The following is a 115,343-nucleotide window of genomic DNA, read 5'->3' as shown; positions in this document are numbered from 1 at the left end:
TTACCGCTATCAATATTATCAGCCGGGTGACCAGCAGCCACTTTATCAGGCGCTCACTCACTGCCCTCCCCCGGTAACTGAAGCCATGCCTTTGAAAGGAGAGTGTCATGCTTAAAACTATCTCGCCGTTGCTGTCGCCACAATTGCTCAAAACACTGGCAGAAATGGGGCACGGTGATGAAATTATCTTCTCAGATGCCCATTTTCCGGCCCATGCCATCGGTAAAAATGGCGGGCCGCAAGTGATTCATGCCGATGGCTTATCTGTCAGTGCATTACTGGAGGCCACCATTCCACTCTTCGAGCTGGACAGCTACGCGCCACCGCTGGTGATGATGGCAGCCGTTGACGGCGATACACTTGATGCTGCGGTTGAAAAACGTTATTTACGCGCCCTGTTTGGGGCTAAAAAAGCACCGCCGATAGAGCGCATTGACCGTTTTGCGTTTTACCAACGCGCCCAACAAGCATTTGCGATCGTCATCACAGGAGAGACTGCCAAATACGGCAATATTCTGCTAAAGAAGGGGGTGACGCCTGTTTTTTAAAGTGACTATCACGTAACCTCACCCCTTTAGCCATGTATTCAGTACTGATATTAATCGGGCATGAGATACATGGCTTTGCTGACGGAGAGGATCATGAAAGCGTCTCGTCACCAGGAAATCCTGCAACACATTAAGCAGCATGAAACGCTGACGACGGCAGATCTGGCCAGCTTACTGGCGGTCAGTCAGGAAACTATTCGCCGTGATCTCAATGAGCTGCAAGCTCAGGGGCTGATCATCCGCCAGCATGGGCGAGCCAAAAGTATTAAACGCGCCACCAAAGATAGCGGCGACCCTTTTACCAAGCGCCTAAAAAGCCACCTTTCCAGTAAAGCCAGTATTGCCGCTCATGCTTTATCATTGATTGACAGTGGGATGGTGATTGCGCTGGATGCCAGTTCCACTTGTTGGTATTTAGCCAAAAAACTGCCGGATATCGATATTACGGTATTTACCAACAGTGTGCGGATTTGTCAGGAACTGGCGAAACATCAAAATATCGAGTTGATCAGCGCTGGCGGCCTGTTGCAACGCAAATATGCATGCTACGTTAACCCGGCCCTGTTCTCACTACTGAAAACTATCGAAATTGACCTGTTTATCTTCTCATGTGAAGGTATTGATACCGACGGTATTCTGTGGGATTCCAATCCGTTTAATGCCGAATTCAAAACCATGCTGCTGAAACGCGCGACCCAGTCCATTTTGCTAATCGACAAAAGTAAAATGTGCCGAACCGGGGAAGTCAAAATCGGTACGCTGGATGACGTCGAACAAGTTATCTCAAATGTGGATACCGAGTCACCGGCAGATGGCGTAGCAACATAATCTACGCCACCAGCAGCTAGCCATTACTGCCCGTAATAGGCTTTAGTGCGACACTGTTGCAAATAGCCGTCCTTGATCGTGGCGTAATCCGCCTTCATAGATATGAAGCCTAACATCGGCTTGATGGTGGTCCGCTTTAGTCGACCGTGGTTGCATCAATTAAGTTGTTGAGGTATTTAACTTGTCGATATCACTATCTAAAATAGACGTAATAAAAAATCTGGTACTCAATTTCTTACTCAAAAATATGATTCCCGATACAAAAACGGATCAGCTCCTGGCTCGAATCAACATTTAATTTTCTCATTGCCGAATTTTTTTGCAGACTTATCGTTTTTGCGCTGCGATTGAGTTTTTCGGCGATATGCGAAATAGACTCACCTTCAACAAAATAGCGCAGCACTTCAAACTCCCTCGGTGAAAGGCTATTGATTCGCTCACGAAGAAAGATTTCACGTTCATCACGACGGCCTTCGCTTTGAAAAGAGGGTGGGTAATATCTATTATTGGCACGCAATGACCGAAGTGCAGTCGCCATTTCATCTAGAGGATCTTGCTTAAATACCACGCCCGAAACTCCTTGATCATAGAGTGCAGATACAATCATCGGGTTGGAAATCATCGTCAGTACCAATAGTTTGATATCGGGAAACATCCGCAGAAGATAGCCCACGAATTTCAGACCATCTTTATGCACTTCATCTTTAGGCATATTATAATCTGTAATAATCACATCAGGCGGATCGCCAGTGACATGGCGTATCAGATCGGCAGATTTATCAAAAGTGTCAACGACATTAATCCCTGGGATTTGATCCAGAAAATATTTCATCCCGGCGAGAACCACCTTGTGGTCATCAAGAAGAACTACACGCAGCTTTTTCATCATTTTTTCTCATGAAGTTGATTCGATTTGCACAAGTAACTGGTTTATCTCAGCCGCCATCGCGACCACATCAACCAGGCATCCCTCATTCAGACGACTCGCTTGGATCTGTTGCTCTAGTATTTCCATTTCCGCTGCAAGCTCCCGAAATTGAGCCAATACCAGCGCACCGCGCATACGATGCAGCGTCATAATAAGAGAATCTGCATCTTTTTGAGTTATTCCATCCGCCAAATGCTGTAAATCCTCCCTCATGCTCGCTAGGAAAATATTGCGATGTTTTTCCAAGACGTTTGGTTCAGGCAGAATGAAAGCTTTTTCGTCCCCCGTTTCATCAATCCAGCCTGGTTGTACGTTTTTACGTAACAGTTCAGCCAGTTCTTTAAGCTCGATGGGTTTGACAAGCCAGGCATTCATCCCGGCCTCAATACAGCGTCTCTCTTCGTCACGCATCGCATTGGCCGTGACACCGATTATTGGCGAGGTCACTCCTTCACTTCGTAGTTTGCGCGCCAGTTCATAACCGTTCAGATATGGCATATTGACATCGGTCATCACCATGTCATGTGGACTGATATCCCACAAGGCGAGCGCCTCTTCACCATCATCGGCAATGGTGACCTCACAACCCAGCTTTTCCAGTTGGCCTTTAAGGGTAACCTGATTAAGCGGGTTATCTTCAGCGACCAATATACGCAAATTAAAATGTGGCAAAGTCGGCACGCGGGATTTGGTACATTGCACACCATGCTGTAAACGTTCGAGGCCAAATCCTATACTGCTTAAATTGTAGGCATCCACATCTGAACTCGCAACCGCCTCCCCGGACAACGAAAGATCGAGGCGTAGCCACTGCCATTCCTCTGTAATTTCAGTCACTTTCCGCACAATATCCAACAGAATAGTTTGCCCATCGGTCGTGAAGAGTGCATCAGTTTCAGTGGCTAGCTCTGCTCCCCAATGTTTTAACCAGTCGCCGATATTCTCTGTCAGTTCAGGATGTGGCGTGCGAACCAGAATGGACGTCCCTTTCAGTTGCGGGGTCAATGTGTCACCCGCCTCAGTCAACTCGGTATTCAGCTCGACAGAGAATTGGCTCCCCATCTGTGGTTCACTGCGAAGTTGGATTTTAGTATTCATCAGTTCAGCAAGCCGCGCACAGATCGACATCCCCAGCCCTGCTCCGCCTGCCATATGATTTGCAGAATCAATCAAATAGAATGGCGTAAACAGTTTTTCCTGCTCCGCTTTATCTATCCCCACACCACTATCACACACTTCCAGCAGGAATTTGGCATTGAGGGAACAACGTTCCAATAGGCTCAAACGAACAACAACCGTCCCTATCGCTGTGAATTTAATCGCATTACTGATGAGGTTATTCAGGATCTGTCGGATCCGTGCCGGGTCTCCTATCACCCGTTCAGGAATATCCGTTGCAACGATTGAGAACAGCAGAAGCCCCTTTTGGTGCGCCATTCCGGCATAAGCCCCGGTGCATTCCTGGACAAGTTCACGTGGATTGAACTCACTTTTATCCAGCTGCAATTGTCCGGCTTCGATCTTACTGATATCGAGAATGTCGCTGATGATTTGCAACAGCATCTGCGAAGCGCCCTCGATCCGATCAACATACTGCCGTTGCTGGTTGTTTAGTTGGGTTAGCGAGAGAAGTTCCAGTGTACCGAGCGCGCCATACAGTGGAGTGCGGATTTCATGGCTCATGGTCGCCAGGAAGGTAGATTTGGCATCATTTGCTTCGTCGGCAGCCTGTTTTGCCCGCGTTAAATTTTGCTCCATCTCGGCATGGGCGCTGACGTCGGTAAAGGCGCAGAGGATAACCGCCTGTTGTCGATAGCAGGTTGGCGCATAAACGACATACACTATTCTTGCATCAGGAAGAGTCAGCCGTTCTATCGAGCCTCCCTGTTCTACATTTTGCAACTGACTGAAAAGCGTTTTAATAGCCTCGTTTTGGTTAAGTCTTGCTTCCTCGTCCACACCTAGCCAGTCTAGCGCCAATGCGTTGGCAAAAATCAGTGTCGCGTCAGTGCGATCAATAAGGCACAGCGCCACTGGGGCGGTCTCAATCAACGTACGATTAAACGTCTCACTCGCTAGGATTTCACGCTGCGCTTCCTGCGCGGGTGCGACCACCCGACGGTTATACCAGCGCATATAGCTGAAGCAACTCACGACGCTAATCAGCAGCAACACCAGCATGCTGAGCGGAAGCCAGACATTATTTCTGAAGAAACTGCCGTAACTCACCCGGTAAATACCTGTCCAGTCGCCGCTTTGATCAGACAACTTCAGTACTATTCCCGTCAGGGTGTAATGCAGGCCCGTATTTTCAAACTTTGGTATGTTGTCTTCACCTAACAGCACTCCATGCTTTCGGTGAGTCAACCAGCTTTCGTGATTATACTGGAGCCAGAAACTGTGCTCGGGCGCTGGATTTAGCCTTTTTTCCAATGCCCCTATTTTTGAACGGCTCAGCAGTGTAGCGGCATAAATGCAGTCGGTGTGAAGAAAGGAGTTTTTCCATAGGCTCTGAGGCAAACCGGCCGAAATCAGCCCGACAAGCTGGTCAGGTAATGTTTTGGGACGAAACCAGATAACCTCACTGTCACCCTGTTGTTGTTGTTGTTCGGAACCACAGCCATTCCGCAGTTTTTGCCGCACTGCATCAGTGACAGCATGGTAGGTCTCGGTATTAATCGGTTCATAACCGGCATTGACACTGATTGCTGGCACGCTGATGCTCACCTCATCAGCTTCATCAACAAAAAATACGGTCGTAGCGGGAAAATAAGAGGCGGCCCAGAAGGCAGAATAAAAATCGGCTAAATAGCTGCCGAGTGAGAAAAGCGTCTCTTTCAGGACAAGGCAACCCGCCTCATTTTCACAAGCGACAGAAAACGGCATACTCACTCTCGATTCACGTCCTACAAATAGCTGGCCACGGACGCCTGACAGTTTTTTCTCTTCGTCAAAACTCTCAACGCGTGGGACAGGAAGCGAGGAAAGAAACTGATTCTCGATACGTAATTTTCGCAGGAAGACTTCCTGTTCATTCACGTATCCAATCAGCGTTGAGAAATCGAGCGTAAAACGACGCTGTTCTTGGTCAATAATACGCTGTGCCCCCCAATAAAGGCCTACGGCCAGAATCACGGTTATCAGTAACAACGTGAAAAACACCCAGTTTTGCCGGCGTGATGTATACGTAATTCTGCTGAATGGCGTTTGCGGCATGAATGATAATTACCTGTCAACAAGGACTGAAGGTGAATACAATTCGCACTACTCCGTACACAGGAGTATTTCAAAGTTCTCAGCGCTTACCGCTGCGGAAATAAAGAAACCCTGAGCGAAATCACAACCAATTCGGCGCAGAAATTCCAACTCGCGCACGGTTTCAACGCCTTCAGCGGTCACTTTCAGTCCCAATTGTTTACCCAGTTGCACTGAGGAGATAAGTGCTATTTTCCGGGCATCGTTTTGGAGAACACCGCTGACAAAGGATCTGTCAATTTTCAAGTCGGTAAAAGGCGTTGAAGTAAGGTTATACATTGAGTTATACCCACAGCCAAAATCATCCTGAGCTAATCCAAAGCCTTTCTGACGTAATCGCCTGGTCCCTTTATAATAATTCACTGGGTCCGAAACTGCTTCATATTCGATTAACTCGATGCTCACGTTTGCAACATCAATACCGCTTGCATTTACCCGACGATATAATTCATCGGGGAAGTCCATATCGTCAAACAGCGGAACCGGGATATTTATCGACACAGGTAAAATATGTCCAACTCGCTGCCATCGCAGGTGTGCATCCAGTGCATCACTGAGCATTTTAAATACCAACGTCCGCTGGAGGTTGTAGTGGCCGATGGCTTCAAAAAATGACCCCGCCAACATAAAACCATACTCAGGATGATCCCAACGAGCCAATGCCTCAGCCCCCACTATTTTGCCACTGGCTAATGCTATTCTGGGTTGAAACCAGGCTTTGATCGTCCCCTCATCTAAGCCTCGCTCCAGCATATTCCGGTCAATTAAATGCCGAGAATAAGCATTAACCTTTAACTGCGGTTTCAGTTGGTTATATCTTAACTGCATATATATTCAACTCCTTCTTATGCAACAACGTGTAGAGCTGCGCGAGTGACAGAGGCTTACGCAAAAGGCGGTTCATACCGGCCTCTTTTCCCTTGCGTTGTTCCTCAGGATAAGCGCTGCCTGTCAGTCCAATGATCTGGCCATTGTATCCCTGTCTACGCAGGGTCCGAGTGAGTCCATAACCGTCTAGCCCTGGCATATATAAATCGGTCAATACGGCGTCAAAAGTATCTACGTCAGAGACCTTGAGCGCTTCATATCCCTCAGTGGCGGTGATCACTTCGCACCCTAGCAAGTTTAACTGCTCACGCAATACCGTGCGGCTTATCGGACTGTCATCAACCACCAGCACACGCAGACCCAGTTTTTCAGCGACAAACTCCTTATTGATTGCGGATGCGGAAATAGTATTTTGTTGAATTGTCTGCACAGCGTGCCCGATCCTACTCACACTGTATGCCCCGACTATCAAGGCGTCATCTCGCACATGTTTTGGATCCAGAGTTGGCGGCAGAGCGAGAATGCATTTTCCTGCCCACTCTGGTGATTGCAGCGACGGAGGCCAAGCCTGGATCAATATTCCACGATGGTGATTGCGGGTAGTAACATGGCGAAAAGGTAAAGCCTGAGCCCCCCAGTGTCGTAACCATTGACACAGGTTAGAGACCACTTCGGGCACTGCACCATCGACAAATACGGGTTCAGACAACAACCGGGGTTGCATGGCCATACTGCTGCCATACGCAAGAGAGAAAACGGCATTAAAGGTGATACGCGTCCCCAAATTACGCTTACTGATAGCCTGCAGGTCACCTCCCATCAGTTGTGCGAGGCGAGAGCAAATGGATAATCCCAAGCCTGTTCCTGACTGCGGTTCCGCAGAGTTTTGTTCAGAGAGAAAATACGGTTCAAAAAGGTAAGGCAAATGTTCAGAATCAATACCTATCCCGGTATCCACCACCTGAAAAGTAAGATTAACAGTATCCTTGGACTGCTCGGAAGCATACAAACGCAATATAATATGGCCAGAAATGGTGAACTTGATGGCATTGTTGACCAAATTATCCAGCACTTGTCGCACCCGGATGGCATCCCCCATTACCAGAGGCGGAACCTGAGTATCAGACAGAGTATAGATTTGTAGACCTTTGCTTTCCGCTTTAGCGGCGTAGGTTTCCACCACTAACTCGGCCAGTTCCATCGGGGAAAATGGCATGATTTTCAGTGTGAGTTGTTCGGCCTCAATACTCGATAGATCCAGACTGTCATTGACAATGCGCAATAAGCTGGAGGAAGAATGCAGTAATGTTTTCATGTACTCATATTGCTGTCCGTACAGGCCACTTAATGCGAACAGTTCAAGCGTGCCGAGAATGCCATACAGCGGTGTACGAATTTCATGGCTCATGGTGGTGAGAAACAGTGTTTTTGCCTGATTTGCTGATTCGGCCATCCTTCGGGATTCAACCAGTGATCGTTCGATGGCTTTCAATCCCGAAATATCATTGATGACACTCAGGATCACCGCGTCACCGCCGTAAGTGGTAGGGATACATTTCAGTTGGATCGTTCGACCATCTTCCAACGACAGTTCATAGTCGGCAACCTCACCTGCAACCGTAGAGATACGCGTCCGCCAGTCTCGGTCGTTCTCGATCCATACCTTCACCAGATCGTTAGAGAAAAGCAGGACTCCATCGGTGCAACGTACCAAGCCCAGCCCAACAGACGCCGTCGCAACTATCTTGCGGTTCAGCTCTTCACTGTCGACCAATGCGGAAAACTGATTCATGGCAGGCAGCAATACGCGGCGCGACAGATACCACAAACTGACAATGACACCTATCATCAATGTGATAGCCAGTAAGGATGCCACTCTCACCATCGGCAGATTGTCTTTAAAAATCTGTTTGATAGGAACCGTGTAGATCAGGCTCCAGTCTGCATGGCCCACGGATTTTCGCAGCACGAGATACTCCGGAAACCACTTTTTGCCAGTGACCTCAAACGTATCTTTGATAAATTTCCCCTCCCAATTCTGGGATTCAGAGGAGACTTTATTGCTGTGCAACACGGGCAAACCCAGAGGATTAATCAAGTCGTAGCCGACCCCCTGTCGCGAGGGGAGATCGATACCCGCAGCAATCGGGTTAAACGTTAACCCTAACCAGCCAGCATCGAGGTCGTCAACCTCTAGCGGGGTGAAGAGATAAAGCGCACTGTCGTTATCATTTGGTGGGTTGACCCAGACAATAGGCGATGTTCCACCTCCGGCCGATTGCCAGTCATGGTTGGCCAAAAATTCAGCTATCCAGGCCTGACTTTCAGGGGAAATAACCGCCAGCGAACCACCTGGTGCAGGCAGAGCTGTGCTGGTTTTTCCGGATTGCATGGAGGTGTAGATCAGCTGTGTATGGTTACGTTCGAATGTGGCTTTATCACGCTGGGTAACAATGACTCCATGCTGCTTGTCACCACTGTTTTGTAGTGGCAAGACAATGAATTCTGGAAGAGTGGCATATTTTTTTGAGCCCTCTACGGTGATAATTTTGGGTAAATGAATGGTAGACGCAACCATTGACCGCAACAACTCTTCACGCTCGTTGAAGAAATACTGCGCGTTGTAAGCAGCGGCATTCATCTGTCGCCGATAATCCGAAATGGTACAGTTGACCAAAAAATAGACGTAGAAAACCAATGCGACAATAATGCAACACAAAAGCGCCGTAGCGAACAGGTACAGTAATACCCTGGGCAGATGAGGCGCCTGGCGCGTAGAATTTAAAATGTGATTGCTATTCTTAAACATAGCAATAGCGTAAGAAGATTCTGAGGCGAGTGATATAAGGTAAGCCTTATTCTGCTATCTGCTTTTGCGCTTTTCGATTCCTAGCAGATTTGCCTCACCAATACATTATTGCCGTTAAACCGGTATAAAACCGATCTGACGCCCTGCCAAAACTTAATGGTGGCTCGACCACCGTTTGGAAAAAACGGATATACATGCGCGAGAACGGAAAATAACTCACTGGCAACACAACACTTTCGAGCTGTTCATTACGCCAAAACCGGCAACTTCGCCGGTTTTGATGACTCTATCACTGGTAAGAGAAGGTCACGGTAGCTCTGGCCTTTACGCTTCCTGCCACCATGCCCGTCTCTGTCTGTACATATCTGGCCTTCAGTGGGACGGTAAAGAGCTCATTCCCCCCGCTGCTAGCGGTACCGATGTACCACTGATTGGTATTTCCTGACATAGCGGAGTCAGGACCAAAGAAAATGGGCGAGCCATCACGGAGTATCTGGACACCCACACCAGACGCGGTGGTACCCTCGGCAGGTTTGAGTATATTGCTGGTATTGCCGGGATCGGAACCGTCGCTCATCGTGGCATACAGCTTGACGCCACTGCCACAGAGGGTCGTCAGCGAGAAATTAGCTTCGGTACCTGCCGATGTGCCCACGCCGGAGAACTGGTTTTTACTGACCGGCAGCAACCGTACGTTCTGCGTGGTGGCACCGCTCATCTGGCAGGTACTGGCCCTAATGGTCACCGTGCTGGCGTTGAGTACCAACACACTCGCTTTAGTAGTCTCCGAGTTCGGCCCATTGGCATAAACGTTGACCAGTTCCTGCGTGGCAATAGGATAAACACCGCTGGTCAGGCGACCGATCACAATCAGCTTGGCATGCATGGCTATCCCCATGCCTTGTGACGGAATGGGGTTTGGGTAGAAAAAAATATTTGGCAGCGGCCTTACCGGTGTGTAATTTGCCACCGACGTCGCTTTTATCCCCATAATGATACCGATACTCGGTACGCTGGTGGTATATATCGGGTAGGTCTGGCCATCCTCTGTATAGGTAATCCCCGGGACTATTGACCCCTGCAGCGTAGGTAATACAATGCCGGTCGCAATTAGGCAGTCGGCACCGCCGGTCAGGAAATTGGGGCTGGTCATGGTTGCTCCCCAGCCGCTGGTAATAGGTTGGCCAATAGTCGGGCCGTCCGCCCCACCTTCAAAAACCAGCGGCGGGAAGGTGAGAGAAATCGGCGGCGGCGGGTTGCATATAACCACAGCATAGGCCTGGGAACTACCCAGCACTGCCAACGCCACGCCACACAGAGATAGCGCGAACAGTTTGGTGCGCGATGCTTGCTTTGTTTTCATTCTGTTTATCATCTTCTGAAAGTGGGTATTCATAGTACGAACTCGTCTGGTTTAGCGGAGGGTAAAACCCGCTGAAACCGGCTTATTAGGGCGTCAGTGGTGTAGTTTGCTCAACAGCAGCACCGTAGTCGTTGACCCAACTGTACGTCACATTGGCTTGTCCCGCCGGTAGCGTACCCGCACCTTTCAGGGTGATAGCCTCAGTGCTGAACGGAGCCAGCGTTTTCCCCTCGGCCTCCTTAAATATCGCACTACCGTTTTTCAGGGTGATATTGACTAAAGAGACATAGAAGGGGCTGTTATTACGCACCTGTAGCTCGACACCATTCTTACCTGATGCTCCCCGTGACCAGGTTAGGGATTCGGCGGCTTTAACCGGGTTACCCGCTAGCCCGTCAGGGCGATAAAACAGTTTGATCCGCGAACGGTAAGCGACCTGCATCACATTGGCCTCCGCATCTTTGGGCAACGGTGGCACATCGAGCAGGTTGAACCAGAATATCGACTCCCGATCTGTAGGCAAGGTGGCGCCGGTAAAGACGACGCGAAACGCTTGCCCTTTGTTGGGATCAATACGCACCAACGGAGGAGTGATTAGGAAGGGGGCATTGGCATTATCAGCACGACTGTTGGGGTCCCCACGGTCGATCCACACCTGCACCATTGAGGGCTCTTTACCCATATTAGTGGTTTTGACCGTAATTTCCCTATCCTTGGCTGGGTAAATCAGCCGGGTTCCAGAAATGACCACGTTGGCCTGCGCCTGAAATACCCAACCGCAGAGCATAGCAAAAAGAAGGGGGATAACCCGCGATCTGTTCATGATTGATATCGTCCTAAAAAATGAGAGATGCCTGCGTTTTTACATAATCATAGTGACAAAAAAACAACTGTGCAGGCTCTTTGGCTCGTAGCAACGGCCATGTTCGTTGATTATTCAACCGACGTGGTCGGACTGAATGATTTATTGCAGCACGCACTTCGCCGCGATTTTCGGGTAATTCTGCTGTTTGTCCGCGTTGGCCGGTAGGCTGTATGGCAGCGAACAGCGCTGATCAGCCCCTTGCCCCCACTTCACCACCAGTTTCCCTTGGGGAGCCAGACCGCGCACAAAAATCAAATCGCCTTGGCCAACCATCGTCAGATATTGTCCTTTATCATCCAGTACCTCGGCCCCCAGCGGGATCGGTTTGCCATCTGTCCGAGTAGCCTGCAACATCACTGGTGCGCCAGTCTCAGTCTCGTATTTCAGCATCGTAATGGCTCCGGCGCTGGGAGCGACCTGCTGGGAACTCCCCAAGATCTCTACGTTTTGTGATGTTCCTTTCGGATCGAGGGCAATGTCGTTCTGGCGATACGGCATCAGGCCGGAGACAACCCCGTAACCATTACTCTGGATAGCCGCGCCGACATTGCTGCTAATAGTGGCGCCTTCCGCTCCTTTGGCCTGCAGCACCGCCATGGTTTCCCCTTGATATTGCGTCAGGTTGATACCACCTGGGTGGGCGACCACGCTGCCACTCAGGCCCAGATTCAGCTGCCGGTTGCTGCTGCCACTGCTAGCCCCGCCGTTCATCACGGCATAAGGAGAGCTGTACTGCACATTCCCACCCAGCGAGTTGGCACGGTGGCTGTCAGCCTGACTGCTGCTGCCGAACGCGCTATAACTCAGCTGATTATTATCACCCATCGTTCCGCTCAGGGTGGTCTGTGCGGTGGTATTCTTGCTGTCGCTATAGTTCAGCGAGGTGGTCAGCATCGGCGCACGCGCATGGCCGCCAAGTGGGATACTGATGCTGGCAAGATATTGCGTGTCCGACTGGCCCACCGAGCCAATTGTCCGGCTGACACCGACGTTGAGGCTCCCCCAGCGGTAACTGTTACCATAGCCAGCTTGGAACGTGGTACTGGTCCCTCCGCCGTTATGCCAGTAGTTCTGCGCCGCCCCGCTGAGAAACAGATTGCCGTAGCCCTCGGCCAGCGGCTGGTTGATGTTCAGCTGATAGCGGTTGCGCGGCCGGGCGGATTCGGAAATACCGCCAGTCATGCCGGGTAGGCTCCCCACCTCGTTAAATGTCGGTGTCTGGGTACTACGAGCCCGAGCAAAATCACCGAAACTCAGATAGCCATCACTCGAAAAACGGTAGGCGGCTAGAGTAAAGTTGGTGCGTGTCTCTGGCAGCAGCTTGCTATAGGTTGCTCGATAACTCTGCCCTTGCATCTGGTCATCAATCCCGCTGATATTACCCTTCAGACCACTAGCCCGTGATTGGGTGATGTCCACCGCCAGCGCCCCCAGGCCAGTGTTCAGTGCCAGTCCACCCTGCAACGACTGGTACTGCTCAGCAACAATACCGCCCGTATAGGTGGTTATCAGGTTGGAGATCCCCTGCTGCCAAGTGCCCAACAAAAAGCTGGGGGTATTGTTGAGCTCGCTGTCGCGGTATTGCCCCATTGCCAGACTGAAACGTGACGCGCCTGGTCGCAACATTTGCGGAACGGCGGCATAGGCCACAGTAAAGGAGCGAGTCTGTCCGTCGGCTTCAGTCACCGTCACCAGCAGATCACCGGAATAACCGGTACTGTGGAGATCGTCAATGGCAAATGGGCCCGGAGGCACGCTCGTCTCGTGGATCACATTGCTGCCCTGGCGGATGGTAACCTTCGCGTTGGAGTTGGCGATCCCGCGGATCACCGGTGCAAAGCCGTTCTCAGTATCGGGATTCATGCGGGTGTCGCTGGACAACTGCATACCGGTAAATGGCACACTGTCAAACTGATCGCCCGGGGTGAAGTATTGCCCCAGCGTGAGCTGTGACTTGAGCGATGCAACAGCACGCTGAGCGTAGGTGCTAATGGCCTGATAATGGCCAGTACTGCCGTCAGTCTGGGTGTAGCTGCTGTTATGGCGCAGCCGCCAGACCCCGAGATTAACTCCACTGTTAAAACCGCCAAAATACTGGGTGGTATTGCCGGCATCGCGGTTATTGGTATGGAAAGCGTTGAAGTTATAGCCGACAAAACCGGCGGTGACGCCATGATCCCAGAGTTCTGGCGCAACAACTCCACGGCGTGAGCCGATAAATGCCTGTGGCACGGTGATATCCAGCATCAGTTCACCGGTATTGGCACTCAGCTTAAAACCGGGAATGAATTTCGCGGCATCAAAGCATTTATCGTCCTCCAGCGCTTTTTGGGCCAGTACCGCCTCGGGAAGCTTGCTGGCATCCAACCCCCATTGCAGCACCTGTTCAGGGGTAAAACAGTAGGTCACCTCCGTCTCAGGAACGGTATGAGTGACGGCGATCTCCTGACGTCCCACCCACTGTTCGTTGACGTAGACATCAAAGCGATAGTGGCCGGGTGTCAAGGCATTGCCTTTACTGAAACGAGAGAGATCGGCAACCTGAGCACTGAGACCGCGAAAAAAACCGGGATCGAACTCAGCAAGATCCGGAGAATCATGGTCTGCGGCATGGGCAGCCGTACTTACCGCCATCGCCAGCAGGCTAGTCACAAATATCTGACGTGTCTGTCGGGGGGCAAGTACGTTTATGAAGCCAGCAAACATGAATATTTCTCCGGAGGATAGATGGGAACTGTGGGATAACAAAACCTGATGAAACTACTTTTTTAAGGGCACCCTATTGCTGATGCCCTTAAAAAATAAGGGGATACCGATATTGCAGGTATCCCCAGCAGGATTAGTTGTAGTTCATTGAGAATTCAACGTGTGAGACCACCTGACCGGCAGTTGCTGCGCCATTCTTGGAGAAATATTGCGCGTAGAACTGTAGGGTGCCGGCTTCACCGGTGATTGGGGTGGTTACGGTGTCGGTCGCTAGGTTGATCGCATCGCCATCTGCATTCAACAACTGAACTTCCACGTTGGTTGCAGCGTTGGTGTCAGCAAGGTTCTTCATATTGCCGTTAGCGCTGATATTGGTACCGTTCTCAAACGTGGCCGTGGCACCCGTGGTTCCAACGTCACAACCTGACAGCTGAAAGCTAACAGGAACACGACCAGCCCAGGAATTAGCGTTGGTCAGTGAAGACTTGGACAGAGTTGGCAGAGTGACGTTCTTAACGGCTGGGCTGCTGGCACCGTTGATCAGGCAGGTGGATTCAGTCAATTCGCCGGTGATGTTGATCTGGGCATCGTAGGCAAAAGCGTTGCTTGACAGGCCAGCCAGGATGAGGGAAGCCAGAGTCGTTCTGATAGAGATTGTTTTCATGTTAATATTCCTAGGTTTTACTATAGGTAAAAAAAAAACAGCAAACGATATGCTGTTTTTTTGTTCAAACTCAATTGATGGCGGCTATGCTATAGAATCGTCATTTCGAAAAGAATAAGGATTTCCTTATTCCTACATTTCCCCTGTAATAAGCTGAGATTCATATAACGTCCGGTATATGGGCAATTAAAGTTTAAAGAACAAAATCATCGTCCATGATGAGCATTAACTTACTGTTATAAATTGACTTTCCGCTATTATTATCTCCCACAATAATTCTGACTATGTACCTCCCTCGCCCCGCTAAGTTCTTCTTTTAGATCGATGATAGTTTGGCAGCAGTTATTCGCTAAACACGGCCATGCCGTCCCCAACTGGCAGCACATCCTCGTCACTTTGCCCGATAAATTTTGCCCAACCGCAGCGTGATGATTTGTTGTTAAAAGTGCATGACGCCCTTGGTATGGCAATGAGGGGAAAAACGCGGAGGGTTGCAGCAAGCCACATAGGGGAAAATGGTCAAAAAGTCAGATGGTGGCGCTCAAAAATACCCTCAGTGATGAAAGTACGGGCGAAAGCCTGTTGGTGGCATGGATTATCAGCCATCAATATCGAAAGTCAGGGGTAAAAACAGAGGCAAAAGAGCGATCCAGCTTCCTCACCATGAAGCCTTAAGCACGGTAATGTAGCAGTTTAATATGCAGGATTTAGCGGTAAGAAGCCCGCTTACAGCAGAGTTATCTGCTGGCGGTCGGTCAGTGTCCCACCATCATGCTGTCAGAGCCATCGATAAGTGCGGAAAATGAGATCCACCCTTTATAAAGAGGGTGGGGCCGTCGCTTAAGTCAGACAATCTATAGTAAAATCATCGTTAAAAATAGATAGGCTGGATTTGCTATACCCAGAATAATTCGAATTGCAGGAAAGCGGCAAGCGCAGGCCCGAAGGGTGATTGAGTGCAGCCAACGCCTATGCAGTTGGTGTATGAAGGGTAAAATGCTTGTTTCTGTTATCGAACGCTTTCGCTAACTGCTGTTGAATGTGAGAAAAATATGTCAAACAAACCGTTCCACTATCAGGATCCCTTCCCGCTAAAGGAAGACGATACTGAGTATTACCTTGTCAGTAATAATCATGTCTCGGTTGCACAGTTTGAAGGCCACGACATTCTCAAAGTCGAGCCAGAAGCCCTGACTCTCCTTGCCCAACATGCTTTCCACGATGCCTCATTCCTGCTCCGCCCCGCCCATCAAAAGCAAGTCGCCGCTATTTTGGATGACCCAGAAGCGAGCGAAAACGACAAATATGTGGCTCTGCAATTCCTGCGCAATTCCGAAATCTCTGCCAAGGGGATTTTACCGACCTGTCAGGATACCGGCACTGCCATTATTGTAGGCAAAAAAGGTCAGCGCGTTTGGACTGGCGGGAATGATGCTGAGGCACTGTCTCGCGGCGTGTATAACACCTTTATTGAAGATAACCTGCGCTATTCGCAAAATGCCGCGCTGGATATGTATAAAGAGGTGAACACCGGCACCAACCTGCCAGCACAGATTGATTTGTACAGTACCGAAGGTGAGGATTACAAATTCCTGTTCGTCACCAAAGGCGGCGGCTCCGCTAACAAAACCTATCTGTATCAAGAAACCAAGGCGCTGCTGTCACCGGGTAAGTTGAAAGACTATCTGGTTGAGAAAATGCGCACCTTGGGTACCGCGGCCTGCCCGCCATACCATATCGCCTTTGTTATTGGCGGCACCTCCGCTGAAAGCACCCTAAAGACAGTGAAGCTGGCCTCAACCAAGTATTACGATGGTTTGCCAACTGAGGGAAATGAGCACGGGCAAGCTTTCCGTGACATTCAACTGGAGCAAGAATTGTTGGCAGCCGCTCAAGACTTAGGTCTGGGCGCGCAGTTCGGCGGCAAATACTTTGCTCATGATGTCCGAGTGGTGCGGCTACCTCGTCATGGAGCTTCTTGCCCGGTGGGGATGGGGGTTTCCTGCTCAGCCGACCGCAATATCAAAGGCAAAATCAACCGCAAAGGTATCTGGCTGGAAAAACTGGAGCAGAATCCGGGGAAATATATTCCTGAGCATTTGCGCCACAGCACAGAGGGCAAAGTGGTTAAAATCGACCTTAACCGCCCAATGCCAGAGATTTTAAAAGAGCTGTCGCAGTATCCGGTATCTACCCGACTGTCACTGAGCGGTACTATTATTGTTGGCCGTGATATTGCCCATGCCAAATTAAAAGAGCGGCTGGACAACGGCGAAGGTCTGCCGCAGTACATTAAAGACCATCCAATCTACTATGCTGGCCCGGCCAAAACCCCTGAAGGTTATGCTTCTGGTTCGCTCGGGCCAACCACGGCGGGTCGTATGGATTCTTACGTGGACCTGCTGCAATCCCACGGCGGCAGCATGATCATGCTGGCAAAAGGTAACCGTAGCCAACAAGTGACCGATGCCTGTCACAAACACGGCGGCTTCTATCTGGGCAGTATCGGTGGCCCGGCTGCAGTATTGGCGCAGAACAGCATTAAGAGCCTGGAATGTGTGGAATATCCTGAACTGGGGATGGAAGCCATCTGGAAGATTGAAGTAGAAGATTTCCCGGCCTTTATCTTGGTTGATGATAAAGGTAATGATTTCTTCCAACAGATTCAGGCAGCAAAATGTAATCGCTGCGGTTAACTTCGTTTTTCAGCCCCGGTGACATCACCGGGGTCTGTTATCTGCTAAATTCTGTCTCGCTGCGGTGTTTTTCATCCTTTACTGCTGAATGGTTTTTTAAGCACTCTGCTGGTGCAATTTATTAACCTCGCAACAAGATTGTGGTGGGCGTCTTTCCATTATCCTGCTAAAAATCTCCGCTTTATTATTACTCATCAATAGTTAGCCGTTGCGGTCTGGCGTCAGATAAATGGGCCATTTTCGTGCAATGAAAAGCCCCAACTTAGTGCAATGATTTTCAATTTTACTATTTGATTTTTATTGAAAATTCTTCGTTGACAATCAGTCCAAATGCTTTTTATAGTGACCCTGACTTCTCCGCAAGAACGCCAACGTTGTCGGCTTGTGGTTATGGCAATAGAGCCCTCGCAAATGTCATCTGACTTTGCTGGGCTTTTTTTTTGGCTTTTTTTCAGACCCACTTTTTTAACCAATGCCAGGGGTATTCACTTATGTCTAGAATAAAATGGTCCAGAATAAAATGTCATTCCACCGCGCTCTCTATCGCGTTGAGCGCTGCACTTGCCGTGAGCTATTCAGGAATGGCGACAGCGGCAGAAAAACCAGTGAAAATTGGCTTGCTGGAAGATGCATCCGGTAATTTTGCTTTGCCGGTTATCCCCAAGATTCATGCAACAGAGCTGGCTGTAGAAGAAATTAATGCTAAAGGTGGCATACTCGGACGCCCCATCGAGCTGGTCAAATACGATACGCAATCCGATAACACCCGCTTCCAACAAATGGCTCGGCGCTTAATTAAAAATGACAAAGTGGATGTGATATTCGGGGCTTTCTCCAGTGCCTCGCGTGAAGCTATCCGCCCAATTATGGATCGCGAAAAACAGCTCTATTGGTATAACAATCAGTATGAAGGCGGCGTGTGTGACTCTAATGTTTTCGTCACTGGCGCAGTCCCTGAGCAGCAGTTCTCAACCTTGATTCCGTGGATGATGGAGAAGTACGGCAAAAAAGTTTACACCATTGCCGCCGACTATAACTTCGGGCAAATCTCTGCCGAATGGGTACGCAAAATTGTTGAAGAGCATGGTGGCACCATGGTGGGCGAAGAGTTTATCCCACTGAGTGTTTCGCAATTCGGCCAAACCATTCAAAACATCCAGAAAGCCAAACCTGACTTCGTGATGACCTTGCTGGTCGGGGCAAATCAATCCTCCTATTACGAGCAGCAAGCCGCGGCCAAACTGAACTTGCCAATGGGCAGTTCGGTCAATGTCGGCCAAGCTTATGAGCACAAACGCTTCAAAGCACCGGCACTGAAAGATATGTATATCACCGCTAACTACATTGAAGAGGTAGATAGCCCAGCCAGTAATGATTTCAAACAGCGTTTCCACGCTAAATTCCCGAACGAGCCTTACATTAATCAGGAAGCCACCAATGCCTATGATGCCGTCTATCTGTACAAAGCGGCTGTTGAAAAGGCGGGCAGCACTGATATGGATGCTGTACGTAAGTCACTGGAAAGCGGCGATATCTGCACCGATGGCCCCTCTGGCAAAGTCTGTATTGATCCGAAAAGTCACCATTTGAGCCACACCATCTATCTGGCGCATGTGAAGGATGACCACTCAATCGAGATCCCCAAAGTGTGGAGCGATATCAAGCCTTATTGGTTAGGTGAAGCCGGCTGCGATTTACCGGTTAAACCTGATAACAGCCAATACACCCCTTCTTCACCACCGAAAAAAGCCTAAATCGAGCTTCTTGGTAGGGAAGTGACCGTCAGTGGCGGGCTTCCCTGTGTTATCCATTTTCAATGGTGTCCATCAGGACACCGGGGATTGCCAAACGATGTTAACGCTATCCTTTCTCTATTCGGTGATTTATCAGTTTGGCGATAACTTCGCCTATCTGGTGCTGGCAGCACTGGGACTGGCGGTTATCTTTGGCATGATGGGCGTGATAAATCTGGCACATGGCGAGTTCATTATGTGTGGGGCTTACGTCACCATTCTGATGAATAAAGCAGGTTTGCCACTGCCCTTTGCCATGCTAGCCGGTACCTTGGCTGCCGCATTCTTCGGCGGGGTGGTGGAGCGCTTGGTAGTGCGCCATCTATATGGTCGCTTATATGATTCAGTGGTGGCTACTTGGGCTATCAGCCTGATTGTGCAGCAAAGTATGCTGCTGATCGCCGGGCCGTCACTGGAAGGGTTGTCGACGCCTTTCGGCTCTTTCATTCTCGGCGAATACTCGTTTGCCACCTATCGCGCACTGCTGCCTTTCTTCGCGATTGCCATCTTAATGGTGCTCTATTGGCTGTTCTTCCACACCAATTATGGTGTCTGCGCCAGAGCCACGATTCAAAACGCTCGCATGGCATCCTGTTTGGGACTGGAAACGGACCGCATTTACACACTGACATTTGCACTGGGTGCCGGGCTGGCCGGGCTGGCGGGGGCAATTTATGCCCCGACATTGACCGCCGTTCCCACCATGGGCAGCAGTTTTATTGTGCAAGCCTTTGTTTCTGTTGTTGTCGGTGGCGCAAATGTTCTGGTTGGCACCATTCCTGCAGCAATTGCACTCGGTGCCATACAAACCGGGCTGAACTCTTGGTATGGGCAACTGGCCGGGCAAATTGGTTTGCTGGTCACCGCCGTACTGGTTATTCGCTTGCTGCCGAATGGTGTTGGCAGCCTGTTTACCCGTAACCGCTAGGAGCCGCATGTGACAATGACTTCTCTTAATCTATCGACGGCGAGCGCCAAAAAAGGCCCGCCATCCACTACTCGGCGGGTCGCACTGTTGGTGATTGTGGGCGCACTGGCCCTGCCGCTGGTAGTCGATAGCGCCATGATCGGCGACTTTTCTTACTTCTTGTTATGGACATTCTGCGCCGTCGGGTTAGCGGCAATGTGGGGGCATGGCGGCATTTTATCGTTCGGCCAGACCGCGTTCTTTGGCCTTGCCGGCTACACCTACGGCGTGATGACCCTGAATTTTGGTGATGGGGTGCTCTCCACGTGGTCTGGCTTGATAGTGGCGCTGCTGGTGGCCGCCGCCGTAGCTGCCGCACTGGGTTATTTGATGTTTTACGGCGGGGTAACTGGCATTTTTATCGGCATCGTGACCTTGTCTTTCACTCTGGTGCTGGAAACCTTTATGTCACAAACCGCAGGCCCGCACTGGGCTATCGGCAGCGCGCGACTGAATGGTTTTAATGGCATGTCAGGGATGCCGCCCCTGTCTCTCCCTGGGTTTGGTGGCGAACGGCTGACACTGGAGGGCAATGCATTCTATTACCTGATTATCGTGCTGCTGGCCGGGGTTTATTGGGGAGTGCGGCGCTTATTGCGCTCTAATTTTGGTCTGACGCTGGCCTCTATTCGTGAGAACCCACGGCGGGCCGAAATGCTGGGGATTGATATCCGCCGCTACCAATTACTGGTGTTCGTGCTCGGCGGCGTGCTTTCCGGGTTATCCGGCGCACTTTATACCCTATGGGGTTCTTACATCACGCCATCGTCCATGGGGCTGACCGCGGCGGCAATGCCGGTTATCTGGGTGGCAACCGCCGGGCGTAAAAATATTTTTGGCACCGTGGTCATCACGGCGCTGCTGGTGTGGTTATCCCAATGGTTGGCTATTTATGGCAGCGAATACGCCATGATTTTACTCGGTGCCATTCTGCTGTTTGTGGTACTGGCCGCACCTAATGGCTTATTGCCGTGGTTGGCGGAGAAAATCACCCGCTTGGCTGCGGCACGCCAGAAGCGAGGAGAGCCACTATGAATCAGCTATCAGAAGAATTGATCCTCGAAACCCGTGGGTTAAGCAAACGCTTTGGTGGCATTCAGGTTATCAATCAGGTGGATTTGCAAATTCGTCGTGGCGAGGTGCGCTGTGTTATTGGCCCTAACGGGGCCGGTAAAAGTACCTTTTTCAAATTGCTCACCGGTGAACATACTCCCAGCGCTGGAGATATTAGTTTCTTCAATCAGCGGCTGAATACATTAGCTCCTTTCCAGCGTATTCGGATGGGCATGAGCATTAAATTTCAGATTCCCGGCATCTTTCCAGAGCTGACGGTTGAGCAGCATTTGCAACTGTCTCTCAGCCACTTACGCCCGGAGGTTCGTTCACAGGCGGCCAGTGTCGATGAGCTATTAGAGCGCTTTAAGCTCACCACTGAATACCATCAGTTGGCCGGTAACTTGTCTCACGGCAAGAAACAGTGGCTGGAAATTGCTATGGCGGTGTCACTTCGCCCTACCCTGCTGATGCTTGATGAACCAGTGGCCGGTTTATCTATCGACGAAACCTATCTGACGGGTGAGTTAATCAAACAGATGCAAAGCGACGGTTTGACACTGATGGTGGTGGAGCACGACATGACATTTGTGCGCCAGATTGCCTCGCAGGTCACGGTGCTGCATGGCGGGCATGTTTTTGCTGATGGCCATGCCGCCGAAGTGCTGGCGCGCGAGGATGTGGCGGATATCTATTTGGGGAAAGCGGTATGACTAGCGTGGTGTTACAAATAGACGGCCTGACTGGCGGTTACGGCGGCGGGCAAGTGCTCAATGGCGTCACATTGCAGCTGCATGCGGCAGAAGTTTTGGGCTTGATTGGCCGAAATGGCGTGGGCAAAACCACCTTGATGCGCACCTTAATTGGGGCAGTGCCTGCCAAACAAGGCAGCATTTTGTTAGGCGAAATTGACATCACAAATGCATCACCGCAGCGCCGTGCTCGCCTAGGTATTGGCTATGTGCCACAAGGGCGTGAAGTGTTCGCGGGCCTGACTGTGGCCGAGAACCTGCAAGTCGGAATGCAGTTTGTGCGTGAGCACCGCGAGTTCGCCAAAGACTTGCTTGAGCGAGTGCTGGATTACTTCCCGATTTTACGCCAAAGACTCAAACAAAAAGCCGGCACCATGAGTGGTGGCGAGCAGCAACAGCTGGCTATCGCCAGAGCTTTGGTGGGATCGCCCAAAGTATTACTGCTGGATGAGCCCTCTGAAGGTGTTCAGCCCTCAATCGTCAACATCATCGCCGATACCTTGGTACGAATTGCTCGCGAGCTGCATGTGGCGGTGATTCTGGTGGAACAGGATATCGCGATGATCCAGCGAGCCGCGCAACGTTGCAGCGTAATGGATAAGGGTCAGGTGGTCGACACCCTGACACAGCAACAGCTTTCCGATGATCTTTTAATGCGCCGCCATCTGGCACTGTAACCAGATGCCACGACTGCGCAGCTACCCTTACGACATGGAGAATTGCTAATGAAATGGCTGGAAGAATCAATCATGGTCAAACGTGGTGTGGGTGCCGGACGTAAACCGGTGACTCACCATCTGACGGAAGAGATGCAGAAAGAGTTCCATTACACCATCGGCCCTTACTCAACCCCGGTATTGACCATTGAACCCGGAGACCGAGTCATTGTGGACACCCGCGACGCCTTCGAAGGGGCCATCAACTCAGAGCAAGATATTCCAAGCCAACTGTTAAAAATGCCATTTCTCAACCCACAAAATGGCCCCATTATGGTCAATGGTGCCGAAAAAGGGGATGTGATTGCGGTATATATCGAATCCATGCTGCCGCGTGGCGTCAATCCGCACGGCATCTGCGCCATGATCCCGCATTTTGGTGGGCTGACCGGAACAGACCTGACCGCCATGCTGAATGACCCACTGCCAGAAAAAGTACGCATGATTAAGCTCGATAGCGAAAAGGTCTACTGGAGCGAGCGCCATACCCTGCCCTACAAACCCCATATTGGCACGTTGAGTGTCTCGCCAGAGATTGACTCCATCAACTCGCTGACCCCGGATAACCATGGCGGAAATATGGACGTGCCGGATATCGGGCCGGGCAGTATCACTTATCTGCCGGTACGCGCCCCCGGCGGCCGTCTATTTATTGGTGATGCCCATGCTTGCCAAGGGGACGGGGAAATCTGTGGCACCGCGGTAGAGTTCGCCTCCATAACCACCATCAAAGTGGATTTGATTAAGAACTGGCAGCTCTCCTGGCCACGGATGGAAAACGCAGAAACCATCATGAGCATTGGCAGCGCACGCCCATTGGAAGATGCCACCCGCATTGCTTACCGTGACCTGATTTACTGGCTGGTGGCCGATTTTGGCTTTGAGCAATGGGATGCCTACATGCTACTAAGCCAGTGCGGCAAAGTGCGGTTGGGTAATATGGTTGACCCGAAATACACCGTCGGCGCCATGCTAAATAAAGAACTGTTAGCGCAATAATTCTTGCCCCCGGCGCAGGTCGGGGTGTTTTTCGCGTTCGCTCAATCGCCATATTCAAATGGCATAAGCAGGTGCATATGGATTCAGAGACACCCGTCAATATTGGCTTACTGTACTCCTTCAGTGGCGTGACAGCGGCACAAGAACTGTCGCAATGGCGCGGAGCGACACAGGCTATTGCTGAAATTAACCAAAATGGCGGTATCAACGGTAGGTTGCTGAATGCTATCCATTTTGATCCACAATCCGACGATGCCCAGTTCCGTGCACTGGCTGAGCAATTGATTGTTGAACATGAAGTTAATGTGATTTTTGGCGGTTACACTTCCAGTAGCCGCAAAGCTATGTCACCGGTGGTGGAAAAATATCGTCGGCTGCTGTTCTACTCGCAACTGTATGAAGGTTTTGAGTTTTCCGAGAATATTTTCTATGGCGGTGCAGCCCCTAATCAGAACTGCGTGCAGTTGGCTGACTATCTTACTGGTCAGTTTGGTGCGCGGGTTTATCTGATTGGTTCTCGCTACATTTACCCTTACGAATGCAATCGCAATATGCAGGAGTTGATTCTGCAACGCCACGATGGCGCAGTGATTGGCGAGCGCTATCTTGATCTGAATGCGCCTTATGAAGCTTTCCTCCCGATCATTGAGGAGATCGCGAAAAAGCAGCCAGACTTTATTTTCAGTACCGTGGTCGGGCAAACCGTGCCCTTTTTGTATCAAGCTTATCAAGCCGCGGGCTTAGATCCCGCCCGTATGCCGATTGGTAGCCTGAATACCTCAGAAACCGAGGTTGCCATTATGGGGGCGGAAGTGGCACAGGGCCATTTCAGTTCCGCGCCCTATTTCCAAAGCATTGCCAGTAAAGCGAATCAGTCGGCACTCAAGCAATTCCACCAACAATTCGGGCCGGAATTCACCACCGATATGAATTGGGAAGCCACTTACAGCCAGGTGCATCTGTTCGCTAAAGCCATGACAGAATGTGGCAGTGACCACATCTATCCACTGTCAGCCGCCCTGCGCGGCAGCCAGTTTGATGCCCCACAAGGCCGCATTCGTATTGACCCACTGAATCAACATACCGGGCTATATCCACGCATTGGTATGGCGAATGAAAGTGGACAATTTACCATCGTGCAGGAATCTCGCCGTATCGTCGAACCCGACCCTTACATGACTAACCAGATTCAAGGCGATTGGGTCACCAAACTCACGACAGTGGGGTATCCACATGCGACCTAGCGATAGCCGAATCAGTGCGACGGCCCTGTTACTGAGTCGCGGGGTCCGTTGTGTGGTGTTACACCCTGATGATGATGACGGTGAAACCCTGACGAATCATTTACGCCGCATGGGCTTTAAAGTTCAGGCTTTCTGGCCAATCCCTGAACAACTGCCCGCAGATACTGACCTGATTTTCTATGCGTTACAGTCAGATAACCCCGAGCCGGACGTGTCATGGCTCGACCACCATAAGCATGCCCTGATCGCCGTGATTGCTTATGAGAACCCGACATTCATTGATCAGGCTCTTAACATGGGGGCCGGTAGCACCATCACCACCCCCATCCGAGCCTCAGGTTTGCTGTCAGCCATGGTGCTTGCTTTGCATCATGCCCAACAGCAGCGGCAGATGAGCGCCCAAATTGAGCGGCTGGAAAAAAAAGTGCAAGGGATCCGCCAAGTCAGTGAAGCTAAAGCCATTCTGATGCGAATGCACAGCATTGGCGAAGAGCAGGCCTATGAGATTTTGCGCCATCAGGCGATGGATAAACGTATTACCGTCGAAGAGATCTCATGCGCATTGATTCAGGCCAATGACATTTTTTCCTGGACGACACCGACAGCAGCCAATAACCGGAAGAACTGAATTTTAATTGCCGAGGAACCCTTCGAGCATAACAGTCATTATTTGTGAGGATAATCATGCCAATAGCTCCCTTTCTTGCCGCCGCAGTTCAGTTTGAACCCTTGATGTTTGCCAAAGAGGCCAATGTGCGTCAGTTACTGACATTAGTTGAGCAAGCGGCACAAAAAGGGGCGCGCCTGATTACAACACCAGAAATGGCCACCACGGGTTACTGCTGGTTTGACCGGCAGGAAATCGCCCCCATGGTAGAAACCGTCCCCGGTGATAGCACCGCTCGCTTTGCTGAACTGGCGCAACGTTATCAATGTTATATCGTGTTGGGGATGCCAGAAGTGGACCCGCAAACCGCCCTCTATTACAACAGTGCCGTATTAATCGGGCCACAGGGTGTAATTGGCTGCCATCGCAAAAGCCATCCCTATATTTCAGAACCCAAATGGGCTGCCGCCGGTGATGTCGGGCATCAGGTTTTTGATACCCCACTGGGGCGCATTGGCATGCTGGTCTGTATGGATATTCACTTCCCCGAAACCGCCCGTTTACTGGCGCTGGAGGGGGTTGATGTCATTTGTCACATCAGTAACTGGCTGGCCGAGCGCACACCCGCCCCTTACTGGATCAGCCGGGCGATGGAAAATGGCTGCTACCTGCTGGAAAGCAATCGCTGGGGGCTAGAGCGAGGTGTGCAATTTAGTGGCGGCAGTTGCATTATTAAACCTGATGGCAATATTGCTGCCGTCGTCGATGACGGGGATGGCATTGCCTATGCCGAGATTGATATCAGCCGGAGCCGACAACGTCAGGTGCTGGGTGAGCCGGTGTTTGAACAACGCCGACCTGACTATTATCACTCACTCTTGAGTGACAGTTTTTTATGGAATCCACAAGATTTCTTTGGGCTTTACGGGCAACAACCTTTACCACCGGGCAAACAGAGTCGTATCACCGTCGCGCAATTCTCCTCCACTGAGCGGATGGATGACAATTTGGCGACCATAATGGCTATGACCGAAGAAGCCGTGCTTCAGCAAGGCAGTGAATTTATTGTGTTCCCTGAATTAGCGCTAACTGGCTACCTCGCAGGTGCGGCACATGCGCAAACACTGGAAAGCCCCGCAGTACAGGCATTAACTCGTTTATCCATGAAATTGTGCGTGTATCTGGTGGTGGGCATGGCCGAAAAACAGCCGGATAAAAACTATAACACTCAGGTTCTGTTTGGCCCGGAGGGAATCATTGGCAGCTATCGGCAAATACATCTTTCTCAGGCCCAGCAACAGTGGGCCAGTGCTGGGGAGCAGTGGCGGGTATTTGATACAGCACTGGGGCGAGTTGGATTGCTGTCAGGCCATGATGCCTTGCTGCCGGAATCAGCACGGATTCTGGCACTGATGGGATGCGATATTATTGCCTGCTCAGCCGCTGTAGCTGTGGGCTTTACTGGCGCGCATCAGGGCAGCACGGTGTTGCAAAATTACCCCATCCCGACCGGAGCTGATCCGCTTCACTGGCACTTATTCAGAACCCGTGCAGGGGAAAATAACCTGTATCTGGCTTTTGCCAATGCCGTCGATAGCACTCATGAGCAGGGGGGATACAGCGGCATATTCGGGCCTGAAACTTTCGCCTTCCCACGACAAGAACAGTTGCTATGGCAAGAATCCCAAACAGTGACGCAAACCATTGATACCCGTTCTCTGGTGGGCAGTCCTTACCCCACCAATGTCGTGCGCCGTAAAGATCTGGTCAGCATGCGCCAGCCGCATCACTACAAACCACTACTGAATTAATCCCCGCCCCCTGATATAACCCGGTCAAATAGGGCCGGATTATATCTTCCACACCACATTTCTGCACATATGTGCAAAACCCACATTATCACGCAAAATAAAAATGTGATCGAAATCCAAAATTTGTCCTGAATAAAGTGGGTTAACACAAAAACCACTTTTCTATTTATTTAATACAAATCAAACCATTAAAGATATATGCACACTTGTGCGTTATCTACGGTTAATTTCGACGTGGGAATTAGATGATTATGACAGAATGGCGAGCTGATTCATTATTTCGTGCTTTTGACTTAAAAAATGGAAAGTGATTATATCAAGCCATAGATAATTTAATGACATTTGCACAAATGTGCAAGAGGCTGAAATGGAAAAGAACGATGACCTACGCCTGATGGTGAAAATTGCACAAATGTATTACGAGCAAAATTTCACCCAAGCAGAAATAGCGCGGGCACTGGGAATTTACCGAACCAGTATCAGCCGGATGCTAAAAAAAGTGCGCGAACAAGGTATTGTCACTATTTCAATCAACTACAACTATAACGAGAATTTGTTGCTGGAGCAGCAGTTGAAATCGCGCTTTAAATTACGTGAAGCAATTGTGGTTTCTTCAGAACAAGACCAATCGCCAGAACATCAACTGATTTTAATGGCAAAACAGTGTGGCGCACTGCTTAATCGAATTATTGAAAATGGCGATATTCTGGGTTTCTCTTGGGGCAGTGCTATCGCCACGCTGGTTGAGCAAATGGATACATCACCAGTGTCGCGCCAACTGACTTGTATCCCGATGGTTGGCGGCCCGTCAGGGAAATTAGAAAGCCGCTTTCATGTCAATACTCTGGTCTACAGCGCCGCCATGAAATTAAAAGGAGAGTCACTGCTGATCGATTTCCCGGCCATTCTGGAAGAGAGTGCTATCCGTGATGGTATTGTGCAATCTCAGCATTATCAGGCCATTGCAGACTATTGGCAGCGGCTGGATATCGCCATATTCGGCATTGGTTCACCGAATATTTCGGGCAACTCTACCTGGCGAGCTTTCTACGGCAGTGATGTAATTGAGCACTTTAATGACCGACAGGTTGCAGGTGATATTTGCTCACGTTTTTATGATTTACAGGGTAATCCGGTGGAAACCTATATCTCGGATAAAACGATTACCATTCAATTAGACAAAATTAAGCAAGCTCGTTATTCCATTGGAATTGCCCACTCCCACGAAAAAATCAGCGGGATTATTGGCGCCATCAAAGGAAAATATATTAATAGCCTGGTGACCACCAAAGAGACAGCTGAGGAGATACTTAAAATAACGGCATAAACCATAAATGAGTATCAATGACTAGATAAGATGTGGGTAAGATTATTTCAATAAAACACTAATTTTACCCTGATATCAAATAACAGTTTACGAAATCACACGTTGCAGTGTGTGGTTGAGTATTATCCAAATTTAGATAGACAGGGAAATGTAATAACAGGAGGCAAAATGGTTAAGGTTATTTTTTGTGCTCACGGTGATTTAGCCGTTTCAATGCTGAACTCCGTCAATATGGTGTATGGCGAAACACAGAATATTACTCCGCTGCTATTTAATCGTGGTGAAAATGCCGAGAACTTAGTCGAGAAAATGCAAGATGTGATGGCAAAGAGTGACAATAGTTCTTGGTTAATTGCAGTGGATTTACAAGGTGGTAGTCCTTATAACGCTGCGGCTCGCCTGGCATTCGGTAACAACCATATTCAGGTAATCAGTGGGTTATCACTGCCATTGGCGCTAGAAATTGCCGATAACCAACAAACTATGGCGGCGGAAGAACTCACGGATTATTTACTCGACATTGGTACACAGTGCGTGCAGTCATTCCGTCACCAACAATGCAATGAAGAAGAAGAGGCCGACTTTATATGAAAATCAATCTGGCAAGAATTGACGACCGGCTGATTCATGGTCAGGTCACCACGGTATGGGCGAAAGAAGCCAAAGCCGGACGTATTATCATCTGTAGCGATGAAGTTTATAACGATGAAATCCGAAAAACGTTATTAAAACAAGCTGCGCCACCGGGAATTAAAGTGAATGTCGTTAATATAGAAAAAGCTGTGGCGGTTTATCACAACCCGAACTATGCCAATGACACTGTATTTTATTTATTTACTAACCCGACAGACGTTTTACGCTTGGTCGACCAAGGGGTAAAAATTGATGTCATTAATATTGGCGGCATGGCCTTTAAACAAGGGAAAACGCAATTAACCAAAGCAGTTTCGGTTGATCAGGACGATATTAATGCTTTTTATGCATTAGGTGAACGTGGCGTTCATTTAGATTTACGGGTAGTCACTTCTGACCCTCAGGTGGATGTGATTAAAAAATTACGCGAGCTGGAGTCTAAATAACGACACCTAACTTGATAAATAAATAATAACCCAGGCTTTATTAAACATTTAAATCCGATTACTTAACCTGGACAGAAAACCATTCTTATCGCGCACAACGTGAGAGGTTTTATATCGTCCAAAGAGGTCACCATGGAAATAAGTTTAGTACAGATAATCTTAATATTTATTTTCGCCTGTATTGCCGGTATGGGAAGTGTGCTGGATGAGTTTCAAACTCACCGGCCATTAATCGCCTGTACTATCACCGGGTTGATCCTCGGTGATATGACCACTGGCGTTATTCTCGGCGGTACGCTGGAGTTAATCGCCTTGGGCTGGATGAACGTCGGGGCCGCGCAATCCCCAGACTCCGCGCTCGCCAGTATTATTTCCACCATTCTGGTCATTGTCGGCCATCAAAATATTGCCACAGGTATTGCCATTGCCCTACCTGTCGCGGCGGCAGGCCAAGTACTGACCGTCTTTGCCCGTACTATCACCGTCGTTTTCCAACATGCCGCAGATAAGTACGCAGAAAAAGCCAATTTTGCCATGATCGATTTAATGCATGTTTCGGCATTACTGGTTCAGGCATTGCGGGTAGCCATACCGGTACTGATTGTCTCCATCTTTGTCAGCGCCGATACCGTCAGCCATATGCTCAGTGCCATCCCTACCGTCGTCACCCATGGGTTACAAATTGCCGGTGGATTTATCGTGGTCGTAGGTTACGCCATGGTGCTCAACATGATGGGCGTGAAGTACCTGATGCCCTTCTTCTTCCTCGGTTTTATTGTCGGGGGTTACCTCGGTTTCAGCCTGCTCGCCTTCGGTGGCATCGGCCTGATTATTGCCCTGCTGTATATCCAGTTAAACCCGCTTTATCAGAAACCGGCGGCTCCTGTAGTACAGGCCAGCCAAGCCAAACTCGATGAATTAGAAGATTAGGAGACGCCGAAATGACCAAATTAAACAAACAATTAACCCGGTCTGATCTGTTTAAAATGTTTTTACGCAGTAACTTGCAGCAGGCCTCTTTTAACTATGAACGTATCCATGGCCTTGGTTTCTGCTATGACATGGTGCCAGCAATTAAGCGCTTATATCCGCTGAAAGAAGATCAAATTGCCGCCTTAAAACGTCATTTAGTGTTCTTCAACACCACCCCTGCCGTTTGTGGCCCGGTTATCGGTGTGACGGCGGCGATGGAAGAGGCGCGCGCCAATGGCGCTGATATTGATGAAGGGGCGATCAATAGCCTGAAAGTCGGGCTGATGGGGCCACTGGCTGGGGTTGGTGATCCGCTAATTTGGGGAACCTTGCGCCCAATCACCGCCGCCTTGGGCGCGTCGCTGGCACTGAATGGCAATGTGCTGGGGCCGATTCTATTCTTCCTGTCATTTAACTCTGTCCGTCTGGCGCTGAAATGGTTCGGCCTGCAATACGGTTTTGTTAAAGGGATCAATATCGTCAAAGATCTTGGCGGTAACTTACTGCAAAAACTGACCGAAGGCGCTTCGATTCTGGGCTTGTTTATCATGGGGGTTTTGGTCACCAAATGGACCAGCATCAATGTGCCGCTGGTGATATCAAAAACACCGGGCCACGACGGTGCCACCGTGACGATGACGGTACAAAACATTCTTGATCAACTGTGCCCCGGCCTACTGGCACTGGGATTAACCCTGCTAATGATGCGCTTGCTCAAGCGAAAAATTAATCCTATCTGGCTCATTTTCTCCCTGTTTGGCCTCGGAATTGTAGGCTCATGGCTTGGCATTCTGGCTTGATTTAATGCCAGGGAGTTTTTTTATTCGACCGGCTGTTTTTATATTTAAAAAATATTGAGGTGGTTCCGCATGAAAACTAAAGCACTACGTTTATATGGCAAAAATGACCTGCGTCTGGAAAGTTTCACCTTACCGGAAATAGGCGACGATGAAATTCTGGCAACCGTCGTAACTGACAGTATTTGCCTCTCTTCATGGAAAGAAGCCAATCTGGGGGCGGAGCATAAAAAAGTGCCCGATAATGTGGCGGAGAATCCCATTATTATTGGTCATGAATTTTGCGGCGATATCCTGCAAGTGGGTAAGAAATGGCAGCATAAATTTAAACCCGGTAGCCATTATGTGATTCAGGCCAATTTGCAATTACCTGACCGCCCTGACTGCCCCGGATATTCTTTCCCTTATGTCGGGGGAGAAGCCACCCATGTGGTTATTCCTAACGAAGTGATGGAGCAAGACTGTTTGCTGCCATATGAGGGTGAAAGTTATTTCGAAGGATCGCTGGTAGAACCGCTTTCTTGTGTCATCGGCGCATTTAATGCCAACTACCATCTGGTTTCTGGCACTTATCAACACAAAATGGGTATCAAGCCCGGCGGTCATGTATTAATCCTTGGCGGTACCGGCCCGATGGGATTATTAGCAATTGATTATGCTCTGCATGGGCCAGTTAATCCGCAATTATTGGTCATTACCGATCGCCACCAACAGAAACTGGATTATGCCGCACGCCTCTATCCAAGCGAGCCGCAAACCCAGGTACATTATCTTAATACCAAACAAACTGACGATCAGTTTGAACGCTTAATGGCACTGACTGAGGGCAAGGGTTATGACGACATCTTTGTTTTTGTGCCTTCCGCAGAATTAGTGACATTGGCTTCAAGCCTATTAGCACCAGATGGCTGTTTTAACTTCTTTGCTGGCCCGCAGGATAAGAATTTTATGGCGTCGGTTAATTTTTACGATATCCATTATTCGTTCACCCATTATGTCGGCACCTCCGGAGGAAATACTGACGATATGCGTGAAGCAGTGAAGTTAATTGAAGAAAAGAAAGTGAATGCCGGGAAAGTGGTCTCTCATATTTTGGGACTTAATGATGCAGCAGCAACCACATTGAATTTGCCGCAAATTATCGGTGGTAAAAAGTTGGTTTATACCGGTAAAAATATACCGCTGACCTCCTTAAGTGAGTTAATGGAGCAACCACAAGATTTGCCGTTATTGCAGGAACTGCAAACGATCTTGCGTAAAACCGACGGATTGTGGTCAAAAGAAGCTGAAGATTATGTTTTGACCCACGCCGAAGAGATTTAATGATTCACGGCGTCGATAACTTTATGAATCTCACCGGCGAAGATGCCCATCTCGCCGGTGATTTTATTGATCAGATGCGAGCAAGTCATTCATCACTATTGGCAGCGCACAAAAATTCACAACTCTGTGTGAAAGGTTATTTTTACTGACTTTAATTATTTATTTTAAATTTCAATAAATTAAATTCAAATCCTCTTTTTTCCCCGTTATAAAGTTTGTGATATCAGTCATCTCAATGTTAAGCACAAAACCTAACAATAGAGTCAATTAAATACGCTGTTGCAGGAGAGGTTGAGATGTCTATCCAACTTGGCGTGATTGCCGATGACTTTACTGGTGCTACCGACATCGCCAGTTTCATGTCAGATAACGGCTGGAAAGTGGTACAAATTATCGGTGAACCGTCAATTGATGCGGTATGCCCCACTGATGTAGATGCTGTGGTTATCTCATTGAAAAGTCGGTCTATTCCGGCTGAAATCGCCGTAAAACAGTCACTAGCCTGTTTGCGGTGGTTAAAAGAAACGGCGCAAGCACGGCAGATTTATTTTAAATATTGCTCCACTTTTGATTCCACAGCAGCAGGCAATATCGGCCAGGTCAGTGATGCGCTGATGGCGGCATGTGGAGCCCAACAAGTCGTGCATTGCCCGGCACTGCCACAGAATTTTCGCACAGTTATTCATGCTCATCTGTTTGTGAATGGCCGACTATTGAATCAGTCTGGAATGGAAAACCACCCGATTAATCCAATGCGTGATGCTAATTTATGTCAGGTATTGGCACCGCAAGTGAAAGGCCATGTCGGATCACTCAATTTGGCCGTGATCCAGCAAGGTGCCGCGGCAATCACTCAGCGACTCGCTGTGCTGGCTAGGCAGGGGATAAACCATGTTATCGCCGACACACTGACCGTTCACGATCTAGACCATCTGGCGCAAGCATTAGTGCAACGGCCACTGCTTGCAGGTGGTTCCGGTTTAGCGGGTTCGCTGGCGAAATACTTGCCTTCACAAACCACAGCCGCAGCGCACGCCCTCACCTTCCCCACCCAGAAAAAAGCCGTGGTGCTTTCCGGTAGTTGCTCAGTGATGACCAATCGGCAGGTCGCGCATTACCGCCAGTTTGCCGCACATTTTGCTCTGGATGTTGAGCGCTGCATTGCGGCAGACCCGGCTTATATCCGTCAAATTGCCGACTGGGTTGAACAGCACCTTGCCGACAGCTTTGCGCCATTGGTTTCTGCTACCCAACCGCCAGCAGAAATTTCAGTCATCCAGCAACAATATGGCGAACAACGCGCCAGTCTGGCCGTCGAAGAGACCTTTGCCCAGCTCACTCGCCAGTTACTGGAGCGCGGTGTCAATATCTTCATCGTGGCTGGTGGGGAAACCTCCGGCACCGTGGTAAACCAGCTTGGAGTGAATATATTGGAGATCGGCAAATCGATAGCGCCGGGGGTGCCCTGGGTGCGAGATGCACAACTCGGGCTGATGATGGCACTTAAATCTGGCAACTTTGGTAATGAAGACTTTTTCTGTCTGGCGCAGGAGTATTCCGCATGAACACAATGCCACTATCTGAACAACAACTGCGCGACGATTTGGTGAACTATGGCCGCTCGCTGTTTCAGCGCGGATTGAGCAGCGGCGGCTCTGGCAATATCAGTGCGAAGTTGCCCGACGGCGGTTTTTTGGTAACACCAACCAACTCTTGCCTGGGTGAGCTGGATAGCCAGACCTTAAGTAAACTGGATGCCGAAGGCCACTATCTCAGCGGTGATAAACCGTCCAAAGAGGTGCCAATGCACTTGGCGATGTATCAATCGCGGCCACAATGTGGCGCGGTAGTCCATCTTCATTCTCCTTATCTGACGGCGCTCTCATGCCTAACAGATATTGACCAAACGAATTGTTTGCCGTCAATTACACCATACTATGTTATGCGTATCGGCCAGCTTCCTTTATTGCCTTATATGAAGCCGGGCGATCCAGCCATGGCGAGTGCATTGGCGAAGTCGGCGCTGAGCCACAACGCCGCACTGCTCGCCAATCACGGCCCAGTGGTCAGCGGCTCGACCCTGCGCGAAGCTGTATTTAATGCCGAAGAACTTGAAGATACGGCCCGGCTGTATTTTCTGTTGAAACCTTATGCTTACACCCAACTCAGCGCATCAGATATCGATGAGTTACGTCAGGTGTATCGCAATAAAATTGGGTGAACGCCATGCTCCCTGAACAGCGTCGTGATTTTATCTATCGCTATGTGCATGAACAGAATGTCGCGTCGTTTAAAGATCTTGCCGACATCATGAATGTATCGCACATGACTGTGCGCCGAGATATTCAGGTGCTGGAGGCCGAGGGCAAGGTGGTGGCGATTAATGGCGGCGTCAAACTGAATAACATGCTGAAGCTGGAGCTGGCCTACAGCGAAAAAGCCTCGCTGAACCATGGGTTAAAGCAGAATATCGGCGCGTTGGCTGCAATGCTAATCGAACCGGGACAGACGCTGTATTTGGATGCTGGTACCACCCTGTTTGAAGTCGCTAAAGCCATTGCTGCCAGTAACTGCTTTAATCTGACCGTGGTGACCAATGACTTCACCATCAGCAGTTATTTAATGGATATGCCGCATATTGCGCTGTATCACACCGGAGGACTGGTCGATCGCCGCAATCGCTCTTGTCTGGGTAATAGTGCTGCCAATTTCTTTAATGCAATCAACATTGATGTTGCGTTTCTCAGCAGCAGTTCATGGGAGTTGGAGCGCGGAATGTCAACGCCGAGTGAAGGTAAAGCGATGGTCAAAGCGGCGGTCATGCGGGCATCCCGGCGCAACATACTGGTATCGGACAGCAGTAAGTATGGCAAGTACGGCATGTTCCATATCTGCAACTTGCAGCAGTTGAGCGACATTATTTCTGATGTGCATCTGCCGTCTGACGCGCAACAGCAGATTGGCGAGCTCGGGGTAAGGTTGCATCTGGTTAATACAGAAGTGAGGACATCATGCTCAAATTCGCAGCCAACCTAAGCTGGCTATTTAACGAAGTTCCGCTGATTGAGCGCTTCAGTCAGGCCGCCACCGCCGGATTTCAGGCTACAGAGTGTCTGTTTCCCTATCAGGAGCCGATTGATAGTTTAGTCAGCGCTCAGCGCAGCAGCGGCCTGCCGGTGGTATTGATTAATGCGCCGCCGGGAAGGTGGGATCAAGGTGAGCGAGGACTGGCCTCATTGCCCAAACGTGAAGAAGAGTTCAGGCAAAGTCTGCAACAAGCTCGGGAATATGCACTGGCATTAGGATGTAAACAGATACATATAATGGCCGGAAACAGAAATAGCAGCATCACCGAACAACAACAATACGATATTCTAGTAAAAAGACTACGTTATGCAGCAGATTATTTATTAGCGGACAACATCAGGGTTCTCATCGAACCATTAAATACTGAAGATATGCCCGGTTATTTCATTTCAACATTTACGCGAGCAATACAATTAATTAAAGAGTGTAACAAAGAAAATATCTTTCTCCAGTTCGACATTTATCATTGTCAGAAAATTCAAGGGAATATTTCGCGTAGTCTGCAACATTACTGGCCATTAATTTCACATTTACAAATTGCCTCGGTGCCCAATAGAAACGAACCCGATGGCGGAGAAATAAATTACCCATGGCTATTTAATTATCTGGCGTCGCATCATTATTCGGGGTGGATTGGCTGTGAATATCAGCCACAAACTACCACGCGAGAAGGATTAGATTGGTTTACTCATTATAAAACAATTAATTAATAACCTACGCCCAAAATATCTCTGTATGGCGGGTCATATTTAGGAATTCAATTATGTCTAATCACGTTATTATTTCGCTAGCACCAGTAGCCGCAGATTCGACCCGAGTAGAGCCCGCTGAGGTAGCGCAGGATATTTTAGCCTGTGCCAATGCTGGTGCCGCCGTCGTTCATCTTCATGTTCGTGATCGGCACGGCAAGCTCACCCCGGATGTCAGTGATTTTGCTGCCACCATCGCGCCGGTTCTCAGTCAGACCGAGATGATCGTTCAGGCCTCAACTGGGGGCGTCTCCACAATGAACATTGAGCAGCGCTGCGCACCACTGCAATGCAAAGGTGTTGGCATGGCCTCACTTAACGTCGGCTCAGTGAATCTGGGTGACAGTGTTTATCTCAACCCGACGCCAGACGTGGAGTATTGTTCGCGCCTGATTGTAGAGAAAAATATCATTCCTGAATTTGAAGTATTTGAAATCGGGATGATTAATAACATTCTTCTGCTGCAGGAGAAAATAAAATTCAAACAACCGCTGCTGTTTAATATTGTATTGGGTCATCGCGGTTCCACCCCCGCGACCATTGATGCATTAATTGCTATGCGGCAATTTATTCCCCGCGACGCATTATGGGCAATTACGCATTTTGGCCGCCGTGACTTTTCATTGATTGCTGCTGCAGTAGGTATGGGGGCCGCAGAGGTCAGAATTGGTTTTGAAGACAGTCGATATATTAATGCCACTGATACCGTGGAATCTAATCTGCCATTGGTAAAAAAATTGGCCAACATTATTACCAGCATGGATAAACAGGTCGCTACACCTGAGCAGGCGAGAAAAATGCTGAATATCGATATTAACAATCGCTAATTTAATTATCTATTTACCCTACTATACCAAAATAATTCGAGTTTCAGGAAGGTGGCAAGCGAGATAGTCCCGACGAGCTTACTGTAGTAAGTGATTCGGATTATTGAATGTAGCCAACGCACATGCAACTTGAAGTATGACGGGTATATTTAATATGTCGCATTCTGATTATGCGACAAGTGAGGTTTATTATGGCTATCAGCACGTCTGTCTATAAAGCCGGATTACTGATTTCTGCAGTGGGCGTTATTATCTCCCTTGCTGGAATGGTGATGCAATCCACTGGCTTATGGCACCCAGGATTAGTGATATTTATTACTGGTTTTGCCATTGGTGCCGGGTATTGGCCGGGATTACGCAGTTATCAATTCACTCTATGGATTATTGCCGGTTTTGTCGCGGCAATGATCTACTCCAAGGATCTGATTATCTGGGGTGGTTTCAATATCACCCATAAATGGATCGTCTTTTTAGTGATTCAGGCCACCATGTTCAGCATGGGGACCAAACTCACTATCAAAGACTTTGCTGATGTGGCGAAAATGCCGTGGGCGGTGTTTGTCGGTACCTTCTGTCACTTCTTAATCATGCCGCTGCTCGGCTATTCCCTGACACAAATTTTCAGTTTCCCACCTGAAGTCGCGGTTGGCATTATTCTGATCGGCTCATGTTCCAGTGGCCTGTCATCGACGGTGATGGTCTATATCGCCAATGCCAATCTGGCGCTGGCAATCTCCGTGACGGCGGTTTCAACCTTGGTCGCCACGGTAATGACACCATTGTGGGTCAATATTTTGGCCGGTTCGCTGATTGAAGTGAAATTGCTGTCGATGGTGATGGATGTCATCAAAATTGTGATGATCCCGATTGGGGCCGCCATTCTGCACGATTACCTGAAAACCTATGCGGGTCAACAAGGCCGACGCGTGGTCCAAACCATCGCCGCAGGTTGTGCGACATGGCTGCTGTTTATGATCTTTGGTGGCTGGGATCGCTTGTTCGAAACCGCATCAGAAGATGCACAAATGCTGGCAGTCGTCGCTAATTTCTTCGCAGGCGGCATCATCTGGAGCCTGTTCTACAACTGGCTAACCACCAAATCCGACAAAGTTCTGCTGGCGATGCCAAGGATTTCCATGATGGGCATCATCTTCTTCACCACCACTGCCGCCGCTGCTGGGCGCGATAATCTGATGCAAGTCGGTATTTTACTCTGCGTCGCGATGCTGATTCATAACTGCGGCGGGTTCCTGATCGGCTACTGCATGAGTCGCTGGGTATTCCGTCTGGATATCGAATCATCGCGCACTATCGCTTTTGAGGTCGGTTTACAGAATGGCGGCATGGCATCTGGCTTGGCGGCAGCGATGGGCAAACTGGCAACAGTCGGGCTGGCATCGGCGGTAATGACACCGCTGGGAAACGTCACCGGCTCACTGCTGGCCAACTACTGGCGCAGAAAAGATCTGGCGAAGCAGCGCACTCGAACTGGCACCACTAAACCTGACTCATCACTTTCTGAAACTCACTCTGCATAGGAGGCTGTATGCTAACGCAACTTACATTGGATACTGCGCAACAGGCCGTCAGCCATGCGCTGAATCTGGCAAAGAATGACTATGACAACCGGCCGCTGAGTGTTGCCGTTTGCGACCGACAAGGATTTTTGCTGGCGTTTGCCCGGATGGATGCCGCAAAGTTACTGACTATCGAACTGACGCAGCGCAAGGCTTATACCAGCAGCCAACTGGGTGCCACCACCGACGCCTTTTTGCAACGACTGCAAAATGAGCAGTTAGATATCGGTTACTTTGGTGATGCACGGTTTACTGCCCTACCCGGAGGGATTCCGCTGCTGGATACGCATAAACAGTGCGTCGGTGCTGTCGCCGTGGGCGGATTATCCGCCAAAGAAGATCATGAAGCGGCAGCCAAAGTCGCCCAGTTTATGCATGAACTAGCGTAACCTTTTACCCGCAGAACCATCTGTGAAGGATAACAAAATGAAAAAAATTGCCCTATTTCACACCAGTGCTGCCACGCTCGGCATGATGCAAACATTGATTGCCGAGCATATGCCGCAAGCCGAAGTGATGCACATCATTGAAGATTCGATGATTAAACAGGTGATGAAGCATGGCGGTGTCAGCCCTGAAATCAGCGCTCGCATCGCCGGTTATATCAATAATGCCGAGAAAGCGGGCTGTGAGATCTTTATGACCGCGTGTTCATCCATTGGCGGCGCAGTGGAACAGTGCCAGTTTATGACCGCGTTACAGCTGACGCGCATTGATTCTGCCATGGTCGATGAGGCGATTGCTCTTGGCGGGCGGATTTCCGTGCTGGCTACCGTCGCCACTACTTTGGAACCCACGTTGGAATTTGTGCGGCGTAAAGCCGCAGCAGCCGGTAAAAATCTAGACATTGTGCCAATGCTGATGCCGGAGGCATTCATCGCACTGTTAGATGGCGACAACACCACTCATGACCGCATTGTGGCCGAAGGGCTACAAAAGGCACTCGCCAGTAGCGACGTGGTGATGCTGGCGCAGGCGTCAATGGCCAGAGTGCTAACCACCCTGCCGACACCGCCATCCATTCCAGTGCTGACATCGCCAGAACGCGGCATTCTTTGGCTGAAACAGCTCGCCGCAGCGGTATAGGCTGACCTGACATCAATAGCAAACAGCGGAGAATTTCTCTCCGCTATTATGCCGCCTCTTCCGCTGCGCGCATCGAGGCTATGATTCACTCTCCGACAGATGCTTTGCCGTCGACTCATCGGTGGTAGAGTCATTTTCCACCGCATTCAGCAGCACATCCAGCAAGCCGGGAAAACGGGCATCAATATCATCGCGCCGCAGTGATAACAAGCTCTCCCGCCCACAGGGACGTTGCCAGATAACCCCACTTTCACGTAACACACGCCAATGATGGGTCAGAGTCGATTTGGACAACCCGTGCACCAACGTGCCACATGCATGTTCGCCCCCCGCCGCCAGCCTACGCACCACAGCCAGCCGCAGTGGATTACCTAAAGCCGTCAGCACATTTTCCAAACGTATCTGCTCACGCTCAGGGTGATTTGCAATCATAGTGTTCCTATTGATAAACGACAGCCCACGACCAGACTGCCTGATTTGGCCATACATCACCGGCCCTTAGCCGGCGGCAATATAGCCTATACTCCATGTCGGCCCTACTAATAAATCCAGTGTCAGGGCGAATACCCTGCCAACCATTACTGCTAGCTATTATTGCACAGTTTCAGAACAAATAATTAAATTGTACGTGTATATTCGAACAATAGGACTATACTGATCGCGATCACCTGTTGATCAACAGTAATGTACAACTTAAACCAACAACTTCCCGGCAGAGCAGCAAATTGCCCGCCCCGAAATTGCCATCATCTTTTAAGGACTTAATATGGCACGTAAAACTCCTATCGAGCGCTATCGCAACATCGGTATCTCAGCCCACATCGACGCCGGTAAAACAACCACTACCGAGCGTATTCTGTTCTACACCGGCGTCAGTCATAAGCTGGGTGAAGTGCATGATGGCGGCGCGACTACTGATTGGATGGCACAGGAGCAGGAACGTGGCATTACCATTACATCGGCTGCCGTGACCTGCTTCTGGAAAGGTATGGACAGAACCCTACCGGAGCACCGCATTAACATTATCGACACCCCAGGGCATGTGGATTTCACCATTGAGGTGGAACGCTCCATGCGGGTACTCGACGGTGCAGTCATGGTGTATGACGCAGTCGGTGGCGTACAGCCGCAGTCAGAAACTGTCTGGCGTCAGGCCAATAAATACCGTGTACCACGGTTGGCGTTCGTCAATAAAATGGACCGCCCAGGCGCTGATTTCTTCCGCGTACGGCAGATGATGATTGACCGCCTGAAAGCCAATCCGGTGCCGATTGTGATTCCAATCGGCAGTGAAGAGCACTTCACCGGCGTGGTGGATTTGCGGCTGATGCGCGCCATTATCTGGGACGAAGCTTCTCAGGGGATGACATTCAGTTATGAGCCAATCCCAGAAAATTTACTGGCGACGGCTAATGAATGGCGCGAGAAAATGGTCTCCGAGGCAGCAGAAGCCTCTGAGGCACTGATGACAGAATATCTGGAAACCGGCGACCTGACGGTGGATGAAATTACCCAAGGTCTGCGTATCCGCACCATTGCCGGTGAAATTCAGCCGATGATGTGCGGCAGTGCCTTCAAGAACAAAGGCGTGCAACGGATGTTGGATGCGGTGGTTGAACTGATGCCATCGCCGGTGGATATTCCACCGGTCAGTGGTACCGATGAAAACGGTAACGAAGTGAGCCGCAAGGCCGATGATAATGAAAAATTCTCGGCGCTGGCATTCAAATTGATGACCGACCCCTATGTGGGTCAGCTGACTTTCGTGCGGGTTTACTCCGGCGTGCTGAGCAAAGGCGACAGTGTTTATAACCCAATTCGGGGCAAGAAAGAGCGCATTGGCCGTATCGTGCAGATGCACGCCAATAACCGGATTGAAGTGGATGAAATTCGCGCCGGTGATATCGCCGCCTGTGTGGGCTTAAAGGATGTCACCACCGGGGAAACACTGTGTGACCCGGATGCCGTCATTACTCTGGTGCGCATGGAATTCCCTGAGCCGGTGATTTCGCAAGCCATTGAGCCGAAGACCAAGGCCGATCAGGAGAAAATGGGGTTGGCGCTACAGCGGCTGGCATCGGAAGATCCGTCGTTCCGTATCCGTACGGACGAAGAGTCCGGCCAGACCATTATCTCCGGCATGGGTGAATTGCATCTGGAGATCATTGTTGACCGTATGAAGCGCGAATTTGGTGTGGAAGCCAATATCGGTAAACCGCAGGTGACTTACCGCGAAACCGTGCGCAAAACCGTGACAGATGTCGAAGGCAAATTTGTCCGTCAGTCCGGTGGTAAAGGGCAATATGGCCATGTGGTCTTTACTCTGGAGCCGCAGGAGCCGGGCAGTGGCGTGGCCTTTGTTGATGCCACTAAAGGCGGCGTAGTTCCGCGTGAATTTATCGGGGCGGTAGAGAAAGGAGTGATCGAAGCCACTAATACCGGGGTTCTGGCCGGTTATCCGGTGGTGGATGTGAAAGTCACCTTGACGTTCGGTTCCTACCACGAAGTGGATTCATCCGAACTGGCGTTTAAAATGGCGGCCATCTTTGGCTTCAAAGAAGCGGCTAAGCGCGCGTCACCGGTGATTTTGGAACCGGTCATGAGTGTCGAGGTGGAAACTCCGGAAGAGTATGCCGGTAACGTGATGGGCGACCTTTCCTCTCGCCGTGGCCTGGTGCAAGGCATGGAAGAGATGATTGGTGGCGGGAAGATTATTCGGGCAGAAGTGCCGTTATCTGAAATGTTTGGCTACTCGACCGTGTTACGTTCCATGTCACAAGGCCGGGCGACCTACACGATGGAGTTCAAACACTACGCCGAAGCACCACGGAATGTTGCTGACGCGATTATCGCCGCGCGGGGAACCAAAAGCTAACCCGCTGAAATAAAACTATAAAGCCGCCAGTTGATTTTAGCTGGCGGCTTTTTTATTGAGCTTGATGCCAGGAGCCGTTAGATAGCTACCCGCCGACTAATCTCTACCACCTGATCACTGGGCAGATGATAGTAATTGGTGACATGAGTGCAGTTTCTGACCATAAACGCAAAGCTGCTGCGCTGCCATGACGCCAATCCATAACCATCCTCGCGCCCGACAATAGTTTCATGGCCCAAATAGTAGGTTACATCGTCAAGTTGGAATTGGCAGTTCATGCCGACAATACTCTGCAATAACTCGGGGATATGCGGCCGCTCCATAAAGCCGTATTGAGCAACACCGCGCCAATAATCCGCCGCCTGTTCAGTAATCACCAATCGCTCTGCCGGATCCACGCGAGGAACATTTAGAATATTAATGGTGAGAGATAGGACTTTCTGCTGTAAGGCGCGATTACGCGCGACATGCCAGCGCATGACCGGTGGAATATCATTCTGAGTCCGGGTAAGAAATACCGCAGAGCCCGGCACCCGAGGGATATTTTTCTCCCGGATTTTAGTAAAGAACTCATCGATACCCATCACCTTCTCGCTAATAGCTTGCGAGGTTGCTTTCACCCCACGGTGCCACACCAGCATCACCGTACAAACCACCGCCGCCAATAGCAGAGGAATATAACCGCCCTCCAGCACTTTAATCAGATTGGCGATAAGGAAGCTGGCGTCAATAACTAAAAATCCCCCAGCCACTAAAGCACTCGCCAATAAATTCCATCGCCATATTTTGCGCATCGCCACAAATAACAACCCGGAAGTCATTAGCATAGTGAGCGACACCGCAATACCGTAGGCAGCGGCAAGGTTCTCAGAGGATTTAAAGAATACCGCCAGACAGACCGTCACTATCATTAATAGCCAATTGATGGTGCCGATATAAATTTGCCCGTAGCTCTCGGCCGCCGTCTGTTTTATTCGCAAGCGGGGCAGCCATCCCAACTGAATTGCCTGCCGGGTCATAGAAAAAGCACCGGTAATAATCGCCTGACTGGCAATAATCGTGGCTAATGTTGCCAGAATAACCAGCGGGATTTGCATGATCGGTGGGCAGAGGCGGAAGAAAACATTATGTGTAATATCCGCGCCAGCCAAAATCAATGCAGATTGTCCGGCATAATTAAGCAATAAGCTGGGGAAGACTAAACCGAACCACGCCATCCAAATCGGCTTCTTACCAAAATGCCCCATATCAGCATATAAAGCCTCTGCCCCGGTGACGCAAAGGAAAACGCCGCCTAATACCAGAAAACTGGCAAAGCCATTAGAGAACAAAAAGTTGATGCCATAGTATGGGTTAATTGCCAGTAATACTGCTGGGTGCTGAATTACCCCCCAAATACCCAGTGCGGCAATAGCAAAAAACCACAGCGCCATTATTGGGCCAAAAACTTTACCTATTTTAGCGGTACCAAAAGGCTGAATAGCAAATAGTGCCACCAAAATAATGACCGTGGCTGGCAGGATATAAGGGTGTGCGGCAGGAAGAACAATGTTCAAACCTTCAAGGGCGGAAAGCACCGATATCGCCGGTGTAATAGCGCCGTCACCGTAAATTAGCGCGGCACCAAGCAAGGCAGAAAAAATAACCCACTTATTTCCCTTTCCCTTGCGCACCAGCAGTGACATCAGGGCCATAATGCCCCCTTCGCCATTATTATCAATGCGCATGGCAAACACGGCATATTTAACTGAAGTCACCAGAATCAGTGTCCAGATAATGAGCGATAACAGGCCTAAAATAACTGCCGGAGTCGGATTATTTCCTGATAACAATAGGACGGTTTTCAGCGTGTAGAGTGGACTGGTCCCAATATCACCGAACACCACGCCAAGCGCACCACCAGCCAGTATAATTCCCGGCGGCGATTTTTGAGCAGCTACCCCATTGGCAGCCAGTGCCATATTGTTCATGACAATATCCCTTTATCGGTTCACCCCGTTTTTGCACGGTGACTTGTTGACGTTCCTCTAAAACAATATAGACATAAACATATAAAAATGTAGTGCCATGCATGACTGCTAGCAGCATTAATGACGAATAAAATAAAGAGCGACTTAGAATGTTACCGGTGTATTCACCCACAGCACTTTCGCGGCTGACTCGCCAATATTACGGTAACCGTGCGGGACATTACTGGGGAAATAAAACGAATCGCCCACACTGAGGGTGTATGTCTCCTCACCGAGATACAGCGCAATTTCGCCCTCAAGGACATAGCCCATCTCCTCGCCATGATGTTCTATCTGCCCATCGCTGGCGACACCCGGCTCGATAATATGAATATTCCCCTGCAATAACCCTCCCTTATGATGGTGAGTCAGGTTTTCCAGCGCAATGCCCCCTTTTTTATTGCGATGGACAAAGCGCTTACGCACCCGCTGTTCGGGTTTCAGCACCGGTGAATCAGCGACCCAACTCTCAGCCATCAAATCTGAAATATTGGTTTCCAATGCACTGGCTAGCCGGTGCAACATGGCAAGTGAGGGGGACGCCACTTCATTTTCCAACTTGGACAATAAACTCTCTGAGCATCCCACTTTCAGTGCCAGCTGCTTTAGCGTGATGTCCTGCGCCAAACGAGCATGACGTAAACGCATCCCTAAATCAGATAAAACAAAACCGCCGTTATCGCCGTTTTTTTTCATAAATTGATATCTGCTGCTCAAAGAGACTCAAACGCCCGGCGTATCCATGCCGGGCAACATTTTGCTACAGGGCATGACTGGTGCATCATTCACATGGTCACTGCCCATTATTCCGTAACAGTAAAATGCACATCCTGCGGGTTACAACCATTGATTGGGACAATATCTTGCGGACAGGCCGACATCACGACAATAGAATCCAATTCAGCGCGGATCTCGACGTAGTCGCCAGCTTTGCTCACTGTCGGTAACCAGGAAATGGTGTAATCCGGATTTACTGGTGTATTCATCCACAAATTCAATGGTTGTGGCACTTCTTTAGCTCTCAATCCGATAGCATTCAGCGCCAGACGCATATTATCCGCACAGCTATCGTGATATTCAGTGATCCCCATATTGCTATAGCGATAAAGGTCGCAAGCTGCAATCAGGGTATCGTGTACGCCCGGCGAAGTATCGGTCAGTAATGTTCCGATGGCGCGGCGCTGATTAGTCACTAATGCATCACCCGGCTGAGGAATGATTTTATCAATAAATGCGCGAGTATGTTCCATTGATGAAAACTCACTCAGATCGGCACTATTGAATAACCAGGTATCACACACCTGACTACCGTGGGTATTGGTGATACGAATAACCTGCCCTTTGCTCAACCGCACTGCCCGGCCACAACGGGCAGGTACGGTATAGACTTCACCCAGTACCGGAGTGCCATCGGCAGAGATTGGCGAGGATAACGTGGCATTGGTGCCCAACGCGCTACCGTTGTCTTTTTCACAGCAAGCGGGATAAGTGTGGGTGCTCATGGTAACTCCTATGGGTTGATTTGCCAGTTCTGTCAGGCAACAGGCTAATGCCTTGGCGCCAAGGTACAGATACTGAGGGTCTGTATATTCAGCCGGGTTATGGCTGATGCCGTTATGGCTAGGAACAAAAAACATACTGGTAGGACAATGGCTGGCCAGATGCATCGCATCGTGAAATGCACCAGACGTTAGGGTTGCGGTCTCAATCTGTAGCGCCTGAGCGCAAGCATATTGTTGCGCCAGTAGTTCGCGATTAAATGCCACTGGCGCGTGGCTGAACAGGCATTCGACCACCACGTTACGCGCAGAAATTTGCTGCATCCAATCATCAAACTGCGCTAATACCACGGGGTCAGCATGACGGAAATCGAGGGTAAAAGTAGCGCGCCCGGCAATGGTATTAATGGCATTGGGCTCAATCTCCCAGCGGCCAAAAGTTAGGCGCAATTGATCCGCTGGCAGTGTGGCGCTCAGTTGCTCCAACTGATGTGCCGTTTGGCGCGCCAGCGACATCGCATCTTGGCGAGCCGCCATCGGGGTGGTACCGGCATGAGCGGACTGCCCCAAACACGTCACCTGATACCAGCGCACCCCTTGGATACCTTGCACCACAGCCAAAGGTTGGTTAGTTTGTTCCAGCACCGGCCCTTGCTCAATATGCAGTTCAACAAACGCCGCCATTGGCACAGTGGCACGGCGCGGCAACTGCGGAAAACGTTGATGACAGCCCGCCAGTGCCTGTGCCAGCGTCACTCCGTTAGCATCCTGATGATGTAAATAACCGGTCAGGCGCTGTGGCTGGACAAAAACGCTGGAACCCATGGCACCGGGAGAGAAACGGCTCCCCTCTTCGTTCATCCATACCGCCACTTCGATTGGGCGCAATGTACTGATGCCTGCCTGAGCCAATGCACTCAAACACTCCATACCGGCAATCACGCCATAGCAGCCATCAAGATTACCGCCGCACGGCTGAGTATCAATATGGCTGCCGGTAACCACCGGGGGTAAATCCTCACGACCGGCTCGACGGATAAACAGATTTGCACCATCGTCGGTCATCACTTCGCAGCCCAAGGTATAAGCCCAGTCAATTAACCAAGCTCTGGCATCTAATTCCTCACTGGATAGAGCCTGCCGATTAACGCCGCCATGCTCCAATGCCCCAAAACGGGCTAATTGAGCCAATTTATCCATTAATCGCTGTTGGCTGATATAACCGGCTAATTGTACCCCCGCAGAATTAAGCATGTCCGGCCTCCGGCTCATCCAGTTGCAGCGGGCGTTTAAACCACGGGGCCAGAAACGACCGCAAGCGCTCGGTTTGTGGCTGGCGGAATAACGTCGCGGGCGCGCCGGTTTCAATAATTGAACCTTCCGCCATAAACACCACGCGGGAGGATATTTTGGCGGCGAATGACATTTCGTGCGTCACCATCACCATAGTCATCCCGTCATTTGCCAGCACTTTAATCACATCCAACACCTCCTCTACCCGCTCAGGATCAAGGGCCGATGTCGGCTCATCCAGCAGCAGTAATTCCGGTTCCAGAGCCAAAGCTCTGGCAATACCCACCCGCTGCTGTTGACCGCCAGATAGTTTTGCCGGACGAGCGTCTGCTTTGTCTGACATCCCCACCTGCGCCAACGCCACTGCCGCTTTTTTACGTGCCGCATCGCGAGGCAGTTTTTTCCCCAGAATCAACGGCGCGCTGACATTTTCCAGCACCGTCATATGCGGCCACAGATTAAATTGCTGGAAAACCATCGCCAGCGGACGGCGTACTTCGGCAATTAATGCCGCGCTGTCGCGATGCTTCGGCTCTCGCCCGGCACTGCTATAACCCAATAATTGCCCCTTAATCAGCACTTCCCCTTCGTCATAGGCCTCAAGAAAATTCATGCAACGTAATGCCGTAGTTTTCCCTGAACCGGAGGGGCCGATTAAGGTGACAATTTCACCGGCATTCACCGTCAGATTTATCCCGCTAAGTACCCGATTGGCAGCAAAAAATTTGCCCAAGTTGCGTAATTCAATAATGGGTCCGGTACTCATGATGTTATCCCTCTATGGCCTGACGGCTGAGTATGCGCACACCGACACTAACCCCTTGCGCCAGCAGCCAATAACTGAGGATTAACAAGGTATAAGGCACAATGTAGGTATAGGTATTCGCGACTATCTGCCCCGTCGTCATGGTCAGTTCAGGCACCGTGATAATCGATGCCACGGCGCTCTCTTTAATGGTTAAAATAAATTGGTTACCCAGCAGCGGCAGACTAAAGCGCAAAGCTTGCGGGGTTTGGATGTACCAAAAGCTCTTCCAGGCTGAAATATCATGTACTTGAGCCGCTTCCAGTTGCCCAGACCCAATGCTTTTCCATGCCGTACGGAAGATTTCACCGAAATAGGCAGAGCTATAAATCGCCAGTGATAACACCGTGGCTTCGATGGCGCTTAGCGTGATGCCAATAGCCGGCAGGCCGAAATAGAACACCGCCAATTGGGCCAAATAAGGCGTGCCACGAATCAGCCATACATAAGTGCGCCACGGCCAGAACAACCAGCGGCTATTGCGGCATACCGCCTGTAACATGAACCCGGCGAAAGCCCCGATGACCGCTGCACTCATACTGATAGCCAGCGTGACACCCAATGCACGGGCAAAGTCCGGCAGATAAAGCAAAAAATCGTTCATCGGCTCTCCTTATGCCAGCGCCGTTCAACATAACTGCCTAGCAGAGCCAGCAGGCTGGTCAGCACTAAGTAAGACAAAGCAATCGCCACATACACTTCGAGTGGGCGGTAGGTTGCCGATGCCAGTTGCTGCCCTACCCGCATCAAATCGGTAATGGCAATCACCGACACCACCGCCGAGGCTTTAATTACATCAATTAATTCTGAAATTAGTGATGGCATAGTGATGCGCAGCACTTGAGGGATCTGGATATGCCACAGTGCCTGACGCGGGCTGAGCCCACACATGGCAGCGGCCTCCAACTGCCCCGGCGGAATGGCATTAAAGCCACTGCGTAAAATTTGCGATTGATAGGCGGCGGTATTGAGTGTCAGCGCCAACACCGCCGCCAGATAACCGGGCAGTGACAGCCCTAATTCTCCCGGCAGGTAAAAGCACAATAAAACCTGTGCCAGAACTGGGGTACCACGGAACAGACTGATATAGACACGGGCGAATCCTCGGCCCACTCGTGAGCGGCCGCTTTCCATCAGGTAGATAACCACGCCGATAAAAAAACCGGCAACTATGGCCACAATACACAGCGAAGCCGTTGTCAGCGCGCCATCTATCAACATCGGCAGCCAGGCCGTCAACAATTGGAAAAATTCCCCCATAATCAATCCTCTTACAAGCTTGGCGCAGGCATTTGGTCAGCCGGAACATCCATCACGAAACCGAACCATTTCTGCTGCAATGCTTTCATGGTGCCGTCACGGTTGGCTTCACTGATGCCGTCGCTGAACAGTTTTACCAAGCTTGCGCTGTCATCGCCCTTACGCCCGACCCAGCCAAAATAGGTGGTTGGCCCCAACATCGGTTTCAATGTGGTAAAGACTCCCGGACGGGTTTTGATTAATGGGCCCAGATTCGCCAGTGATTGGGCGACACCATCCAATCGTTTGTTCGCTAAATCGGCATAGGCTTCGTCGAAAGAGACATACTGTTTGATCTCTTTGATACCCGGTTTGCCGCTGGCTTTCAGTTTTTCATTGAACTCTTGCAGCACCTGAAGTTGACCAGAACCGGCTTGAGATCCCACCACTTTGCCACTCAAGTCATCTAAGATGCTGATAGAATTGTCGTTATCCCGTTTGAGTAGCGCGACGGTAGATTCAGCAATCGGGACGGTAAATGCAAAATGGTCCATGCGCTGTTTATTCACCGTCACCGCGGTGACGACAAAATCGAATTTCTTGGCATCAAGACCGGGCAATATGCCCTGGAATGGCAAATCAAGCTGCTTGACCTCAACACCCGGTAGGCTTTTCTGCAAAATATGATTCATTAAATCAACGTCATAGCCCACAATCTTGCCATTCTCTACCGACTCAAATGGCGCATAACGCGCTTCTGTGGCGATGGTTATCGCCTTATTGGCTTTAATACTGTCCAGCAAGTCTGCGCTATGCGCGGTCGCAGAAAATACGCTGGCAGCACACAGCATTGCCCAGCACAAAGGTATTGCTTGTTTACGTCGAGTCATGATTGCCGCCCATTTAAAGTAGTGTGAAGTGTATTCAAGTGACTTGAATGTAATGACATAAGCATGAACTATGCCAGTGGGCATAAAGTGAAAAAATAAATGGCGGGAAGTAACGTAACTATATGTAATTAAATTAGTATTTTTCTGTTATTGGTTGATGGCTAAAACTTGCAGGACAGCAAGGGAAGAGGAAAGTTATCGTTCAATACACACCCGGCGCACAGAAAAAGTGCAAATTTGCGTTTTTTCTGTGCATCACATGAGAATCCAAAACATTTCTGCTGCACCTCCTTTCCTGCTGAATATCTGGCGCAATATAAATAGAGATTATCCTTTTAAATTCAATAATCTTATCCAGATCGACATTTTGCGAACACAGTATTGAGTCGCCTCGCTATATAGTGTTTTATATATCGATTGTTATTCAATCACTCATCTGAATCAGGAGCAAACATGCTATTTAACAGGATGCGATTAGCTGTTTTAGCCACTCTTCTTACCGTCGCTGCATCAGCCAGTTATGCCGACCCGCTTCATCTGTATGCCGGAGCGGGCCTGCGTCTTCCGGTGGAAGATATCATTACGCAATTTGAAGCCAATACCGGGCACAAAGTTACCGTGGAGTATGGAGGTTCCGGCCAAATACTCACCCGTTACCAATTAACGAATGAGGGCGATCTTTTCTTGCCCGGCTCGGCTGATTATGTAGAAAAACTGAGTAAAGAGGGCAAAATCACGGCTTCTTACCCCTTGGTCCGGCATACCGCAGTCATGGCTGTTCGTCGCGATAAAGCCGGTGATATTAAGGATCTAGCCGATTTAGCCAACAGCCCGCTACGGTTGGGGATGGGAGATGCCAAAGCCATAGCACTGGGGGCCAGCGGAGAAAAAATGCTGGAAATGTCCGGCCATGGTGAACAGTTGCGTGCAAAAGTCATTGTGCGAGCCGCTACTATCAAACAGCTGCTGATGTACTTACTCAATGGTGATGTTGACGCTGCGGTGATTGGGCGCTCTGACGCGGTAAAAAATGCGCAAACATTAGTCATTTTACCAACTCCAGCGGGAGTACCGGAAGATGAAGTCACTATCGCCGTCCTGAAAACCAGCCATTCACCCGCAGCGGCCCAACAACTGGCTGACTATTTTGCGTCAGAGAAAGGAATTGCGACATTTACTGCTCACGGTTTCCTGCCACTGGTCAAGCAGGATAAAGCACTCTAGTGGTTAAGTTAACGCTGGTACCACTAGGATTATTATTGTCGCTGGTAATCGGTTCTCTTTGTGCACTGATTTTCCAACTTGATTTCCCAGTGTTGCTCTCGGTACTGAAAGATCCAGAGCTTCATTTTGCTCTTTTTCTCTCGCTAGCCACTGCATTTGTTTCATTATTGCTGTCATTAATTATTGGTATTCCAGCGGCATGGGCCATGGCGCGCATTCAATTTTCTGGTAAATATATCGCAAATATATTGCTGGATTTACCACTGGTAACTCCACCGCTGGTGGTGGGTATTGGTTTACTGTTACTACTTGGTCACCAAGGCCCGCTATCAGGTATTTTACCGCAGTTAACTTCAATGCTGTTTTCCCCAATCGGAGTGGTGATTGCGCAAACCTACGTCGCCATTATCTTTCGCACCGCCAATGCCGCATTTTTAGCAATAGATCCAGCGTATATCAGCACAGGACAAAATATGGGGTTAACCCCGCTGCAAACCCTTTGTCTGGTTGAAATTCCGCTCTGCTGGCAAGCATTACTGAGTGGGGCAATTCTGGCATTGGCGCGTGCCTTGGGTGAATTTGGTGCCACGCTGATGTTAGCTGGCGCCGTACGGCTCAAAACAGAAACTCTGCCCATCGCCATTTACTTGAATATTGCCAGTGGCGATTTCTCGTTGGCCATTGGTTGCGCACTGCTACTGATGCTGCTGGCTTGCGGGCTGCTGATAGCACTGCGCCTGTTTACCCGCAGAGATAAGGAAGATGGCTATGCTGCAAATTAATAATTTGAGCGCAGGCATTTTACAGGGGATTAATTTCCATGTTGCCAAAGGCAGTTTGACCGCGATTTGCGGCCCTTCCGGCTGTGGTAAAACGACCTTATTGAATGCTATTGCTGGCAATATTCCGGCCCAGGGTGAGCTTAAGATTGACCAGATATTAATGTCCAGCACACCCCCCTGGCTGCGGCCTTGTCGCTATCTAAACCAGCGCCTATATCTTTTCCCTTATCTCACACTGTCTGGCAATTTGCAGTTAGCCCAGTATGCCGCCGGGTTAAAGCGGGATACAAAACAGCGCATAGCATGGCTGGAGAAAATGGGTATTGCCCATTTAGCCCATCGCTACCCACGGCAAATTTCCGGTGGCGAGCAGCAACGAGCGGCTTTGGCGCGGGCCTTAATTTCACAACCCAAACTGTTGTTACTGGATGAGCCCTTCGCCAACCTTGACTGGCAGACCCGTCGGCATCTTTGGGACGTAATTCGCCAACTCCATACGGATGAGATTACTCTGCTGCTGGTCACCCATGAACCCCGCGAAGCAGAAGCACTGGCCGATCAGCGCTGGGTATTTTCTCAAGGACAATTGGTTTTACTTAAGGAGAATGGAGATGATTTATCTTTCTGATGCTGATTTAGATCGATTGCTATTGGAAGATATCCAATATGGCGACCTCACCACTCGCTCACTACATATTGGGCAGCAAGAGGGGCGCATGACCCTAACTCGCAAGCATGGAGGGACAGTCAGTGGTATTGAGGTTACACGTCGCCTATTACAACGCCTTGAGTTACAAGTAGAAAGTCATGTACAAGATGGTTCGGTGGTAGCGGAAGGAACACTGTTGCTCACCGCTGTGGGTAAAGCATCCCAGCTGCATCAAGGCTGGAAAGTGGCACAAAATATCCTTGAATGGTGCTGCGGTGTCGCCGATTACACCCACCAATTGTTAGTGGCAGGAAGAGCCTTCTCACCCACCTTGCAAGTTGCCTGTACCCGCAAAAGTATCCCTGGCACCAAGATGCTGGCGGTGGCGGCTATTTTGGATGGTGGCGGTTTGATCCATCGAGCCGGTACCGCCGAGACGATATTGCTCTTTGCCAATCATCGGCGCTTTTTGGCCCAACCGGATGACTGGGTCAGCCATGTGGCACTGCTCCGTAACAGTGCCCCAGAAAAAGCCATTGTCGTGGAAGCCGAGACTCCGGAAGAAGCGCTGGCTATCCTGCCGGCCCGGCCCGATATCATCCAATTGGATAAATTCAGCCCTGCGCAAATCAGCGCATTATTGCCACAGGCAAAAGCTTATGCACCTTTTTGCCATTTAGCAGCAACCGGTGGCGTGACAACAGCCAACATAGCGGAGTATGCCGCAACAGGAATTGATTTGGTGATTACATCCGCCCCTTACTACAGCCAACCCGCTGATATTAAAGTCCGGCTTTTCCCCAATAACTGACGGTTACCCGGCATAAAAAAACGGGGCAGAAATTTAGCCCCTCTTTTTATACTGTTATCCAGTTATGGCATTAAATCTTTGCCGTCGCCAGATACTTTTTCATCTCTTCAGCAGGCACCATCCCACCGCCGGTTGCCCACACCAGATGGGTGGCATTTTGCATTCTCTCAGCACTAAAGTGATTGCTCTGCAAATAATCGTGACTACCACTAACTCGCGCCGGGCCGGGCATCCCCGCCAGTGCCGAAGGCTCCAACTGAATACCTTCATGCCGATTAAGCAAGCCCAGCAAATCATACATTTCGGCATCACTTAAGGTATAGAAACCGTCCAGCAAACGCTCCATGGCCCGACCAACAAATCCGGATGCCCGCCCTACCGCCAAGCCATCTGCGGCAGTAATATTATCGATACCAATATCCTGCACAGAAATATCATCATGCAAACCGGTATAGACGCCCAATAACATACAAGGTGAATGCGTCGGCTCGGCAAAAATACAGTGGACATGGTCACCAAATGCCAATTTCAAGCCGAAAGCTACACCACCGGGGCCACCGCCCACGCCACAAGGGAGATAGACAAACAGCGGGTGATTTTCATCAACCAAGATCTGTTGCTCAGCAAACTGCTTTTTCAAGCGGCTGCCTGCCACCGAATAACCGAGGAACAAGGTTGGCGAGTTTTCATCGTCAATAAAGAAGCAATTTGGATCAGATTCTGCCTGCTTGCGCCCCTGCGCAACCGCCACGCCATAGTCCTGCTCATACTCAACCACATTGACACCGTGCTCGCGCAGTTTGCGTTTTTTCCATTCACGGGCATCCGCGGACATATGCACACTGACACTGAATCCTAACTTGGCACTCATAATGCCAATCGACATCCCCAGATTACCGGTGGACCCCACAGCAATGCGGTACTGGCTAAAGAACTGGCGGAAATCATCTGAAAATAGCTGGCTGTAATCATCAGTTTCAGTCAGTAACCCGGCTTGTAGCGCCAGTTTTTCCGCATGAGTCAAAACTTCATAAATGCCACCGCGAGCTTTAATCGAACCGGAAATCGGCAAGTGGCTATCTTTCTTGAGCAGTAAGCGACCCGTGATTTCAACCCCGTAGCGCTGTTGCAGCACTTGCTGCATCGCCGGGATAGCCACAATATCGGACTCAATAATGCCCTGCGTTTTTTGTGTTTCAGGGAATGCCTGACACAAATAAGGGGCAAAGCGCAGCAACCGAGCTTCAGCATCAGCAACATCCTGTTGCGTCAGCCCGACATAAGGCAGCCCTTTTTCAAGGGTGGTCACCTGCGGGTTAAACCACGTGACTTCCTCCAAATTGATAAGCTTTTTGACCAAAGGGTAGTCGGTAATTAATTTATCAATTTCAGTGCTTTTCATAGAATGTCTCTTTTCGATCATATGATGTAAGAAAGTAGGAAAGTGGTGCCTAATGCAATCACCGACGCGATAAAGGTCGCGGTGGTGTAATATTTAAATGTCTCACTCAGCGTCGCGCCGCAATATTGTTTTACCAGCCAGAATAGCGAGTCAGTGACGATGGTGAAACCAATAGCACCGGAGCCAATAGCCAGAGTAATAATTTCCGGGCTGACATTGGGGTACATCGGCAATATAGGTGAAACAATGGCGGTTGCTCCCATCATTGCCACAGTCGCCGAGCCAACCGCAGCATGTAGAATCAGCGCCACCAGCCACGCCAATAGAATGGGGTGCATATCCAGATTGGATAAAATCACCGCCAACGCATCCGCCAACCCACTGGCTTTTAATATTCCGTTAAATGCGCCACCAGCACCGATGATCAACAGAATATTGGCAATAGAAGCAAAACTATCTTCGGTTTTCGCCAGTAGCGTACTCATCCCCATATTTTGCCGGATACCCAGCGTGTAATAGGTAACAAAGGCGGCAATAAACATGGCGGTAATAGGATTACCAATAAACTCTAAGAGTAAATAGAGACTGGTGCCCTTCTCCATATTCAGTTCTGCGGCGGTTTTTGCCAGCATCAGAATAATCGGCAGCAGCACGGTAAATAAGGTGGCCCCCAATGACGGCAGCTCATCTTCATTGCGTACTTTAATTTCAGAGAATGCTTGCGGCACGGTTTTAAATGGCAGGCGTTTGCCCACAATACGCAGGAAGAGTGGCCCGCCAATTAATGATGCCGCCAACCCGACCACCAGCCCGTAAACAATCACTTTGCCAATATCAGCCCCTAATGCATTGGTGACGTACATAGCAGCCGGATGCGGTGGCACCACGCAGTGGACCGCCATCAAAGCAGTACACAGCGGGATAGCTAACTTCAGCAATGAGGTATTGGTCTTTTTGGCGATGGAAAATGCCAATGGAATCAGTAAGACAACCCCCACCTCAACAAACAGAGTGATGCCGCAGATTAACCCGACCAACACCATAGTGACATCCGGTGATAGCCAGCGGCAGCGTTGTAAGGTAATACCGATGCGCTCTGCGGCACCGGATATTTCCATCATTTTACCTAAAATAGTCCCTAGCCCAATCACTGCGGCTAAAAAGCCCAGTGTGCCGCCAATTCCGCCTTCAATGGAATTCACCATTTCCAGCGGATTCATGCCCATTAATAACCCGACATAGAAACTCGCTAATAACAGCGCCAGAAAGGGATGTATTTTTAGTTTTACAATGGTGAAAATAATAATAATGATGCTCGTTAATAACGTCCCCACTACCCATATTTGTGAGTCCATAGCCAACCTCTTCTAATAATAAGTTCTGCCCTCATTGAATAAGAATTGGCCGGTACTGACAAATGATAAAAAATGGCTTTCAGATGAACTAGATTGAACCAAAAGTGCAATATTGGTCAAAGTTTTACTATTAACTCAGATTTGCATCACATTAGATAACCCTAATCACTGCTTTGGTGGGTCATTGCGGTATACTATTTCAACAAAAAAGATTGCCTGAGAAGCCACCATGTACCCAGAAAAAAGCTATATCACCCGCAATAAATTACTGAATGGCTATCAGCTATCGAAACTCTATACCTTCGAAGTTGCTGCGCGACACTGCTCATTTGCACTGGCGGCTGATGAGTTATCTATCAGCCCCAGCGCAGTCAGTCATCGAATTAATAGCCTGGAAGAAGAGTTAGGTTTCAAACTGTTCCAGCGCTTTCACCGCAAAGTGGAACTCACCGCTGAAGGGGAACGGGTATTTTGGGTGCTGAAATCGTCACTGGAATATCTGAATCAGGAAATCCTGGAAATAAAGAATCAGGAACTCTCCGGCACACTGACCCTCTATTCTCGCCCTTCCATTGCCCAGTGCTGGTTAGTCCCGAAACTGGCTGATTTTGCCCATCACTACCCTGCCATCAGCTTGAATATTCTGACTGGCAATGAAAATGTCAATTTCCAAGGTGGCGGTATTGATTTAGCCATTTATTTTGATGATAAAACGCCAGAGAAGCTCTCCTATCAGCACTTAATGGATGAATCTATGGTGCCGGTCTGTAGCCCGGAATATGCCGAAAAACATCAGCTTAATGGCAACCTTATCAATTTACGGCAATGTACCTTGCTGCATGACCGCCAAGCCTGGAGTTATGATTCGGATATCAGCGAGTGGAATACTTGGGGCCAGCAAGTGGGTTTTGATATTGACTCCACACAGCGCAGTATGGGTTTCGACCGCTCAGATTTGGCGATTATCGCCGCCATGAATCATGTCGGTGTCGCCATGGGGCGTAAGAAACTGGTGACCAAACGGCTGGAAAACCAAGAGCTCATCATGCCCTTCCCCAATCTTGAAGTCAGGTGCGAGCAGCGCTATTACATTTCGACCCTGTCAGACCGGCAGTGGCCAAAGATTAATGCCTTTATTCAGTGGTTAAAAAAGATGGCGGATGAGTCTTAAAAAACAGGCGCTTATGCCATATAAGCGCCTGAATAAATCATGACATTGCAGCCGCTTTCTGCGCCAAATCACGGCTGTACTGCCGGCTGGCATCCACCAGCATATGGGTATAGGCGGTTTTTTCGCAGTCGGTGGTTAAATCCTCGGTATTCAGCGTTTCCAGTATGCGGCCATGTTGCATCACCGCCACACGGTGGCACAGATGCGCGATAACCCCTAGATCGTGGGTCACCAGCAGATAAGTGAGCTTCTCGCGCTGTTGTAATTCCGCCAGCAGATTGAGAATTTCGGCTTGTACCGACACATCCAGCGCCGAGGTCGGTTCATCCAGCAGCAAGACGCGCGGCTCAAGAATTAGCGCCCGTGCAATGGCCACCCGCTGGCGCTGGCCGCCCGAGAGCTGGTGCGGATAGCGCTGGCGAAACAGCCTATTCAGACCCACTTTTTCCAAAATGGTATCAATGCGCTGGTCGCGGTCACCCATGCCGTGAATGGCAAGCGGCTCGGAAAGAATGTATTCAATAGTATGACGTGGATGCAGTGATCCATAAGGGTCTTGAAACACCATCTGCACATGGCGGCAGCGATCGCGCTCGATCCGGTGTGCCAGCGGCATTTGGTTCAGTGTGAGCTGCCCTGTCCAGTGATTAAATAACCCCGCCAGACATTTCAGCACCGTGGTTTTGCCCGAGCCGGACTCCCCCACTAAACCAAAAATTTCACCATTGTTAACCGCCAGATTCACATCAAACAGTACCTGATTCTGCTGGCTACCTTCGCCAAAAATAAGGTTAAGGTTATTAATTTCAATCATCGCATTTGCAGACATAACAGGCTCCTTAACCTTTCATCCAGGCTGGATCACGCACCATCACTGGCAAGCGATCACGGCGGTTATTCAGATCAGGCAGTGCATTGAGCAGGCCGCGAGTATAGGGGTGCTGCGCACTATCAAGATCACCAGCAGCAATGGACTCCACCACTCGCCCGGCATACATCACCAACACCCGATCGCAAAAGCTGCGCACCAGATTGATGTCATGGCTGATAAAAATCAGCCCCAAGCCGCGCTCTTGAACTAAATCATCCAGCATTGCCAACACCTGCAACCGCACAGATACATCCAGTGCCGAAGTGGGTTCATCGGCGATCACCATTTCTGGCCCGGTGATCAGCATCATGGCTATCATAATCCGCTGCCCCTGACCGCCAGAAACTTCATGCGGATACAGGCGATACACCCGCTGAGGCTGGCGAATACGCACCACTTCAAACATTGATAGCACCCGCTCCCGCGCCTCCTGACGCGACACTTTATGGTGTGCCAGATAAGCTTCCGCCACCTGATCGCCGACGCACACCACCGGGTTCAGGGAGTATTTTGGGTCTTGCATAATCATCGACATCCGCTTGCCGCGCACTTCACGCATTTTGGCTTCATTGGCGCGCAATAAATCCACTTCAGCAAAGCGCAAGGTGTTGGCATGGATTTGTGCACTGGCGGGATGCAGTTTCAGCAGTGCGCGCCCTACTGTGGATTTGCCTGAGCCGGACTCACCGACAATCGCCAGTTTCTCTTTGCCCAGCGCAAATGAAACACCGCGCACCGCGTCAGTCACCTGTTTGCCATTAACGAAGCTCACCCGCAGGTCATCCACTTCCAGCAAAGGCACTGATTTATTCTGTTCTAGGATCGAGGATGTCACGTAGGCCATCTCCTAAGAAGTTAAACGCCAGACTGTTTAGCAGGATCGCCAACCCAGGGATCGTCACCAGCCACCAGCACTCCATCATGTAACGGCGACCGCTGGAGATCATCGCCCCCCACTCAGGATCCGGTGGCTGAGCCCCCAAACCCAGGAAGCCCAAGCCCGCGGCGGTCAAAATAATACCGGCCATATTCATGGTGATACGGATAATCACCGACGGCAGACACAGCGGCACGATGTGACGCAGCAAAATACGCAGCGGCGATGCGCCCTGCAATTTCACCGCCGAGACAAAATCGGCATTGCGTAGCGAGAGAGTTTCGGCTCGCGCCAGACGGGCAATCGGCGGCCAGGCGGTCAGTGTTATCGCGATAACCACATGCTCCAGACCGGGGCCCAAAGCTGCGACGAATGCCAGTGCCAGCACCAAACTCGGGAACGAGATAAAAATATCGGTAATACGCATTAAGATGCTATCGACCTTGCCACCGAAGTAACCAGCGACCACGCCAAGTAACAGCCCGATAGGCCCGACCGTCACCGACACCAGTGCCACAATGTACAAAGTAGTACGCGCACCATAAATCAGGCGGCTGTATTGATCCCGGCCAAATTCATCAGTACCAAACCAATGCTGGCTACCGGGAGCCTGTAATGCATTACCGAGATCTTGTGCCAGCGGATCATGGGTTGCTAGCCACGGCGCAAAAAAGGCCACCACCAACAACAAGCCAATAATGGAAACACCAATGGCAGTAAGCGGGTTTCTCATTAAAGTGTGGAAGAAGCTAACTACCCGCCGTAGCCCGCGCTTCCAACCCTGATTTTTCATTTCAGGGCGTGCCACGACATTATCGGGTTCAGAGGAAAGCATCATTGATTCGTCCTCGGGTCAAAGATCTGATACAGCATGTCAGACAGTAAATTCAGTGAAACGAAGATCAAGCCAACCAGCAGCACGCAGCCCATCACCGCATTCATGTCGCCGAGCAATAAGCTGCCGGTCAAATACGAACCAAAACCGGGCCAAGAGAAGACGGTCTCAATCAATACCGCCCCTTCCAATAATGAGCCGTAAGCCAGCGCGACAACCGTCAGTAATTGCACCAGAATATTGCGAAAAGCATGGCCCCACAGCACTTGAAACTCAGACAAGCCTTTCACTTTGGCGGTAATGATGTATTCCTGCGATAGCTGCGCCAGCATAAAACTGCGGGTCATACGGCTGATATAAGCCAATGAATGGAAGCCAAGAATGGTGGCCGGCAACAGCAAGTGATTGACCGCACTGCGGAATACTTCCCACTCGCCCGCCAGTGCCGAGTCAATCAGCAGTAAGCCAGTGCGCCGGTCAACTAAACCGTCATAGGCCATATCGACCCGCCCGGCACCGCCCACCCAATTTAACCAAGCATAGAACACTAATAGCCCCATCATCCCGACCCAAAAAATCGGGGTTGAATAGCCCGCCAGGCTGATAAAGCGCACCACATAATCAGCAAATTTGCCATGGCGTGCTGCCGCCATAACCCCCAGAGGAATGCCCAGACCGGCTCCCACCAAAATAGCCATAGTGGCCAGTTCAATGGTTGCGGGGAACACACGAATGATGTCATCAACCACTGGGCGACCCGTGAGCAAAGCATTGCCGAGATCACCGTGGATAAGTGAATTAAAGTAGATAAAGAACTGTGTCCAAAGCGGCTTATCAAGCCCCAGTTGCAGATAAACCTGCTGATAGGTACTTTGATCGGCATCCTGACCGACTATCGCCAAAACCGGGTCAATCGGCATGACCCGGCCGATAATAAACGTCAGGATCAATAAACCGAATAGAGTCACGGCTACCTGAAAAAGGCGCTTTGATAAACGCCGCGCGATGCCATGCGGTGCAAACCAGTCTGAAACCTTCATGCTATCCTCCCGATACGGGCAAAACACACTGGTGCCTTGCCCTAGGTTTAGGTTGCTTGCCGTGAATTATCGCTGCTTATACACCTGTAGCAGGCGGGTTGTGGTGGATGGATGCGGGACGTAATCAACTACGTCTTTGCGCAGCACGACGGAATCAACCATTTGTGAAATCGGTAAGATGGCCGGGAATAGCGCGTCGTAGCGCTCCTGTACTGCCACGTACATTTGCTTTTGCTTGGCCGGATCTTTCTCGATAAGCGCGTTATCAATTAATTCATTCAGCTGTTTATCGTAGAAAGAGGTGCGCCAGCCCTGGAAGTTGGTCAGCTTGGCGGCATCACTGTTATCCGGGTTATAGGCAATTGAGCGCAAGCTAGAATGAGGATGAGGATCAACGCCGCCACCGCCACGGCCCACCAGCATATCGAACTGGCGATCCCGCATGGCACCATAGACCTGATTACCGGTGCCGGTCAGAATTTTGGCTTGGATTCCGGCTTGAGCCAGTGTGGATTGAACCGCAGTGGCGACGTTGATAAATGGCGGATCAGACAGCACCCGCAGGGTGGTGGTGAAACCCTCGGGATAACCCGCTTCCGCTAGCAGCGCCTTGGCTTTCGCCACATCAAGTTTATAGCCGGGATCGGGCAGTGTGACATCCATCCCTTTCTGGATCGGGCGTTGATGGAAGATCCCATAGCCCGGCATGATAGTTTTATTAATCCCATCATAATCAATTAAATACCGCACCGCTTCGCGCACCTTAGGATTGGCGAAATGCGGCTCTTTCAGGCTCATAGCAACATAATAAATGGTGCCGCGCTGAACTTCATCGACTTGAATTTCCGGGTTATTTTTCAGTGCATTAATATCGGGCACCGACATGCCACTGGCAATATCAATATCCCCTTTTTCAATCATTAACCGTAGCGCTTGCGACTCCGTCATATGGCGGAATATCACCCGCTTCATTTTGGCGTCACCTTGCCAGTAATTATCCACCCGGCTGATACGCAACACATCTTTTGCCTGCCAAACATCCAGCTTGAATGGCCCTGAACCCGCTTCATTGGTGGTCAGCCAACCATTGCCCCAATCACCATTTTTCTCATGTTGCATCACCGTGGCGCGATCAAGAATCGAGCCACTGCCCAAGGTTGCCAGCGAATAAATCACCAGCTTCGGGTCGGTCGGCTTAGGTAGCTCAATCTCCACCGTGAGGGGATCTTTAGCGCGGATCAATTGCTCCACGTTATCGGCGGTAAAGCCGTAGGATTTCCAAGTCGTGGCTTGCGCCAGATTCAGATGCATCAGGCGATTCATTGACCAGGCAAAATCGGCAGCCGTCACCGGATTGCCAGAGTGGAATTTCATTCCCTCACGCAAGGTAAAGGTGATTAACTTGCCGTCGTCACTGATTTGCCACTCAGTGGCCGCACCGGGCAGGACTTTGCTCGGCGTGTGTGGGTCCAATTCCACCAAGGAGTCATACAGATTAACAATGATAGAAACGGCATCATTGCCGGTCATGGCGGCCGGATCGAGTGACAGCAGGTTGTTCATATTCATGCCAACAATCAGTTGGTCATTGGGTGTTTTAGCCATACTGACGCCAGCCGACGTCAGGGTAATCAGTAGGGTAAGGAGGAGTGTTCTGACTATTATTATCGCGTTCATGGACCATTCTCCGGTAAGAAAAGGCGAGATCTGAATGCTTGTTTTTATAGGTCGAAATAATTTTTAAGCCGCGAAGAAATTATTCAATGGCTTCAAGAACGCAGGGTATTGGCTGCGATATAGTCGAAGTTAATATCCTCGCCTAATCCTGGGCGCGTCGGTAACGAGACATAACCGTCACTGTCCATCGGGTCGATGATGCTGTTGAGGTAAGCAGCGGGCTCATCGTAATCAAGGAATGGATGCAGTAACCCACGCTCATACCAGCGGCAGTTACGGATGGCACCGACAACCGCCAGATTTGGCGCGCCATTACCGTGAATCTCACAATCCATGCCGAAGGATTCCGCTAAATGGGCCACTTTCAAGCAAGGCGTGATGCCGCCTACGCCCTGAACACCGGCACGTAAAATATCGCAGGCACCGGCTTTCACCCAATCTGCACGGCTGAAGTATTTCCCCGCCAGACTTTCAGGCCCGATGATGTCTATCTGTAGGTTTTCCCGCAGCCAGCAATAAGAAGCCATGCTCTGCTCTTCCATCGGCTCTTCAAACCAGCTGAAATTCAGTTTTTGCAGTTCGCGGCCAATATAGAGGGCATCACTACGGCTGTACCAATGGTAGCCATCCAGCATCAAAGCAATATCTGGCCCGACGGCTTCACGTACCGCAGCACAGGCGCGGACATCCATTTGTGGACTTGGCGCAAAGGAGACCGGCGGCATCCAAGTATGCAACTTAATGCCCTTATAGCCTCTGGCGACCAATTGCTCGGCAAAACACGCATACTCATCCGGGGTGGATAGCCCACCCGCGAGCTCATCACCGCACATGGTGCTGCCGTAGGCCAATACTTTGTCGCGATAACCGCCCAGCAATTTATAGACTGGCTGACCCAATTTGCGCCCCAGCAGATCCCAAATAGCCTGCTCAGCGATAGCCAGTGCCCGGTCGGTTAACTGATTGGCGCTGCCGCGCTGCCAGTGGACTAAGTCATTCCACAGCCGCTCGCGGTCAAACGGGTTCTGCCCGATCAACACTTTCTTAAAGAAGCTGTCGATGATGTGCGGACGAATCACTTCCGGTGGGGCGAATGCATAGCCACAGTCACCTTCGTCAGTGGTCAAGGTCAGCATGGCCATTTTTGCCAGTGATTCCTCACCGGGGTGCGAATGCCCAGCGGTATCAGAAACACGCCGGGTGGGATAAGAAAATACAGTGACGTCTACGGATATTATTTTCACCTGATTACCTGCCTTTAGAGTTCATTTCGTTTTCAGTCGGAACAGTGATTGCCTCGCTGATATCTCCTGACTAAATGGCCGCTATCCCTGTGAGCTCAAATCGTTAATCCCTTATTTTTAATGATGATTTATTCACGCTTAATATTAAAACGACGGATCTTTTAAAATGGAATTACATTTCACTTAACCAGTATTGGAGATAACTGTCGATTAGTCATTAGGAAATTGGCTGCAAAAAAGACAATAAAGGCAGGGTTTTTTGGGCAAATGCATAAATTATTGTGAGCCCCATCACGATGAAATAGGGGAAAAGTGTCCGACATCACAAAATGCGCGGGAGGGGCGTGGGTTATCATCCTTATTCATGCTGCTGCCCAGCGCCAAACTTGCTTTTTTTTCAATCAATAGACAAAGGCTATCTCAACGATAGGCAAAGCTGCCCCACTAGCTTGATAAAGGTCAACCATCACTCAGCACAGCCCAGAGATAATCCCACTCAATAAATAAGGTTATTGACAGGATAAAAACCCTATACCCAACATTATTGGCATTGCAGCTCGGTAGCAGCCAATACGAAGGGGATAAATGTGAAAGTGACTTATCACTTTCCACACAACAAAGGAGTGCTGCTGTGATAAGAAAATGGCTAATTGGCGGAGGTATATTAATAGTTGCAGGTTATCTGGGTGTAGCTGGCTATATCTACATGACGGATAACGCGCGCAGTAAGGCATTAATCAGCGAGGAAAAACTAATAACCAACGATGCAATCCCCTCTGTGAACAACACCACACTAACCAACCAACAAGTCAGTAATTTGTTTTATCAAAAGGGCTGTGATTATTGCCATACAAGCAGTGCATCCCTGCCGTTTTATGCTGTTATTCCTGGCGTGAAGCAATTAATGGATTACGATATTCAACAAGGCAGTCAATATTTTTCATTGGAACCGACCTTATTGGCTATTAAAGAAAATAGAGCCTTACCAGAGGCTGATTTAGCTAAAATCGAATCGGCCATTGCCCGCGAACAAATGCCACCACAACGTTTTGAAGTTTTGCACTGGTCTTCTGGCATCAATGCCGAGGAACGTAATCAAATTCTGGATTGGGTAAAATCACACCGGGCAGAGCATTTCCCTTCAAACAGCAGCAGTGACATGAAGCACCTGACATTGCAGCCTCTGCCGGATGCCCTGCCAGTAGACAGTAAAAAAGTCGCACTAGGTTCGCGTCTCTTCCACGACCCAAGACTCTCCAGTGATAACACCGTCTCCTGCGCTAGTTGTCATTTGCTAACAAAAGGTGGGGTTGATAATCTGGCAACCTCGACTGGGGTTGGCGGTCAGAAAGGCGGAATTAATGCCCCAACAGTCTTCAATGCCGTATTTAATGTTAATCAATTCTGGGATGGCCGCGCCGTTGATTTACAACAGCAGGCTGGCGGGCCACCGCTTAACCCGGTAGAAATGGCCTCAGCGTCATGGGATGAAATCATTAATAAGCTGCAACAAGATACGCAGTTGACTCAAGAATTTGTTCAGGTTTATCCGCAAGGTTATTCCGAACAAACCATTACTGATGCCATCGCTGAATTTGAGAAAACCTTAACCACACCAAATAGTCCTTTTGACCGCTATTTGCAAGGGGATACGAATGCCTTAACTGCCAGTCAGAAAAATGGCTTGGCGTTATTCCAGAAAAATAAATGCGATACCTGCCACGTCGGTAAAAATCTTGGCGGGCAGTCTTATGATCTGATGGGATTAGCGGGTAATTACTTCGCTGATCGACCAAGAGAGCTGACTGCTGATGACCATGGGCGTTTTAATGTCACCAAAGATCCCCGTGATATGCACCGCTTTAAAACACCGGGTCTGCGTAATATTGCACTGACAGCCCCTTATTTCCACGATGCTCAAGCCGAAGATCTAACTCAAGCGGTCGAGATGATGTTGAAATATCAGGTCGGTACTAATCTGCCACCACAGGATGTTCTAGATATCGTCGCGTTCCTCGAAAGTCTGACCGGGGAATATACGCCTTATAAAGAATAAGTATTAATATCAAAAGTATCCGCAGAGTGGTTTATCTGCGGATACTCTTTTATAAAAAGAGATCCCAAACAGCACTTAAACATGATTATGTTGCGTGAAGATGAATCCCATTTATTGATCTTGATCATTATCGGTAGACCCTAGGATTTTTCCTACACAGATGGGTATCTGTTCCCATACATCATGACACATCCCTTTGTTATCATCCTCTCACTGATTTAGAACACAAATATTCATTAAATTGAATTAATAAATAATACACCTTAATTACATTTGTAATTAACTCTATTAATTACATCCAATAAGTATCCCCCTCATTAATAACGTCTCACTGGAGAACATGTAGACACCAATAAATTTATATAAATTAACCGGGAATTTTACCTCAATGAATATTCATATAAAAAGAACCTACCTTAGTATCGCTATTTCTTCCATTATTTATACAGCGACCTCAATGAGTGCTAATGCTGCACCTTGTGTGGGTTATACCGTCTCCGATATTTGTGAACAATCTAAATTTGGTGCGGGTGAATTTCACAGTATCTCACTAGGCGATGGCGTAACGGCAGGTACTGAAGACCATCACTTTGTTTTTAATGGTGATGGATATGAACTCTATCAACCTCATGATTATTTTGGCGCATCAGTTGCCCTCGGCACTATTCGTTATACTGAAGTTAATAATAGCCGCTTTACAATCACTGGCACTCACTATCAGGGTGGAGCAACTTATGAGGGCCGGGCAGAAAATACCACACTAAATAATAGCCTGATGTGGGTGATGACTTCAGCTGATCAGACTATTGCTAAAGGTAATTCCGCGGTAGTTGTTTCGACCCAATTTGCTATGGGTGGGAATGTTTACACTGAAACGGCAGAAGATGGCAGTATTGAATTCAATCCCTATATCACCGATAGCCGCTATCAAGATACTTCCTATGAAATGTTATGGGGTATGAAGAACGAGTCGAAAAACTGGGATACTAAAGCCACATCTTACAACTCGGAATTTGTTGACTCCAGCCGACAGATTGTGGCTGCTAATGGCCATAGTGTTAATGCCACATTCGCTGATACATCTTACCAGCGTATTGATGCTACCGGGCTTTCCAGCAACGCTGTATTCAACGATTCGTCTTACCAAAATATATATACTGGCGGTGAGTCGCAGAATACAACCTTATTTGATCGTGCTTATTCTTGGGTGCGCGCTGGAGGGAAATTAACCGGGCTGACAGAAGTATATAATGCGGCCTCAGTCTATCTTGATACCGATGAAACTAATGGTGCGTATGCTCAGAATATCATTCTTAATGGTGACGATACCCATTTAAGAGTGCGATATAATGCAGCCAATAATGCTTCTGCTACTGTTGATAACTTAACGTTAAATGGTGGCCAAGTTTCGTTTCTGGCGGGCACCGGTAGCAATTATACCTCACTAAATATCGGCACACTTTCTGGTTCAGGTTCTTTCTTATTTAATACCTCGATTGCAGAAGGTAAAGGCAACTTCGTGACCATCGCTAATGGCAGCGGGTCACACAAGGTGATAGTGAATGACTCCGGTGTTGAGATAACCGCTCCCGGTGAAACAACCTTAGACCTTATCCACGATATCAGTGGTAATGCACATTTTACTTTGGCCTCTATCACCGGAGCTAACATCACTGAAATCGATGGCGGCACTTATGTTTATGGCTTAAAAAAGTGGGATAACTCGGCACGAGTCGGAGGCAATCTGTGGTATTTAGGGAGCGCATTGGATGCAGGACCAGAACCAGAAGAACCCATTACCGTTGAACCAGGTCCAGCACCTGTAGAACCTGAAACTGACCTGAAAACCACCCCATCAACTGATGCTGTATTAAGTATGGCCTCTGCCAGCCAGTTTATTTTTGATGGTGAATTGCAGAATCTGCGATTACGAAAAGGCGATTTAAATAACAGTAAAGGCGATAATGCCAGTGTCTGGGGCCGCTATTTAACCAACAATACTCGTGTCAGTGCCGCCCATGATGCCGCTTATCGTTTACAGCAAGATGGTTTTGAAATTGGTGCTGATAAAGTATTTGGCCTCTCTTCCGGACAATTAGTATTAGGGGGTTTTACCTCTTATAGCAATAACCGGTTGAAACATGCCCGTGGTGGTAACAGTACCATTGATAGTTATAGCTTGGGCGCTTACGGCAGTTATTTTGATAACAGTGGCTATTATATTGATACCGTCCTCAAAGCTAACCATTTTAAGAACTCACTAAATGCCAATATGACAAATGGGGGTTCTGTACAAAGCGATTACGACCAAAATGCATTGGGGGGTTCGCTGGAGGCTGGCTACCATTACAAGCTATCCGATAATTGGTTTGTTGAGCCTTATGTTCGTACCAGTTATTTCACGGCACAAGATAAAGATATTGCACTGAACAATGGCATGAAAGCCAAAATTGATAGTAACCGCTCCGCAAAAGGCGAGTTAGGAACCCATCTTGGGACAAAATTAGATCTGAAGAATGGTGCCATTGTTCGCCCTTACGCTAAAGTGGGTATTGAAAGAGAGTTTATTAAGTCAAATACCGTGACCATCAACCAGGTAAATAACTTTAATAATGATTTCTCAGGCAATACAGCAAAATATGGGCTGGGTGTGGATGTTAATCTGACGAAGCAAACCACTCTTTATGCTGAAACGAATTATCGTAAAGGTACACATGTTGAGTCACCCATCATGGCTAACATTGGTTTTCGGATTAACTTCTAAATAACTTTTTATGAATGGCCTCTCGTAGCAATACGGGAGGCCATTCTTGCTTTCACTACTGTCCAACAACATTCCCCAATAAAATCATTGATTAAAAATAAGACATCACGTTATTCTCATTTTGACTTTTATAAAAATAACAGGAATAAAAATGAAGAAATTATCTCTGGGCATCATGATCGTGGCATTACTCAGCAGCCAACAAGTCTTGGCAAAAAGCTGGCAGGAAATAAAACAGAGCGGGGAATTGCGTATTGGTGTTCCCGGTGACTATGCCCCTCTGGCATTTCACGATAAGCAAGGGCAACTCGTTGGTTACGATATTGATATGGCAAACTCTTTGGGTGAGAGTCTAAAACTTAAAGTTAATTTTGTGCCAAGTAGCTGGCCAACACTGTCGGAGGATTTAGCGGCCGACAAATTTGATATTGCCATGGGCGGGGTGACAGAAACACCTGGCCGTGCCGCACAATTTGCATTATCCAGTCCGGTGGTCAAAAACGGAAAAATTGCCTTAGCCAACTGCCAACAAGCTAAAAAATTCCCCACACTCGATGCTATCGATAATGAAGCAGTGAAAGTCATTGTGAATCCCGGTGGCACTAACCAATCTTTTGTCGATGCTAATATCAAGAAAGCACAAATCATCCGCACCAAAGATAACGTCGCCAATTTGCAGGGTGTCCGAGATCAGAGCGCCGATATTATGTTCACTGATTTAATTGAAGGGGATTATTACCAGAGCAAAGAGCCGGGGGTATTTTGTGTCGCCACACCGGAGATATTACCCGGCACCGGCAGCTACAAAGTGTATATGATGGCAAAAGATAATCAGCCACTTCTTAGCGCAGTTAACCAGTGGTTGAGTGGCGAGACAAAATCCACCTTAGCCCACCAGTGGAATATTTCCGAATAGGCGGCCATTAATTACCCGCTATTTTTATCTTAAAATCATTGAAGCTACAGGTAGGCAGTCAGTAAATTCAACCCTGTAGCTTCAAGTAATTTGGGTTTAAGCCGTTAATCCACCATCTAGCACTACTGCCTGCCCAGTCATATAACGACTATCATTGCCTATCATAAAGGCACTGACACGAGCGACTTCTTGTGCGTCACCTAAACGCCGCAATGGGATCTGCTTACGTAATCCCTTTAAGGCATCGGCAGGCATATTGCGCGTCATATCACTGTCGATTATCCCCGGCAGCAAGCAGTTTACCCGAATGCCAAAACGGCCCATCTCAAGTGCCAGTGAACGGCCAAGGCCAATCATTGCCGCTTTACTGGCCCCATAAGCACTCTGTCCGATATTGCCTTTGATGGCGGTGACTGAAGACATCAGCAACACGGCGCCCTCGCCCTGCATCATCATGGGCGGCAAGAGGTGCTTATTCCAGTAGAAAATGGCATTCAAATTGGTATCCATGACATTACGCCAGTTATTACCATTCTGCTGAATATGTAAGCTATCGCCAGTAATGCCCGCATTATGGATAACAGCACCGGGCGGACCATATTTTTCTAACAATTGTGGGGCCAACGCATCAACATCGGCTTCATTGCTGCCGTCACAACGATAGCCAGTCACCCGACCGGGTAATCCTTCACAACTTTCGATGACATCGTGACTCTGTTGTTCACCCTGACGCCAGGTAAAAACAACATCCCACTCTTTGGCTAGCTCTTCAACCAATGCCCGACCAATGCCACGGCTGCCGCCAGTAATTAACACCCATTGCCTGCTCATAATATTACTTCTTCTGCTCAGCCAGCTTCTGACAAAGCTCGCCTAAAGTCATGTCCGGGCTTTCCATAAACATTTCGGCATTCAGCGTGGCACCGAATTCACGTTTTGCCAGCACCATCAATTCAACGTAATCCAGACTGTCGAGTTTTAACTGATGCAGAGGCATTTCAGGTGACAGTGCCGACATTTCCAAGTCTTTGGCGTCACACAACATTTCACATACGGTGTCATAAACGTGTTGATACTTTTCCATGGTCTTATCCTTTTTTAATGCGCGGCTAATGGCCACGTTTTTAATGTTACAGCGGTGGTAATTAATGGCCCGATGTCGGTGCGGGCCTGAATAGCCGAGCGCAATATCCAGCCATCTTCAGTATTGCCGACCACCAGTGTCGGCTCGATGGCATAGTGCAGTGCACTGCGGACAAATAAATTCGGGTGGTTGATGCGCAGTAAATCAGCACTGAAATGCACATCATGATGTGTCTGAATAACTGGCACATGCTTAAAAACATCAATCAAGGTTTCGGCCTGAATTCCAGGTAACACCTGTTTGGCCGTTGCCAGTGTTTGCGGAGCAGCAACCAGCAATTTAAACAGCAGCGCATCGAAAAATGCCCAGCACTCAGCCGGTTGTGAGGTGTCACCGGGGAATTGCTGGCTGAGTTGATGAACCTCATTCGCAGACAAAGAACTCCATTGCTCGCAGTCAGTCTGTACCAACGCGGGTGCACTGCGTAGCTTGCCGTTAAAGCAACTTTCGCCATTATCACTGTCGAACAAATTGCCACTCACCTGCCCCTGCGCCTGACTCAATTGCAACTGATACGGCGTATGGCATAGCACCGGCTGGCGCAAGCGCGCGTTAAAACGCAGAAAATCCGTGTCGGGCAATGCGGTTAATAACGCAGCACTGAGCTGATATTTAATATCCAGCATGGCGCGCATTCCATGCACTGTCAGTTGTTCCTGGCCCAGTTGCTGCGCATGTTGCAGATCAAAGTGGATCGGGTTGTAGTCACCAGAAAACTCGGCCCAACGTTCGGCATCACTGAGGCTGTAGTTGTAATTAAACGACGAGTTAAAAGTCATGGTCATTCCAGCCCAATAACCAAGGCGGCATTCGCTCCGCCAAAACCAAAGCTCAGGTTCAGAGTGTTACGTAATACCGCGGAACGATGCCCTTCGCTGATGTAATCAAGGTCACATTGCGGGTCGGCATTTTTCAGGTTGCAGGTAGCAGGCATCATCTGATGTTGCAAAGCTTGCAAGCAGATAATGGATTCAAAGCTGCCTGCTGCTGCAATCAAATGACCCGAATAGGATTTGGTGCTGGATAACGGCGTGGTATAAGCCGCATCACCAAATGCTTGTTTGATGGCTTGAGTTTCATTCAGATCGTTAAGCTGAGTCGAGGTGCCATGCAGGTTAACGTAATCAATGTCATCGGCGCTCAACCCTGCCTGCTGCAAGGCATGCTGGATAGTTTTGACGCGGGCGACTTTATCTTCTGCCGGTGCGGTGAAATCAAAAGCATCGGAGTAGTTACCGTAACCTTTTATCTCGCCGAGGATATGAGCGCCACGGGCAATAGCCCCTTCCCGCTCTTCCAGACACAGCACCGCCGCCCCTTCAGACAGTACAAAACCATTACGATCTAAACTAAACGGGCAACTGGCTTTGCTGGCATCTTCCTGCTCGCGTGCCAGTGCGCCCAAGATATCGATATTCCAGACGGCGGCATCACTGCGCAGTGATTCCCCCGCCCCGGCTAGCATCATAGAAGCTCGTCCACTGCGGATGATTTCAAAAGCATCACCAATGGCAATAGTGCCGGTGGCGCAAGCGGCGATCGGTGAGTTTTGATAACCACGCAATCCCCAATACAAGCTACAAGCTGCTGTCCCGGCATTCGGCATCGACAGGAAACAGCCGAAAGGTGTGCCCAGCCCGGTTTCTAAATAACCTTCATAGTTATCATGGGTTTCATCCTGACCCGCCCAGCCACTGCCGATGATGGTGCCGCAATCGAGTAAATCGTAATACTCCGCCGGAGATTTCTCGGCAAATGCCATCGCCATGGCTTCTCGTGCAGCAGCCAGCGCTAATCGGGCATAGCGCGGCAGGCGGCGGCGTATCGCGGCAGGTACCGCTTTCAAATTAGGTTCCGCATCAAGCAGGCCAAAAAATCGCGATTTAATGCCCTGCTCGGATTTATCGTAATAACGGTAACCTAATTGGTAATCCATAATGGCCGCCCAACTCTGCTGCGCGGTCATGCCCATTGGGGTCACACTGCCATAACCGGTTACTACAACCCGGCGCTGCTTAACGGTATTTGTCATGATTTAATTCCTTTACTGTCCCTGCTGTTATCCACACCGCCGCCTAAGGCTAGCCATAATTTCATGGTGGCATTCAGGTAGTTATATTGAAATTCGAGCAAACTGGTTTCACTGGTCAGCAGAGCGTCCTGCGCATCCAATAAGGTCTGAAATGAGACGGCACCTGCCTGATATTGGCTGTTAGCCAAGCTCAGCCGACGTTGGCTGAGTTGCAGGTTCTGCCACTGATTCTGTTTTTGTTGCTGATAACTCAGCCGTTGGGTCATTGCGTCATCAACATCTTTCAGTGCGCTGTAGACCTTGCTGCGAAAATCGACTGCCGCCAATTGCACCTCCAGCTTTGACTGGTCAATGGTGAGCTGCACGGTATTCCACTGTAAGAAAGGCAGTGTGCTGTTAACACTCAGTGTCCGGCTTGGGTTGCTGAACCATTGTGAAAATACCGCGCTACCGGCATCCAGCGTGGCGCCCAATGAAAGTGTCGGGTAGAAATTCAGTTTGGCGACATCCGAACCGGCTAATGCCGCACGTAAACGCCACTCGGCCGCCTGTACATCGGGGCGCTGGGCAATCACCTGTAATGGCAGACTTGTGGCGATCGGCACCTGTTGTTGTAAATCCAATGACTGGCGCTCGGTCTGACGATAATCGGGCACGCGGTTAAACAGCAATGCCATGGCATTGCGTGCTGCCTCCCGCTGCTGCTCAAGATTGTGATACTGATTTTGACGATCCAGTAATGTCTGTTGCGCCTGTAATAGCTCGATTTCACCAGCATCACCCGCCGCCATACGCGAGCTCACGATTTTGAGGGTATCTTGCGCAATAGCCACCGCCGCCTGCTGGTAGCCCAACTGTTGATTGAATTTAGCAATCTGCCAGTAGAGATCCGCCGTGGTGCCAATCAATGAAAGTGCCGTTTCCTGCCGATCTTGCTCGGTTGCATTGACCAGCCAAGCCGATTGCTCACGGGCACGGGCTAATTTACCCCACAGATCCAGCTCGTAGCTCAAGCCGAATGAGGTGCTGTAGTTTTCTCGCGGCTGAGTATTTTCATGCAATGACCGAGTATTGCTGCCAGTACCCGTCAATGTGACCTCGGGATGCAAATTAGTATTCGTCAGCCCCGCCGTTAGGCGCGCCTGCTGCAATTTCAGCCCCGCAGTCGCGAGGTCATTATTGCTGATCAACATGCGGCTGATGTTTTCTGACAGTTGCGGGTCATCGAAATTTTCCCACCAGTGCACACTGTGGTGTAGGTAGCCGCCGCCGCTATCTTTGACTCGCCACTCATCAGGCACTGACAACATTGGCCGCTGATAATCACTTTTCAGTAAAGAGCCGCAACCGGTCAGCAGCAGAGTGAGAATCCCGGCATTAATTAATTTCATCATTCTCGTGCCAACGCCTCGGTTGGATGCAAACGAGCAGCATTGCGCGCCGGGAAAAAGCCAAATCCCAACCCGATAAGCGCGGAGAAACTACAGGCCAACACTAACGGCGGCCAAGTGAAAATTAGGGTAAAGGTCTGGGTAACCCAAGAGAAAATCACCCCAGCCAGTGCGGAACCAACAATGCCAATCAAGCCGCCGAGGGTGCAGATGACCACCGCCTCAATCAGGAACTGAAGCATGATGTCGCTCGGACGTGCCCCCACAGAGAGACGAATCCCAATTTCATGGGTGCGCTCAGTCACCGACACCAGCATGATATTCATCACGCCCACCCCGCCCACCAGCAGAGAAATAGCGGCAATAGAGGTGATCAGCAGTGTCATGGAGTCAGATGTTTTCTGAATTGCTTTGCTCATCTGGTCATTACTCAGAATGAAAAAGTCCCGCTGACCATGGGCTTGCTCCAGCAGCTTCTCGACATCTTGTTGCACGTCATTCAGCAAATAGCCTTCACGAACCCGCACCGAGATTGACTCCAGCGGGATATCACCTGAAATCCGCTCGGTCAGCGAGGTATAAGGCATCCAGGCAGCTAATAAGCCACCGAATGATGAACTGCTCCTCTTGGCAACACCTATAACGCGCAGTGGGATGCCATCTAACTGCACAATGGCACCAATCGGATTTTCTCCGGCAGCAAACAGAGTGTCGCTGAGCTCAGGTTGCAGAATGACCACCGGCTCACGGGCATTCACGTGGCTCTGGGTAAAACCCTCCCCGGCCATAAAATTCAGCCCTTTTACCTGAAAGAAGCCGTCACTGACGCCAGAGAGCGCCACCATCACTTGTTTTTCACCCCGTACCGCAGCCACCATTTTGCTCACTACTGGCGACAAGCTATCGACATAGGGTTGATGGCGAAGCAGCTCAACATCGGCTTGTGAAAGTGCGCGTTCAAAATCAGGGCGCGGTTTATCCCAGCCCAACCCTGGGCGAACATCCAGATTACTGGTACCCAGTTGGCTGATTTCATTTAGGATTTCCTGACGAGCGCCTTCTCCCACCGCCATGGAGGACACCACGGAAGAGATGCCGATAATAATGCCGAGCATGGATAAAAAAGCCCGAATGCGGTGCCCAAGCAGGGAGCGCCAGGCCATTTTTATCGCCTCTCTGACACTCAACCACCAGTGGGGGCGGCCGGTGGCAACCGTGGTCGGCAGCGCCGCATTAACTGTCGCAGCACCGGTTGCCTCATTATTGCGATCAGAGATAATTTCACCGTCACTGATCTCGATAATACGCTGCGCCTGATTAGCAATATTGCGGTCATGGGTCACGATGATAATGGTGTGGCCGGACTGATGCAGGCCGTGCAAAATCCCCATCAGCTCCTGCCCACTGGCGCGATCGAGCGCACCGGTCGGTTCATCGGCCAAAATAATACCGGCACCATTCATCAGAGCACGGGCGATACTCACCCGCTGCTGTTGCCCACCGGAGAGTTGCGCCGGTTTGTGCAACAAATGCTGACCCAGACCTAAGCGACGCAGCAAATAAGTGGCGCGTTCCTGACGTTCGGCGGTGCTCATCGCGGTGTAAAGTGCCGGGATAACCACATTCTCGGTCGCCGTTAAGTACGGCATTAAGTGGTAGCGCTGAAAAATAAAACCGATGTACTGGCTGCGTAATTGTGCCAATTGCTCACTGCTGGCCTGCCGCGTCGGGATGTTATGAATCGACATCTCACCCTGCGTCGGTTTATCCAGACAGCCGATAATGTTCATCAGTGTTGATTTACCGGAGCCAGAAGCACCAATAATCGCCACCATTTCGCCGCGATGAATCGACAATGAGATATTCTTGAGTACCGCAACCGACGCGCTACCTGAAGAGAAATGGCGATAGATTCCATCGAGTTGGATCAACGGGGCACGGTTAGCGTCATCACGATGAACAGTATTAATGTCCATTATTCACTCCCGACGGCACACCGATCAGTGCAACCTGCTCACCCTGCTCTAGCCCCTCTTTTACTTCAGCATATTGACCATCACGCAGGCCAATAGCGACCCAGCGCTCGGCAGTCTGTTGGCCTTTGATGACTTGAACTCGATAGCGTTTGTCGGCTTTGGGGTCTAAAGCCGATTGCTGTTCACCTAAAGCAGACAGTGGCACGCGCAGCACATTTTTAGCCTGTGCAGTAATGATGAAGACCTGCGCCGTCATTGAGGTGCGCAATAGCCGCTCATGGTTGGCAATGCTAAAGAGGCCGTTGTAATAAACTGCGGAAGGCTGCTGGTTGTTCCCTTGCCCAGCACTTTCTTCACGCAAGCTGTCTGCAGAAGCTTCCTGAATAGCATCCATCCGGCTCTCGTAGCGGCGCTCAGGGTCGGCGACCACATAGAACCACAGCGGCTGCCCGACACTGACTTTGAGGATGTCGGTTTCTGAAATCCGCGTCTGCACGGTCATGGTATCGACATTCGCCAAAACCATAATGGTTGGCGCAGTCTGTGAGGAAACAATGGTTTGCCCCTCTTTGGTGACAATCCCCAGCACTTCGCCGTCGATAGGCGCCATGATGCGGGTAAAACCGAGATTGGCTTTTGCGGTCTCTAACGCCATTTGGCTCTGTACAATTTGTGCTTCATTAACATGCAATTGCGCTAACTGGCTGTCATATTGCGCCTGTGCTTGCTCCAGCGCACTTTGCACCCCTGAGCCCTCTTTTGCCAACTTCTGCTGGCGGCGGAATTCAAGCAGATATTGACGCAACAAAGCTTGAGTCGCCTGCTTTTGTGCTTGCGCGCTTTGTAATTCAGCTTCTGATTTACGTAATTCGTTTTGCTGCAACGTCGGGTCAATTTCAGCCAATAACTGACCACGAGTGACGCGGTCGCCCTGTTTGACATAAAGTTTGGTTAGCTGCCCGTTGACCTGTGCCCCGACATTGACCTGCAATGAAGGTTTTAAACTGCCGGTGGCCATCACATTGCGTTCAATATCACCGCGATCGACAGTGACAGTTAGCTGTGGCGTATCTTGCTTGCTACCAGATAACAGCAGCGCCGTAGCACCGCCGATCAGCAGTAAAACAATCATCAGCAAGGCCAGTGCTAGTCGCTGTTTTTTGTTCAACCTATTGATACGCATCAGTTAACCGCCGCAGGAGTAAGATGAGCAGATGCCGCTGGTTGAATGCAGCGCACCAGTTGGCCGTCATTTAAGCGGAAAACTTTGTCAAACATCGGCAGCACACTTTCACTGTGAGTCACGGTGATCAGCGTTTTCTGATATTCGCGGCAATGGCTCAGTAAAGTCTGCATCACCTGCTGAGCGGTATCTTCGTCCAGATTGGCCGTTGGTTCGTCCAGCACCAACACCGGGCAATTGCTGTACATTGCACGCGCCAGTAATAGCCGTTGGCGCTGCCCTAAAGAGAGTGCTGCATGACTTTCGCGCACCAGCGCACTGAGGCCTCCGGGCAATTTATCGATAACATGAGTTAATTGCAGACCTTGCAGTGAGCGCTCAATACGCTGGCGTTTTTCGCCATCAAGATGCCCATCAAACAAGGTGATATTTTGTAATACCGAGGCATTAAACAGGATATCTTCCTGACTTTGCAGGAAGAACAGTGCATGGGCCTGTTGAAAATCAACCGGTTCACCATCCACGATAACTTGCCCTTGCTGTGGCGGCATTAACCCGGCCATCACTTTCAGCAAAGTACTTTTTCCGGCCCCGGATTCCCCGACAATCGCCACGCTTTGCCCGCGTGTCAGTGACAGCGATAAGTCACGCAATACCGGCTGGCTGGCATCGTAAGCAAAGCGGATATTCTGATAAACCAACTGATGGTTAAACACCGGCGGAGCTTTTGGCACTGCCGAGCTGTTTTCTGCGGATACCGGCTGCCCAGCCGGGAACAAGTCGCGCGCGCGGATATCAATGACGTGCAATTGGTTTTTCTGCAAAATGGCATAGAAGATTTTGGTGATATAGGAAGTGAAAATTTCGCGCACAAAACTATAGGCGAAAAACTCCCCCAGACTCAGTGTCCCTTGCTTTAACAATGGCAACGCCAGCAGCATAAAGAACACCATTTCCAAGCTACCAATCAGTTGATAAAGGCTATTTTTGACCTGATCGTAGATTTTCTTCTTCTGTAATGCGGTGAACAGTGACAGCACCAGACCGGCAAACACCCCTTGGCGTTGGCTGGATAAACCGGCAGATTTAATGGTAGAAAAGCCCTGAATGCTCTCCAGAATGAAGTCGCTTTGCTCGGCCCCTTTCACCTGTAACTGCTGAGTGTAATAGCGGTCACGATAGATAGCCCAAATGCTGATAAGCCCCATCAGCATCACACCGATAGCCGACACCATTGCCAACAGTGGGCTCATGTAGCACATCACCGCCAACGCAATAGCGCCGATTATCCAGTCGGTGCGCAGGCCATTATCCAGCTCAATTTTTTGCGTGGCTGCCATTTGCCAGTTCGAGAAGCGGCTGAAGATGTCACCCGGCGCTCGCTTATCAAAGAAGTTAAGCGAGTGACTGAGCAAGCGCGAGAAACCGGCCACACTGTTAAGCACCACAAAGTGTTTGATATAGCGCTCAGTGATATATCGCACAGCAAAAGCCAATGACGTCGCAACCACAAAGGCCAATAGAAAATAGAAATAAGGGAAATCTTTATCACCGGCAGAGGAAAATACGTCATTAATGGCGCTGCTGACCATGGTCGGCATAATAAACAGCGTCAGAGAAATCAAGAATGCCAGCGTCATTAGCCAGTAGATGCCACGAATACTCGCCGTCTCTTTTAAACTCATGCAGTCGAGCGCACTGAGTCGTTTGCTGTGTTGAATTTTCTTCACGGCTTCTGGATCAGCCGGGGTTTCAGGATCCAGCACCAGCGCATAACCACTGATTTCTGCTTTTAAGGCATCCATGGGTAGCAACTGCTGCCCAATGGCCGGGTTCATTACGCAGACATAGTTACCTTGACGATAGGCGAGCAGCACATAATGGTTGGCACCATAATGCAGAATGGCCGGCAGAGGTAACGCTGACAGCTCTTGATGCTCAAATACCACCGGATAAGCCGGAATGGCCAGCTCAGACAAAATAGTACAAAGCGTGGCCAGTGATGTGCCATGCCCAGAGGCAGGATAACGCTCACGCAAGCTTTCCAGTGGCGCATCGATGCCTTGCGTCTGTGCCAGCATCGCAATACAGGCCAAACCGCATTCATTGGTTTCGCTTTGAAAAACTAGCGTTGGGATTATCTTTTCCATTTTCTACTATTCTTTGTGGGTAACATTATTCATTAATAAAAAACAACGAATGTGAGTGCCATAACAGCCAATCTTGTGGATGCTGCGTCATTGATGTTTCAATCAATTCAGGTAATTTATTTTTGACTTCCCGTGCATTAAGCGCAGGATAAACATGGATTTTTATGCCTTTGTCGTAATACAGGTAATAAAAAACCACTTGCGCTGACAGTGCTCTGGCAAGGCGGATAATTCCACTGTGCAAATTGGCCGGACGGTCGAACAGTTGGCAGGGAATCTTTGCGGTTTCCGTCGTCTGGTTATTAATGGTGTAATCCGGCGTAATATCCGGAAAAATCATAATATTTCGCTTATGCTCTGCCGCTTCCATAATGGCGTCCATCAGGTTGCCCGCAATGGCACGGCTATCAGCATGGATAGAGCAATAAGAGATATTCACTCCCCCCATTTGCCGGGCCTGCTCTTCATAAGCTTCTGCACTGGCTGACACCACGACCGTCGCCAGTCCTGGATAAGAGCCCGCACCCACCATACCGGCAAGCACATCTGAGACCATATGCAGAGGGGCCAAAATCACCGGAGAACCCGCGTCGTGCAGCGCTTTGACGTGGCTATCCAACTGCTGAGTGCAAGCTGCCAACTGAGCTAAAACCTGCCGATTCTGCCCAAAGGTTGCCGCCAGCTCTAACACCTGACGGCGTTGCGCGGTACGGATAAAATTGCGTGCAGACGGGCTTTTCTGCCCCGTCAACAGACACTGACTGTTAGCGGCTGCCACCCGGGCCAGATTCTTCTGCCGCCGTGACGACAAGCCGAAAGCCCGGTGCAAAGCACCGAGCAGCAGTAACCAGCGATAGTCACCATACCGTAATAACCCGACAGCCAGTTTGGCTTGCAAGTGGGTCAATGTTCGCCCGCTGAAAGCCAGCTTATCCAGCTGGTTTCTCCAGGCGAAATAACCCCATACGGCTAACAGTCTCATTATTTCTCCAGCGCCTTATCGTGCTCGAGTAATGACAACAGATGATCCGAGAACGCTGGGAATTCACGATCCTGTAGCGCTATCCATTTCTTGCCAACAATAAAGGTCGGAGTGGCATCAACTTTGTAATGCGCTGTCACTGCCGTCATATAGGCAACCAGCTCTTTAACTTCAGCGGATTGGCGGACTTGCTGGTATTTAGCGACATCAATGCCATTGGCTTTCAACCAAGCTTCGAGCTTGCTGTTATCACTAAAATCAATATTGTCTTCGAGTACCGCTTTGTAGGCACTCGCTCGATGCTGCGACTCAATACCCATTACGGATAATGTGGCAAACATCGGTGCGAAACGCCCTAACCCAGAGGTTTTATCGCTGCTGATGTGCAGGCGAATAAAACGGGTGCCTTCTGGCATACGACTTTCTAATTGGGCGACATTCTCTTCGTTGATGGCGCAGTAATGGCAGCCATAAGAGAAGATTTCGATAATACTTTTGTCATCTTTAATCGGGCTATTCTCAACATCGCTGCTGCTAACAGAGAACAGCGTTTCCTGCGTATCCTGATTGAGCACGAAATAATGGAAATAGGCGGTTGTTATCAATGAAGAAATAAGGATAACCAACAGTGTATAGCCTATAAAGAATCCCTTACTCCTAAACATATTTTTTTTGGTAGACATGGTCAGTTTTATTCACAATCAGGGTTCAGGTAAGACATAAATGGCGTAAAATGACCTTTATGTCCGCGAAAATAATATTTATAACATTCACTTAATGCGAAAATTCTTGAATTTCAGCATCAGTAGAGTATTAAAAAAATAAATCAGGCAAGCATGGTAATTACCCCATACTTACCTGGGGCATCGTCAAATATTAATAAAAATTAACGAATACTTAATTCACTATCTTAACGGCAATTAGCTACGCTAGTTGGTGCTGAAGAAGAGCTAACAACTTTACCGTGTTTGTCAGTACAAGTAGTAATAGCCATGCAAGTCAAAGTTGTGCTACCGGTCTTCCACTGGTAAGTATCTTTACAAGTAGTACCAGTACCGCCAACGATAGTATTTGCATCAGCCATGTTCATTTTTTTCATGATAAAGTCCTTAAAGAAAAAATAAAAAATTATAGCCTATTATTTAATAGCCCATTGAAGTATGCGTTTTAAATATTAGGTTCACCCCAACACTTAATTAATCCAACGCAGGAGATTTATACTATAACAACAATACCAATTACAACAAAAAATAACATTTATTTAATTTAAATTAATATATAAATAAATGCCGCAAGGGTTCGCTGCCATATTAAAATAACAGTAAACCATCTTGCCTCATGAATATAAAAACAACGAAATTAAAACGCTATTTTATATTCATAATAATAATGCACTCATAGACTGAATGCATATAACTCTTCTATTTAAAGATATGACATAATCACAACTCCACTACCGGAAAAGGTACCTGCATCAGGCAATGCCGTTGCATGAAGTGTCGACTCAATCAGGAAAGAGTTGTTGCCCACTCCGGGGGTTACTGTTACACCAGCAGACAAGTCTTGCCCCGCCACTTTCAATGTCGATGTTAGATTGCCATTCTGCCCAAGGTTGATACTTTTACCACCCACCAAGGTCAACTTCACTGATGTTCTGGCGGTACAGTTGATAATTAGCGGCTCGCTTTTTATTGCTCCATCAACACTTTGCTGATTAAGTGAGCCATAATTGATATACACATCACCGGTGATATCACAGGTTTCCGGGGTCGGAGGAACTGCACCACAATAGGAGCCGGGGATAGACTGACCAGTGAAGTTGATATCATCATCTCCCTGCCAATACATCACCCCAAAGCAAGTACCTGCTGCGCGTAATGGATTTAAGGTTGTTGTTGCCCAGCCACCAGAGACGCCGTTTTGTGCAATAAAGGCAGTGCGCATATCTTGAGCCGTTGCACCACGGGCAACCGTTACGCGAGTTGAAGCATAAGAGGGATTGGCGCACAATTCATCGATATCACTCGAGAAGTGGCATATTGCTACAGAACAATAAGTCTTGGCACAAAGTACGGCACCACTACTTTCCTCGCTCGGCCAAGAAAAAGTACCTTGATATTGAGAACCAACACGAGTTTGTGTCGAAACCCAGGCGCTGGCCTGACTATAAAGTGGCAATAAGAACAGCACGCAAGCTATTAACCAGCAATAACGATTACTTAGCTGTATATCAGGCTGTCTCACTCGTTTAAATTCCATGAATTCCATCCGCATATTAATAATATTGCAGGTTAAAAGTGGCTACTGCACTGAACTCACCGCGCTTAATTGTGCGTTGGGTTATTGCGTCTGGTTCACCGCGGACATAGGCTTTCAACGTAATAATATTATTACCCGTATCAAGCGGGATATCGTCACTGGATTGATTCAGTGGTAATGCTTTCCCTGCCATAGTTTCTAGACCAATAGCAATTCCTACATCATTGCCATCAACCGCTAATAACCCCGGTAAATTAACACTGTCATTACCAGTGAACATAATATTGGCAGTAGTACCTAAGCTGATATCACAATCAACTAGGTGGATTTGAAACTGTTTGCCTAAAGTGCGCTGATTCGAATAAAGATATTTATCGACAACGGTGCCAAAGTTCAAACTAATAGCCTCGTCACCAGGGCGGATAGTGCACGGCTCTGCTACTAATGCGCCATGAAAACGCATATTGTCAGCCGCAGATACCGACATAATGCCAAGAGTATTCAAAACCAGAACACTCAAAATAATTCGCCCGTGGCGCACCAGCAGATTTAAATTAGTCATCATTTGATCCTATTGGTAATCCACTAATAATGTAGCGGTAGCCTCAAAGGCCCCTTCACTTAATATCGCACCGGTTGCTTGAACAGGAACGGCCTGAAGTGTCGGCGGATTATTTTTGTCATAAGCAATACGCGTATTCAGTGTTAAAGGGACGCCATTTCTCAGTATACGAATGCCCAGATCAGGAATATTGGTTTGTATTGCAGAGAGATCAAACGTAGTAACAGACGCGCTTACTATTGTCAGGCCTAATTCCAAGCTGCTACTCACTGTTTCACACGCCACACTGTAAGGCACGGTCTGGATATAATTAATACCATCAATTTTCTTCACCCCCAGGTTTTCCCCAAAAGGCACATCAATGGTATTCCCACCGCTGATGACACAGGGTGCAGGATTAATTAACGAGCCGGTGAACAACATGTCATCCGCATACGTCAATGTGCTACTCAATGCCAAAACGACAGCAACAGAACAGCGTGATATCAGTGAGACTTTTTTCATTACTGATACTCCACAACCATGGTCGCTGTGCCGTAAAAGTACCCGGTGCTCAACGTCGCCCCTGCTTGTTTGACAGGAACTGCCTGTAATACCGGTATCGTCGGGTAGGAGAACGTAAATGTAGAGTTAAGTGTTAATGGCTGACTGTTGCGTACAAGTTTGATCCCCAGACTCGAATTACTCGTTTTCAAGACCGTCGTATCAAAACCCGCGCCATCACCCTTAATCGTCATTTTCAGTGCATTGGATACCGCCCCAGTACAGTTCAATGTATAGGTCACCGGCTTTATATATTGAGCACCATCAACTCGTGAAGTCAGGATGTCATCACCAAAATCGACAGTAATGGTGCCGCTGTTATTAATCACGCAAGGCGGCGGATTAATTAATGTGCCTGAAAACAGCATGTTGTCTGCATACGCTAACGAACTGCTGAGGGCCAAAACCACAGCAACGGAACAATACGATGTGAGTGAATTTATTTTCATTACTGGTACTCCACAACCAAGGTTGCTGTGCCGGAAAAATATCCCGTACTTAACGTCGCATTTGTTTGCTTAACCGGCACTGCCTGTAATACAGGGACCGTCGGATAGGTAAAATTAAATTCGCTATTAAGCGGCAGTACCAACCCACTTCGCATCAATTTGATCCCCAGACTCGTATTACTGGTTTTCAATAGGGTGGTATCAAAATTCGCACCATTACCTTTGATGCTCATTTTCAGCGCATTTTTAGCTGCCGCAGTACAGTTCAGGGTATAGGTCACCGGTTTCATGTAATTAACACCGTCAATATTCGACGTCAGCAGGTCATCACCAAAATTAACGTTGATGGTATTGTTGCTGTTGATCACGCAGGGCGGCGCTGCAAAAATACTGACCGAAACATTCACTGTTGCCGTCTTATTTAGTGCCCAAACAGGGCTGCTAAATAATGTCGTTGTTCCTACGATGGCCGTCATCCCAATCATGGCCTTCATGACCATCGGGGCCAGCCGGGTAACTAATCCCTTACAAACAACAGCCATCCCATATTCCTTATTGCTAAAATTATGGCCCCACGAAAACCACTGTTACTTGATGCTTTCAACCACGGAACAGGTACTGCCCGTACAGCCAAAGATCAGTTTTGGACGACCACCGAAATCATTGACATAGGTCAGCACTGGTTTGCTGCCTAATGCCGCAGCACTAACATCCAACATGCCCTGCGCTTTTGGGGCAATCATCAACGGCTTAAAACCCGCTGCAGTTTTGCCGGTTTTGCTCTCACTGGCATCCACCAGAGTGATGTAATACGGGGTCGGGTTATTAACCTGATAACGATCGCCCTGACGGGTCAGCTGTAACTTTTCCTGCCAAGGTGTCGACATGTCGGCCTTTTGGGGCACGATGCTGGTCGGGCGATAAAAAAGTTTGATGCGCGTTTGCAGAGCAATCTGCAAAGTATTAGGTTTGTCTGAACGCGGCGGAATTTCACGCAGGTTAAAATAGAACAGCGTTTCCCGGTCTTGCGCCAACTGGCTCACCGCCGGCAATGTCTGTACTTTTAACTGGCTGAGAGCACCTGGCTCAACACGCTGAACCGGTGGAACCACCGTCAGTGGGGTATTGATCTTGTTGCCCTGCTCATCTTCAATCCAGCCCTGCGCCAGATAAGGCAATTGCTTATTCTGGTTGCTGATATTCAAGCTGATCGATTTATCGCCGCCATTGATAATCGCCCGAGTTCTGTCCAGTGCGATTGCTGCTGTTGCTTGCTGAGCCATAAGTGCCGTCACCAAAATCGTGGTGATACGCAGTTTATTATTCAATTTCATTACCTTATTTCCTTCAATTATTCATGTCAGAACCTGATGGCGCCGGTCGTCTTCTATTATGTGAACGAGCGGCTATCTGCAGGTTCATTACTCAATCTGTTCTACTGTGCTACCGGGGGCTTATCCCCTGTCGCTATCGGCTGACAAGGCAACAGTAAATTTGCCAGCACTGCCGGAGAAAGCATCTTCGGTAGAGTGACGCTGCATTGCGCCTGCCCATTCCAGTGTACTGACATCGTTTCACCGGCCTTGATCCCACTGAGGTACGTAGAACCGTCGTCATTAACAATGCCGGTTTCTTGCTGATTTTCATTGACTACAGTGGCCCCGAATGGCGGCGATGTACCGTCTGCCAGGCGAATCATGGCCATCGCTTTTTCACCGGAAATCACATTAAAACGACGATAACCGATAGCACCTTCCGTCAAGGTAACCTGCGCGACTGTTCCTCTCGCCTCGACATCATCTGCCAGGTTATCAATGTCAATACTGGCGCGGTTGCGGTAATAACTGTTCACATCACCCACCACCGCTTTACCAAATTGGTTGGTGCGAATGGTTGAGCCATACCCTTGCACCGGCACACCAGAGACACCTTGGGTATCAAGCAGTAATCGGGTACCACCGAGTGTATTAACCCGATGTAGCGCCCCACCTTCAGCAGTGATGGTTGCGCCCCCCTGAATGCCGACGCCAACAGAAGAGTATTGCCCTTCCTGATAACTGGCATTGGCGTTGATATCTGCACTGTTCCCCGTGTGGGTATAGTTACCGCTCACTAACGCGCCACTACGCGCCACACCAGTATTGATTTGGTAGTTGTTGTGAGCATCAATACGGTCGGCATACCCCACCCGCTGGCTGTTTTCACTGCCATTGACTGTCGCGCTGTAACTGATTGTTGCGCTGTTGCCAAATGGCATGGACATCGATAAATACATCCCGTCATCGTTATTTTCGTTATAACGGTTGCGATACGCGGATATTGTGACACTGACGTTCTTAAGCTTGCCCATATCAAAATAGCGCGCTAACGACAGGTTATAGCGGTCATTAGCCGAGCGATCCCAATACGTCTGATGGCTATAGTTCAGATACGCGCTCAACCCCAGATCACGGAACTGCTGGTTGAAACTGATGGTATACATCTCTTTATTGCCACCCACGTTATCGCCACGATAACGTGCATCAAGATATTGGCTCATGCTCATAAAGTTACGTTCAGAGAAGCGATAGCCCGCAAACGTCACCTGACTGCCAGTTTCCTGAAAGTTTTTTGAATAGTTGACTCGGTAAGAGCCACCACTCAAGGTGCCTTGATCCGGTAAGGTCGCCCAAGATTGGGTCATGTCCACCGACACCGCACCAAACTCCATCAAGTCACGACCAATCCCCATGGACGCCGCTTGATATTCGTTTTCACCACTGATCCCACCGCCGAACAGTGACCAGCCGTTATTGATCCCCCAAGAGAATTCCCCGGTACCAAATACCGGCCCTTCAGACCGATGACCAATATCAGAAGGCTTACCAGCAGCGATTCTGTAACGCACCATGCCAGGGCGGGTCAGGTAAGGAATACTTGCGGTATTCACTTGAAATTGTTGAACTTGTCCATCAAGTTCTTCGACCCGAACATCCAATGTCCCGGAGACAAAACTGTTAAGGTTCTGAATACGGAAAGGACCGGCGGCCACCAGTGTTTCACTCAATACACGCCCTTGCTGACTCACAACGACTCGCGCATTGGTCCGAGCCACACCGGTAATTTCCGGTGCATAACCGCGTAAATTCGGCGGCAACATATTGTCATCCGTCACCAAACTGGCACCGCTAAAGCGGAAACTGTCGAAAATAGCCGAGTTTAAAAAGTCCTCGCCTAACGTCAGCTTGGCACCCAAATTGGGTATCGCACGGTAGGCGTAATAACGGCTCCAATCCCATTGACGTTCAGTTGGCGAACCAGAAACCTCATCAATACGGGTCTGCCAATCAGCGCGAAAGCGCCAGGCACCCAAGTTGGCTCCAGCCGTGCCATTACCGCTCAAACTATTGTTGCTGGTATTGTTCGTCTGTTGGCGGTTCAGTTGCCCTAACAAGTTGTAATCGAAAAGCACCCCAGAAATCCCCTCCTCCCAACGTGAAGGTGGATCCCAGTCAGGTTCGCTGTATTCCAGCCAAGCTTGCGGCACACTCAAGTAAAGTGATGAAGTCGCCAAATCACCTTGCACGGTCAGACCGGGCAAGCTGCTGATATCCAAACACTCTCCGTCACGCCACCACGTCAGTTTTTTAAAGCTGTCTTCTTTCAATGCCAGTAATTCAACCAACTTGGGGGATAAACATGCCTCACTTTTTTTAGGATCTTTTTCAGCGGCATAGAATATTATCGGTTGCTCACCAATATCTTGTTTGTTCATATGAACCAACAAGTTATAACTCCCTGGCATGATAAAACCACGTTGGGAGAATTGGCTCAGATCGAAATTGGCCCGATCCTTGGTATCTAACACATCGGTATTAAACTGAATATCATCACTGGCTAACGCGCCATAAGCATTGCCACTTAACGCAACTGCAATCAAAATGCGTAATAAATCACGACGGGCAATACCGGTGGTGATGGAACGAGCGGATAGCATGGGATATGTCACCTTACTCATTGAAATCAGTAATAATCCAATGTGAAACGAACGCTAGAATGATAAGTTCCAGCACGCAGCATCTTGCCATTGCCCACTAAACGCAGGGCATAATTGAGTTTCATATCTGCAGGGATAATATTTATCTCCGGTGACGCTATCCCAGGAATAGAAGCAATGCCTTTATCATCAACGATTTGCATGGCAACCCCCTCGGCTTCACCGTAAACTGCGTAATTACTACCGTCCGCTGTACCGTCAAAAGTCACGGTAAAGTGCTGTTGGTTAGATTTGCTCGAATCAGCATGGGCAATGGTGCAATCATGCAAACGAATCTCGAATGGATGATCATTTCCCACACCGTTTTGAACTAACTGACCTATTGGTAAAATCGCCATATCAATGGTCTGTTCCAAACTTCCTGGATCTATCGCACAAGCAGTATCAGTAATACTTCCTTCCATACTCACGCGACCCCAATCTGTTTTCATGGGGGAGGCCATTACCGCGACACTCAGTAATGACGCCATCAGTAAGGAAGGAGGCACTATCAAAAAAAATGACTTGGACATAAATCACCTAGCTCATCCAACACGTATCTTTCTCAGGGGAAAAAGACATGCGGAAAAATCCGCATGCCGAATTAGAAAAGGGATACTTATTGGTAAGCCAGCGTGAAGTCTGCAACGCTAGAGAAGGTACCTGGTTTGATTGCGTCAGAAGCAGTGCTGCCCTGCAGGTAAGCAGAGAATGCCAGAGTGTTGTTGCCATTAACCAGAGTCTGTTCGCCAGTTGCAGTACCCAGAGTAATAACAGAACCTGAACCATCAACGATTGCGATACCAGCGCCTTCAGCAACACCAGTGATACCCAGCAGGCCAGGTACTGCAGCTGATTCCATACCGCCGAAAGTGGTGGTTACAGTTTTCAGGGTAGTGATGTCGCAGTTTTCCAACTTGATGTTGAAATCATGAGCAGATGATTTGCCGCCGTTCTGCAGAGCAACGTTAGAGATCTGGCCCATTTCAACAGTTTGTGAATCAGAACCCGCAGCGATTGAGCATGGCGCATCAATGATAGAACCATTGAAAGTTACAGTACCCTGACCTTGATCAGCAGCGTTAGCCATAGAAGCAAAACCTAATACCAGACCAGCAGCCAAGATAGTTTTATTCAGTTTCATTACGTGATTCCTTTATACACAATTAAAATTTTGCCCGCCGATTTACCTCAATAAAATCAAGGCAAATACCGCTTCGAAGTAGTTTGAAAATAAGTATTCATATGGTTTCTTATCGTTTAAATACGAGAAGTTTAACCAAGAACTAGATAGAGCCATAAAGTTGACGTGAAAGCATTGATGAATACCCACATCATTCAGAAAAAATTTAAATAACGTTAAAGCTCTTTTTGTTCGCCGCAGATAATACAAATATAGGAGGATAGTTGATAGCTATTTAATTCAAATAACCAAAATTCAGAGTCTTTAACTTAATTAACTAATTTAACACAATAATATCGATAACTTTGATCGATAAACATTGCACCTTCGACACATACCACTGCAAAAAAGAGCAAATCGACACATTAGATCGCTAAAAGTCGTTTTTCCAAAATTAATGATTGCTTATTCCATAAGTCAAATTATAATCGATATTAAATACTTGCGATTGTAACGCCAGAAGCAGAAAAAGCTTAACAATAATACAATTAAACCTTGCTAATTCTTTGATTCCCCATGAGATAAGCAAGGTTTTTTTATATCAAAATAAACGTAAATCACTGAAATTAAACATAAAATAATTTTAATTTTAGCTTATTTTTTAAACTATAAAAAAATATCTTTCATTTACTAATTGAATCAAAAATAGTATTTATTAAGCATAAAACCCATGTCTAATTGTTAAATTTAACAAGCCGATTCTCATGGAGGGAATAAAGATCTAAGAAAACAATAAAAATAAATAAGAAGTCATTTCATTTGTTGTATGAATTATCTTTTTATTTGTAGGAAATATCCTACCACAATGTGTGAAATACAAACCCAGCATTGAGAATATAAGAAATAAAACATTTTCAAAATATACATCGCATGAGGAATTAAATAATGAAACCTAAGGATAAACGGAAAGAAGAAGTTTTAGGTATTTTGGCAGAGCATTGTAATGTCCTAAAGGAGCAGTTTACTGAAACTCTGCCGCCTGTTACCAGTTGGCCAAAAACCAGAGAACTTGCTGATAAAGCACAGTTGGATATTTATACGGCAAGGCTGGTATTAATGAAACTGGTCGATGAGGACCGGGCCAAAATGTCCGAAACTAAAGTTATGAATTCATTGCGTTGGTTTATTGCTCATCCAACGGAAAAATAAACATAGCCACTATTACTAGTGGTTATAAATCAAATGCCAAATAGTTAGTTAACTAGCTAGCGTGCAATGCTTCGTTCGAAGAAATAGTAACCATTTGAAAATTATGAAATTTCCATTTATAAAATACATTTTGCCCGAGCAAAGAATTAACCTTATTACCATGATGGTTATGGCCATAACATTTATCGCCATGATGCATTATGAAATCAATCGAGGTGGTTCAGGGCTTCATCTTCCCACCAATATCGTCATCTGGGCCATGATGGCACTGCTGACGATAGCCCTCTACTTGCCGCACAGTGAACAGAGTTATTCCGTAAATCCTTCGGGTAATCGGTGGTTACTGCTTGGGGCCATATTAGTGACACTTCCGGGGTTGTGGCCTGCCTCATTACAACACGTAGGTGCCTGGCTGCCTCGGATTCTCGGCTTGTGGGGGGGAATCATACTGCTGTTGGGGTTATTTCGCCTGAAGCTTAGTAGTGGTGCGCGGCAGGGCTGGTTGCTGCTGATACTGCTGTCGGCTTGGGGGCAAACAATACTGACCCTGTTGCAATGGTTTGTTGTTACCCCGGATAACTGGATGGAGTTCGATACTGCACAGCGCCCTTATGGGATCTTCCAGCAAACCAACGTGCTGGCCAGCTATCTGGCGACCGGCTACGCCATCGCAGCCTACCTATTTATGATCTCGGGCCGTCGGGCCATTCGTGGCATCAGTACCCTTACACTGCTGGTTTTCCCTGGCGTCTTACTGCTATTGCAATCGCGGATTGGCTGGCTCGGCGGAGTGACCACCTTAGTTTTACTTTCTGTCTATTACTGGCGTCAGCAGCAAATCATCAGGTTATGGCTATGCAGCTTACTGAGCTTGTTGGCGGCTTCCTACCTGCTAGAGATAAAGGGCAATTTTCTGGTATCAAAAGAGGGCAGCAATGCCGACCGCTGGCTAATACTGGAATATACCTGGCACATGATACAGCAGCGCCCTTGGCTAGGCTGGGGGATGGGCAGTTTCGAATCCGCCTTTGCCCAGACCTTGGCGCAGGCCGGGCTGGTACCCACTAACTATACTTACCCTTCTCACCCTCATAATGAAATTCTTTATGGTTGGGCAGAAGGCGGAGTCGTCGCACTGGTCGGCATGTTGCTATTGGCTATCGGGTATATAAGACCACTGCTGATTCAACCAAAGAATGTTTTCCCTCTCTGGGTGATCAGTTTGCCAATGGCCTTGCACTTGATGACTGAGTGGCCTCTTTATCAATCAGCGGGCCACTGGTTGGTGCTGATTTTACTCGGTCGGCTGATGGTACCAGAAAGCATGTTGGTCGCAGTGCCATCTGCGCCAGGCTTATGGCGACGCTGGTTGCATGGCGCGATTGTATTATCGGCATTATGCACCTTGCTATTTATGGTGACAGGTTTCAAAACTGGCCGGGTACTGACACTCACCGAAAGAAGCGGTTTAGTCGATATGCAGCCATTAGATAGCCTGATAAATCCTTATATCCAATGGGAAAGATATCAATACATACGCCATATCAATCTGTTACTGCAATTTAATAAAAACCCAGATCCGGCATTTCTCACGCAGTTCAGAGCATGGGCAGAGCAATACATCCAGCTACACAACGATCCGAATGTTTATCAAAGCCTTATCATGATTACCCAGTATCAGAATGATGTCGCGCAAGCCAACCAGTTACGCCAGACGGCTCAAGCCCTCTTCCCCGGTAACCCAATCTTTAAATAACACTCGCTAGATCCAGCGTAAACATTGTCAGCCCCTTAATCGAGGGGCTTTTTTCGTGACCAATAGACCGCTTAGAATTTTTACCTATGTCAGTTTTCGGGCTGCTAAGCTAGTATATCGGCTGGAAAAAGGACTTGATGAGCGGTAGCAAGATTCTGGTGTTAACCGTAAAATCATGTGATGCCAACGATAATAATAAAAATCACAACTAACTTTAAATTCAATGGATTATAGACAACAGCCGCATGAATAATACCGATAAACTCGACTCCCACACGCCGATGATGCAGCAGTATCTACGGCTCAAAGCCCAGCATCCTGACATTCTCCTGTTTTACCGGATGGGGGATTTTTATGAACTGTTCTACAGTGATGCCAAGCGGGCTTCACAGTTGCTGGATATCTCACTGACCAAGCGGGGGGCGTCAGCCGGTGAACCCATTCCTATGGCGGGTGTTCCCTATCATTCGATAGAAAACTATCTGGCGAAACTGGTTCAATTGGGTGAATCCGCAGCTATCTGCGAACAAATCGGCGATCCAGCCACCAGCAAAGGTCCGGTTGAGCGCAAAGTTGTGCGCATCGTTACCCCCGGCACCGTGAGTGATGAAGCTTTGCTGCAAGAGCGGCAGGATAATTTACTGGCTGCTATCTGGCAGGATGCGCGTGGATTTGGTTACGCAACCTTGGATATCAGCTCTGGGCGCTTTAGAGTAGCAGAGCCCGCCGACCTTGAAACCATGGCGGCCGAGCTACAACGAACCAACCCCGCAGAGTTACTTTACCCAGAAAACTTCGAACAAATGTCGTTGATCGAGCACCGACATGGTCTACGCCGCCGCCCATTATGGGAGTTTGAGCTGGAAACAGCCAAACAGCAGCTTAATTTGCAATTCGGCACCCGCGATTTAATCGGTTTTGGTGTTGAACAAGCGCAGCAAGCATTACGTGCTGCGGGCTGTCTGCTGCAATATGTTAAAGATACTCAGCGCACGTCCTTGCCCCATATTCGTGGTTTGACGATGGAGCGCCAGCAAGATGGCATTATTATGGATGCCGCGACCCGCCGTAATCTCGAACTGACGCTGAATCTGTCCGGGGGAACTGAGAATACACTGGCCGCAATCCTTGATTGCAGTGTGACCGCGATGGGCAGCCGCATGCTCAAGCGCTGGCTGCATATGCCAATCCGTGATATCAACATCCTCACCAACCGCCAGCAAGCGATTGGTGGTCTGCAAGATATTACTGCCGAACTGCAAGCGCCATTGCGTCAAGTGGGTGATTTAGAACGTATTCTAGCGCGCTTGGCACTGCGTACAGCCCGTCCAAGAGACTTGGCTCGCATGCGTCATGCTTTCCAACAGTTGCCGGAAATTCATCGTCTATTACAACCGGTGAATGTTCCCCACGTGCAAAACTTACTCTCGCAAGTTGGTCAGTTTGATGAATTACAAGACCTACTGGAACGCGCTATCGTTGAAGCGCCGCCAGTATTGGTGCGTGATGGCGGCGTCATTGCCCCAGGATATAATGCTGAGTTAGACGAGTGGCGAGCACTGGCCGATGGCGCAACTGACTATCTGGATCGACTGGAAATTCGTGAACGCGAAAAACTGGGGCTGGATACACTAAAAGTGGGTTTTAACGGTGTTCATGGCTATTACATTCAGGTCAGCCGTGGTCAGAGCCATCTGGTTCCTATCCATTATGTCCGCCGACAGACCTTGAAAAACGCGGAACGCTACATCATTCCTGAGCTAAAAGAGTATGAAGACAAAGTTCTGACCTCCAAAGGCAAAGCGCTGGCCATTGAAAAAGGGCTATACGAAGAGATTTTTGATCTGCTATTGCCACATTTATCCGAATTGCAAACCAGCGCCAATGCTCTGGCTGAATTGGATGTGCTAGCGAATCTGGCTGAAAGAGCTGAAACACTTAACTACAACTGCCCTGTTCTGAGTGATAAACCGGGGATCAAAATTACCGGTGGCCGCCATCCAGTGGTCGAGCAAGTGCTCAGTGAACCCTTTATTTCCAATCCACTGACCTTATCACCTCAGCGGCGAATGCTGATTATTACTGGCCCGAATATGGGCGGTAAAAGTACCTATATGCGCCAAACTGCATTAATTGTTTTGCTGGCACATATGGGGAGCTATGTTCCTGCGGACCAAGCAACCATTGGCCCGGTCGATCGCATCTTCACCCGCGTCGGTGCGGCGGACGATCTGGCCTCTGGCCGCTCTACCTTTATGGTGGAAATGACAGAAACCGCCAATATTCTGCACAATGCTACCGAACAGAGTCTGGTGTTAATGGATGAGATTGGCCGCGGGACATCGACTTATGATGGTTTGTCACTGGCCTGGGCCTGCGCTGAAAATCTGGCTAGCCGGATCAAAGCCATGACCCTGTTTGCCACACATTACTTTGAGCTGACTACCTTGCCGGAAAAAATGGAAGGGGTGGTCAATGTGCATCTTGATGCCATGGAACATGGTGAGACCATCGCCTTTATGCACAGTGTGCAAGATGGCGCGGCCAGTAAAAGTTATGGATTGGCGGTGGCAGCACTGGCTGGTGTGCCACGAGATGTGATTAAGCGGGCGCGGCAAAAATTGAAAGAGCTGGAGTCACTGTCAAACAATGCCGCCGCGAGTAAGATTGATGGCTCGCAAATGACCTTGCTCAATGAAGAAGTACCGCCGGCGGTCGAAGCCTTAGAAGCTCTAGACCCAGATTCACTGTCGCCGCGTCAAGCGCTAGAGTGGATTTATCGCCTGAAGAATATGGTGTAGTACAGTCTAAAATAGCCAGTCGCCGGTCAAAAGGTCAGTGACTGGCATAAAAAAACGGTGAACATCAGTTCACCGTTTTTGTGTTTTATCAACGACTTTTATTCGCGGAACAACGCTTCGATGCTCAGGCCCTGTCCTTGCAGAATTTCCCGCAAGCGACGTAAACCTTCAACCTGAATCTGGCGGACACGTTCACGTGTCAAACCAATCTCACGGCCAACATCTTCCAGTGTTGCTGCTTCATACCCTAACAGACCAAAACGACGAGCCAGAACTTCGCGCTGTTTGGCATTCAATTCAAACAGCCATTTCACGATACTTTGTTTCATATCGTCATCTTGCGTGGTGTCTTCTGGACCATTTTCGTTTTCGTCAGACAGAATATCTAACAAGGCTTTCTCTGAGTCGCCGCCTAAAGGTGTATCAACAGAAGTGATACGCTCGTTGAGGCGTAACATACGGCTCACATCATCAACCGGTTTGTCGAGTTGCTCGGCAATCTCTTCAGCGCTCGGTTCATGATCCAATTTATGAGAAAGTTCTCGTGCGGTACGCAAATAAACGTTTAATTCTTTAACGATATGGATAGGCAAACGGATAGTACGGGTTTGATTCATTATTGCCCGTTCAATTGTCTGACGTATCCACCAGGTAGCATAAGTGGAGAAACGGAAACCGCGTTCAGGGTCAAACTTTTCCACCGCCCGGATCAGGCCGAGGTTACCCTCTTCAATAAGATCCAGCAGCGCTAAGCCGCGATTACTATAACGGCGGGCAATCTTCACCACCAGCCGCAAGTTACTTTCAATCATACGTCGACGCGAGGGCACGTCTCCGCGTAATGCACGCCGGGCAAAATAAACCTCTTCTTCTGCGGTCAGCAGTGGCGAATAACCAATCTCACCAAGATAGAGCTGTGTCGCATCCAGCACTCGCTGAGTAACACCTTGCGCCAACAGCTCATCTTCTGCTAACTCACTTTCGGTAGGTTCATCTTCAACTAATGCTTTTTCGTCGAAAATTTCAGTTTCCGTACTGTTTTCGTCAAAATCAGCATCTTCCTGCAACTCGTTAACTTTCAGCGTATTTTGGCTCATATGCTGCTCCTACCCGTGAATCCGGCGAGCAGAATACAGCGTATTCTGCCCAATCTATCGCTGCGGAAGGTAACGCAGCGGGTTTACGGATTTCCCCTTGTAACGAATTTCAAAGTGCAATCTTACTGAACTGGTTCCGGTGCTACCCATGGTGGCTATTTTTTGACCCGCCTTCACTTCTTCTTGTTCCCGGACCAGCATTGTATCGTTGTGAGCGTAGGCGCTCAGGTAATCATCATTGTGTTTGATGATAATAAGATTACCGTAACCACGCAGTGCATTCCCGGCATACACAACTCGCCCATTTGCTGTAGCGAAAATTGGTTGACCACGAGAACCGGCGATATCAATCCCTTTATTGCCCCCTTCGGAAGCAGAGAAGCTATCGATCGTTTTGCCTTCAGTTGGCCATTTCCAGCTACTCACTGGACCACCATTGCTGGTAGGGTCACTGATGACACTGCTAGGTGCAGTAACAGGGGCGGTCGTTGCGGCAACTGCTCCTGCTGCTGGTAACATTTTACCAACATTCTGTTTACCCGAGTTTTCAGAATACGCGCTAGTTGATGGAGAATCAACCATTGTAGTTGTGTTCTGAATATTTGCTGGCGGTTTTGTCATTCCGCCTGATGTGGCATCAGTTGCAGCCAACATCCCACCGCTAGAACCATTACCAAGTTGAATGGATTGCCCCACATTCAGACTGTATGGCTCAGCAATATTGTTCTTTGCCGCGAGATCTCGGAAGTCATTTCCAGTTATCCAGGCAATATAAAACAGCGTGTCACCGCGTTTAACGGTATAGGTATTGCCGCTGTAACTTCCTTTGGGAATATTGTCGTAGCTACGGTTATAAACTATGCGCTCACCTGAACTATTGGTGTTAGAGCCGCCTAGCATGGCACCTGAACGATCACCACCGACACTGCTGATTGGCGCTGAGGTCGTATTATCATTGCTACAACCCACCAACCATAAACTCATAACCGTACATGCCGCTACTCGGCGTAATGTAATCATTGGGCTTCCCGTGCTCATGCTTCCCCCATGACAGCAATAATAAGCGATATAACCAAAATACCTTTTACACTGTAGTTATCAGTGGTCGATAGTTAAAGTGCTCAGCTGACGATAATCAACAACGTCAGTCTGATGGTCACTACGCCACTCATTTTTCGAGTCTTAAAAGGTTCCACAGTGTGAGCCACATCTATGCAAGCCCAAACTGAAGAGACAAAATGCACAAGCGCGCATGCTATCAATACCGCGCCTGCCACACCATAAAATTTATGTTACTGATTTTCGTCCGATATTTAGCACAAAAATTGTGCTAGGGACGTAGTAAAAGACTAAAGCTGAAATAAGAATATTTTATTTAAGCCAACTCCCCTTTTACCAAAGGAACAAAACGCACCGCTTCTACCGTCTCAATCTGGAATTCATTGTTACGACGCTGCACGCATTTTAATGTTTGAGCTTGCTCCCCCACCGGCAGGACTAATATCCCTCCCTCATCCAATTGCTCAAGTAAGGCATTGGGTATTTCTGGCGGAGCGGCTGTCACAATGATCGCATCAAATGGCCCGCGTGATGCCCAACCTAGCCAGCCATCACCGTGGCGGGTTGAGACATTATGCAGATCAAGCTGTTTCAGGCGACGTTTTGCCTGCCACTGTAACCCTTTGATTCGTTCAACTGAACATACATGTTCGACTAAATGCGCCAAAATAGCGGTCTGATAACCCGAACCGGTACCGATCTCTAATACTCGCGAAGTGGGTGTCAATTGCAACAACTCCGTCATACGCGCCACCATATAAGGCTGAGAAATAGTTTGCCCTGAACCTATAGGAAGGGCTGTATTCTCATAGGCCTTATGGGATAACGCCTCATCAACAAAACGCTCGCGCGGCACGGCTTCGATCGCCTGTAACAAGCGCTCGTCTGCAATGCCCTGCTGACGTAACTGCATCAACAATGTTTGCATGCGTTTATTTACCATTCCCCGTCAACCTCGGTATTTACTAGCGTCATGTCGGTTAACCAATCTTCAACCACCGGTTGTGCCGCATAAGCGGTTAAATCAACCTGCAATGGCGTGATAGCAACATAACCTTGCTCAACTGCTGCAAAATCAGTGTCCTCCGCCACATCAAACTTTTCCCCCGGTGGTCCAATCCAATAGAGATTTTGCCCACGTGGGTCTTGTTGACAAAATACCTGCTCTGCCGGATGGCGGCTACCACAACGTGTTACCCGAATCCCTTTAATTTCAGATAAGGGTAAGTCAGGTACATTAATATTCAGTATTTTACCGGTACGCAACGGTTTATGTTGTAACGCGCGCAATATCCGGCAAGTGACAGCGGCCGCTGTCGCATAGTGCTGATGGCCATTGAGCGAGACCGCCAGTGCCGGGAACCCCAGATGCCGCCCTTCCATCGCCGCCGCCACCGTACCCGAGTAGATAACATCATCCCCCAGATTCGGGCCCGCATTGATGCCAGAAACCACAATATCAGGGCGGGGACGCATGAGCGCATTGACCCCAAGATAGACACAGTCAGTCGGCGTACCTTGCTGCACCGCAATGTCACCATTGGATAACGTCGTGATGCGCAAAGCGCTATCTAACGTCAAAGCATTAGAGGAACCGCTGCGATTACGGTCCGGAGCCACAATCTGTACGTGGGCAAATTCTCGCAATGCTGATGCCAGTGTTTGGATGCCTGGCGCAGTGATACCGTCGTCGTTACTCAGCAATATCCGCAGCATCGGCATTGTCCTGATTCATAATTTCGCGCACCACACTGGTGGCAAAACTGCCAGCGGGCAGCCAGAAGCTGAGTTCCAAAGTGACCTCATCCCACCAATTCCACGCCATATTCTGTGGTTTCAGCAAGATAGCCCGGCGAGCTCCTTCCACACGCTCGCGCTTAATTAATGCTAATAGTTCGGTTTGCTCCGCCAGGCATGCCTGCTCGAAAGCCAATGCTTCGCCCTGGGTACCCAGTTCGCCATCACCCGGCAATGGCGCAGTAACATTCAATTCACCCGCATCAACTCGTTGCTGTAAGGTGGTCAGTTCTTCAGCTTCAGCCACAAACCAACTGCCGCGCCCCGAGAGCTGCAATGCATCACCTGCCAGCACTGTTGTCGCCTGCTGCTGTGCCAAACGGCAACTGCTAATCAGGTTGAACATGGCACTGCGACTAGCAGACAAATAAAAGCTGCGTTTACTGCGCTCTTTTACGCGAATTTCATTATTGGCCCATAACCGAGCCTGCACCAGATTATTGCCGCCACGACCAAATCGCTGGCTACCAAAGTAGTTAGGCACACCCTGCGCGGCTATCTGCTGCAATCGCTGTTCTACATCCTGATTATCGGTAATATGGCGCAGTACCAAGGTGAAGGCATTCCCCTTCAATGAACCGATGCGCAGTTTTCTTTTCTGGCGCACTGATTCTAATACTTCACAACCTTCCAGCTCAAAAGTGGACAAATCTGGCGCTTCTTTGCCCGGTAAGTGCAAGCAGAACCATTGTTCAGTGACGGCATGGCGATCTTTCAAGCCCGCATAGCTCACCAAACGTGGGTGAATCTTGGCAAAACGCGCCAGATAATCAGCAACAAACTGGGTATTGCAGCCATTTTTGCGGATGCGCACCAATAAATGCTCGCCTTCACCGTCAGGTTCAAATCCCAGGTCTTCGACCACCACAAAGTCTTCCGGATTGGCTTTTAAAATGCCACTTGCTTTGGGTTTGCCGTGCAACCAGGTTAGATTTTCCATGTCCATCATTTATGCCTTAACCAATAACTATTTTTTAAGCGACTACTGGGCTTTAACCAACAGGGCTACCGCTTCACAGGCAATACCTTCACCACGCCCAGTAAAGCCAAGCTGTTCAGTGGTCGTGGCTTTGACGTTGATATCGTCCATATGACATTGTAGGTCTTCCGCCAAATGAACGCGCATTTGCGGGATATGAGGGGCCATTTTAGGGGCTTGGGCAATAATCGTAATATCCAGATTCCCCAATTGGTAGCCTTTCGTCAAGATACGGCGATAAGCTTCACGCAATAGCGCGCGGCTGTCTGCGCCTTTAAACGCCGGGTCAGTGTCGGGGAATAACTTTCCGATATCGCCCAAAGCAGCGGCACCCAGTAATGCGTCGGTCGCGGCATGCAATGCGACATCACCATCAGAGTGTGCCAGCAGGCCCTTTTCATAAGGGATGCGCACGCCACCAATAATTAGCGGGCCTTCGCCGCCAAACTTATGAACATCGAAACCATGGCCAATTCGCATTAATTGCACTCCAATTATTGGGGATTTTGTCGTTGAGTTAAATAAAACTCTGCCAGCGCCAGATCTTCCGGGCGCGTCACCTTGATATTATCCGAACGGCCCGAAACCAGTATCGGATGATAGCCGCAATGTTCTAATGCTGAAGCCTCATCGGTGACCACCGCACCATCTTGCAGGGCGCGGGATAAGCACATTTTTAATAACTCAAGTGGGAAAAGTTGCGGTGTCAGGGCATGCCACAGTGCCTGGCGGTCCACGGTATGCGCGATGGCTTGAACCCCAGCTTCACTCCGCTTCATGGTGTCGCGAACCGGTGCCGCCAGAATTCCGCCGACCTTGCTGTGCTCGATAATCGACAACAATCTTTCAAGATCATCAGCATGCAAACAGGGACGCGCCGCATCATGCACCAGTGCCCACTCGGCACGCCCGGCATATTGCAAACCCGCCATGACAGAATCGGCTCGCTGCTCACCACCGTGAACCACACTGATGCGCGGATCACGAGCAATAGATAATGTAGAGAATTGCTGATCCTGTGGATGAATCACCACGATAACCCGCTGAATTCTTGGGTGATTCAGTAAAGAGAAAATGGCATGTTCAATGATTGTCTTGCCGCCAGCAATTAAATACTGTTTTGGGCAATCAGCCTGCATGCGGCTACCAATACCCGCCGCCGGTAATATGGCGACGACTTCAGGAAGGGAAACTGCGAAATTACTCATTATTTATTGTTGTGCGTTATTTTGCGTCGAAGGGATACTCGCATTGCGTCCGGATTGGTCAGGAACCAGACGATAGAAACTTTCGCCGGGTTTAATCATACCCAGTTCGTTACGTGCGCGTTCTTCGATCGCCTCTTGACCACCGTTTAAATCATCAATTTCAGCAAATAGCTGGTCATTTCGGGCTTTAAGTTTGCCGTTATTGACCTCTTGAAGGGCAACGTCATCCTTAACCCGAACAAAATCATGAACACCATTCTTGCCCAGCCACAATGAATACTGTAGCCAGCCAAGTAAAATCAGCAATAGTAGTGTAAGTTTTCCCATTCCCGCCCCCTGAAAAACTGCCTAATCATCCCACAACTTTTCGTCGGACTCCACTCTGTGACGGAAATAGGCCACAAGGCTCAGATTAAGGACGATTTCCGGCAAAAATACCACGCAAATCTACAAAATGTCATTAAATGCTAATTTTCAGCACAGTTTCACCCCGCCATTCTCGGTGAATTAATCATGCAGCGATAAACACTGGCAAAGTTGGTTTTGCCGTTAGCTTATGCCTACCAACAAAAGAAATGTGAATATTTAATGTCGCCATAAATAAATAATCCCCATCACGGTTGAGTTTACATTTATAAAAGTTTATTTTTATGCACTCAAACTGCATAAATAAAAAATCGTACTTTCACTCATCTTTGCCTTTTAACCGGGAGATTCACATGTTTAAACGTTTAATGCTGGTCGGGACATGCCTGGCAGCCCTGTTGTCTGCAAGCAGCGCGATGGCTGCTGAACCGACTTATGTGGTTGGTTCCGGTGGTACCTACCGCCCATTCGAGTATGAAAATAGCCAAAAACAGCTGGAAGGCTTTGATATCGATATCATTAAAGCTATCGGTAAAGCAGAAGGTTTCCAGGTCAAACTAGTGAATACACCGTGGGAAGGCATTTTTGCCACCTTGGGTTCAGGTGATCGTGACATCATTATTTCTGGCATCACTATTACCGACAAACGTAAGCAAATGGTTGATTTCTCTGACCCTTATTTCCCGGCAGAACAAACCATCGTGGTGCCTAAAGATTCTAAAGTGGACTCCATTGCCGCATTGAAAAACCTGAATGTTGGCGTGGTGAACTCCAGCACCGGCGATATCGTGGTATCTGATGTTTTGGGCAAAAATAGCACCGCAATCAAACGCTTTGATAATACGCCGCTGATGCTGCAAGAGTTATATGAAGATGGCATTGCAGCTGCGGTCGGTGATGTGGGTGTGGCCAAGTTCTACCTGAAAACTCATCCCGAAAAAGCCTTCCAACTGGTATCTGATGACAAGTTTGAGCGCCAATATTTTGGTATTGCGGTCGCGAAAGGTAATGAAGAATTACGTAATAAAATCAACAGCGGTTTACAGAAAATAGTGGCTGACGGCACCTATGCCAAAATCTACGAAAAATGGTTTGATGCACAGGTACCCACTTTGCCTGCGGCAACTCAGCCCGCAAAATAATTTTTTATTACCCCTTTTTAGAGCCAAAGTTGTTGGCGTTACCGTCCGCTGGTGAATAACCGCTGTAACGCCAATGATGAAGGTTTTTGGATTGTCTTATGTCAGGATTTCGTTGGGAAATCATCGAGGAATACGCGCCACTGTTTATGGACGGCGCCTGGATGACGATAAAGTGCACCATTATCTGCGTGATTCTGGGAACCACCTGGGGCTTAACTCTGGGGCTGGGGCGGTTGGCACAGGCACCTCATGGTATCTGGAAGCCAGTATTGTATTACTTTGTTCAATGGCCAGTGCGTATCTATATCAGTGCCATTCGGGGAACGCCGCTCTTTGTGCAGATTATGGTGGTGCATTTCGCGTTAGTGCCACTGTTTATCAATCCACGAGATGGCATTCTGGTCACCAATGGCATTATGTCCTCTGATTTTGCCCGAATGCTGCGCTCCGATTACGGCGCATTTTTATCTTGTATCGTGGCTATCACATTGAATGCCGGGGCATATGTCTCCGAGATTTTCCGTGCCGGTATCCAGTCCATTGATCGTGGTCAGATGGAAGCATCGCGCTCACTGGGCATGAGCTACGGCAAAACTATGCGTAAGGTTATCCTGCCGCAAGCTTTCCGCCGCATGTTGCCGCCATTGGGTAACAATGCCATTGCCATCGTGAAAGATTCATCACTGGCATCTGCCATTGGGCTGGCCGATTTAGCCTATGCGACTTATTGGGAACCCTACCTAGCCATTTCACTGGTTTATTGGGTTATTACGTTCTTGCTTTCGCTGTTAGTGCGGCATATGGAAAAGAGGTTCGGTAAAAGTGATTCACGTACATAACCTGCAAAAACAATTTGGCGAAACCCATGTGTTACGCGGCATTTCCTGCGAAATTCAGCCGAAAGAAGTGGTTTGCATTATTGGTCCGTCAGGCTCGGGCAAAAGCACTTTTTTGCGCTGCATTAATGCACTGGAGACTTTGTCCGGGGGGGAGATAACGGTGAATGGTTTTGAGATTCATAATCCCAAAACAGATCTTAACCGCATGCGCGAAAGTGTCGGCATGGTATTCCAACGGTTTAATCTGTTCCCCCATATGACGGTGCTGGAAAACCTGATTATGGCACCCATGGACGTCAAAAAGCTGCCGCGTGCACAGGCTATAGAACGGGCTGAGTTATTGCTGCGTAAAGTCGGATTACTGGACAAGATTGATGCTTATCCTAGTAGCCTGTCCGGTGGACAACAGCAGCGAGTCGCCATTGCCAGAGCCTTGGCGATGGAGCCGAAAATCATGCTGTTTGATGAACCAACCTCGGCCCTTGACCCAGAACTGGTGGGCGAAGTGCTAGCGGTGATGAAAGCATTAGCATTGGAAGGGATGACCATGGTGGTCGTCACCCATGAAATGGGCTTTGCCCGCGATGTTGCCGACCGGGTACTGTTTATTGATCAAGGGGTGATTCAGGAAGAGGGTCAACCGGAAGAGATTTTTACCGCGCCAAGCAACCCGCGCACTCAAGCCTTCCTCAGCAAAGTGCTTTCAGCACAAAGTTAACCCTCATCTTTCACGTTACAGGGTTGTTGGCTGCCATTATTACTCGGCCCATCCACGGGCCTCGCTTCTGCGAGGCCGCTGCAAGCAGCATTCAAATCTGTTGCTGCCTACCTGTATCTTGAGATCGATGAAGGTTGTTACAAATTGACCTTATTCAAAACTGAAACGGGCGGTTATCGGGCTAATCCCAGACCGCCCGCTAAACTCGCGCTCACCAGCCGGTGAGAAATGAAAACAGCATCCAGAATAAGCACACCACCGCAATCCCAGTGCCACCGACGGTAACCAGCAAATTACCGCGCGATAGCATGCTCAGCGTGATGCCTATTAGCACCGAGACCGGCATTAAAGCCAAAAAGAACGGCCAAGTATAGAGTAAGAAGAAAACGGTATTGGGGCCGTAGACAAAAAATGGGATCGCAAACGCCAGCCAATAGAAAACGAAACCCGTGACGCCACCGAGAAAGGAGTATGACGGCTCCTCCCTTTCCCGCTGTTCGTCGATAATAATCTGGGTAATATTCTGCATAGAAATCCCGTGGGCACAGTTTACCGGCACGCTCTGAGGTCGTTTTGCCGGGCAGGACATGTAGCCAAAAAGTACATTTAGAGTTTGATAATAGCTCTACCACGGAGTACGTCTAACAATTGTTCAATCAAATTTGTTACTAATTGTTCACCCTGCAAATGCGTATCGGGATGCTCAGGAAATTCATAAACAGAGTCGATACCGGTAAAGTTTTTCAGCTCACCGGCGCGGGCTTTCTTATAGAGTCCTTTCGGGTCGCGGGCTTCGCAAATCGCCAGCGGCGTATCCACGAATACCTCGATAAACTGGCCCGATGCCAGCATATCTCGCACCATTTGGCGCTCAGCCCGATGAGGAGAAATGAAGGCGGTCAGCACCACCAGACCGGCATCAACCATCAATTTAGCCACTTCGCCGACCCGACGGATATTCTCGCGCCGGTCAGCATCAGAAAAACCCAAGTCGCGACATAAACCATGGCGAACATTGTCACCATCGAGTAAGTAAGTACTGACACCGCGGGCAAACAGCGCCTGTTCCAGTGCGCCGGCCAAGGTCGATTTACCGGAGCCCGATAAACCGGTAAACCACAACACGACGCCCTGATGCCCATGCTGTTGTTCACGGTCTTCTCGGGTCACGGCATGGGGATGCCAGACAATATTCTCATCCGCAGGCACGCTATTTCCCCCCTAATAAATCACGCGCACCCCAGTGTGGGAAGTGGCGGCGAACCAATGCATTCAGCTCGAGTTCAAATGCACTGAATTCAGTTGTTTCTTGGTAAACCGACTCTAGCGTCTCACGGATCAAACCTGCGCCGACGGTGACATTACTCAAGCGATCAATAAAGATCATGCCGCCGGTATCCCGATTACGTTGATAACTGTCCAGCAGCAGCGGCTCATCAAACGCCAGTTCAACCAAACCAATGCCGTTCAAGGGCAGGCTTTCAACCACCCGCTGAGTCAGTGAGTTGATCTCAACTTGATATTGGATATTTTCAACTCGAGCGCGGGTCTTTTTCCCGGCGACTTTAATGTCATAACTTTGCCCCACCACCAATGGTTGTTCGGCCATCCATACCACATCCACCAGCGCATTTTGGGCGGCTTTGAGCATCTCACTGGCATCAACCAGTAGGTCGCCACGGCTGATATCCACCTCATCGGTCAGCACCAGCGTAATCGCCTCGCCGGGAACGGCTTGGGTTAAATCGCCATCGAAAGTCACGATTCGCGCCACGGTTGATTCCACACCAGAGGGCAATACTTTGACTTTTTGCCCCACCCGGACAATACCGGCAGACAAGGTGCCAGCATAACCGCGGAAATCCAGATTTGGCCGGTTAACATACTGCACCGGGAAACGCAGTGGCTGCTGACGACTGGCATTCACCACATCAACACTTTCCAATACTTCAAGCAGTGTCGGCCCGGGGTACCAATTCATTTTCTCACTTGGCGAGGCCACATTGTCGCCATCCAGCGCAGACAGCGGTACAAATTTAATATTGAGATCTGTCGGTAACTGCTCGGCAAAACTCAGGTAATCTTCTTTGAACTGCTCGAAGACATTTTCCTGATAATCCACCAAGTCCATCTTGTTCACTGCCACCACTAAGTGGCGAATACCCAGTAACGTGGCGATAAAACTGTGGCGACGAGTTTGGTCCAATACCCCTTTGCGGGCATCGATCAACAAAATAGCCAAGTCACAAGTAGAAGCACCGGTGGCCATATTGCGGGTGTATTGCTCATGCCCCGGAGTATCGGCGATGATAAATTTACGTTTTTCAGTCGAGAAATAACGATAGGCTACATCAATGGTAATGCCCTGTTCGCGTTCGGCCTGCAAGCCATCCACCAGCAATGCCAAATCCAGCTTCTCACCCTGAGTCCCCATCCGCTTGCTGTCAGTGTGTAGCGTAGTCAACTGATCTTCGTAGATTTGGCGGGTATCGTGCAACAAACGGCCAATCAAGGTACTTTTACCGTCATCCACACTGCCGCAGGTCAGAAAACGCAGCATCGTTTTATGCTGCTGTGCGTGCAGGTAAGCTTCCACCCCGCCTTCATTAGCAATCTGCTGGGCAATAGACGTGTTTTGTAAAATCATCGACCTGCTCTCTGAAGCTGACTGACGTTCTAAAGCAGATTGGTCTGGAAATTTTGTGCTCATCGGGCGCTCCTCAGAAATATCCCTGACGCTTTTTAAGCTCCATCGAGCCGGATTGATCGCGGTCGATCATTCGACCCTGACGTTCGCTGGTGGTCGAGATAAGCATCTCTTCGATAATGGCGGGCAAGGTTTCAGCCTCGGACTCAACCGCGCCGGTCAGCGGCCAGCAGCCGAGAGTACGGAAACGCACCATTTTCTGAGTAATCACTTCACCCGGCTGTAGATCGATTCGATCGTCATCCACCATCAGCAACATACCGTCACGCTCGACCACTGGGCGCGGCTTCGCCAAATACAACGGCACAATGTCGATTTTTTCCAAGAAGATATATTGCCAGATATCCAGCTCTGTCCAGTTGGACAGCGGGAAGACACGAATACTTTCGCCTTTGTTAATCTGGCCGTTGTAGTTATGCCACAGTTCCGGGCGCTGATTTTTTGGGTCCCAACGATGGAAGCGGTCGCGGAACGAATAAATACGTTCTTTGGCGCGGGATTTCTCCTCATCACGCCGCGCGCCACCAAAAGCCGCATCAAAACCATACTTATTCAGTGCTTGCTTGAGGCCTTCGGTTTTCATGATATCGGTATGTTTGGCACTGCCGTGAACAAAGGGATTAATCCCCATGGCAACGCCTTCCGGGTTACGGTGCACCAGCAATTCACAACCAAAAGCTTTTGCCGTGCGGTCACGGAATTCGTACATTTCACGGAATTTCCAGCCAGTATCCACATGCAATAATGGGAAAGGTAAATTACCGGGGAAAAATGCTTTGCGCGCCAAATGCAGCATCACAGAAGAGTCTTTGCCGATGGAATAGAGCATCACCGGGTTGCCGAATTCGGCGGCCACTTCACGGATGATATGGATACTCTCCGCCTCCAATTGCCGCAAATGAGTGAGTCGTTTTTCGTCCATAACAGATCCTTTATGCCAAATTCACGACTGATGGGCTAAGCGCCTGTTCAGTCTGCGGTTGTTGCCCAAACCAGGCAATTTGGTGATGTAAATCCACCACTTCACCGATCACCAGCAGTGCTGGAGTAGGTGCCTGATGTGCGAGTGACTCAAGCTGAGCCAGTGTGCCAGTCAGCACTTGCTGGTCAGCACGCGTGCCCCGGCCAATCACGGCGACTGGCGTGGTGCTGGCTCGGCCATGGGTTATCAATTGTCGGCTGATTTCAGCCGCTTTCACCGTGCCCATGTAGATAGCCAATGTCTGACGGCCACGGGCCAGTGCCTGCCAATCCAAATCATCGCCATCAGAGCGGCAATGCCCGGTAATAAATGTCACACTTTGCGCATGATCACGGTGAGTCAAAGGAATACCGGCATAGGCCGTCGCCCCCGCAGCCGCCGTCACCCCCGGCACCACCTGAAAAGGAATGCCCGCGCGCGCCACAACTTGTAACTCTTCGCCGCCACGACCAAAGATAAAAGGATCGCCGCCTTTTAGCCGCACCACTCGTTTGCCACGCTGTGCTAATGTGACCAGCAATTGGTTGGTTTCTTCCTGAGCTACCGAGTGCGCGCCAGCCCGTTTACCGACACAAATACGTTCGGCGTCGCGCCGCACCAGATCCAAAACTTCCGGGCTGACTAAATGGTCATACAGCACTACATCAGCTTGTTGAATAACTTGCAGGCCGCGTAAGGTCAGCAAACCCGGATCTCCCGGCCCCGCCCCCACTAACGCAACTTCGCCTTGAGTGCTGCCCTGCCCCTCCAGCGCTAATTGCAGTTCTTCTTCTGCCTGTGCTACCTGACCACGACTGATTAAGTTGGCAAACCGGCCACTGAAGGCATTTTCCCAAAAACGTCGGCGCGCCCCCATTGATGAAATCTGCTGTTTGACTCGCCCACGCCAGCGTCCGGCCACTGCCGCCATATCGCTCAGACTGCTGGGCAACAAAGCTTCCAGCTTCTCGCGCAGTAAACGTGCCAAAACCGGAGCCTGACCCGCAGAGGAAATCGCCACCACCAGTGGCGAACGATCAACAATCGACGGGAAGATAAACGAACAGCGCGGTTGGTCATCAACCACATTAGCTAAAATATGTCGTTCATCAGCCGCAGCGAAAACCGCAGCATTGAGTTCGGTGTCGTTAGTCGCAGCAATCACCAGAAATACCTCATCCAACTGTTCAGGCAAGAAATCCAATGCCAGCCAGTGAATGCGGCCATCTTGGTACTGCTGCTCAAGTTCAGATGAAAGAGTCTGTGCCACTACCCGCACCCGTGCGCCAGCGCGGTGGAGTAAGTCAATTTTTCGCGCAGCAACTTCACCACCGCCAACGACCAATACTGGGCGTCGTTTCAAGTCGGCAAATAGAGGTAGATAGTCCACAACACCCTTCGATTACATAATAAAGCGTAGGGTGACTATAGGGGGGGGTTATGGCCTTATGAAATGACGAAAAGTAATTACAAGTTCCATAATGATATATAAGAGTGATAGTCAGGCTTGCGGCGATGTTAGCCAGCTATCACTGTGAGTTATTTTCTTATTTGCTCACATAAATATCTGCAGTTTAGGAGCCATACAGATTGTCTATTGGGCCTGACGCTTCCATACTAACTGCGTTATCCATACCAGCGACTTTAACAAGGATATTTCGGTATGTTTTCCCGCCGTTGCCTAAAGTGGGCACTATTTACTCTGAGTTTCAGTACCGTCCTGCCACTCCAGGCGGCGACCACACCCGCTACCGGCCAAATTGCTGAACAGCAAATTCGCCATATTAGTACTTACTTCCCAGGCCGTATGGCAGGTAGTCCGGCCGAACTGCTTGCTGCTGAATATATTAATCATCGTTTTCAGCAGATGGGTTACCAGAGTGATTTACGCGGTTTTAATACTCGCTATCTCTATACCAGTAAAAATGGTAAACAGAGCTGGCGAAATGTCAGTGCCACATCAGTGATTGCGGCTCGCAACGCCTCAATTGAGAAGCCTGATACCCAGCAGCAGATAATCATCATGGCGCATTTTGATACTTACACGCCGCAAAGTGATAAAGATTTAGATAAAAACCTTGGTGGACTGACACTGCAAGGCGTTGATGACAATGCCGCGGGTGTCGGTGTGATGCTAGAACTGGCGGAGCGCCTTAAAGCGGCACCGTTGCGCTATGATTTGCGTTTTGTGGCACTCAGCGCCGAAGAAATTGGTGCGCAAGGTACCGAGAACTACCTGCAGCGCATGAGCCAGGCTGAGAAAGCTAACACCTTGTTGGTGATTAATTTAGATAGCCTGATTACCGGCGATCGCCTCTATTTTAATGCCAGTAACCAGCCCGCAGCTATTGCAGCAAGGGACCAGGCTCTAGCATTGGCGCGGCGTTATGGCATCACTGCCAGCACGGTAAAAAATCAAGTAACCTCACTCTGTCAGGCAGAAAAAAATGTATTTGATACTGCGGGGATACCGCTGTTATCTGTCGAGGCCAGCAACACTAAATTGAGTAATAAAGAGAGCCTGGGTAATAACGATGGTTGCCAGCAACGGGCTATCAGTAAGCATTTTCCCCAGGGGATTACCCGCCACCAAAGCCAACTGGATAACTTAAATTATCTGGATAAGTTTTTGCCCGGCCGTATCACTAAACGTAGCCATGACAGTGTCAAAGTCTTGCTGCCGCTGATACAAGAATTGGCGGTCGCTAAAAAATAATGTTCACCTTGCGAGGCATTGCGCAAAGCGAATAAAAATTCAATAAATTCAATGAACTCGCCCGAGAGCGAATGGCTCGCTAATGGCTACAAAAAAGGGCGCTCTCTGCGCCCTGACGGTTTCTTTTGCTGTCACTCAGCCTTCATGCAAACCGCATTCACGTTTCAGGCCAAAGAAGCGCGTCTCTTCTTCATTCATGCCCGGTTCCCATTTACGGGTGGTATGAGTATCCCCGACAGAGAGATAGCCCTGCTCCCACAACGGGTGATAACTCAGGTCATTTTGTTTCAAATACTGGTAAACCTGCCGGTTATCCCAATCAATGATGGGAAGAACCTTAAAGACACCGCGCGCAATAGCCAGAACCGGCAGTTGTGAACGGCTGCCCGATTGCTCACGGCGCAAACCCGCGAACCATGTTTGGGCGCCTAACGTCTCCAGCGCTCGGTTCATCGGCTCAACTTTGTTCAGGTCATTATAACGTTCAATGCCCTCAACCCCCTGTTCCCACAACTTGCCGTAACGGGCCTCCTGCCAGGCAGGGCTTTGCTGTGCGCGAAACACCTGCAAATTAAGCTTAAGCTTCTCGGTTAAATCATCAATAAACTGATAAGTTTCAGGGAACAGATAGCCGGTATCCGTCAAAATTACCGGAATATCAGGCTGTTGGCGGGTAACCAGATGCAAACAAACTGCTGCCTGAATACCAAAACTGGAAGAGAGCACGAACTCGCCGGGCAAGTTTTCCAGCGCCCAACTGACACGTTCTTGGGCGGTTAAATGCTCCAGTTGCCCGTTAACCACCGCCAATGCCGCTGCTTGTTCCGCCTTCGGCAAGGCTTTAAGTTCGCTCAAATTAAATTGGCTCACACCGCCTCCTGAACATCATAAAAGTCGCGGGCAGAATCAATCACCGGGGCAATAACACCAACACGAATCACAAAGTCGCCGAAACCTTCATCTGACAAACGCTCTTTAGCCCAGCGCCCGACCAATTGATCAGTGATCGCCAGAATTTCATCTTCGGTGATATTTTCACGATACATCCGCGGTATCCGTGTTCCTTCGCGGTTGCCCCCCAGATGCAGGTTATAGCGCCCGACAGCTTTGCCCACCAGCCCGACTTCTGCCAGCAAAGCGCGGCCACAGCCATTCGGACAGCCGGTCACCCGCAGGACGATATGCTCATCAGCAATACCATGCTGCTGCAAAATCCCCTCGACCCGAGTCACAAACTCCGGCAGAAAACGTTCGGCTTCAGCCATTGCCAGTGGGCAGGTGGGGAATGAAACACATGCCATCGAATTTTCACGTTGTGGGCTGACACTGTCATCCATCAAACCATGCTCACGGGCCAGAGCCTCAATACGGGCTTTATCTTTTTCCGGCACTCCCGCCACAATCAGATTCTGATTAGCTGTCAAACGGAAATCGCCCTGATGAATTTTAGCAATGGCCGCCACGCCGCTTTTCAGGCTACGCCCCGGATAATCCAGCAGACGACCATTTTCGATAAATAGGGTTAGATGCCATTTTTTATCAATCCCCTTCACCCAGCCGATACGATCACCGCGGCCAGTAAATTGATAGGGTTTTATTGCAGCAAAACTTACACCAGCGCGCTTTTCAACTTCAGCTTTAAAGGTATCAACGCCGACACGCTCCAGCGTATATTTGGTTTTGGCATTTTTACGGTCGGTACGGTTGCCCCAATCACGTTGAGTCGTCACCACCGCCTCTGCGATAGCCAATGTATGTTGCAGTGGAATGTAACCGAATTCACTGGCTTTGCGTGGGTAAGTATTCTTATCACCATGAGCAATGGATAACCCACCACCTACCAGCACGTTAAACCCGACCAACTTGCCTTTCTCCGCGACAGCAACAAAGTTGAGGTCATTGGCATGAAGATCCACATCATTTTGCGGCGGAATGACCACCGTGGTTTTAAATTTGCGCGGTAAATAGGTGGCACCGAGAATGGGTTCTTCGTCGGTGGTTGCTACTTTCTCTGCATCCAACCAGATTTCAGCATAAGCACGGGTTCGTGGCAGCAAATGCTCAGAAATTTTCTTCGCCCACTCATAGGCTTCTTGATGCAGCACCGATTCCACCGGATTCGAGGTACATAGCACGTTACGGTTAACATCGTTTGCCGTTGCCAGTGCATCCAAACCTAATTGATTAAGCAGTTGGTGAGCCGGTTTCACATTCCCTTTCAGAATGCCGTGGAACTGGAATGTCTGGCGGTTGGTGATACGGATGCTGCCATACAAAGTATTATCCGCAGCAAACTTATCAATACCCAACCACTGCTGTGGGGTGATTATCCCGCCGGGCAAGCGGCAGCGCAGCATCATGGCATGGCGCGGTTCCAGCTTCTGCTCAGTACGTTCAGCGCGGATATCACGATCATCTTGCTGATACATGCCATGGAAACGAATCAACAGGAAATTATCGCCGTTGAAACCACCGGTCAGCCCATCATTTAAATCTTCAGCAATCGTCCCACGCAGGAAATTGCTTTGTGACTTCATGCGCTCGCCATCGGACAGTTTTCCTGTCACGACCAGTGGCCCTGGGTGTTTTTCATTCATCAGTACACATCCCGCTGATAACGGCGCGCCAGGCGCAGCTCACTTAAATATTCATCAGCCTGCTCGGCATCCATTGCACCGTGCAGAGCCACCACGTCCAGTAAAACCTGCTCGACATCTTTAGCCATGCGATTTGCATCGCCACAGACGTAAATATGGGCGCCTTGTTGGATCCAGCTCCACAGTTCTGCGCTTTGTTCACGCAGTTTATCTTGTACGTATATTTTATCGGCTTGATCCCGTGACCAAGCCAGATCAATGCGGGTCAGCAAGCCATCTTTAACATAGCGTTGCCATTCAACCTGATAGAGAAAATCTTCGGTGAAATGCGGGTTACCAAAGAGTAGCCAATTTTTGCCGGTGGCTCCCTCGGCTTCACGCTGCTGCATAAAAGCGCGGAATGGCGCGATGCCCGTACCGGGGCCAATCATTATCACTGGCGTCTCTGGGTTAGCCGGTAAACGGAAGTTATCGTTATGTTCGATAAAGATGCGGATATCGCCATCCACTTCCAGCCGGTCAGCCAAATACCCGGAAGCACCACCAGTGCGTGGGCGGCCCTCAATGTCGTAACGCACCACACCGACGGTGATATGTACTTCATTTTCCGTCTCGGCTTGTGATGAGGCGATGGAGTAAAGCCGCGGGGTCAATGGCCGCAATAGCGCCACCAGTTGATCAGCATTCAGGTCAGAAGGAGCCTGACGGACCATATCGACAATCGGCGTATTTTTCGCATAGTGTTGTAGTGCCGCTCTATCTGCCAGCAATGCTATCAGTTTCTCATCACGGGAGAGCGCGGCATATTTATCGACAATCACCGTGGTATTTTGTGTTAGCTCAAGGTGGCTGTGCAGTGCTTGTGACAAGGGCATATTCTGCCCATCGATACTGACCAACTCGTCGCCTTTGAGCCACAATAACGCCAGCAGCTCATCCACCAGTGCCGGAGAGTTATCAAACCAGACTCCCAGCGCATCACCCGGTTGGTAGCGCAGCCCAGAGTCACTTAAATCAATTTCAATATGGCGCACATCTTTCT

Annotated in this window: 103 protein-coding genes and 1 pseudogene (2 of these 104 only partly in view); 43 read left to right on the top strand and 61 right to left on the bottom strand. The window is 49.2% G+C overall.

Annotated features, from left to right (window positions below; all coding sequences use genetic code 11):
* The 3 genes from fucK to fucR form a co-directional block, all read left to right on the top strand.
* Positions 1 to 115, top strand: partial view of an L-fuculokinase gene (fucK, locus tag N0H69_RS04520; RefSeq protein WP_050121440.1) — the 3' portion only. Its footprint begins 1,382 nt before the window's first position; only the last 115 of its 1,497 coding nucleotides appear in the window; its start codon lies off the left edge, out of view; it ends in the stop codon at positions 113 to 115.
* Positions 108 to 548 (top strand): L-fucose mutarotase, encoded by a 441-nt coding sequence (gene fucU / locus N0H69_RS04515; RefSeq protein WP_050106403.1) that lies wholly within the window; start codon positions 108 to 110, stop codon positions 546 to 548. Before fucK ends, fucU begins: the two co-directional genes overlap by 8 nt.
* Positions 549 to 641: 93 nt before the next feature.
* Positions 642 to 1,376 (top strand): L-fucose operon activator, encoded by a 735-nt coding sequence (gene fucR, locus N0H69_RS04510; protein ID WP_050106404.1) that lies wholly within the window; start codon positions 642 to 644, stop codon positions 1,374 to 1,376.
* A gap of 235 nt (positions 1,377 to 1,611) precedes the next feature.
* On the opposite strand, the gene N0H69_RS04505 is transcribed toward fucR, so the two are convergent.
* The 8 genes from N0H69_RS04505 to N0H69_RS04470 all read right to left on the bottom strand — a co-directional run bounded on the left by N0H69_RS04505 (position 1,612) and on the right by N0H69_RS04470 (position 14,794).
* Entirely contained in the window at positions 1,612 to 2,265 is a 654-nt protein-coding gene (locus tag N0H69_RS04505; protein ID WP_050106405.1) for a response regulator, read from the bottom strand.
* A 6-nt stretch (positions 2,266 to 2,271) separates the two neighbouring features.
* On the bottom strand, positions 2,272 to 5,466 hold the full coding sequence (locus tag N0H69_RS04500) for a hybrid sensor histidine kinase/response regulator (protein ID WP_216594544.1): 3,195 nt from the start codon (positions 5,464 to 5,466) through the stop codon (positions 2,272 to 2,274).
* Between the two features lie 102 nt (positions 5,467 to 5,568).
* Positions 5,569 to 6,387, bottom strand: a complete 819-nt coding sequence (locus tag N0H69_RS04495; RefSeq protein ID WP_050150187.1) for an EAL domain-containing protein — start codon at positions 6,385 to 6,387, stop codon at positions 5,569 to 5,571.
* Positions 6,371 to 9,028, bottom strand: a complete 2,658-nt coding sequence (locus N0H69_RS04490) for an ATP-binding protein (protein ID WP_050296566.1) — start codon at positions 9,026 to 9,028, stop codon at positions 6,371 to 6,373. Before N0H69_RS04490 ends, N0H69_RS04495 begins: the two co-directional genes overlap by 17 nt.
* A 457-nt stretch (positions 9,029 to 9,485) precedes the next feature.
* Complete coding sequence (locus N0H69_RS04485; protein ID WP_050150191.1) at positions 9,486 to 10,559, bottom strand: fimbrial protein; 1,074 nt, start codon at positions 10,557 to 10,559, stop codon at positions 9,486 to 9,488.
* Between the two features lie 85 nt (positions 10,560 to 10,644).
* Positions 10,645 to 11,382, bottom strand: a complete 738-nt coding sequence (locus N0H69_RS04480; protein WP_072077388.1) for a fimbrial biogenesis chaperone — start codon at positions 11,380 to 11,382, stop codon at positions 10,645 to 10,647.
* Between the two features lie 141 nt (positions 11,383 to 11,523).
* Positions 11,524 to 14,130, bottom strand: a complete 2,607-nt coding sequence (locus N0H69_RS04475; RefSeq protein ID WP_253272105.1) for a fimbria/pilus outer membrane usher protein — start codon at positions 14,128 to 14,130, stop codon at positions 11,524 to 11,526.
* A gap of 133 nt (positions 14,131 to 14,263) precedes the next feature.
* On the bottom strand, positions 14,264 to 14,794 hold the full coding sequence (locus tag N0H69_RS04470) for a fimbrial protein (protein WP_050106411.1): 531 nt from the start codon (positions 14,792 to 14,794) through the stop codon (positions 14,264 to 14,266).
* A 1,052-nt stretch (positions 14,795 to 15,846) separates the two neighbouring features.
* On the opposite strand from N0H69_RS04470, the gene fumA reads away from it, so the two are divergent.
* The 24 genes from fumA (at position 15,847) to N0H69_RS04350 (ending at position 40,256) form a co-directional block, all read left to right on the top strand.
* Positions 15,847 to 17,490 (top strand): class I fumarate hydratase FumA, encoded by a 1,644-nt coding sequence (gene fumA / locus N0H69_RS04465; protein ID WP_050150195.1) that lies wholly within the window; start codon positions 15,847 to 15,849, stop codon positions 17,488 to 17,490.
* Between the two features lie 491 nt (positions 17,491 to 17,981).
* Positions 17,982 to 19,244 carry an urea ABC transporter substrate-binding protein gene (locus N0H69_RS04460; RefSeq protein ID WP_050150197.1) on the top strand — a complete coding sequence of 421 codons (1,263 nt, stop codon included), beginning with the start codon at positions 17,982 to 17,984 and terminating at the stop codon, positions 19,242 to 19,244.
* 97 nt (positions 19,245 to 19,341) lie between these two features.
* Complete coding sequence (locus tag N0H69_RS04455; RefSeq protein WP_050133331.1) at positions 19,342 to 20,211, top strand: ABC transporter permease subunit; 870 nt, start codon at positions 19,342 to 19,344, stop codon at positions 20,209 to 20,211.
* 9 nt (positions 20,212 to 20,220) lie between these two features.
* Positions 20,221 to 21,285, top strand: coding sequence for an ABC transporter permease subunit (locus N0H69_RS04450; RefSeq protein ID WP_050150199.1), 1,065 nt, complete (start codon positions 20,221 to 20,223; stop codon positions 21,283 to 21,285).
* Positions 21,282 to 22,016, top strand: a complete 735-nt coding sequence (locus tag N0H69_RS04445) for an ABC transporter ATP-binding protein (RefSeq protein ID WP_050150201.1) — start codon at positions 21,282 to 21,284, stop codon at positions 22,014 to 22,016. The genes N0H69_RS04450 and N0H69_RS04445 overlap by 4 nt, the downstream gene beginning before the upstream one ends.
* Positions 22,013 to 22,732, top strand: a complete 720-nt coding sequence (locus tag N0H69_RS04440) for an ABC transporter ATP-binding protein (protein ID WP_050106417.1) — start codon at positions 22,013 to 22,015, stop codon at positions 22,730 to 22,732. Before N0H69_RS04445 ends, N0H69_RS04440 begins: the two co-directional genes overlap by 4 nt.
* A gap of 48 nt (positions 22,733 to 22,780) precedes the next feature.
* Positions 22,781 to 23,770 (top strand): acetamidase/formamidase family protein, encoded by a 990-nt coding sequence (locus N0H69_RS04435; RefSeq protein ID WP_050106418.1) that lies wholly within the window; start codon positions 22,781 to 22,783, stop codon positions 23,768 to 23,770.
* Between the two features lie 77 nt (positions 23,771 to 23,847).
* A complete protein-coding gene (locus N0H69_RS04430) occupies positions 23,848 to 25,014 on the top strand; it encodes a transporter substrate-binding domain-containing protein (RefSeq protein WP_050150203.1) in 1,167 nt (388 codons plus the stop codon).
* The gene (locus N0H69_RS04425) at positions 25,004 to 25,642 is read left to right on the top strand and encodes an ANTAR domain-containing response regulator (protein ID WP_050121450.1); all 639 of its coding nucleotides are present in this window, start codon (positions 25,004 to 25,006) and stop codon (positions 25,640 to 25,642) included. Before N0H69_RS04430 ends, N0H69_RS04425 begins: the two co-directional genes overlap by 11 nt.
* 56 nt (positions 25,643 to 25,698) lie before the next feature.
* On the top strand, positions 25,699 to 27,432 hold the full coding sequence (locus tag N0H69_RS04420) for a nitrilase-related carbon-nitrogen hydrolase (protein ID WP_050150205.1): 1,734 nt from the start codon (positions 25,699 to 25,701) through the stop codon (positions 27,430 to 27,432).
* 367 nt (positions 27,433 to 27,799) lie between these two features.
* Positions 27,800 to 28,759 carry a sugar-binding transcriptional regulator gene (locus N0H69_RS04415; protein ID WP_050106422.1) on the top strand — a complete coding sequence of 320 codons (960 nt, stop codon included), beginning with the start codon at positions 27,800 to 27,802 and terminating at the stop codon, positions 28,757 to 28,759.
* A 168-nt stretch (positions 28,760 to 28,927) separates the two neighbouring features.
* Positions 28,928 to 29,350: a mannose/fructose/sorbose PTS transporter subunit IIA gene (locus N0H69_RS04410; RefSeq protein ID WP_050106423.1), complete on the top strand. Its 423-nt coding sequence runs from the start codon at positions 28,928 to 28,930 to the stop codon at positions 29,348 to 29,350.
* On the top strand, positions 29,347 to 29,838 hold the full coding sequence (locus N0H69_RS04405; protein WP_050106424.1) for a mannose/fructose/sorbose PTS transporter subunit IIB: 492 nt from the start codon (positions 29,347 to 29,349) through the stop codon (positions 29,836 to 29,838). Before N0H69_RS04410 ends, N0H69_RS04405 begins: the two co-directional genes overlap by 4 nt.
* Positions 29,839 to 29,970: 132 nt before the next feature.
* On the top strand, positions 29,971 to 30,768 hold the full coding sequence (locus tag N0H69_RS04400; protein WP_050133120.1) for a PTS mannose/fructose/sorbose transporter subunit IIC: 798 nt from the start codon (positions 29,971 to 29,973) through the stop codon (positions 30,766 to 30,768).
* An 11-nt stretch (positions 30,769 to 30,779) separates the two neighbouring features.
* Complete coding sequence (locus N0H69_RS04395; protein ID WP_050106425.1) at positions 30,780 to 31,610, top strand: PTS system mannose/fructose/sorbose family transporter subunit IID; 831 nt, start codon at positions 30,780 to 30,782, stop codon at positions 31,608 to 31,610.
* Between the two features lie 69 nt (positions 31,611 to 31,679).
* Positions 31,680 to 32,930: a zinc-binding dehydrogenase gene (locus N0H69_RS04390; RefSeq protein ID WP_050150207.1), complete on the top strand. Its 1,251-nt coding sequence runs from the start codon at positions 31,680 to 31,682 to the stop codon at positions 32,928 to 32,930.
* Between the two features lie 296 nt (positions 32,931 to 33,226).
* On the top strand, positions 33,227 to 34,495 hold the full coding sequence (gene otnK, locus N0H69_RS04385; RefSeq protein WP_050150209.1) for a 3-oxo-tetronate kinase: 1,269 nt from the start codon (positions 33,227 to 33,229) through the stop codon (positions 34,493 to 34,495).
* Between the two features lie 5 nt (positions 34,496 to 34,500).
* The gene (gene otnC / locus N0H69_RS04380; RefSeq protein ID WP_375541936.1) at positions 34,501 to 35,151 is read left to right on the top strand and encodes a 3-oxo-tetronate 4-phosphate decarboxylase; all 651 of its coding nucleotides are present in this window, start codon (positions 34,501 to 34,503) and stop codon (positions 35,149 to 35,151) included.
* 5 nt (positions 35,152 to 35,156) lie between these two features.
* Entirely contained in the window at positions 35,157 to 35,966 is an 810-nt protein-coding gene (locus tag N0H69_RS04375) for a DeoR/GlpR family DNA-binding transcription regulator (protein ID WP_050106429.1), read from the top strand.
* Positions 35,942 to 36,727, top strand: a complete 786-nt coding sequence (gene otnI, locus N0H69_RS04370) for a 2-oxo-tetronate isomerase (RefSeq protein ID WP_050150213.1) — start codon at positions 35,942 to 35,944, stop codon at positions 36,725 to 36,727. The genes N0H69_RS04375 and otnI overlap by 25 nt, the downstream gene beginning before the upstream one ends.
* Before the next feature lie 53 nt (positions 36,728 to 36,780).
* A complete protein-coding gene (locus tag N0H69_RS04365; protein ID WP_050121457.1) occupies positions 36,781 to 37,593 on the top strand; it encodes a beta-keto acid cleavage family enzyme in 813 nt (270 codons plus the stop codon).
* A 191-nt stretch (positions 37,594 to 37,784) separates the two neighbouring features.
* Positions 37,785 to 39,131: a bile acid:sodium symporter family protein gene (locus tag N0H69_RS04360; RefSeq protein ID WP_050150216.1), complete on the top strand. Its 1,347-nt coding sequence runs from the start codon at positions 37,785 to 37,787 to the stop codon at positions 39,129 to 39,131.
* 8 nt (positions 39,132 to 39,139) lie between these two features.
* A complete protein-coding gene (locus tag N0H69_RS04355; RefSeq protein ID WP_050106433.1) occupies positions 39,140 to 39,559 on the top strand; it encodes a GlcG/HbpS family heme-binding protein in 420 nt (139 codons plus the stop codon).
* A gap of 37 nt (positions 39,560 to 39,596) precedes the next feature.
* Complete coding sequence (locus tag N0H69_RS04350; protein WP_050150219.1) at positions 39,597 to 40,256, top strand: aspartate/glutamate racemase family protein; 660 nt, start codon at positions 39,597 to 39,599, stop codon at positions 40,254 to 40,256.
* A gap of 78 nt (positions 40,257 to 40,334) precedes the next feature.
* Here N0H69_RS04350 and N0H69_RS04345 read toward each other — a convergent pair whose 3' ends face one another.
* The gene (locus tag N0H69_RS04345; protein ID WP_050106435.1) at positions 40,335 to 40,688 is read right to left on the bottom strand and encodes an ArsR/SmtB family transcription factor; all 354 of its coding nucleotides are present in this window, start codon (positions 40,686 to 40,688) and stop codon (positions 40,335 to 40,337) included.
* A 334-nt stretch (positions 40,689 to 41,022) separates the two neighbouring features.
* On the opposite strand from N0H69_RS04345, the gene fusA reads away from it, so the two are divergent.
* Positions 41,023 to 43,131 carry an elongation factor G gene (gene fusA / locus N0H69_RS04340; RefSeq protein WP_050121459.1) on the top strand — a complete coding sequence of 703 codons (2,109 nt, stop codon included), beginning with the start codon at positions 41,023 to 41,025 and terminating at the stop codon, positions 43,129 to 43,131.
* A gap of 77 nt (positions 43,132 to 43,208) precedes the next feature.
* On the opposite strand, the gene N0H69_RS04335 is transcribed toward fusA, so the two are convergent.
* From N0H69_RS04335 to N0H69_RS04305, 8 genes and pseudogenes are all read right to left on the bottom strand, one after another.
* Positions 43,209 to 45,092 (bottom strand): potassium transporter Kup, encoded by a 1,884-nt coding sequence (locus N0H69_RS04335; protein WP_050150479.1) that lies wholly within the window; start codon positions 45,090 to 45,092, stop codon positions 43,209 to 43,211.
* A 153-nt stretch (positions 45,093 to 45,245) separates the two neighbouring features.
* Positions 45,246 to 45,836, bottom strand: a complete 591-nt coding sequence (locus N0H69_RS04330) for a cupin domain-containing protein (RefSeq protein WP_050106437.1) — start codon at positions 45,834 to 45,836, stop codon at positions 45,246 to 45,248.
* Between the two features lie 107 nt (positions 45,837 to 45,943).
* Positions 45,944 to 46,642 carry a DUF1989 domain-containing protein gene (locus N0H69_RS22170; RefSeq protein ID WP_050106438.1) on the bottom strand — a complete coding sequence of 233 codons (699 nt, stop codon included), beginning with the start codon at positions 46,640 to 46,642 and terminating at the stop codon, positions 45,944 to 45,946.
* Positions 46,611 to 47,893, bottom strand: a pseudogene (locus N0H69_RS04325) (M20 family metallo-hydrolase). The gene N0H69_RS22170 and the pseudogene N0H69_RS04325 overlap by 32 nt, the downstream one beginning before the upstream one ends.
* Positions 47,886 to 48,701, bottom strand: a complete 816-nt coding sequence (locus N0H69_RS04320) for an amino acid ABC transporter ATP-binding protein (protein ID WP_080994219.1) — start codon at positions 48,699 to 48,701, stop codon at positions 47,886 to 47,888. Before N0H69_RS04320 ends, N0H69_RS04325 begins: the two are co-directional and overlap by 8 nt.
* A gap of 1 nt (position 48,702) precedes the next feature.
* A complete protein-coding gene (locus N0H69_RS04315) occupies positions 48,703 to 49,341 on the bottom strand; it encodes an amino acid ABC transporter permease (RefSeq protein WP_050121463.1) in 639 nt (212 codons plus the stop codon).
* Positions 49,338 to 49,997: an amino acid ABC transporter permease gene (locus N0H69_RS04310; RefSeq protein WP_050106441.1), complete on the bottom strand. Its 660-nt coding sequence runs from the start codon at positions 49,995 to 49,997 to the stop codon at positions 49,338 to 49,340. Before N0H69_RS04310 ends, N0H69_RS04315 begins: the two co-directional genes overlap by 4 nt.
* A gap of 11 nt (positions 49,998 to 50,008) precedes the next feature.
* Positions 50,009 to 50,866, bottom strand: a complete 858-nt coding sequence (locus N0H69_RS04305) for a transporter substrate-binding domain-containing protein (protein ID WP_050133139.1) — start codon at positions 50,864 to 50,866, stop codon at positions 50,009 to 50,011.
* 453 nt (positions 50,867 to 51,319) lie between these two features.
* On the opposite strand from N0H69_RS04305, the gene modA reads away from it, so the two are divergent.
* Genes modA through modD form a run of 4 tightly spaced genes read left to right on the top strand, consistent with a single transcriptional unit; the run spans position 51,320 to position 54,332 of the window.
* Positions 51,320 to 52,090, top strand: coding sequence for a molybdate ABC transporter substrate-binding protein (gene modA, locus N0H69_RS04300; RefSeq protein ID WP_253272106.1), 771 nt, complete (start codon positions 51,320 to 51,322; stop codon positions 52,088 to 52,090).
* A complete protein-coding gene (locus tag N0H69_RS04295) occupies positions 52,090 to 52,872 on the top strand; it encodes an ABC transporter permease (protein ID WP_050150225.1) in 783 nt (260 codons plus the stop codon). The genes modA and N0H69_RS04295 overlap by 1 nt, the downstream gene beginning before the upstream one ends.
* A complete protein-coding gene (locus N0H69_RS04290) occupies positions 52,859 to 53,500 on the top strand; it encodes an ABC transporter ATP-binding protein (protein WP_050106444.1) in 642 nt (213 codons plus the stop codon). The genes N0H69_RS04295 and N0H69_RS04290 overlap by 14 nt, the downstream gene beginning before the upstream one ends.
* Complete coding sequence (gene modD / locus N0H69_RS04285; RefSeq protein WP_050150228.1) at positions 53,484 to 54,332, top strand: ModD protein; 849 nt, start codon at positions 53,484 to 53,486, stop codon at positions 54,330 to 54,332. The genes N0H69_RS04290 and modD overlap by 17 nt, the downstream gene beginning before the upstream one ends.
* Before the next feature lie 70 nt (positions 54,333 to 54,402).
* Here modD and dsdA read toward each other — a convergent pair whose 3' ends face one another.
* Complete coding sequence (dsdA, locus tag N0H69_RS04280) at positions 54,403 to 55,734, bottom strand: D-serine ammonia-lyase (RefSeq protein WP_050150231.1); 1,332 nt, start codon at positions 55,732 to 55,734, stop codon at positions 54,403 to 54,405.
* Positions 55,735 to 55,751: 17 nt separating this feature from the next.
* Complete coding sequence (gene dsdX, locus N0H69_RS04275) at positions 55,752 to 57,089, bottom strand: D-serine transporter DsdX (RefSeq protein WP_050150234.1); 1,338 nt, start codon at positions 57,087 to 57,089, stop codon at positions 55,752 to 55,754.
* 229 nt (positions 57,090 to 57,318) lie between these two features.
* On the opposite strand from dsdX, the gene dsdC reads away from it, so the two are divergent.
* Complete coding sequence (gene dsdC, locus N0H69_RS04270) at positions 57,319 to 58,260, top strand: DNA-binding transcriptional regulator DsdC (protein WP_050106448.1); 942 nt, start codon at positions 57,319 to 57,321, stop codon at positions 58,258 to 58,260.
* Positions 58,261 to 58,297: 37 nt separating this feature from the next.
* On the opposite strand, the gene N0H69_RS04265 is transcribed toward dsdC, so the two are convergent.
* The 6 genes from N0H69_RS04265 to N0H69_RS04240 form a co-directional block, all read right to left on the bottom strand.
* Positions 58,298 to 59,074: an ABC transporter ATP-binding protein gene (locus N0H69_RS04265; RefSeq protein WP_050106620.1), complete on the bottom strand. Its 777-nt coding sequence runs from the start codon at positions 59,072 to 59,074 to the stop codon at positions 58,298 to 58,300.
* A 25-nt stretch (positions 59,075 to 59,099) separates the two neighbouring features.
* Positions 59,100 to 59,975 carry an ABC transporter ATP-binding protein gene (locus tag N0H69_RS04260; RefSeq protein ID WP_072077389.1) on the bottom strand — a complete coding sequence of 292 codons (876 nt, stop codon included), beginning with the start codon at positions 59,973 to 59,975 and terminating at the stop codon, positions 59,100 to 59,102.
* Positions 59,938 to 60,801, bottom strand: coding sequence for an ABC transporter permease (locus N0H69_RS04255; RefSeq protein ID WP_050106621.1), 864 nt, complete (start codon positions 60,799 to 60,801; stop codon positions 59,938 to 59,940). The genes N0H69_RS04260 and N0H69_RS04255 overlap by 38 nt, the downstream gene beginning before the upstream one ends.
* Before the next feature lie 41 nt (positions 60,802 to 60,842).
* On the bottom strand, positions 60,843 to 61,883 hold the full coding sequence (locus N0H69_RS04250; protein ID WP_050106450.1) for an ABC transporter permease: 1,041 nt from the start codon (positions 61,881 to 61,883) through the stop codon (positions 60,843 to 60,845).
* 66 nt (positions 61,884 to 61,949) lie between these two features.
* Entirely contained in the window at positions 61,950 to 63,488 is a 1,539-nt protein-coding gene (locus tag N0H69_RS04245) for an ABC transporter substrate-binding protein (protein WP_375541935.1), read from the bottom strand.
* 164 nt (positions 63,489 to 63,652) lie between these two features.
* Positions 63,653 to 64,804 (bottom strand): mandelate racemase family protein, encoded by a 1,152-nt coding sequence (locus tag N0H69_RS04240; RefSeq protein ID WP_050145643.1) that lies wholly within the window; start codon positions 64,802 to 64,804, stop codon positions 63,653 to 63,655.
* A gap of 631 nt (positions 64,805 to 65,435) precedes the next feature.
* Here N0H69_RS04240 and N0H69_RS04235 point away from each other — a divergent pair.
* The 3 genes from N0H69_RS04235 to N0H69_RS04225 all read left to right on the top strand — a co-directional run bounded on the left by N0H69_RS04235 (position 65,436) and on the right by N0H69_RS04225 (position 70,540).
* Complete coding sequence (locus N0H69_RS04235) at positions 65,436 to 66,860, top strand: cytochrome c peroxidase (protein WP_050121470.1); 1,425 nt, start codon at positions 65,436 to 65,438, stop codon at positions 66,858 to 66,860.
* 388 nt (positions 66,861 to 67,248) lie between these two features.
* A complete protein-coding gene (locus N0H69_RS04230; protein ID WP_050106454.1) occupies positions 67,249 to 69,624 on the top strand; it encodes an autotransporter outer membrane beta-barrel domain-containing protein in 2,376 nt (791 codons plus the stop codon).
* 151 nt (positions 69,625 to 69,775) lie between these two features.
* Positions 69,776 to 70,540 carry a transporter substrate-binding domain-containing protein gene (locus N0H69_RS04225; protein WP_050106455.1) on the top strand — a complete coding sequence of 255 codons (765 nt, stop codon included), beginning with the start codon at positions 69,776 to 69,778 and terminating at the stop codon, positions 70,538 to 70,540.
* 96 nt (positions 70,541 to 70,636) lie between these two features.
* Here the strand turns inward: N0H69_RS04225 and N0H69_RS04220 are convergent, their stop codons facing one another.
* From N0H69_RS04220 to N0H69_RS04125, 20 genes are all read right to left on the bottom strand, one after another.
* Positions 70,637 to 71,371, bottom strand: a complete 735-nt coding sequence (locus N0H69_RS04220; protein ID WP_050106456.1) for an SDR family NAD(P)-dependent oxidoreductase — start codon at positions 71,369 to 71,371, stop codon at positions 70,637 to 70,639.
* Positions 71,372 to 71,375: 4 nt separating this feature from the next.
* Positions 71,376 to 71,624 (bottom strand): acyl carrier protein, encoded by a 249-nt coding sequence (locus N0H69_RS04215; RefSeq protein ID WP_004389134.1) that lies wholly within the window; start codon positions 71,622 to 71,624, stop codon positions 71,376 to 71,378.
* Between the two features lie 14 nt (positions 71,625 to 71,638).
* Positions 71,639 to 72,463 carry a hotdog family protein gene (locus N0H69_RS04210; protein ID WP_050133150.1) on the bottom strand — a complete coding sequence of 275 codons (825 nt, stop codon included), beginning with the start codon at positions 72,461 to 72,463 and terminating at the stop codon, positions 71,639 to 71,641.
* A gap of 2 nt (positions 72,464 to 72,465) precedes the next feature.
* Entirely contained in the window at positions 72,466 to 73,716 is a 1,251-nt protein-coding gene (locus N0H69_RS04205) for a beta-ketoacyl-[acyl-carrier-protein] synthase family protein (protein ID WP_050121475.1), read from the bottom strand.
* Entirely contained in the window at positions 73,713 to 75,107 is a 1,395-nt protein-coding gene (locus N0H69_RS04200) for an efflux transporter outer membrane subunit (protein WP_301280484.1), read from the bottom strand. Before N0H69_RS04200 ends, N0H69_RS04205 begins: the two co-directional genes overlap by 4 nt.
* Entirely contained in the window at positions 75,107 to 77,083 is a 1,977-nt protein-coding gene (locus N0H69_RS04195; protein WP_050150242.1) for an ABC transporter permease, read from the bottom strand. Before N0H69_RS04195 ends, N0H69_RS04200 begins: the two co-directional genes overlap by 1 nt.
* Entirely contained in the window at positions 77,073 to 78,266 is a 1,194-nt protein-coding gene (locus N0H69_RS04190; RefSeq protein WP_050150245.1) for an efflux RND transporter periplasmic adaptor subunit, read from the bottom strand. Before N0H69_RS04190 ends, N0H69_RS04195 begins: the two co-directional genes overlap by 11 nt.
* A complete protein-coding gene (locus tag N0H69_RS04185; RefSeq protein ID WP_050150248.1) occupies positions 78,266 to 80,416 on the bottom strand; it encodes a peptidase domain-containing ABC transporter in 2,151 nt (716 codons plus the stop codon). Before N0H69_RS04185 ends, N0H69_RS04190 begins: the two co-directional genes overlap by 1 nt.
* 25 nt (positions 80,417 to 80,441) lie before the next feature.
* Entirely contained in the window at positions 80,442 to 81,398 is a 957-nt protein-coding gene (locus tag N0H69_RS04180) for an LpxL/LpxP family acyltransferase (protein WP_050150251.1), read from the bottom strand.
* Positions 81,398 to 82,024: a DsbA family protein gene (locus N0H69_RS04175; protein ID WP_072077390.1), complete on the bottom strand. Its 627-nt coding sequence runs from the start codon at positions 82,022 to 82,024 to the stop codon at positions 81,398 to 81,400. The genes N0H69_RS04180 and N0H69_RS04175 overlap by 1 nt, the downstream gene beginning before the upstream one ends.
* A gap of 284 nt (positions 82,025 to 82,308) precedes the next feature.
* A complete protein-coding gene (locus N0H69_RS04170; RefSeq protein ID WP_050106463.1) occupies positions 82,309 to 82,497 on the bottom strand; it encodes a DUF4762 family protein in 189 nt (62 codons plus the stop codon).
* Positions 82,498 to 82,823: 326 nt separating this feature from the next.
* Entirely contained in the window at positions 82,824 to 83,657 is an 834-nt protein-coding gene (locus N0H69_RS04165; protein ID WP_050150254.1) for an MrpH family fimbial adhesin, read from the bottom strand.
* A gap of 16 nt (positions 83,658 to 83,673) precedes the next feature.
* Positions 83,674 to 84,219 carry a fimbrial protein gene (locus N0H69_RS04160; RefSeq protein ID WP_050150257.1) on the bottom strand — a complete coding sequence of 182 codons (546 nt, stop codon included), beginning with the start codon at positions 84,217 to 84,219 and terminating at the stop codon, positions 83,674 to 83,676.
* 9 nt (positions 84,220 to 84,228) lie between these two features.
* Positions 84,229 to 84,723 (bottom strand): fimbrial protein, encoded by a 495-nt coding sequence (locus N0H69_RS04155; protein ID WP_050150260.1) that lies wholly within the window; start codon positions 84,721 to 84,723, stop codon positions 84,229 to 84,231.
* Positions 84,723 to 85,211 (bottom strand): fimbrial protein, encoded by a 489-nt coding sequence (locus N0H69_RS04150; protein ID WP_050150263.1) that lies wholly within the window; start codon positions 85,209 to 85,211, stop codon positions 84,723 to 84,725. Before N0H69_RS04150 ends, N0H69_RS04155 begins: the two co-directional genes overlap by 1 nt.
* Positions 85,211 to 85,753, bottom strand: a complete 543-nt coding sequence (locus N0H69_RS04145) for a fimbrial protein (RefSeq protein WP_050106468.1) — start codon at positions 85,751 to 85,753, stop codon at positions 85,211 to 85,213. The genes N0H69_RS04150 and N0H69_RS04145 overlap by 1 nt, the downstream gene beginning before the upstream one ends.
* 45 nt (positions 85,754 to 85,798) lie before the next feature.
* Positions 85,799 to 86,545, bottom strand: coding sequence for a fimbria/pilus periplasmic chaperone (locus N0H69_RS04140; RefSeq protein ID WP_050106469.1), 747 nt, complete (start codon positions 86,543 to 86,545; stop codon positions 85,799 to 85,801).
* A gap of 101 nt (positions 86,546 to 86,646) precedes the next feature.
* Positions 86,647 to 89,187, bottom strand: a complete 2,541-nt coding sequence (locus N0H69_RS04135; protein WP_050133165.1) for an outer membrane usher protein — start codon at positions 89,185 to 89,187, stop codon at positions 86,647 to 86,649.
* A gap of 26 nt (positions 89,188 to 89,213) precedes the next feature.
* Positions 89,214 to 89,717 carry a fimbrial protein gene (locus tag N0H69_RS04130; RefSeq protein ID WP_050106624.1) on the bottom strand — a complete coding sequence of 168 codons (504 nt, stop codon included), beginning with the start codon at positions 89,715 to 89,717 and terminating at the stop codon, positions 89,214 to 89,216.
* Positions 89,718 to 89,845: 128 nt separating this feature from the next.
* Positions 89,846 to 90,370: a fimbrial protein gene (locus N0H69_RS04125; protein WP_050106471.1), complete on the bottom strand. Its 525-nt coding sequence runs from the start codon at positions 90,368 to 90,370 to the stop codon at positions 89,846 to 89,848.
* A 924-nt stretch (positions 90,371 to 91,294) separates the two neighbouring features.
* Between N0H69_RS04125 and N0H69_RS04120 the strand changes: the two genes are divergently transcribed.
* The 3 genes from N0H69_RS04120 (at position 91,295) to mutS (ending at position 96,115) form a co-directional block, all read left to right on the top strand.
* Positions 91,295 to 91,558 carry a faeA-like family protein gene (locus tag N0H69_RS04120; RefSeq protein ID WP_050106472.1) on the top strand — a complete coding sequence of 88 codons (264 nt, stop codon included), beginning with the start codon at positions 91,295 to 91,297 and terminating at the stop codon, positions 91,556 to 91,558.
* Between the two features lie 169 nt (positions 91,559 to 91,727).
* Positions 91,728 to 93,314 carry a PglL family O-oligosaccharyltransferase gene (locus tag N0H69_RS04115; protein ID WP_301280482.1) on the top strand — a complete coding sequence of 529 codons (1,587 nt, stop codon included), beginning with the start codon at positions 91,728 to 91,730 and terminating at the stop codon, positions 93,312 to 93,314.
* Positions 93,315 to 93,559: 245 nt separating this feature from the next.
* Positions 93,560 to 96,115 carry a DNA mismatch repair protein MutS gene (mutS, locus tag N0H69_RS04110; protein ID WP_050150268.1) on the top strand — a complete coding sequence of 852 codons (2,556 nt, stop codon included), beginning with the start codon at positions 93,560 to 93,562 and terminating at the stop codon, positions 96,113 to 96,115.
* 98 nt (positions 96,116 to 96,213) lie between these two features.
* Here mutS and rpoS read toward each other — a convergent pair whose 3' ends face one another.
* The 8 genes from rpoS to ftsB all read right to left on the bottom strand — a co-directional run bounded on the left by rpoS (position 96,214) and on the right by ftsB (position 102,582).
* Positions 96,214 to 97,212, bottom strand: a complete 999-nt coding sequence (gene rpoS / locus N0H69_RS04105; RefSeq protein ID WP_050106475.1) for an RNA polymerase sigma factor RpoS — start codon at positions 97,210 to 97,212, stop codon at positions 96,214 to 96,216.
* A gap of 54 nt (positions 97,213 to 97,266) precedes the next feature.
* The gene (gene nlpD / locus N0H69_RS04100; protein WP_050150271.1) at positions 97,267 to 98,232 is read right to left on the bottom strand and encodes a murein hydrolase activator NlpD; all 966 of its coding nucleotides are present in this window, start codon (positions 98,230 to 98,232) and stop codon (positions 97,267 to 97,269) included.
* Between the two features lie 355 nt (positions 98,233 to 98,587).
* Positions 98,588 to 99,214, bottom strand: a complete 627-nt coding sequence (locus N0H69_RS04095; protein WP_050106477.1) for a protein-L-isoaspartate(D-aspartate) O-methyltransferase — start codon at positions 99,212 to 99,214, stop codon at positions 98,588 to 98,590.
* Positions 99,208 to 99,987 (bottom strand): 5'/3'-nucleotidase SurE, encoded by a 780-nt coding sequence (surE, locus tag N0H69_RS04090; protein WP_050150274.1) that lies wholly within the window; start codon positions 99,985 to 99,987, stop codon positions 99,208 to 99,210. The genes N0H69_RS04095 and surE overlap by 7 nt, the downstream gene beginning before the upstream one ends.
* Positions 99,965 to 101,014 carry a tRNA pseudouridine(13) synthase TruD gene (gene truD / locus N0H69_RS04085; RefSeq protein ID WP_050106479.1) on the bottom strand — a complete coding sequence of 350 codons (1,050 nt, stop codon included), beginning with the start codon at positions 101,012 to 101,014 and terminating at the stop codon, positions 99,965 to 99,967. The genes surE and truD overlap by 23 nt, the downstream gene beginning before the upstream one ends.
* A 36-nt stretch (positions 101,015 to 101,050) precedes the next feature.
* Positions 101,051 to 101,527 (bottom strand): 2-C-methyl-D-erythritol 2,4-cyclodiphosphate synthase, encoded by a 477-nt coding sequence (gene ispF, locus N0H69_RS04080; RefSeq protein WP_050150277.1) that lies wholly within the window; start codon positions 101,525 to 101,527, stop codon positions 101,051 to 101,053.
* Between the two features lie 14 nt (positions 101,528 to 101,541).
* Complete coding sequence (gene ispD, locus N0H69_RS04075; protein WP_050106481.1) at positions 101,542 to 102,255, bottom strand: 2-C-methyl-D-erythritol 4-phosphate cytidylyltransferase; 714 nt, start codon at positions 102,253 to 102,255, stop codon at positions 101,542 to 101,544.
* A 3-nt stretch (positions 102,256 to 102,258) separates the two neighbouring features.
* On the bottom strand, positions 102,259 to 102,582 hold the full coding sequence (ftsB, locus tag N0H69_RS04070; protein WP_050106482.1) for a cell division protein FtsB: 324 nt from the start codon (positions 102,580 to 102,582) through the stop codon (positions 102,259 to 102,261).
* Between the two features lie 392 nt (positions 102,583 to 102,974).
* On the opposite strand from ftsB, the gene N0H69_RS04065 reads away from it, so the two are divergent.
* The 3 genes from N0H69_RS04065 (at position 102,975) to N0H69_RS04055 (ending at position 105,320) form a co-directional block, all read left to right on the top strand.
* Positions 102,975 to 103,763 (top strand): basic amino acid ABC transporter substrate-binding protein, encoded by a 789-nt coding sequence (locus N0H69_RS04065; protein ID WP_050145620.1) that lies wholly within the window; start codon positions 102,975 to 102,977, stop codon positions 103,761 to 103,763.
* 98 nt (positions 103,764 to 103,861) lie between these two features.
* On the top strand, positions 103,862 to 104,602 hold the full coding sequence (locus tag N0H69_RS04060) for an amino acid ABC transporter permease (RefSeq protein ID WP_151419927.1): 741 nt from the start codon (positions 103,862 to 103,864) through the stop codon (positions 104,600 to 104,602).
* Positions 104,586 to 105,320, top strand: a complete 735-nt coding sequence (locus tag N0H69_RS04055; RefSeq protein ID WP_050106485.1) for an amino acid ABC transporter ATP-binding protein — start codon at positions 104,586 to 104,588, stop codon at positions 105,318 to 105,320. The genes N0H69_RS04060 and N0H69_RS04055 overlap by 17 nt, the downstream gene beginning before the upstream one ends.
* A 211-nt stretch (positions 105,321 to 105,531) precedes the next feature.
* Here the strand turns inward: N0H69_RS04055 and N0H69_RS04050 are convergent, their stop codons facing one another.
* The 5 genes from N0H69_RS04050 to cysG all read right to left on the bottom strand — a co-directional run bounded on the left by N0H69_RS04050 (position 105,532) and on the right by cysG (position 110,378).
* On the bottom strand, positions 105,532 to 105,849 hold the full coding sequence (locus N0H69_RS04050) for a DUF3561 family protein (protein WP_050106486.1): 318 nt from the start codon (positions 105,847 to 105,849) through the stop codon (positions 105,532 to 105,534).
* Between the two features lie 77 nt (positions 105,850 to 105,926).
* A complete protein-coding gene (cysC, locus tag N0H69_RS04045; protein ID WP_050106487.1) occupies positions 105,927 to 106,529 on the bottom strand; it encodes an adenylyl-sulfate kinase in 603 nt (200 codons plus the stop codon).
* 1 nt (position 106,530) lies between these two features.
* Positions 106,531 to 108,030, bottom strand: a complete 1,500-nt coding sequence (cysN, locus tag N0H69_RS04040) for a sulfate adenylyltransferase subunit CysN (protein WP_172665402.1) — start codon at positions 108,028 to 108,030, stop codon at positions 106,531 to 106,533.
* A 10-nt stretch (positions 108,031 to 108,040) separates the two neighbouring features.
* Positions 108,041 to 108,949: a sulfate adenylyltransferase subunit CysD gene (gene cysD, locus N0H69_RS04035; RefSeq protein WP_004706274.1), complete on the bottom strand. Its 909-nt coding sequence runs from the start codon at positions 108,947 to 108,949 to the stop codon at positions 108,041 to 108,043.
* A gap of 10 nt (positions 108,950 to 108,959) precedes the next feature.
* Complete coding sequence (gene cysG, locus N0H69_RS04030) at positions 108,960 to 110,378, bottom strand: siroheme synthase CysG (RefSeq protein ID WP_050150280.1); 1,419 nt, start codon at positions 110,376 to 110,378, stop codon at positions 108,960 to 108,962.
* Positions 110,379 to 110,651: 273 nt separating this feature from the next.
* Here cysG and N0H69_RS04025 point away from each other — a divergent pair, with 273 nt between their 5' ends.
* The gene (locus N0H69_RS04025; protein WP_050121501.1) at positions 110,652 to 111,704 is read left to right on the top strand and encodes an aminopeptidase; all 1,053 of its coding nucleotides are present in this window, start codon (positions 110,652 to 110,654) and stop codon (positions 111,702 to 111,704) included.
* 135 nt (positions 111,705 to 111,839) lie between these two features.
* On the opposite strand, the gene N0H69_RS04020 is transcribed toward N0H69_RS04025, so the two are convergent.
* The 3 genes in view from N0H69_RS04020 to cysJ are tightly spaced (each overlapping or abutting the next) and all read right to left on the bottom strand, a layout consistent with a single transcriptional unit that may run on beyond the window.
* On the bottom strand, positions 111,840 to 112,574 hold the full coding sequence (locus N0H69_RS04020; protein ID WP_050106490.1) for a phosphoadenylyl-sulfate reductase: 735 nt from the start codon (positions 112,572 to 112,574) through the stop codon (positions 111,840 to 111,842).
* On the bottom strand, positions 112,571 to 114,301 hold the full coding sequence (gene cysI, locus N0H69_RS04015; RefSeq protein ID WP_050133183.1) for an assimilatory sulfite reductase (NADPH) hemoprotein subunit: 1,731 nt from the start codon (positions 114,299 to 114,301) through the stop codon (positions 112,571 to 112,573). Before cysI ends, N0H69_RS04020 begins: the two co-directional genes overlap by 4 nt.
* A protein-coding gene (gene cysJ / locus N0H69_RS04010) for an NADPH-dependent assimilatory sulfite reductase flavoprotein subunit (protein WP_050150283.1) crosses the window boundary here: on the bottom strand, positions 114,301 to 115,343 show its 3' portion. It continues 763 nt past the right edge of the window; 1,043 of the gene's 1,806 nt are visible here — the last part of the coding sequence; the start codon falls outside the window, past its right edge; its stop codon occupies positions 114,301 to 114,303. Before cysJ ends, cysI begins: the two co-directional genes overlap by 1 nt.

Origin of the sequence: Yersinia alsatica (genome assembly GCF_025133195.1) — a bacterium.
GTDB lineage: Bacteria > Pseudomonadota > Gammaproteobacteria > Enterobacterales > Enterobacteriaceae > Yersinia > Yersinia alsatica.
Note: the sequence above shows the minus strand (reverse complement) of the source record. Positions and strands in the feature narration are given on the sequence as shown.

Coding starts and splice junctions, on each gene's coding strand:
- fucU (WP_050106403.1), top strand. CDS start 108: ATGCTTAAAACTATCTCGCCGTTGCTGTCGCCACAATTGCTCAAAACA.
- fucR (WP_050106404.1), top strand. CDS start 642: ATGAAAGCGTCTCGTCACCAGGAAATCCTGCAACACATTAAGCAGCAT.
- N0H69_RS04505 (WP_050106405.1), bottom strand. CDS start 2,265: ATGATGAAAAAGCTGCGTGTAGTTCTTCTTGATGACCACAAGGTGGTT.
- N0H69_RS04495 (WP_050150187.1), bottom strand. CDS start 6,387: ATGCAGTTAAGATATAACCAACTGAAACCGCAGTTAAAGGTTAATGCT.
- N0H69_RS04490 (WP_050296566.1), bottom strand. CDS start 9,028: ATGAATGCCGCTGCTTACAACGCGCAGTATTTCTTCAACGAGCGTGAA.
- N0H69_RS04485 (WP_050150191.1), bottom strand. CDS start 10,559: ATGAAAACAAAGCAAGCATCGCGCACCAAACTGTTCGCGCTATCTCTG.
- N0H69_RS04480 (WP_072077388.1), bottom strand. CDS start 11,382: ATGAACAGATCGCGGGTTATCCCCCTTCTTTTTGCTATGCTCTGCGGT.
- N0H69_RS04475 (WP_253272105.1), bottom strand. CDS start 14,130: ATGTTTGCTGGCTTCATAAACGTACTTGCCCCCCGACAGACACGTCAG.
- N0H69_RS04470 (WP_050106411.1), bottom strand. CDS start 14,794: ATGAAAACAATCTCTATCAGAACGACTCTGGCTTCCCTCATCCTGGCT.
- fumA (WP_050150195.1), top strand. CDS start 15,847: ATGTCAAACAAACCGTTCCACTATCAGGATCCCTTCCCGCTAAAGGAA.
- N0H69_RS04460 (WP_050150197.1), top strand. CDS start 17,982: ATGTCTAGAATAAAATGGTCCAGAATAAAATGTCATTCCACCGCGCTC.
- N0H69_RS04455 (WP_050133331.1), top strand. CDS start 19,342: ATGTTAACGCTATCCTTTCTCTATTCGGTGATTTATCAGTTTGGCGAT.
- N0H69_RS04445 (WP_050150201.1), top strand. CDS start 21,282: ATGAATCAGCTATCAGAAGAATTGATCCTCGAAACCCGTGGGTTAAGC.
- N0H69_RS04440 (WP_050106417.1), top strand. CDS start 22,013: ATGACTAGCGTGGTGTTACAAATAGACGGCCTGACTGGCGGTTACGGC.
- N0H69_RS04435 (WP_050106418.1), top strand. CDS start 22,781: ATGAAATGGCTGGAAGAATCAATCATGGTCAAACGTGGTGTGGGTGCC.
- N0H69_RS04430 (WP_050150203.1), top strand. CDS start 23,848: ATGGATTCAGAGACACCCGTCAATATTGGCTTACTGTACTCCTTCAGT.
- N0H69_RS04425 (WP_050121450.1), top strand. CDS start 25,004: ATGCGACCTAGCGATAGCCGAATCAGTGCGACGGCCCTGTTACTGAGT.
- N0H69_RS04420 (WP_050150205.1), top strand. CDS start 25,699: ATGCCAATAGCTCCCTTTCTTGCCGCCGCAGTTCAGTTTGAACCCTTG.
- N0H69_RS04415 (WP_050106422.1), top strand. CDS start 27,800: ATGGAAAAGAACGATGACCTACGCCTGATGGTGAAAATTGCACAAATG.
- N0H69_RS04410 (WP_050106423.1), top strand. CDS start 28,928: ATGGTTAAGGTTATTTTTTGTGCTCACGGTGATTTAGCCGTTTCAATG.
- N0H69_RS04405 (WP_050106424.1), top strand. CDS start 29,347: ATGAAAATCAATCTGGCAAGAATTGACGACCGGCTGATTCATGGTCAG.
- N0H69_RS04400 (WP_050133120.1), top strand. CDS start 29,971: ATGGAAATAAGTTTAGTACAGATAATCTTAATATTTATTTTCGCCTGT.
- N0H69_RS04395 (WP_050106425.1), top strand. CDS start 30,780: ATGACCAAATTAAACAAACAATTAACCCGGTCTGATCTGTTTAAAATG.
- N0H69_RS04390 (WP_050150207.1), top strand. CDS start 31,680: ATGAAAACTAAAGCACTACGTTTATATGGCAAAAATGACCTGCGTCTG.
- otnK (WP_050150209.1), top strand. CDS start 33,227: ATGTCTATCCAACTTGGCGTGATTGCCGATGACTTTACTGGTGCTACC.
- otnC (WP_375541936.1), top strand. CDS start 34,501: ATGCCACTATCTGAACAACAACTGCGCGACGATTTGGTGAACTATGGC.
- N0H69_RS04375 (WP_050106429.1), top strand. CDS start 35,157: ATGCTCCCTGAACAGCGTCGTGATTTTATCTATCGCTATGTGCATGAA.
- otnI (WP_050150213.1), top strand. CDS start 35,942: ATGCTCAAATTCGCAGCCAACCTAAGCTGGCTATTTAACGAAGTTCCG.
- N0H69_RS04365 (WP_050121457.1), top strand. CDS start 36,781: ATGTCTAATCACGTTATTATTTCGCTAGCACCAGTAGCCGCAGATTCG.
- N0H69_RS04360 (WP_050150216.1), top strand. CDS start 37,785: ATGGCTATCAGCACGTCTGTCTATAAAGCCGGATTACTGATTTCTGCA.
- N0H69_RS04355 (WP_050106433.1), top strand. CDS start 39,140: ATGCTAACGCAACTTACATTGGATACTGCGCAACAGGCCGTCAGCCAT.
- N0H69_RS04350 (WP_050150219.1), top strand. CDS start 39,597: ATGAAAAAAATTGCCCTATTTCACACCAGTGCTGCCACGCTCGGCATG.
- N0H69_RS04345 (WP_050106435.1), bottom strand. CDS start 40,688: ATGATTGCAAATCACCCTGAGCGTGAGCAGATACGTTTGGAAAATGTG.
- fusA (WP_050121459.1), top strand. CDS start 41,023: ATGGCACGTAAAACTCCTATCGAGCGCTATCGCAACATCGGTATCTCA.
- N0H69_RS04335 (WP_050150479.1), bottom strand. CDS start 45,092: ATGGCACTGGCTGCCAATGGGGTAGCTGCTCAAAAATCGCCGCCGGGA.
- N0H69_RS04330 (WP_050106437.1), bottom strand. CDS start 45,836: ATGAAAAAAAACGGCGATAACGGCGGTTTTGTTTTATCTGATTTAGGG.
- N0H69_RS22170 (WP_050106438.1), bottom strand. CDS start 46,642: ATGAGCACCCACACTTATCCCGCTTGCTGTGAAAAAGACAACGGTAGC.
- N0H69_RS04315 (WP_050121463.1), bottom strand. CDS start 49,341: ATGAACGATTTTTTGCTTTATCTGCCGGACTTTGCCCGTGCATTGGGT.
- N0H69_RS04310 (WP_050106441.1), bottom strand. CDS start 49,997: ATGGGGGAATTTTTCCAATTGTTGACGGCCTGGCTGCCGATGTTGATA.
- N0H69_RS04305 (WP_050133139.1), bottom strand. CDS start 50,866: ATGACTCGACGTAAACAAGCAATACCTTTGTGCTGGGCAATGCTGTGT.
- modA (WP_253272106.1), top strand. CDS start 51,320: ATGCTATTTAACAGGATGCGATTAGCTGTTTTAGCCACTCTTCTTACC.
- N0H69_RS04290 (WP_050106444.1), top strand. CDS start 52,859: ATGCTGCAAATTAATAATTTGAGCGCAGGCATTTTACAGGGGATTAAT.
- modD (WP_050150228.1), top strand. CDS start 53,484: ATGATTTATCTTTCTGATGCTGATTTAGATCGATTGCTATTGGAAGAT.
- dsdA (WP_050150231.1), bottom strand. CDS start 55,734: ATGAAAAGCACTGAAATTGATAAATTAATTACCGACTACCCTTTGGTC.
- dsdX (WP_050150234.1), bottom strand. CDS start 57,089: ATGGACTCACAAATATGGGTAGTGGGGACGTTATTAACGAGCATCATT.
- dsdC (WP_050106448.1), top strand. CDS start 57,319: ATGTACCCAGAAAAAAGCTATATCACCCGCAATAAATTACTGAATGGC.
- N0H69_RS04265 (WP_050106620.1), bottom strand. CDS start 59,074: ATGATTGAAATTAATAACCTTAACCTTATTTTTGGCGAAGGTAGCCAG.
- N0H69_RS04260 (WP_072077389.1), bottom strand. CDS start 59,975: ATGGCCTACGTGACATCCTCGATCCTAGAACAGAATAAATCAGTGCCT.
- N0H69_RS04255 (WP_050106621.1), bottom strand. CDS start 60,801: ATGAAAAATCAGGGTTGGAAGCGCGGGCTACGGCGGGTAGTTAGCTTC.
- N0H69_RS04250 (WP_050106450.1), bottom strand. CDS start 61,883: ATGAAGGTTTCAGACTGGTTTGCACCGCATGGCATCGCGCGGCGTTTA.
- N0H69_RS04245 (WP_375541935.1), bottom strand. CDS start 63,488: ATGGCTAAAACACCCAATGACCAACTGATTGTTGGCATGAATATGAAC.
- N0H69_RS04230 (WP_050106454.1), top strand. CDS start 67,249: ATGAATATTCATATAAAAAGAACCTACCTTAGTATCGCTATTTCTTCC.
- N0H69_RS04225 (WP_050106455.1), top strand. CDS start 69,776: ATGAAGAAATTATCTCTGGGCATCATGATCGTGGCATTACTCAGCAGC.
- N0H69_RS04220 (WP_050106456.1), bottom strand. CDS start 71,371: ATGAGCAGGCAATGGGTGTTAATTACTGGCGGCAGCCGTGGCATTGGT.
- N0H69_RS04215 (WP_004389134.1), bottom strand. CDS start 71,624: ATGGAAAAGTATCAACACGTTTATGACACCGTATGTGAAATGTTGTGT.
- N0H69_RS04210 (WP_050133150.1), bottom strand. CDS start 72,463: ATGACTTTTAACTCGTCGTTTAATTACAACTACAGCCTCAGTGATGCC.
- N0H69_RS04205 (WP_050121475.1), bottom strand. CDS start 73,716: ATGACAAATACCGTTAAGCAGCGCCGGGTTGTAGTAACCGGTTATGGC.
- N0H69_RS04200 (WP_301280484.1), bottom strand. CDS start 75,107: ATGAAATTAATTAATGCCGGGATTCTCACTCTGCTGCTGACCGGTTGC.
- N0H69_RS04195 (WP_050150242.1), bottom strand. CDS start 77,083: ATGGACATTAATACTGTTCATCGTGATGACGCTAACCGTGCCCCGTTG.
- N0H69_RS04190 (WP_050150245.1), bottom strand. CDS start 78,266: ATGCGTATCAATAGGTTGAACAAAAAACAGCGACTAGCACTGGCCTTG.
- N0H69_RS04185 (WP_050150248.1), bottom strand. CDS start 80,416: ATGGAAAAGATAATCCCAACGCTAGTTTTTCAAAGCGAAACCAATGAA.
- N0H69_RS04180 (WP_050150251.1), bottom strand. CDS start 81,398: ATGAGACTGTTAGCCGTATGGGGTTATTTCGCCTGGAGAAACCAGCTG.
- N0H69_RS04170 (WP_050106463.1), bottom strand. CDS start 82,497: ATGAAAAAAATGAACATGGCTGATGCAAATACTATCGTTGGCGGTACT.
- N0H69_RS04165 (WP_050150254.1), bottom strand. CDS start 83,657: ATGGAATTTAAACGAGTGAGACAGCCTGATATACAGCTAAGTAATCGT.
- N0H69_RS04160 (WP_050150257.1), bottom strand. CDS start 84,219: ATGACTAATTTAAATCTGCTGGTGCGCCACGGGCGAATTATTTTGAGT.
- N0H69_RS04155 (WP_050150260.1), bottom strand. CDS start 84,723: ATGAAAAAAGTCTCACTGATATCACGCTGTTCTGTTGCTGTCGTTTTG.
- N0H69_RS04150 (WP_050150263.1), bottom strand. CDS start 85,211: ATGAAAATAAATTCACTCACATCGTATTGTTCCGTTGCTGTGGTTTTG.
- N0H69_RS04145 (WP_050106468.1), bottom strand. CDS start 85,753: ATGGCTGTTGTTTGTAAGGGATTAGTTACCCGGCTGGCCCCGATGGTC.
- N0H69_RS04140 (WP_050106469.1), bottom strand. CDS start 86,545: ATGAAATTGAATAATAAACTGCGTATCACCACGATTTTGGTGACGGCA.
- N0H69_RS04135 (WP_050133165.1), bottom strand. CDS start 89,187: ATGCTATCCGCTCGTTCCATCACCACCGGTATTGCCCGTCGTGATTTA.
- N0H69_RS04130 (WP_050106624.1), bottom strand. CDS start 89,717: ATGGCGTCATTACTGAGTGTCGCGGTAATGGCCTCCCCCATGAAAACA.
- N0H69_RS04125 (WP_050106471.1), bottom strand. CDS start 90,370: ATGAAACTGAATAAAACTATCTTGGCTGCTGGTCTGGTATTAGGTTTT.
- N0H69_RS04120 (WP_050106472.1), top strand. CDS start 91,295: ATGAAACCTAAGGATAAACGGAAAGAAGAAGTTTTAGGTATTTTGGCA.
- N0H69_RS04115 (WP_301280482.1), top strand. CDS start 91,728: ATGGCCATAACATTTATCGCCATGATGCATTATGAAATCAATCGAGGT.
- mutS (WP_050150268.1), top strand. CDS start 93,560: ATGAATAATACCGATAAACTCGACTCCCACACGCCGATGATGCAGCAG.
- rpoS (WP_050106475.1), bottom strand. CDS start 97,212: ATGAGCCAAAATACGCTGAAAGTTAACGAGTTGCAGGAAGATGCTGAT.
- nlpD (WP_050150271.1), bottom strand. CDS start 98,232: ATGATTACATTACGCCGAGTAGCGGCATGTACGGTTATGAGTTTATGG.
- N0H69_RS04095 (WP_050106477.1), bottom strand. CDS start 99,214: ATGGTAAATAAACGCATGCAAACATTGTTGATGCAGTTACGTCAGCAG.
- surE (WP_050150274.1), bottom strand. CDS start 99,987: ATGCTGCGGATATTGCTGAGTAACGACGACGGTATCACTGCGCCAGGC.
- truD (WP_050106479.1), bottom strand. CDS start 101,014: ATGGACATGGAAAATCTAACCTGGTTGCACGGCAAACCCAAAGCAAGT.
- ispF (WP_050150277.1), bottom strand. CDS start 101,527: ATGCGAATTGGCCATGGTTTCGATGTTCATAAGTTTGGCGGCGAAGGC.
- ispD (WP_050106481.1), bottom strand. CDS start 102,255: ATGAGTAATTTCGCAGTTTCCCTTCCTGAAGTCGTCGCCATATTACCG.
- ftsB (WP_050106482.1), bottom strand. CDS start 102,582: ATGGGAAAACTTACACTACTATTGCTGATTTTACTTGGCTGGCTACAG.
- N0H69_RS04065 (WP_050145620.1), top strand. CDS start 102,975: ATGTTTAAACGTTTAATGCTGGTCGGGACATGCCTGGCAGCCCTGTTG.
- N0H69_RS04060 (WP_151419927.1), top strand. CDS start 103,862: ATGTCAGGATTTCGTTGGGAAATCATCGAGGAATACGCGCCACTGTTT.
- N0H69_RS04050 (WP_050106486.1), bottom strand. CDS start 105,849: ATGCAGAATATTACCCAGATTATTATCGACGAACAGCGGGAAAGGGAG.
- cysN (WP_172665402.1), bottom strand. CDS start 108,030: ATGAGCACAAAATTTCCAGACCAATCTGCTTTAGAACGTCAGTCAGCT.
- cysD (WP_004706274.1), bottom strand. CDS start 108,949: ATGGACGAAAAACGACTCACTCATTTGCGGCAATTGGAGGCGGAGAGT.
- N0H69_RS04025 (WP_050121501.1), top strand. CDS start 110,652: ATGTTTTCCCGCCGTTGCCTAAAGTGGGCACTATTTACTCTGAGTTTC.
- cysI (WP_050133183.1), bottom strand. CDS start 114,301: ATGAATGAAAAACACCCAGGGCCACTGGTCGTGACAGGAAAACTGTCC.